At 44.7% G+C, this 115,343-nt stretch carries 77 protein-coding genes (1 of these 77 running past the window's edge); 35 read left to right on the top strand and 42 right to left on the bottom strand.

What is annotated here, in order from left to right; all coding sequences use genetic code 11:
• Together Q0R52_RS09625 and Q0R52_RS09620 are read left to right on the top strand one after the other, a co-directional pair.
• Nucleotides 1-462: the 3' portion of a hypothetical protein gene (locus Q0R52_RS09625; protein ID WP_295794317.1), read on the top strand. It extends 909 nt beyond the left edge of the window; only the last 462 of its 1,371 coding nucleotides appear in the window; its start codon lies beyond the left edge, outside the window; it ends in the stop codon at nt 460-462.
• Nucleotides 463-568: 106 nt separating this feature from the next.
• Nucleotides 569-1,654 (top strand): alpha/beta hydrolase, encoded by a 1,086-nt coding sequence (locus Q0R52_RS09620; RefSeq protein WP_295794315.1) that lies wholly within the window; start codon nt 569-571, stop codon nt 1,652-1,654.
• Between the two features lie 18 nt (nt 1,655-1,672).
• Here Q0R52_RS09620 and Q0R52_RS09615 read toward each other — a convergent pair whose 3' ends face one another.
• From Q0R52_RS09615 to Q0R52_RS09605, 3 genes are all read right to left on the bottom strand, one after another.
• Nucleotides 1,673-2,392 (bottom strand): LytTR family DNA-binding domain-containing protein, encoded by a 720-nt coding sequence (locus Q0R52_RS09615; protein WP_295794313.1) that lies wholly within the window; start codon nt 2,390-2,392, stop codon nt 1,673-1,675.
• Nucleotides 2,389-3,405, bottom strand: a complete 1,017-nt coding sequence (locus tag Q0R52_RS09610; protein ID WP_295794312.1) for a histidine kinase — start codon at nt 3,403-3,405, stop codon at nt 2,389-2,391. Before Q0R52_RS09610 ends, Q0R52_RS09615 begins: the two co-directional genes overlap by 4 nt.
• A 123-nt stretch (nt 3,406-3,528) precedes the next feature.
• Nucleotides 3,529-4,728, bottom strand: a complete 1,200-nt coding sequence (locus Q0R52_RS09605; protein ID WP_295794311.1) for an aminotransferase class V-fold PLP-dependent enzyme — start codon at nt 4,726-4,728, stop codon at nt 3,529-3,531.
• A 163-nt stretch (nt 4,729-4,891) separates the two neighbouring features.
• On the opposite strand from Q0R52_RS09605, the gene rlmF reads away from it, so the two are divergent.
• The 5 genes from rlmF (at nt 4,892) to Q0R52_RS09580 (ending at nt 8,789) form a co-directional block, all read left to right on the top strand.
• Nucleotides 4,892-5,821, top strand: a complete 930-nt coding sequence (gene rlmF / locus Q0R52_RS09600; protein WP_295794309.1) for a 23S rRNA (adenine(1618)-N(6))-methyltransferase RlmF — start codon at nt 4,892-4,894, stop codon at nt 5,819-5,821.
• Between the two features lie 101 nt (nt 5,822-5,922).
• Entirely contained in the window at nt 5,923-6,951 is a 1,029-nt protein-coding gene (locus tag Q0R52_RS09595; RefSeq protein ID WP_295794307.1) for an SPFH domain-containing protein, read from the top strand.
• Nucleotides 6,952-6,954: 3 nt separating this feature from the next.
• Nucleotides 6,955-7,875: a hypothetical protein gene (locus tag Q0R52_RS09590; RefSeq protein WP_295794306.1), complete on the top strand. Its 921-nt coding sequence runs from the start codon at nt 6,955-6,957 to the stop codon at nt 7,873-7,875.
• Nucleotides 7,876-7,888: 13 nt separating this feature from the next.
• Entirely contained in the window at nt 7,889-8,356 is a 468-nt protein-coding gene (locus Q0R52_RS09585; RefSeq protein ID WP_295794305.1) for a phage tail protein, read from the top strand.
• Between the two features lie 46 nt (nt 8,357-8,402).
• Nucleotides 8,403-8,789 carry a group III truncated hemoglobin gene (locus Q0R52_RS09580; protein ID WP_295794304.1) on the top strand — a complete coding sequence of 129 codons (387 nt, stop codon included), beginning with the start codon at nt 8,403-8,405 and terminating at the stop codon, nt 8,787-8,789.
• Nucleotides 8,790-8,794: 5 nt separating this feature from the next.
• Here Q0R52_RS09580 and Q0R52_RS09575 read toward each other — a convergent pair whose 3' ends face one another.
• The gene (locus Q0R52_RS09575; RefSeq protein ID WP_295794302.1) at nt 8,795-10,168 is read right to left on the bottom strand and encodes a HAMP domain-containing sensor histidine kinase; all 1,374 of its coding nucleotides are present in this window, start codon (nt 10,166-10,168) and stop codon (nt 8,795-8,797) included.
• 242 nt (nt 10,169-10,410) lie between these two features.
• Here Q0R52_RS09575 and Q0R52_RS09570 point away from each other — a divergent pair, with 242 nt between their 5' ends.
• The gene (locus tag Q0R52_RS09570; RefSeq protein ID WP_295794301.1) at nt 10,411-11,502 is read left to right on the top strand and encodes a PAS domain-containing sensor histidine kinase; all 1,092 of its coding nucleotides are present in this window, start codon (nt 10,411-10,413) and stop codon (nt 11,500-11,502) included.
• Nucleotides 11,503-11,883: 381 nt separating this feature from the next.
• On the opposite strand, the gene Q0R52_RS09565 is transcribed toward Q0R52_RS09570, so the two are convergent.
• From Q0R52_RS09565 to Q0R52_RS09540, 6 genes are read right to left on the bottom strand one after another with little or no spacing between them, the layout of a single operon-like run.
• On the bottom strand, nt 11,884-12,963 hold the full coding sequence (locus tag Q0R52_RS09565) for a hypothetical protein (RefSeq protein ID WP_295794300.1): 1,080 nt from the start codon (nt 12,961-12,963) through the stop codon (nt 11,884-11,886).
• On the bottom strand, nt 12,953-14,638 hold the full coding sequence (locus tag Q0R52_RS09560) for an FAD-dependent oxidoreductase (RefSeq protein ID WP_295794299.1): 1,686 nt from the start codon (nt 14,636-14,638) through the stop codon (nt 12,953-12,955). Before Q0R52_RS09560 ends, Q0R52_RS09565 begins: the two co-directional genes overlap by 11 nt.
• Nucleotides 14,613-16,121 (bottom strand): polyamine aminopropyltransferase, encoded by a 1,509-nt coding sequence (locus tag Q0R52_RS09555; RefSeq protein WP_295794297.1) that lies wholly within the window; start codon nt 16,119-16,121, stop codon nt 14,613-14,615. Before Q0R52_RS09555 ends, Q0R52_RS09560 begins: the two co-directional genes overlap by 26 nt.
• Before the next feature lie 8 nt (nt 16,122-16,129).
• Entirely contained in the window at nt 16,130-16,324 is a 195-nt protein-coding gene (locus tag Q0R52_RS09550) for a hypothetical protein (RefSeq protein ID WP_295794295.1), read from the bottom strand.
• Nucleotides 16,317-17,720 (bottom strand): DUF4178 domain-containing protein, encoded by a 1,404-nt coding sequence (locus Q0R52_RS09545; RefSeq protein WP_295794293.1) that lies wholly within the window; start codon nt 17,718-17,720, stop codon nt 16,317-16,319. Before Q0R52_RS09545 ends, Q0R52_RS09550 begins: the two co-directional genes overlap by 8 nt.
• Nucleotides 17,720-18,073, bottom strand: coding sequence for an S-adenosylmethionine decarboxylase (locus tag Q0R52_RS09540; protein ID WP_295794292.1), 354 nt, complete (start codon nt 18,071-18,073; stop codon nt 17,720-17,722). Before Q0R52_RS09540 ends, Q0R52_RS09545 begins: the two co-directional genes overlap by 1 nt.
• A 183-nt stretch (nt 18,074-18,256) precedes the next feature.
• Between Q0R52_RS09540 and Q0R52_RS09535 the strand changes: the two genes are divergently transcribed.
• From Q0R52_RS09535 to Q0R52_RS09520, 4 genes are all read left to right on the top strand, one after another.
• Complete coding sequence (locus Q0R52_RS09535) at nt 18,257-18,583, top strand: metalloregulator ArsR/SmtB family transcription factor (protein ID WP_252793777.1); 327 nt, start codon at nt 18,257-18,259, stop codon at nt 18,581-18,583.
• 183 nt (nt 18,584-18,766) lie between these two features.
• On the top strand, nt 18,767-19,183 hold the full coding sequence (locus tag Q0R52_RS09530; protein ID WP_295794289.1) for a VOC family protein: 417 nt from the start codon (nt 18,767-18,769) through the stop codon (nt 19,181-19,183).
• A 17-nt stretch (nt 19,184-19,200) separates the two neighbouring features.
• Nucleotides 19,201-19,695: an SRPBCC family protein gene (locus Q0R52_RS09525; protein WP_295794287.1), complete on the top strand. Its 495-nt coding sequence runs from the start codon at nt 19,201-19,203 to the stop codon at nt 19,693-19,695.
• Between the two features lie 103 nt (nt 19,696-19,798).
• On the top strand, nt 19,799-20,578 hold the full coding sequence (locus Q0R52_RS09520) for a hypothetical protein (protein ID WP_295794285.1): 780 nt from the start codon (nt 19,799-19,801) through the stop codon (nt 20,576-20,578).
• A 120-nt stretch (nt 20,579-20,698) separates the two neighbouring features.
• Here Q0R52_RS09520 and Q0R52_RS09515 read toward each other — a convergent pair whose 3' ends face one another.
• The 10 genes from Q0R52_RS09515 to Q0R52_RS09470 all read right to left on the bottom strand — a co-directional run bounded on the left by Q0R52_RS09515 (nt 20,699) and on the right by Q0R52_RS09470 (nt 32,171).
• Complete coding sequence (locus tag Q0R52_RS09515) at nt 20,699-22,966, bottom strand: caspase family protein (protein WP_295794282.1); 2,268 nt, start codon at nt 22,964-22,966, stop codon at nt 20,699-20,701.
• Nucleotide 22,967: 1 nt separating this feature from the next.
• Nucleotides 22,968-24,395, bottom strand: a complete 1,428-nt coding sequence (locus Q0R52_RS09510; protein ID WP_295794280.1) for a C1 family peptidase — start codon at nt 24,393-24,395, stop codon at nt 22,968-22,970.
• Nucleotides 24,396-24,463: 68 nt separating this feature from the next.
• Nucleotides 24,464-26,464 carry a (E)-4-hydroxy-3-methylbut-2-enyl-diphosphate synthase gene (gene ispG, locus Q0R52_RS09505; RefSeq protein WP_295794278.1) on the bottom strand — a complete coding sequence of 667 codons (2,001 nt, stop codon included), beginning with the start codon at nt 26,462-26,464 and terminating at the stop codon, nt 24,464-24,466.
• A gap of 71 nt (nt 26,465-26,535) precedes the next feature.
• On the bottom strand, nt 26,536-27,102 hold the full coding sequence (locus tag Q0R52_RS09500; RefSeq protein ID WP_295794277.1) for a hypothetical protein: 567 nt from the start codon (nt 27,100-27,102) through the stop codon (nt 26,536-26,538).
• A gap of 18 nt (nt 27,103-27,120) precedes the next feature.
• On the bottom strand, nt 27,121-27,615 hold the full coding sequence (locus tag Q0R52_RS09495) for a GNAT family N-acetyltransferase (protein ID WP_295794276.1): 495 nt from the start codon (nt 27,613-27,615) through the stop codon (nt 27,121-27,123).
• Nucleotides 27,616-27,881: 266 nt separating this feature from the next.
• A complete protein-coding gene (locus Q0R52_RS09490) occupies nt 27,882-28,625 on the bottom strand; it encodes an ABC transporter ATP-binding protein (RefSeq protein WP_295794274.1) in 744 nt (247 codons plus the stop codon).
• Between the two features lies 1 nt (nt 28,626).
• Entirely contained in the window at nt 28,627-30,105 is a 1,479-nt protein-coding gene (locus Q0R52_RS09485; protein WP_295794273.1) for a DUF5687 family protein, read from the bottom strand.
• A 131-nt stretch (nt 30,106-30,236) separates the two neighbouring features.
• A complete protein-coding gene (locus Q0R52_RS09480; RefSeq protein ID WP_295794272.1) occupies nt 30,237-31,517 on the bottom strand; it encodes a replication-associated recombination protein A in 1,281 nt (426 codons plus the stop codon).
• 86 nt (nt 31,518-31,603) lie between these two features.
• The gene (locus Q0R52_RS09475; RefSeq protein ID WP_295794270.1) at nt 31,604-31,948 is read right to left on the bottom strand and encodes a type II toxin-antitoxin system RelE/ParE family toxin; all 345 of its coding nucleotides are present in this window, start codon (nt 31,946-31,948) and stop codon (nt 31,604-31,606) included.
• Entirely contained in the window at nt 31,938-32,171 is a 234-nt protein-coding gene (locus Q0R52_RS09470) for a hypothetical protein (protein ID WP_252793791.1), read from the bottom strand. Before Q0R52_RS09470 ends, Q0R52_RS09475 begins: the two co-directional genes overlap by 11 nt.
• Nucleotides 32,172-32,279: 108 nt before the next feature.
• Here Q0R52_RS09470 and Q0R52_RS09465 point away from each other — a divergent pair, with 108 nt between their 5' ends.
• The 4 genes from Q0R52_RS09465 to Q0R52_RS09450 all read left to right on the top strand — a co-directional run bounded on the left by Q0R52_RS09465 (nt 32,280) and on the right by Q0R52_RS09450 (nt 35,220).
• The gene (locus Q0R52_RS09465; protein ID WP_295794267.1) at nt 32,280-32,915 is read left to right on the top strand and encodes a DNA-3-methyladenine glycosylase 2 family protein; all 636 of its coding nucleotides are present in this window, start codon (nt 32,280-32,282) and stop codon (nt 32,913-32,915) included.
• A 54-nt stretch (nt 32,916-32,969) separates the two neighbouring features.
• Nucleotides 32,970-33,527, top strand: a complete 558-nt coding sequence (locus tag Q0R52_RS09460; RefSeq protein ID WP_295794266.1) for a sugar O-acetyltransferase — start codon at nt 32,970-32,972, stop codon at nt 33,525-33,527.
• Nucleotides 33,528-33,554: 27 nt separating this feature from the next.
• Nucleotides 33,555-33,962, top strand: a complete 408-nt coding sequence (locus tag Q0R52_RS09455) for a hypothetical protein (RefSeq protein ID WP_295794263.1) — start codon at nt 33,555-33,557, stop codon at nt 33,960-33,962.
• A gap of 214 nt (nt 33,963-34,176) precedes the next feature.
• Entirely contained in the window at nt 34,177-35,220 is a 1,044-nt protein-coding gene (locus Q0R52_RS09450) for a DUF4097 family beta strand repeat-containing protein (protein WP_295794262.1), read from the top strand.
• A gap of 101 nt (nt 35,221-35,321) precedes the next feature.
• On the opposite strand, the gene Q0R52_RS09445 is transcribed toward Q0R52_RS09450, so the two are convergent.
• From Q0R52_RS09445 to Q0R52_RS09430, 4 genes are all read right to left on the bottom strand, one after another.
• A complete protein-coding gene (locus Q0R52_RS09445; protein WP_295794260.1) occupies nt 35,322-36,227 on the bottom strand; it encodes a hypothetical protein in 906 nt (301 codons plus the stop codon).
• Between the two features lie 35 nt (nt 36,228-36,262).
• The gene (locus Q0R52_RS09440) at nt 36,263-37,102 is read right to left on the bottom strand and encodes a glycoside hydrolase family 16 protein (protein ID WP_295794259.1); all 840 of its coding nucleotides are present in this window, start codon (nt 37,100-37,102) and stop codon (nt 36,263-36,265) included.
• Nucleotides 37,103-37,313: 211 nt separating this feature from the next.
• Nucleotides 37,314-38,552 (bottom strand): family 16 glycosylhydrolase, encoded by a 1,239-nt coding sequence (locus Q0R52_RS09435; RefSeq protein ID WP_295794257.1) that lies wholly within the window; start codon nt 38,550-38,552, stop codon nt 37,314-37,316.
• Between the two features lie 139 nt (nt 38,553-38,691).
• Entirely contained in the window at nt 38,692-40,587 is a 1,896-nt protein-coding gene (locus Q0R52_RS09430; protein WP_295794256.1) for a glycoside hydrolase family 30 beta sandwich domain-containing protein, read from the bottom strand.
• 497 nt (nt 40,588-41,084) lie between these two features.
• Here Q0R52_RS09430 and Q0R52_RS09425 point away from each other — a divergent pair, with 497 nt between their 5' ends.
• Nucleotides 41,085-42,287, top strand: a complete 1,203-nt coding sequence (locus tag Q0R52_RS09425) for a DUF2252 family protein (protein WP_295794255.1) — start codon at nt 41,085-41,087, stop codon at nt 42,285-42,287.
• A gap of 159 nt (nt 42,288-42,446) precedes the next feature.
• On the opposite strand, the gene Q0R52_RS09420 is transcribed toward Q0R52_RS09425, so the two are convergent.
• Nucleotides 42,447-44,396 carry an ATP-binding protein gene (locus tag Q0R52_RS09420; RefSeq protein WP_295794253.1) on the bottom strand — a complete coding sequence of 650 codons (1,950 nt, stop codon included), beginning with the start codon at nt 44,394-44,396 and terminating at the stop codon, nt 42,447-42,449.
• 342 nt (nt 44,397-44,738) lie between these two features.
• Between Q0R52_RS09420 and Q0R52_RS09415 the strand changes: the two genes are divergently transcribed.
• A complete protein-coding gene (locus Q0R52_RS09415) occupies nt 44,739-45,113 on the top strand; it encodes a hypothetical protein (protein WP_252793883.1) in 375 nt (124 codons plus the stop codon).
• A gap of 15 nt (nt 45,114-45,128) precedes the next feature.
• Here Q0R52_RS09415 and Q0R52_RS09410 read toward each other — a convergent pair whose 3' ends face one another.
• Entirely contained in the window at nt 45,129-46,271 is a 1,143-nt protein-coding gene (locus Q0R52_RS09410) for a putative sensor domain DACNV-containing protein (RefSeq protein WP_295794249.1), read from the bottom strand.
• A gap of 358 nt (nt 46,272-46,629) precedes the next feature.
• Between Q0R52_RS09410 and treF the strand changes: the two genes are divergently transcribed.
• From treF to Q0R52_RS09390, 4 genes are all read left to right on the top strand, one after another.
• Complete coding sequence (treF, locus tag Q0R52_RS09405) at nt 46,630-48,189, top strand: alpha,alpha-trehalase TreF (RefSeq protein WP_295794248.1); 1,560 nt, start codon at nt 46,630-46,632, stop codon at nt 48,187-48,189.
• 16 nt (nt 48,190-48,205) lie between these two features.
• Entirely contained in the window at nt 48,206-50,596 is a 2,391-nt protein-coding gene (locus Q0R52_RS09400; RefSeq protein WP_295794246.1) for a glycoside hydrolase family 3 C-terminal domain-containing protein, read from the top strand.
• Nucleotides 50,597-50,920: 324 nt separating this feature from the next.
• Nucleotides 50,921-51,742, top strand: coding sequence for a DCC1-like thiol-disulfide oxidoreductase family protein (locus tag Q0R52_RS09395; protein WP_295794244.1), 822 nt, complete (start codon nt 50,921-50,923; stop codon nt 51,740-51,742).
• Between the two features lie 31 nt (nt 51,743-51,773).
• Nucleotides 51,774-52,691, top strand: coding sequence for a TIGR01777 family oxidoreductase (locus tag Q0R52_RS09390; RefSeq protein ID WP_295794241.1), 918 nt, complete (start codon nt 51,774-51,776; stop codon nt 52,689-52,691).
• On the opposite strand, the gene Q0R52_RS09385 is transcribed toward Q0R52_RS09390, so the two are convergent.
• On the bottom strand, nt 52,692-53,399 hold the full coding sequence (locus Q0R52_RS09385; protein WP_295794239.1) for a hypothetical protein: 708 nt from the start codon (nt 53,397-53,399) through the stop codon (nt 52,692-52,694). It abuts the gene before it with no gap.
• A 56-nt stretch (nt 53,400-53,455) separates the two neighbouring features.
• On the opposite strand from Q0R52_RS09385, the gene galB reads away from it, so the two are divergent.
• Both galB and Q0R52_RS09375 read left to right on the top strand, forming a co-directional pair.
• Nucleotides 53,456-55,933 carry a beta-galactosidase GalB gene (gene galB / locus Q0R52_RS09380; RefSeq protein ID WP_295794238.1) on the top strand — a complete coding sequence of 826 codons (2,478 nt, stop codon included), beginning with the start codon at nt 53,456-53,458 and terminating at the stop codon, nt 55,931-55,933.
• Nucleotides 55,934-56,041: 108 nt separating this feature from the next.
• Nucleotides 56,042-56,683, top strand: a complete 642-nt coding sequence (locus tag Q0R52_RS09375; RefSeq protein WP_295794237.1) for a DUF4136 domain-containing protein — start codon at nt 56,042-56,044, stop codon at nt 56,681-56,683.
• Between the two features lie 157 nt (nt 56,684-56,840).
• On the opposite strand, the gene Q0R52_RS09370 is transcribed toward Q0R52_RS09375, so the two are convergent.
• The 3 genes from Q0R52_RS09370 to Q0R52_RS09360 form a co-directional block, all read right to left on the bottom strand.
• Entirely contained in the window at nt 56,841-57,074 is a 234-nt protein-coding gene (locus Q0R52_RS09370) for a hypothetical protein (RefSeq protein WP_295794235.1), read from the bottom strand.
• A gap of 121 nt (nt 57,075-57,195) precedes the next feature.
• Nucleotides 57,196-61,689, bottom strand: a complete 4,494-nt coding sequence (locus tag Q0R52_RS09365; protein WP_295794233.1) for a LamG-like jellyroll fold domain-containing protein — start codon at nt 61,687-61,689, stop codon at nt 57,196-57,198.
• 186 nt (nt 61,690-61,875) lie between these two features.
• On the bottom strand, nt 61,876-67,845 hold the full coding sequence (locus tag Q0R52_RS09360; protein WP_295794231.1) for a DUF2341 domain-containing protein: 5,970 nt from the start codon (nt 67,843-67,845) through the stop codon (nt 61,876-61,878).
• 325 nt (nt 67,846-68,170) lie between these two features.
• On the opposite strand from Q0R52_RS09360, the gene Q0R52_RS29325 reads away from it, so the two are divergent.
• Nucleotides 68,171-68,284, top strand: a complete 114-nt coding sequence (locus Q0R52_RS29325; RefSeq protein WP_366520870.1) for a peptide-methionine (S)-S-oxide reductase — start codon at nt 68,171-68,173, stop codon at nt 68,282-68,284.
• A gap of 154 nt (nt 68,285-68,438) precedes the next feature.
• Here the strand turns inward: Q0R52_RS29325 and Q0R52_RS09355 are convergent, their stop codons facing one another.
• From Q0R52_RS09355 to lpdA, 3 genes are all read right to left on the bottom strand, one after another.
• Nucleotides 68,439-73,454 carry a DUF2341 domain-containing protein gene (locus tag Q0R52_RS09355; RefSeq protein WP_295794229.1) on the bottom strand — a complete coding sequence of 1,672 codons (5,016 nt, stop codon included), beginning with the start codon at nt 73,452-73,454 and terminating at the stop codon, nt 68,439-68,441.
• Nucleotides 73,455-73,698: 244 nt separating this feature from the next.
• A complete protein-coding gene (locus Q0R52_RS09350; protein WP_295794227.1) occupies nt 73,699-76,383 on the bottom strand; it encodes a T9SS type A sorting domain-containing protein in 2,685 nt (894 codons plus the stop codon).
• Between the two features lie 616 nt (nt 76,384-76,999).
• Nucleotides 77,000-78,403 carry a dihydrolipoyl dehydrogenase gene (lpdA, locus tag Q0R52_RS09345; protein WP_295794225.1) on the bottom strand — a complete coding sequence of 468 codons (1,404 nt, stop codon included), beginning with the start codon at nt 78,401-78,403 and terminating at the stop codon, nt 77,000-77,002.
• A 350-nt stretch (nt 78,404-78,753) separates the two neighbouring features.
• On the opposite strand from lpdA, the gene Q0R52_RS09340 reads away from it, so the two are divergent.
• The gene (locus tag Q0R52_RS09340; RefSeq protein WP_295794223.1) at nt 78,754-81,036 is read left to right on the top strand and encodes a family 20 glycosylhydrolase; all 2,283 of its coding nucleotides are present in this window, start codon (nt 78,754-78,756) and stop codon (nt 81,034-81,036) included.
• A 517-nt stretch (nt 81,037-81,553) separates the two neighbouring features.
• Here Q0R52_RS09340 and recA read toward each other — a convergent pair.
• The 3 genes from recA to Q0R52_RS09325 form a co-directional block, all read right to left on the bottom strand.
• Nucleotides 81,554-82,561: a recombinase RecA gene (gene recA / locus Q0R52_RS09335; protein WP_295794221.1), complete on the bottom strand. Its 1,008-nt coding sequence runs from the start codon at nt 82,559-82,561 to the stop codon at nt 81,554-81,556.
• A gap of 136 nt (nt 82,562-82,697) precedes the next feature.
• Nucleotides 82,698-83,459 carry an endonuclease III gene (gene nth / locus Q0R52_RS09330; protein ID WP_295794220.1) on the bottom strand — a complete coding sequence of 254 codons (762 nt, stop codon included), beginning with the start codon at nt 83,457-83,459 and terminating at the stop codon, nt 82,698-82,700.
• A 299-nt stretch (nt 83,460-83,758) separates the two neighbouring features.
• The gene (locus tag Q0R52_RS09325; protein WP_252794200.1) at nt 83,759-83,923 is read right to left on the bottom strand and encodes a hypothetical protein; all 165 of its coding nucleotides are present in this window, start codon (nt 83,921-83,923) and stop codon (nt 83,759-83,761) included.
• Nucleotides 83,924-84,522: 599 nt separating this feature from the next.
• On the opposite strand from Q0R52_RS09325, the gene Q0R52_RS09320 reads away from it, so the two are divergent.
• On the top strand, nt 84,523-90,657 hold the full coding sequence (locus Q0R52_RS09320) for a cadherin-like beta sandwich domain-containing protein (protein WP_295794216.1): 6,135 nt from the start codon (nt 84,523-84,525) through the stop codon (nt 90,655-90,657).
• 467 nt (nt 90,658-91,124) lie between these two features.
• Complete coding sequence (locus tag Q0R52_RS09315; RefSeq protein ID WP_295794214.1) at nt 91,125-97,841, top strand: cadherin-like beta sandwich domain-containing protein; 6,717 nt, start codon at nt 91,125-91,127, stop codon at nt 97,839-97,841.
• Nucleotides 97,842-98,139: 298 nt separating this feature from the next.
• Here the strand turns inward: Q0R52_RS09315 and Q0R52_RS09310 are convergent, their stop codons facing one another.
• Complete coding sequence (locus Q0R52_RS09310) at nt 98,140-98,943, bottom strand: metallophosphoesterase (RefSeq protein WP_295794611.1); 804 nt, start codon at nt 98,941-98,943, stop codon at nt 98,140-98,142.
• Nucleotides 98,944-99,270: 327 nt separating this feature from the next.
• On the opposite strand from Q0R52_RS09310, the gene Q0R52_RS09305 reads away from it, so the two are divergent.
• The 3 genes from Q0R52_RS09305 (at nt 99,271) to cysC (ending at nt 103,436) form a co-directional block, all read left to right on the top strand.
• A complete protein-coding gene (locus tag Q0R52_RS09305) occupies nt 99,271-99,816 on the top strand; it encodes a tail fiber protein (protein WP_295794211.1) in 546 nt (181 codons plus the stop codon).
• A gap of 176 nt (nt 99,817-99,992) precedes the next feature.
• Nucleotides 99,993-102,800: a cadherin-like beta sandwich domain-containing protein gene (locus Q0R52_RS09300; protein WP_295794209.1), complete on the top strand. Its 2,808-nt coding sequence runs from the start codon at nt 99,993-99,995 to the stop codon at nt 102,798-102,800.
• A 90-nt stretch (nt 102,801-102,890) separates the two neighbouring features.
• The gene (gene cysC, locus Q0R52_RS09295) at nt 102,891-103,436 is read left to right on the top strand and encodes an adenylyl-sulfate kinase (protein ID WP_295794207.1); all 546 of its coding nucleotides are present in this window, start codon (nt 102,891-102,893) and stop codon (nt 103,434-103,436) included.
• 445 nt (nt 103,437-103,881) lie between these two features.
• Here cysC and Q0R52_RS09290 read toward each other — a convergent pair whose 3' ends face one another.
• The 5 genes from Q0R52_RS09290 to Q0R52_RS09270 form a co-directional block, all read right to left on the bottom strand.
• Nucleotides 103,882-104,877 carry a phytanoyl-CoA dioxygenase family protein gene (locus Q0R52_RS09290; RefSeq protein WP_295794205.1) on the bottom strand — a complete coding sequence of 332 codons (996 nt, stop codon included), beginning with the start codon at nt 104,875-104,877 and terminating at the stop codon, nt 103,882-103,884.
• A gap of 24 nt (nt 104,878-104,901) precedes the next feature.
• Complete coding sequence (locus tag Q0R52_RS09285; protein WP_295794203.1) at nt 104,902-105,864, bottom strand: formyltransferase family protein; 963 nt, start codon at nt 105,862-105,864, stop codon at nt 104,902-104,904.
• 68 nt (nt 105,865-105,932) lie between these two features.
• Nucleotides 105,933-106,913, bottom strand: coding sequence for a sulfotransferase (locus Q0R52_RS09280; RefSeq protein WP_295794202.1), 981 nt, complete (start codon nt 106,911-106,913; stop codon nt 105,933-105,935).
• A gap of 12 nt (nt 106,914-106,925) precedes the next feature.
• Nucleotides 106,926-107,630 carry an aspartyl/asparaginyl beta-hydroxylase domain-containing protein gene (locus Q0R52_RS09275; protein WP_295794201.1) on the bottom strand — a complete coding sequence of 235 codons (705 nt, stop codon included), beginning with the start codon at nt 107,628-107,630 and terminating at the stop codon, nt 106,926-106,928.
• An 11-nt stretch (nt 107,631-107,641) separates the two neighbouring features.
• A complete protein-coding gene (locus tag Q0R52_RS09270; RefSeq protein ID WP_295794199.1) occupies nt 107,642-108,130 on the bottom strand; it encodes a hypothetical protein in 489 nt (162 codons plus the stop codon).
• Nucleotides 108,131-108,540: 410 nt separating this feature from the next.
• Here Q0R52_RS09270 and Q0R52_RS09265 point away from each other — a divergent pair, with 410 nt between their 5' ends.
• From Q0R52_RS09265 to Q0R52_RS09250, 4 genes are all read left to right on the top strand, one after another.
• Entirely contained in the window at nt 108,541-109,704 is a 1,164-nt protein-coding gene (locus Q0R52_RS09265) for an ABC transporter substrate-binding protein (protein WP_295794197.1), read from the top strand.
• Nucleotides 109,705-110,142: 438 nt separating this feature from the next.
• Nucleotides 110,143-110,676: a tail fiber protein gene (locus tag Q0R52_RS09260; RefSeq protein WP_295794195.1), complete on the top strand. Its 534-nt coding sequence runs from the start codon at nt 110,143-110,145 to the stop codon at nt 110,674-110,676.
• 545 nt (nt 110,677-111,221) lie between these two features.
• Complete coding sequence (locus Q0R52_RS09255; protein WP_295794193.1) at nt 111,222-111,638, top strand: hypothetical protein; 417 nt, start codon at nt 111,222-111,224, stop codon at nt 111,636-111,638.
• Nucleotides 111,639-111,737: 99 nt separating this feature from the next.
• The coding region (locus Q0R52_RS09250; protein ID WP_295794192.1) for a cadherin-like beta sandwich domain-containing protein at nt 111,738-115,343 on the top strand (3,606 nt) is incomplete at its 3' end.

The raw sequence follows: 115,343 nt of genomic DNA, 5'->3' as shown, positions 1-115,343 counted from the left end.
GCCATGGATGGCCTTAACGCGTATGTTTGCAGCTCAAAACAGTTTATCGGGCTGTACCTTACAAACTTTATACTGCTCGCTATCGTGTTTTCATGGGGAGGCGGAAGGCTGATAACCGGGGTCACCAGGGATAGACCGGTTACACTTATTGCGGCCGTTTTAGTAGCTTTTGCAATCTTCGCTTTTGTTTACCTGCAACGCTTAACATCGGCTATCGGAACAATTGCCCTGCCTAAATTTTACTTTAAAAATATTGTACCCCAGAAATCGGACGACGACTGGGAGTGGAATTACTTTGCAATAGGCAGTGTAGCATTTGTAGCTACATTTGCTCCTTTAGCAAGCATTGCAGAGCGCGGACAAACATCGGGCTGGGGTGGCGGTGATTCAGGTGCGTCCGGCGGTTCAAGCTGCGGAAGTTCATGCGGGGGAAGTTCGTGTGGGGGATGCGGGGGAAGTTAATGAGTTCCTTTTCATAAACTTATAGAATTACTTTCTTCGCCGCGTAACATAGTTCATCCAATATCATCTACATATAGCCTGCATCTATTGTGCACCGCTATCTAACATGCAGAAAACAGCGCTTCGTACGGCTTCGCTCCTACTATTTTTCATCACCGCAATTATCAACCCGTTATTTGCGCAAGCCAATCAAACAAAAACAAGCACCAACTTAATTTCGGAAGAACGCTTTATTCCCATCAACGGCATCGACCAATGGGTAACCATAAAAGGCGACCGCTCAAAACCCGCTATACTGTTTTTGCATGGCGGGCCGGGCAGCCCGATAACCCCGTATGCAAACGCAAATTATAGCAGTTGGGAAAAGGACTTTATCATTGTTCAGTGGGACCAGCGCGGAACCGCACGAACTTTTGGGCGCAATGCACCTGCTGAACCTAGCCCTGCATACTGGAAAGCAAACCCTTTGACTATCGACCTGATGGCAGCAGACGGTATTGCTTTATCAACCTATCTGGCCAAATACCTCGACAAGCCAAAAATCATCCTATTCGGCACGTCATGGGGCTCGGTGCTGGGTGCAACAATGGCGCTAAAACGGCCTGACCTTTTTTATGCCTACCTGGGGCACTCGCAGGTGGTTAACCCTGCCGAAAATTTAGTGTACGACTACCAAAAGATATTCAAAATTGCTACCAACGCCGGCGACCAGAAATCGGTAGATATACTTAAAAAAATTGGTACCCCACCGTACGATTCTGCCCGGAGCGCGGGCAAACTGTTTCGGGTTATAAAAAAATACGAGGCGCTGAATTCAACTCCCGCCCCGGCATCTATGTGGAAAATGTCGCCCGAATATGATAATGCCAAAGACGACAAAAACCGCGAAGACGGGGACGATTATTCTTTTATCAACTACGTTGGCGACAAAGGCTTCGGCATTAAACCGATGATGGCCGGTGTTGATTTTCTAAGAGATGGATTTGAATTTAAAATACCGGTATATTTTATACAGGGTGAAGAAGATATTTTAACCCCAAAAGAAATTTCGGCAGCGTATTTTAAAAAAATAAATGCACCAAAAAAAGAATATTTCCTGCTACCCAAAGCGGCACACGGATTTAACGAGGCTGTAGTAGCTATGCAATATAAAATAGTTATGAATTATATTTTGCCGATGATAAACAAATAGCAGGTTACAACAGGCCATTTATCTTTTGATAAACCTGTCCTTCAAAACCACGCTCATCACCTCGTTAAGGTAGCTCTGCCCTACGGTTATTTTTGTATTGCCAACATGGAGCATGTTCCCTTCAATAGTGGTTATAAAATCAAGGTTTACGATATGGCTTTTGTGTACCTGCAAGAATTTGGTGTGCGGCAGGCTTTCTAAAATTCCTTTTATGGTGAGGTAGGCCACCAGTTTGCCGGTTTTAGTGTAAATCGTTACATAGTTGGCGAGTGCTTCAATGTACAACAATTCATCAAGCAGCACCTTTTCAATTTTGCCATCGCACTTTACAAAAATGTGGTTGGCCTCTGCGCTACCGGCAGCAGGCTTTTTCTGTTTCAAAGTATGCAGTTCGAGCGCCTTCTGCGATGCTTTTAAAAACCGCTCCAGCGAGAACGGCTTCACCAGGTAATCAACCACGGCAAGTTCAAAGCCATCCAAAGCATATTGGCCATAGGCAGTCGTCATAATAACCATCGGCAAATTATTGGTCGACCGCAAAAAATCGAGCCCGCTCATTTTTGGCATATTTATGTCGAGGAAAACAAGGTCGGGTTGCAGTTCATTTATCATCCCGGCTGCCTTTAACGGGTTTTCGGCAGCGCCTGCCAGTTTTAAAAAATCGGTTTCTTCAATATATTCCTGCAACAGTTTGCGGGCTATAGGCTCATCATCAACAATAAGGCATTTTAAGGTCATACGTTACGCAAAATTAAATTGATTTCGAAGCTGTCGTCATGATTTTCAATCTTTAGTGAATGCCTGCCGGGGTAAAGAAGTTCCAGGCGCCGCCTGGCGTTGGCTATTCCAAGCCCTGATGATTTTTCGACTGGATTTATATGGCCATCCGTGGTATTAAAACACCTGAAACACAAATTACCATGCTCATATTTCATATTGATATCTACACGGTTTTCTTTAGCCTCGTTAAAGCCCACATATTTAAAAGCATTTTCAATAAAAGTAATTAATAACAGCGGGGCCACTTTTATGGGTGCAGTTATATCGCCGGCGCAAAAACTCACTTTAATCCGCTCGTCCATCCGGCTTTTTTGAATTTCGATGTAGTTTTTAATATAGTTCAGCTCGCGGTTAAGCTCAATTTGCTCCACATTGCATTCGTACAACTGGTAGCGCAGCATCTCCGAAAATACCAGCAGCATGTTGCGCGCTGTTTTGTTCGATTTATCGATGTGGGCATAAATGGAATTGATGGAATTAAACAAAAAATGCGGGTTAAACTGCGCCCGCAAGAAATCGAGCTCATGCTCAGCCTTTTCCCTTTCTATCTGCTCAATATAAATACCCGACCGCACCCTGTCGGCAACAAATTTACCTGTCAATATAATAACCACCCAAAACAGGATATTGATAAACGAATCCCAAAAAACAGCAAGCAGATCGGGATGAAAATTGGCGACGTTAAAAATATGGATGTTTACCAATATGGTTACCGGGACACGCAAGGCCGCCGTAAACGTAATACCGGCCAATAAGCATAATGCAAATACCGCATATTTTTTATTATTAAGCAGCCGGGGAATAGTGTAAGCGGTATTAAAGTAATAGTTGGCCGCAATAAAAATAAGGTAACAAAATTGTATGGTTATGGCGCGGGTAAGCACCAGCGTATTGTTGCGGAAGATAAATATCCAAAACACATATGCCAGCCCCCAAAAAAACAGGTGTAATATAATATTGCTTTTCTTCACTGCTTTTTAGAGCGTTAATTAGCACTCCATAAAAAGTATAAAAGAACGCATTTTTATTAATTATTTCAGCCTGCAGCAGCTATCGGGTAATATTTTGCCGTAACAAATGGGTTACCCAGCAAACTATTGTTTTAATAAGACACGCAGCTCATCGCACATTGCATTTATCTCTTCTTCGGTGTTATAATAATGTACTGATGCCCTAACCACGTTTGTTAAATTGTTTTTGTTCATAAAATACAGAGTTGAAATGGCTTTACCTACCGATACATTAATATGCTTTTGCGCCAGGTAATTTTTCACCTGTGCCGCATCAAATCCGTGCACGGTAAAAGTTACAATTCCGCATTGTTCAGCGCCAAAGTCTTGCACTGTTATGCCATCGATACTGGTAAGTTTACCACGCAATATTGCTGCTAACAACTGTATTCGCTCCCATATCCGGTCGATGCCGATTGTTAACGCATATTCAATGGCTTTACCGAGGCCCAGGGTAAGCGCCCTGTTCTTTTCATAAAGTTCAAACCTGCGCGCATCGGCCCTTAAGTTAAACCGGGCCGGCTTTACATCGGGTGCACTAAATCCGTCCATAAATAATGGTTTCAGTTTGTCCTGTATTTCTCTTTTTACGAATAAAAAACCTGTTCCCCTGGGCGCACGCAGGTACTTACGCCCGGTTACCGATAGCATATCGCAGCCAATTTCCTTAACATCAACCGGCACCTGCCCTGCACTCTGGCATGCATCAACCAGGTATAAGACATTGTGTTTCCGGGCTATCTTACCTATTTCAACAATAGGTATCATCCCCCCGGTGGTCGACGCTATGTGCGTTATGGCGATAAGTTTTGTTTTGGGCGATATGGCATTTTCCAGTTCTGCCAGCGAAAAGTTCCCGTTTTCATCATTGGGGATCAGCTTGATTTTAATACCGCTATTTTTTTCGGCATTTAAAAATCCAATGATATTGGTTACGTACTCCATTTCGGAAGTGATAACTTCATCACCTGCTTTAAAGTCGATACCATTGAAGCCTATACACCAGGCCGTGCTGGCATTTTCAACTACGGCAATTTCTTCCGGTTCTGCATTAATAAGCTTTGCAATAAGGGCGTAGGTGTTCGCCAATTGCTCCCGGTATTTATATTCTGTTTCATATCCGCCAGCCAGGGCTTCTTCCTTTAAATAATCAACTACGGTATCAACAACCACATCGGGCGGCAGCGAGGCGCCGGCATTGTTAAAATGTATAACATTTGCAGTTCCGGCGGTGTCCTGCCTTAGCTGATTGCGCTCCTGATTGCTTATTACTGTTGTATCCATAGCGGGTTGATTAAACTTCAATGCAAAATAAAGGGTTTCATCAACACTAAAACAGATGCAGTTTTGTTATTTTAAAGCATAACAGACAGAAAGAACAACTGTTTCTGTTCCCGAAAAAAAGGCATAATTTTTTACCGTGATTTAAACCCCTACCTTTGCGCCCATGTCGACAACGCCCGTAAATTCAACTCCGCAGGAAAAGCAAATCCTGCACCCGCGCAACCTGCACCGCGACCGCTATAACTTTAAAGTGCTTTGCAAAAGCAACCCGGCGTTAAAACCGTTTGTGGCTGTTAACCGGTACGATATTGAATCGATAGACTTTACGAACCCAGAGGCAGTTAAAGCCTTAAACAAAGCTTTGTTAAAACATTTTTACGGGGTTGATAGCTGGGATATCCCGGATGGATATCTTTGTCCGCCGATACCTGGCCGCGCTGACTACATACATTACCTGGCCGATTTACTGGCCGAAAGCAACAATGGCGTTGTGCCAACAGGCAACAAAGTAAAAATTCTTGATATTGGCACAGGTGCCAATGTTGTTTACCCTTTAATAGGCAGCAGTGCGTACGACTGGAAATTTGTTGGCACAGAGGTAGATCTTATTGCCCTTGCGTCGGCAAAAAACATAATTGCTTTAAATAAACACCTAAGGGATAAAATTGACATCCGTAGACAGGCAAGCAAAACCAATATTTTCAATGGCATAATTAATGGTGGTGAGGTATTCGATGCAAGTATTTGCAACCCGCCTTTCCATGCTTCGGCGCTTGAAGCAAAGGATGCGACTGAAACCAAGTGGAAAAAGCTTGGCGTAAACCCTAACCAAAAAACGCCGCTAAATTTTGGCGGACAAAAGACCGAACTGTGGTATCCCGGTGGCGAAGCGGCTTTTATTACACGGATGATTGAAGAAAGCGCCGTTATTCCCGAAAACTGCAAATGGTTTACAACGCTGGTATCAAAAAAAGAAACAGTGCCAATAGTGCAAAGAGCATTAACCAGGGTACGTGCCATTAATGTAAAAACCATCAATATGGCGCAAGGGCAAAAGGCCAGCAGGATTTTGGCCTGGACGTTTTTGGGGTAAACTACACTCCGGCGAAAATTTCATTTTTATTGAAATTTAATAAATATTGCTACATTTAGCTGGCTACCTAACCAGGCCTTTTACAATTTATAACCATTATCATGTTCGGGATAAAGCACATTAAATTTGACGCGATGACTTACGTGCTCCATTTTAAAAATGGAGGCATCATAAAAGAGGGTCGCGGCCTTTCGTTTTTTTACTTTGCGCCAAATAGCTCCATAGTTGCCATCCCCATGGGAAGCAACGATTTGCCGTTTATCTTTAGCGAGTCGACAAATGATTACCAAACGGTAAATATACAAGGGCAGATAAGCTACAAAATCAGTAAACCGAAAGAACTTTCGGATGTGCTTGATTTTACGGTTAACGATTACGGGCAGTACAAGAAAAACGATATTGAAAAGTTAAACCAGCGCATCATCAACGAGGCGCAAACGGCAACATCATCCTATATACACGGCATCAAACTTAAAGATGCCATCCGTGCGGCAAAGGCAATTGAAGAGCGGATAATTGAGGGACTAAAGGCCGCACCTGCTATTGGCATGCTTGGGATTGAGATACTAGGTGCAAATATATTAGGCATTTCGGCTACGCCAGAAATGGCCAGGGCTTTGGAGACGGATACGCGGGAGAAACTGCAGCAGGAGGCCGACCAGGCCATTTACGAAAGGCGCAACTTTGCCGTTGAACAGGAACGCAGGATAAAAGAGAGCGAGTTAAATACCGAAATAGCTGTTGAGGAGAAGCAAAAGCAGATTGCCGAAAAGAAAATGGAATCAGATGTTCAAAAAGCTGATAACGACCGAAAGCTTAGGGAAATGAAACTCGAAGCCGATATCGCAGTTGAAAACCAGCGAAAGCTATTAATAAAGCAAAAAACCGAGAACGACCGAAAAGAAGCAGAAACGCAGGGTTTCGTAATTGAAACGACGCTGGCGCCGTATAAAAATATCGACTGGAAAACGCTGACGGCTTTGAACAATAACCCCGACCCTAAATTCAATATATCGTTAGCATTTAGAGAACTTGCTGAAAATGCAGACAAAATAGGCAACCTCAATATCAGCCCTGATTTATTGGACACACTTTTAAACGACAAGACCGAGAGGAAGGAAAAGAAATAAGAGATGGGCGTAGAATATGCAATCATCGTAAAAAATAAAACCCGGCTCGAGTCGTTAATCGAACGTTTTAATACAAAGGCACAGGCTAAGTTTTATATTGAAAGGCTTGGCGGTAACTTTGAAGACTATGAGGCAGAGCACGAAATGTTTCATGCTTCGTTAAACTCGCTGCAAACCCAGCTTTCGAAAGTTATAAAATATAAGCTGCTCGACCGCGGCTTTATGCCTTCATTTATCTTTTCCGAAAAAAATGTAATTGTTGTTGTCGGACAGGATGGGCTGGTTGCTAATACCGCCAAATACTCAAAAGGTATCCCTATTGTTGCGGTAAACCCGGACAAAGGACGCTATGACGGGGTTTTACTCCCGTTTGATGCCGGTGATTTTATCGGTGGCGTAGAAGGAGTAATAACCAGCCAATATAACTCCAAAACAATGCGCTTTGCGGAAGCTAAACTCAACGACGGGCAACGGCTGCTGGCATTTAACGATTTGTTTATAGGCGCGTCATCGCATGTGTCGTCCCGTTATAAAATTGCTTTTGGCGAAAAAACCGAAGAACAATCTTCCAGCGGATTAATAGTTTCAACAGTTGCGGGGTCAACTGGCTGGTTAAGTTCCGTGTTCAATATGGCTTACGGTGTTGCCGGTATGTTCGAGAAAAATTTGAAGCTAAAAAGGCCAAGATTAAAAGATGACGAACTACTTTTTGCGGTACGCGAACCATTCCAAAGCATCCGGACACAGATCGGGATAACCGCTGGTTTAATAAAAAACAAACACTCGTTAACCATAGAATCATTAATGCCAGCAGGCGGCGTTATATTCAGCGATGGAATTGAGGCTGACTTTATAAAATTCAACAGCGGCGCAATTGCCACAATAGGTTTGGCCAATGAGACAGCGAATTTGGTTACCAGGTAAAAAGATCCCCCCCATGGCAAATAACGACGACGGCAGCACACAAGGCGCAACCTGGCCCATGCCAAAATTCAGGTTCGAGGTTGACTTTGGCAACGCCTTAAAAAACGTAGCGTTCCAGGAAGTATCAGGAATGGATGTTGAGAACCCAATAATTGAATACCGCAAAAGCAACAACCCGCTTTTTTCGACTGAAAAAATGCCCGGTATTGTTAAATATGGGAACGTGACCATGAAACGAGGTGTTTTTGTTAACGACAATACCTTTTGGAACTGGCATAGTCAAATTGCCATGAACACGATTAAGAGGATGACGGTAATAATAAGGCTGCTTGACGAAAACGGCAACACAACTATGCAATGGCAGCTTAATAATGCCTGGCCTACAAAAATCACCAGCACCGATTTAAAAAGCGAAGGCAACGAGGTAGCGGTTGAGTCGCTGGAAATTGCATACGAGCAATTGATAGTAACGAATGGGTGACAATGCAAACTTAAAATCAGCGTATATTTGCCTCGGGGGATAGTAAATGAAAGACATTACCGGTATAGCGGATATTAAACTTTTTGTAAACGAGTTTTACAACAAAGTGCGAAAAGATGAATTGATAGGCCCCGTTTTCTCCGAAAAAATAACCGGCGACTGGCAGCCGCACCTCGACAAGATGTATGCTTTCTGGAATGCTGCACTCTTTGCGGAACCGGGATATAGAGGCAACCCATTTGCCAAACATGCCCCGCTAAAAATCAGTTCGCCTCATTTTGAGCGCTGGCTTGTTTTATTTGCAGATACGATTGATAGTAATTTTACCGGGCCTATGGCGGTTGATGCAAAGAAAAGAGCTGGTTTAATGGCAGATATCTTCCTTGTAAAATTGGAAAGGATGAACGGTGACCCGGGAAAAGTAATAGTTTAACAGCCTCACAATGGCAGCGCCACAATAAACGAAGTACCGCTGCCCGGTGATGACTTAACGGCGATAGTACCGTGCATTTGTTCTATGGCCTGTTTAACAAAATACAAGCCCAGCCCCATACTTTTTTTATTGAGCCCCGCTTTAAAATATTTGTTAAAAATATTTGTATACTGATTAGGTTTAATACCTATCCCATTGTCCTCAACCTCTATAACACAATGTTTACCATCGCTATATGATTTCACTTTTACCCATTGCTCCGGCTTGCTGAAATCGGCATATTTTATGGCGTTTGATATCAGGTTGTTAAACACAGTTTTTAAATCGGTGACATTGCAGTTAACTTCCCAAACCGCCAGTTCACTTACAAATTTCACTTTCTTGCCTTCTTCAAAAAAGCTATTTTGGGTTATTACATCGTTTACAATTTCGTCTAGTTTGCAAGGCCCAATGTCATTGTTTTCATTCTGGATAGTATGCAGTACCTCCTTTATGTAATTATCCTGAAGCTGGATGGTTTCCTGCATCATTTCAGTATAGGTTGAAATCTTAGTAATATCTTTCTCTTTTTCGAGCACCGAAACCAACCCGCTTAATGACGTTAAAGGGGCTCGTAAATCGTGTGTAACAGCAAACACAAAATGGTTTATCCGCTCGTTCATGCTTTTAAGGGCCAGGTTTTGGTCGACAATCACTTTTTTCGAGCTGTGTAATTTTTTAAGCATCAGCCCCGCAAGCAAAGCAGTGCTGAATAAAATAATAGCGGATATTACGATATCGGCAATAAAAACGTAATGGTCAACCGTGCGGGACGCTGTGCCCAGTATGGCCGAAAAATCGCGCTGTTGAATGGTCAGGTTGTCTGATATTGTGTTTATCTGTAGCACAATAGCTTCCTGGTCAACCTCTTTTCCCGCGGCAATATCCCGGTGCGCAGCCGAACCAATCAGGTTTAAATTTGCCACCAGCACGTCTGATTGCTGCCAGGCTTTTATCGCCTTCTTAAAAAAAGCCTCGTTTTTAAAATGCTGGTAATACCATATCAGCTCGGGCAAATCATCAGGATGATTTGCGCCCATTAAAAAACCGATACGCGCAATTCTTGTGTCTTTCCCCGCCGATAATGCTTCGCGGGCGATGCTGTCGCCGCGTGGTATGGTAATGTCATCTTTAAAAACCAGGAAGTCTGATTCCTCGTGCGAATAGATATAGCTCATCAAATGCCGGGTAGCATCCTTTTCACCTTTTGAATATTGCGATTCGAAATTAGTGTAGGCCCTGCCTGCCGAAAGAATTTTAACGGAATAAAAGTGCGTAACGGCGATGGCGGCGGTAGCCACCAATACAATAACGGTTAAAGCAATAATAACTTTTTTCATAGTCAACCTCACAGGTGCAAATCGTTATTTTTCTAAATCAGAAATGCACCGTTACCTTATACGAAATTTTACAGCTAAGGTTTTAATGAAAAATTCCCCCATAAATCTGTTAATAATAACATTTTCCGGTTATTTCATTTTTGCTATTTTAGCAAACAGCGGTAGTTTTAGATATTAAGGGACGGGCTTTCGCATTGCTTTTTACCTAAAAATGGGGCTTTTACAGCTATAAGAATCAAAGGATGGCGACGAAAGGGAATAAAAAAGGGTCAGATAAAAATTTTAATATCGAGCGTTTTTTCGATTTGTCGCCCGATTTACTTTGTATTGCCGGATACGACGGGTATTTCAAAAAGATAAATCCCGCTGTTTCTAAACTATTAGGCTATACTAACGAAGAGCTGCTCGCAAAACCAATTCACGAATTTATTTATCACGAAGACAAGGACATTACTGCCACGTTAAGAGATAATTTGCTGAACGATATCCCCCTGTTAAATTTCGAAAACCGCTATGTCGCCAAAAGCGGCGAAATAGTGTGGCTCCATTGGACATCCATGCCAATTAACAACGATAAGGTGGTGTTTGCCATTGCCAAAAATATTACAGCAAAGAAAAAACAGGAAGCGGACCGAAACCTGCTGCTAACAAATCTTACGAAATTAAACGATGATTTGAAACAATTGGCGTACATGACCTCGCACGATTTGCGTACGCCGGTAAGTAACCTCCTTTCAGTTTTTACGTTGCTCGACGTTTCAAAAATCCAGGACGAAGAAACGCTTGAATTTATCGGTATTTTGAAAACAACTACTGATAGTTTGAAGAACACACTAAATAGTTATGTTGATGCTTTAATTGAGAAAAATCGCTCGGACGTAAATGTTGAGGAATTGGATTTGAATGGCTGCTTAAACGCAGTGTTACAATCCACACAGTCGATAATTAAAAACTCAAACGCAGTAGTTACGGCGGATTTTTCTAAAGCTAAAACAGTTATGTTTAATAAAGCATATCTCGAAAGCATATTTTTAAACCTCATTACCAACTCCATAAAATACGCCAGGCCCAATAGTGTGCCATTAATATCAATAACCTCAAAAAAACATACGCGGGGTACTCAATTAATTTTCGCAGATGAAGGCCTGGGCTTCGATCTAAAAAAAGTAAAAGGAAAGATTTTTGGATTTAACCAAAAGTTTCATGAAAATGCCGACAGTAAGGGAATAGGGCTGTACCTTGTTTATAACCATATTACCAGCCTGGGCGGAAGCATTTCCGTAAAGAGCAAAGTAAATGAGGGGACGAAATTTACGCTCTCATTTAAGAACTAAAGCCTGTTACGCTCCATTTCCCAGTCGCCAAATGGTAGGTGATATCATCTTTAAAAACCTGGAAATCCGATTCCTCGTGCGAATAGATATAGCTCATCAAATGCCGGGTAGCCCCCTTTTTCACCTTTTTGAATACTGCGATTAGAAATTAGTATGGGCCCTGCCGGCCGAAAGAATTTTAACGGAATAATAGTGCGTATAGGCTATGGCGGCTGTATCCATCAGTACAATAACGGTTAAAGCAATAATTACTTTTTTCATAATCAACCTCACAGGTGCATACGCTACGGTAGAGATGAGCGAATGCGTCGCAGTTTTATACGACGGTGGTAACGCTAAAGTTGTTTAATTATTAACCCTGTGGTAAAAAACAAGCAAAATTTAACCGACGGTTTCTTTTTTTACGCGCCATATAAAACCATCAAGCACGTAGTGTGTGGATTGCGGCAGGGCCAGCAAAGGAACCACAAGGGCAAGCACGATGCTTTTGCTGATTGCAGGTAACGCGCTAAAGGGCTTAAAAAACTGCTGGTGTTCTTTCCATACCAGGCCATCCCACAGGCCTTCTTCGGTATAGGCAAATAAGATAAGCACGGCTGCAAAAAACAGCACTCCGCCATATTTGCTGAAAGTTAGCCGCAGTAGGGTTGTCTTTTTTTCGTTGGTGCCGGTGTAGCGCTTCTGCTCGTAAATCCATACCAGCGCCATGTAGGGTATGCCATGCGATACAACGTTAAGCGTGGTAAACGCCATATCGCCATTATAATATATTATCCCGAAATACCACGACAGGAAGGTGCCTGTTATCACCAGGTTTTTGGGAATGTTAAATTTCCTGTTTTTATAAACCACCAAGCATTCCTTTATCAAATAGCAGCCAATTATAGCAGCGTAAACATATTTGGTAACAGCCAGCACAGTTGCCGATTCAGATAAAACAAAATCACCGCTAACAAACCAGTTAAAGTTTTTATGGCTGCCGGTAAAGTGCCAGTAAAGCAGCGGGTAAATGGTGGCTGTGTAGATAGCCGTGATATCGATAATGTTAAACAGCCTGCTTTGCTTTTGCTTACGCGAGTAAATGCGCATAAAACCATATTGCTGCCTGATGAAATGGAACACCGCCAGATATGCCAATCCACGCCAAAAAACAATGCCGTCGAACATATATAACAGCACTCCGCCTAAGTAGCAAAACAAAGGGATGGCAATAAATAGCGGGTGTTGTTTTTCAAACTCGGCGGGATTAAAATAGGTGCGGTATAATGTACCATAAACATGGGCCACATCAATCATTACAATCAGTATTATCCAGTACTCAACCGGCATTTTGCCCGAGTTTTTAAACTCTGCCGGGAACAACGTCACCACCAGCAAAGCCAAAAACGGCGGCGACAGGATGAATATACTATCTACCAAACGGCTTTTTATCCAGGGTTGCTGCTGCGTGTTAACCTGCATTTTTCGTATTGATTACTTGCTTTGCAGCATTAATGCCATGATGAAACGCTTCTTCAAATATCGATATCCCGGTAAGGTCGGTGTGGGCGAAAAATATTTTATTGGCGATGGGCATTTGCGCGTTTTTGCGGGTGTCGCCCCAGATATAATTTACTGCCGGGCTAATCATGCCGTGCCCCCAAAGCCACATTTCTACGGCCTCGATGTGCGGTGTTATTTCGGGATGTATTTGCTCCATTTCGGTTATTACTATATCAAGCCACTGTTCATACGTCCGGGTGTAGGCGGCTAAACGCGCCATACGAGGCTCTTTATCGCATAAGGGCAGGTAGTACGTTAAAACCTTGCGCTCTTCAATTAAATTCACATCCTGCTGGTTGGCGTTTACATAGCCCACTGAGGGCGTGTTGTATGCGACGTTGTCCCAGCACAGCACCATGCCTTTGGCAGCAGTAGGCAATTTATCTACAGTAATATTGGCGATAAGCCAGGGCGAATAATGCATATCGGCATAATTAACACCGGGCCTCTCAATGTTTTTAAGCAGTTTTTGATTGACGAACTGCGGCGAGGCAATAATCAACTGCTTTGCACTGATAACCGATGTGGTTTGTTTTTTTAAGTCGACAACTTTAACCGATACGCCGCCATTATCCGACAGCTCGATATCATACACCATGTGCGAGGTAAGGATATGTTCCTTAACTCCATCACGCAGTTTTTTCATCAGCCAGCCATTGCCTTCGGGCCAGGTAACTACAGCGTTGGCATCGGCGTTGGCTGCTTTACCGCGTCGCGAAGCAAAGTAGTGAATGCCTGCCCACGCGGATACGTTCGCCGCCGGGGTGCCGTAATCGTCCTTACAGCAATAGTTTAAGTACCACAATAAGTAGGTTGAGTTGAAACCGTTGCTATCCAGGTATTCTTTAAACGATATTTTATCCAGCTTACGGAATTCCTCGTCTGCCGAACTTTCATCGACAGGTATGTTGAATGCATATTTTCCGTCTTTCCCGCGGGCATTTTTAAGTTTAGTCACCAGTTCGAAAAAGCGCGTTATCTGCTTCCGTTCAGCGTCGGGTACGCCAAAGTCGGGCACGATGCCTTCCTGCCAATGGCCGTTTATCAGCAGGCGTTCCTCAGGGTCAAAACAAAGGTAAAACTCGTTATAAAATGGCAGGCTGTGCTCGTCGAAATGGGTTATTACCTGGTGCTCATGCAAAAAATCAACCAGCAACTCATCTTCATTATTTACTATCGGGATGTAGTGCGCCCCAAGCGGGTACGAGGATACCTTATTGGTACCGAAAAAAGCATTGCCGCCGGCATGGTCTTCCAGCTCCAGCAATTTAAAATCGTGATGCCCGGCTTTGCTCAGCCATCGCGCAGCGGAAAGCCCGGAGATGCCGCCGCCAATTATCAGCGTATCTATCGAGCTTTGTGTTGTTATATCGGGTAATGGAAGTTTATCTCGTAAAATGTGGCCTGCAGTAGCATTCGGGCCGGATAGTTTTCCTTTAATGTGTGCATATTCAGGTTTACGTCCGCTTAGCTTTTTTATGCAGCCATCGAGCAATAATGCACCGGTAACCAACCCGGCGCGCAGCAGGAACGAGCGCCGGCCAATACTTTTTAGCAAGTTATTACTGCTATAAAACATTCGACCACTCCTCATCAAAATATTTAACCAGCACCTGGTTATTCAGCCGGTTAACCTGGCCTTGTACACGCGCCATATCCTTCGGGAAATACAGCATCTGCTCCAGCGTCTCTTTCGACATAAAGCGCAGGCCGGGCAAATAATGCTCTGGCACTTTGTAAACCGGCATGTTCATGGCCATTATGTAACCCCACTCGCCGAACGATGGCACATAATTATGATAAGGCACCGTATGAAACCCCACCGACTGCAAAGTTTTCTCAACCGTATAATATGATTTCGGCGCAACATAAGGGGAAGTAGATTGCACAACGATAATGCCATCCGGATTGAGCAAATGTTTAACAATCCCGTAAAACGTATTGGTATAAAGCTTCCCCACCGAATAGTTCGACGGGTCAGGAAAATCAATAATGATGGCATCGTATGTTTTATGCTGCACCCTCGCCCACGAGAAGGCATCGGCATTAATCACCGTTACTTTTTTAGCCAGCAGCGACCGCTTATTCAATTTCACCAACATATCGTTGGTACGGAACAGGTGCGTCATTTCCTTATCCAAATCAACCAGGGTAACGGTTTCAATTTGCGGGTATTTTAATATCTCGCGCACCGCCAGCCCATCCCCGCCGCCCATTACCAAAACATGTTTGGCATTCGGCAGGGCCTGTAAAACGGGGTGTATCAGCGCCTCGTGGTAGCGGTATTCGTCTACTGAACTAAACTGCAGATTGCCGTTTAAAAACAGGCGCAAATCACGGCCTTTTTTGGTGATGATGATGCGCTGGTAGGGCGTGCTTTTAGAGAAGATAATGGTATCGCTATAAGTCAGGCTTTCGGAAAAGCTGGTTATTTTTTCAGCGAAAATAAAGCCGGCAAGCAGCGCCGCGAGGCTGATGATGGAGGCGCTTTTTAAATACTTTACGCCTTTAATCTCATGCTCAAAACCGATGCAGGCTATCAGCGCAACCGCCACGTTCAGCATGCCGAACATGTAGGACGTACGCACTATGCCCAAATAAGGTATCAGCAACAATGGGAACACCAGCGAGGCAATTAATGCGCCGATATAGTCGAAAGTAAATACTTTCGATACCAGGTCCTTAAACTCAAAGCGGTCCTTCAAAATGCGCATCAGCAGTGGGATTTCGAGCCCCACCAAAACACCTGTAACAGAGATGAGCGCATACAGCACAAAGCGGAACGAACTGATGCTCTCGAACACCAGGAACAGGATTGACGAACTGGTGCCGCCAACCAATCCCACCAAAATCTCAATCCGCACAAACCACGACAGCAGGTTTTTGTCGAAGTATTTGGATATCCACGAGCCTACCCCCATCGAGAAAAGATAAACACCGATGATGGTAGAGAACTGGGTAACCGAATCGCCAAGCAGGTAGCTGGCCAGCGTGCCTGATATCAATTCATAAATAAGGCCGCAGGTGGCAATTATAAAAACGGATATCAGTAGTAAAATGGGGAGTTTTTTATTCATTGCCGGGCTTATTTATGATAAAACCTAACCCCGTAACCCGAATGCGGGATAGGGCCATGATAGCCGGCATTTTTCTGCACCCCGCTTTCGTGAAAAAATTCAGCGCCGTTCAGGTTATCGTATATAAACCAGGTTAAAATGCCCCCTACCAGCACAGTGTAAATTATGTTGGTTTTTATGGCGTCTAATATTGTTTTAATCATCTGTTGTGTCTTTTTTATAGGGTGAGTAATCGCTGAACATCCACCGGTTCACTTCGTAACGCCGTGTTAAAAACCAAAACACCAGCGGGATAATGCACAGCAATAATATAGTGATGATAAAATTTTGCCACAGCATCACGTTGGCTGTTACTTTTATATTCATCGAACTGAATGTCATTGTACCCCCATAAGGGTAAATATTTAAATGATATTTTCCTTTGGGCACATCCTCTATGGTAACCGATTCGGATGTGGAGCCTTCTGACCAGCTTTCGCCATCCTCGTAGCCGTGGTAGTATTCAATTTCTTTTGATACGTCCCAGCTTTGGTTATCTGCCTCGTTTACCAGCTCTACAGTGGCCTCAAACCAGTTATTATCCGCCGGGGCATAAAGCTCTATCTTCAGCGGCGCCGGGCCATTGTAAATAGTAAAGCTGGAGGTGCGCAACGGCTGGTATTCAAAATTACCATTGGTAGCTGCTACGAGGAGGGCATTTACCGTCGAATCGGCTTTCGTGTTCGGACTACGCTTTGTGGTGTCGGTTAAGGCGGCCGGCAACGACAAAGGCACCGTTTTATCTACTATTAGCTGCTCAGGTTTTACAAAACTTAATATTATCTGAAATGCAATAACAAGCGCCACAGCAACCGCGCTTACCGATAATGCTCCCAGCCACCTTTTTTTATACGGATTTGGCTGGTTTGCACCAATATCAATAATTTCGGGGAATGTTTCTTCCGGCACGTTAAATGCGGCCGCAATTTTTTCCGGCTCAATATACTCGCCAAAGTACCCGTCCACCTGTTTTGAATTAGATTTATTCGCCTCCCTTATTAATATGTAGGGAGGGTTTATAAACTCGCGGGTGGTGATGTGTTCGTGGTAAACATCCCAGTCAAATTCTCCAATCAGGGCGGTTACAACAGGTGTGTACCGGTTGTACTGTTTGTACTCAACGCCGTTTAATTCGGCGCTGCCTGTATTGTAAGTAGCAGCAGCTAATTCGGGGTATTGCTGTTTGCCAGCTATAAAACTCCAGTGCCCGTTATACTCGGCTAAAAAAGCATAACCTTTGATGTAGCTGTAAAGCATGTACTCGCTCCATTCGTAATCGGTGCCGCTTTCCTTTTTTTCCATGTAGGCAATTACTTTATAGGCATCGCCCATCAAAGTGCCTTCTGTGCCTAAAGGTAATACCGGTATCCATTTTATGGGAGCAACGGTTTGCTGCACCTGCAGGCGCTCCATGGCAATAATTTTACAGTACGACTGGCACGAACCGCAAACAGCGTATTCGCTGCCATATTGGTCGTACACGGTTACATCCTGCTTGCAATGGGGGCAATTAAGCTGTTTGGTAAAAGGGAACGACCGTAAGTTAACCGTTGCTGCCATTATCGTTTTATTTCATTTTTTTGAAGTTCGGTACCATTGTAGAATTCCAATACGCTTTGGTAAATGTCCCTTGCCTTCCCGTCGTTTACGTGCTGGTAGTTTGATAAAAAAACATCAAAAGTAGCCAGCTCAAACTCGGGCCAGGTGTGTATGGATATGTGCGATTCGGTTAAACAAACCACAGCTGTAAAGCCACCACCATCAAAATCATGGTACACCTCGCCAACCTTGCACAGACTATGACTGGCAATTAATCCGTCTAAAAAAATGCGGAAGCTGTCGCTTGAAGTTAATAAAGATTGTTGTGTTGAGATGAATTCGGATATGATATGTAAACCGGGCGTGTAGGGCATTAGGGGCTTTATATTGATTGGATAAATATATAAAAAATCATTAATGGCTTTTATCAATCAGCCTATAATAAAATTGAGACTATACCGCTTAGCCGTTTATTACAAAAAAATGAAAACTTATTTGTGTAAGTAATTACTTACATATATATTTGTAAGCATTTACTTACATATTATATTTAGCTGATGAGAAGAGATGTTTTCCAGGCCATAGCCGACCCAACCCGCAGGGAGATAATAAACCTGGTAGCGTTTAACCCGTTAAACCTGAATGCTATTGCCGATAAGTTCGACATTAGTCGCCCTGCCATATCGCAACAGATAAAAATCCTGGCCGAGTGCGGGCTTATCAGCATAAAAAAGCAAGGCCGCGAACGCTATTGTGAAGCCAGTTTGCAGCAACTGAACGAGGTATCGAACTGGATTGAAAAATACAGGCAACTATGGGAAGAGAAATTTAACAAACTGGACGATTTACTGAATAACATGCAAAACCAACCCAATAAACCATAAATTGATATTGTTCACTCAAATAGCTTGCGTTTTGCCTCACCTAAATCCTCTCCAAAGGAGAGGACTTGAGCCACACTAAGCTTTAGAACCCTCTCCTTTGGAGAGGGCAGGGTGAGGCGAAAAACCAATAAACCATAAATTACTAAATCAATATCTATTGTCTCACATTTAAAAACAACAATTATGACCAAAGAACTGTGGATTAACTTACCGGTGAAAAATCTTAAAAGCTCGATAGACTTTTTCACCAAAATAGGCTTCAAGTTTAATACTAACAGCCCCGGCTATACCGAAAATATGGCACCGATGATAGTTGGCACTAAAAACATTGTGGTAATGCTGTTTGAAGAAAACTTTTTTGCAGCCACCAATTGCATGCCGCTGGCGGATACCAGCAAAGGCAGCGAAGTATTATTTTCTTTCGATGCCGAAACCCGCGAAGAAGTGGATGAAATGGCCAAAAACGTTGTTGCCGCAGGCGGCAAGATGTTCTCGGGCCCTTCGGAAGTACAGGGCTGGATGTATGGCTGCGGATTTATTGACCCTAACGGCCACCGCTGGAACATGCTGTATATGGATATGAGTAAAATGAATGGTTAACCTTTAATAATATTACAATGGCAAGCAATAATAAAACCGCCATAAAAGCCGAACCAGGCAAACAGGAGTTATTTATAACCCGCGAATTTGAAGCACCTCGCGAAATGGTGTTCAAGGCGTTCACCACACCCGAACTGATCGTTCAATGGCTTGGTCCGCGCGAATTGAAAATGAAACTGGACAAGTTTGACCCAAGAAGTGGCGGCTCATACCGCTATGTACACATCGACCCGGCAGGCAACGAGTATGGTTTTCATGGCGTGGTGCACGAAGTATTGGCCCCGCAGCGTGTTATCCAGACTTTTGAATTTGAAGGCCTGCCAGAAACCGGCCACGTAACCCTGGAAACGTCGCGATTTGAAGAACTGCCCGGCAATCGTACCCGGGTAACCATACAGTCGGTTTTCCAATCAGTAACTGACCGGGACGGCATGATGCAGGCCGGCATGGAGCGCGGGGTATATGATTCGCATGAAAGGCTGGATGAGCTGTTTGCGAAGGGAGAAATTTAATAAAACGTTTTTTTAATCTTAACACTTACATCGGCAACAGCGGCAATAAATACTTAATATTGCGTCGCTTTTGTTGATGTTATCGTCAACAGGTATAAGAAAAATGCGGAATAATATAAGAACGTTAAAATTCATATTACTAATTACGGTCGGTCTTGCTTCCTGCAACACTTCCACCAAAACCTACACTCCTGCCGACGCTCATTCTCATAATGATTACAAAAACAGCATCCCGTTTTACCGGGCGTATAATGCCGGTTTTGGCTCGATAGAGGCGGACGTATTTGCAGTAAACGGCCAACTGATGGTTGCGCATAAAGAAGAGGAAATTACACCGGCACGGTCGCTTAAACTCATGTATATCGATCCTTTGGTCGAGAAGTTAAAAAAAGACACCGCGAGAAAACTGCGGCTGCTTATCGAAATTAAAAAAGACTACACGGTAACCCTGCCGTTGGTAATCAGCGAACTGAAGCCCCTTAGTCAATATTTTGATTATCCTGGTCACCCCGGACGGCTTTCGATTGTAATGACAGGTAAAGTTCCACCGGGCGAAGTGATGCTCGCCTACCCCGCATGGATGAGCTTTGATGTTGATCATATGAGCGGGTTTACCCCGCAGCAATTCACCAAAATCGGCCTCATAAGCGTACCGTTCGACAAGTACTCCAAATGGAACGGAGCCGGCGACCTGGCAAGTGCAGACGCCGACCGTATAACCGGCCTTATCGACAGCGCGCATGCCTTAGGCAAGAAGATACGTTTCTTTGCCATCCCTGACACGAGCACTTGCTGGAAAAAGTTGATTAAGCTTCATGCCGACGTTATAGGTACGGACCATATTAATGAGCTGGCGGATTTTTTGAATAAGAAAGCGTATTGATGTGCGGATTTTTGATGTGCTAATGTGCGGATAGGGGAAATTCGAAGCGGACTATCCGCTGCTACAATATCGTTTTTTTCATTCGCACATCTGCATATCCACGCATTTGCACATCAAAAATCATTTCCTGATAAAAATAAAGTCTCCACCTTCGTCGCCGGCTTCGCGTATCTCACCAAACTGCGGCACCTGGCCGTTGGGGCTATTGTTTATCACAGCCGCTTTAAAGCTGGCAAACAGTTGTTCCGATGGCAAAAACTTATCCGTATTTTCGGTTAGCCGCTTTACAAGGTATTGCATAAATACGCTTTTATCCGGTACCTCTTTCATGGCGCCGCTGGTCATTGCCTTCCGGCTTGGTAGTTTGTACAATTCCTGCACGTCCTTCGGTGCCATTTCAATGGCCCGGGTTTTAAATATACTACCCGAAAAACACGCATCACTAATCAATAAGGTGTGTTTTGATTTTATAGCGGTGATGTAATCTATAAGGTCGGCGTTTGATATCCATGTATCCCTGCGGGTGCGCACGGCGTCGGCAGGGTACCAATAGCCCTGTAAATGGGTTTCGTCGTAGTAGCCATGGCCGGCATAAAATATCAGCAGGTTATCTTCCGGCTTTACCTTTGCCGAGACATCATCAAGCGCCGCGAAAAATTGCGCACGGGTTGGATTTTTTAGCAGGGTGACGCTTTCATTATTAAAGGTATAATTACCGGTTAGCGCCTGCGAAAGGGTGGCAGCATCGCCCACCGGGCCTTCGAGGCTTGGTATTGACTGGTCCTGGTAATCCTGCACGCCTATCAACAAGGCATAAAACTTGCCTTGCGCTGCGGTTTGGGTTATGGCCGCCACAGTGCTGGCGGCAACGTTATTACGTGTTACCGAAAATCGTTGCTGCCCCTTATTCATATTATTATCGGTGGCTACAACCAGTAAGGGATTCTCGCCAATAGCCATCGGCACATCTACGGTAAAGCTGCCTGTTTTATCAACTACAGCCTGTATGCCGTTTACCACTACCGAAAATATGCCGCTTGGGTCCTTAGCTATCCCGGCAACGTGCAACACATCGCTGCTCTGCACTACCTTGAGACCACGTGTTACTTCTGGCGAGGTAATAAAAATCTCGGGAGGAGTAATATCATTTTGTGCAGTAACTGTTACTGCCGGCTTCGGTTTATCCAGGTAACCAAAAGTAATGTAATTAAAGCCGACATTTTGGTTAGCGCTCACCGACACGCCGAACTGGTGACCGGTAAATTCAATTTCCGGGTGCGATGTAACCAGTTGGTCGTTAATGTAAAAATTTAGCTGTCCGTTTCTATGGGCAATGCCAAGCTTGTTTTTCGACAGGTCGCCTTTTCTTATGGCATCAGATGCTGTCCAGGTCACAATGGTTTTAAAACCAGCTTTGTCAATCGAGCCGATGTAGTAATAACCGCCTGCGCCCATCCAAAACATATAATTATGCTGCTCGTCGCAACCGAAAACAAGGCCATAGCCAAAATTTTGGGTGCCTGAATAATGTACCGCCTCGGTTTCAATTAAATAATCGCGACGCATATCAACCTTTAAATCGGCCGAAGTAACCGATGCGTTGTACCCGGTTTTGGCGCGGCGCACCATTTTAAAATAACCGTCAGTTAACGCCGTGGTTAGTGAGTCTGTTGTGGGTAGTACCCATTGGTTATTGTCGTCGGCGTTAAAGTCAGTATGGTAGGCAGTTTCCAATATACCTGCACTTATGGCCGGGGTATTTGCGGCTGCTTCATTGTCGCCGGAGGCCAGGTAAACCAGCTTAATATAGTCAAAAGCAGCAGTTTGCTGTTCCATTACCACAGGGCCAAAATGATTGCCGAAAGGTTGCAATGGCGGCAGTTCGGCCACCTGTACGCCGTTTATGTAAAACTTATTTCTATCCAGCAGCTTTTCTATGCGCAATTTATTCGATGTATTACCCTGCAATATCGCGGGCGAGGTTGTCCAGTTAATTAAGGCCGACGTTTGGCCGCGGTCAAATTTGCCAACCTGGAAGCTGCCGGTGGCAGTAATGCAAAAGAAATAGGTATTCAGCGCGTCCTGTCCAAAAAAAGCCAGCCCGGCCGGGAAGTTGGTTCCTCCCGTCACGTGCGAAAAAGTTGTTTGTATGGCAAAATTCCGGTTGTAGTCAACCGGCACCAGCTGCGCCACCACGGTTGACGAATGTTGTTTATGGGTAAGCAGGTATTTACCGCCCGCTATACGGGCATTGCTTACCTGGTCATCGTAATCTCTCCATGACGATTCTCCATTGCTGAATGCATTGTAATAGATAAGGCTTTGGGCACGGGCAGTGCCGCAAAGCAATAACGCAAAAAGGCAAATTGCTGTAAATAATCTTCTCATATCATTTGTGGTCTAACTCCACCATCATCGCAACGATATCTTTACCGTTACTGGTGCCATCAAAGGCAATATTATCATTGCTGAACTTTATGTTTTTAGGGTCGACTATCCTGCTACTCAAAACGTTATACACCCGTTCATTAAATGTACCGGTTTTGGCGCCTACCTGGGCAATTATGTCGTTTATGTTCAACTCCGTTTTACTGTATAAAACGCATAAAAAGTCTTTACCGGGCTGGTTATCAAACTGGATAAAATGATCTTCATCAGGAATGGCGACATCGTTCTTTTTGTAGTTGAGCGCAGCACTAATCCCCTCTTCATAAGGGAAAATTTTGGTTACCTGGTTGGTAAGGTCCGAACTGATGGCGTATACATACGCCGGCTGATTATTTGAAATATAAATCCTGAAATTTGTTCCCGAAGTGTACGGGTTTGCGGTTTGATAAATGGTGAGCGGCTGAGGCGTTGTTTTAGCAGTAACGACTTTTAACCCGCGTGTGGATACCAGTAAGTTGGCAGGCATTTGCTCACCTGTTGAAAGCGTAAGCTTTATCGACCCTGATAAATCCGGCGTGTCTGGTGCAGCGTCGGGCAAATCAACAAACTCATAAGCGTATTGCACAAAGCTCGTAAAATCCGCGTACCGAATCCAGATGTAACCACCGTTACCCCAATTAGTCCCCCAGCTATTTTGAATTTCAAATGCTCCGCCGTACATGTTATCGTCATACCCAACCACGCACATGGCATGCCCGCCCAAATTTGACGCCGGCCTTTCCTTTGGTATCCAATAGCGATGAGCGGTGTCAAAGGAGTCGGGGCATAACATTCCAATAACTACCGGTTTTTTTTCGGAAATAGATTTTTTTACTGCCTGTATTTTAATATTAGCCGATGATGTAACGTCAAAAAGGCGTGCGAAATCTTTTAACTTAGCATTCGACGCTACATTTACTTGAGTATTATCAACTGAAGGTACGCACAGAACGGGTAAATCGTTATAATGGATGCTGCCAGTAGTTTTCATCAGCTGGAAAGCTGTGCCCAGGTTTGAGCCGCCTGCGCAAGCCCCATCATTAGGGCGAAGCAGCCGGAACAGGAATGCAGCTGAATAAGCGTGTTTGGTAATACTATCTTTATTGGTCCAATTATATTTTATAGCGTCGACCATAGTGCGGCCGCAATAAGCGCTCGCCCATGCTGCACAGGTGCCGTACCTGTCCTGCGTTTTTGGGATGGGAGCGTATTGTTTGATAGATGCCTGCGCCGGCAACACATCGAGCGCGCGGGTAAGTTTTGCCTTTTTGGGCACCAACTGGTAGCCGTTATCGTCGATATCCATACCGCGGGGATGGGTCTGGCCCAAAACGTAACCGCAATTCAATAAAAAAAATAACGCAGGGAAGTAAAATTTGAACTTATACATGCAAACTAAATTACAAGTATAATTTTAAAACTAATAATTGAATATTGCAATAGTATTCAGCGGGTTAGCTAAATATTTTCTTGTTCCACCCAATTTCCATCCTCTTTAATAATGCCTATCAGTTCATCAAGCGCATTAGCCGAATTAATGTTCTTTTTCACGGCTTCTTTGCCGCGGTAAAGGGTAATTTTATCGGTGCCTGAACCCACATAACCATAGTCGGCATCGGCCATTTCACCGGGGCCGTTTACGATGCAGCCCATAATACCAATTTTCAGGCCTTTAAGGTGACTGGTGCGGCTGCGGATCATCTGCGTGGTGATCATCAAATCAAACAGTGTGCGACCACAGCTGGGGCACGAGATATATTCTGTTTTTGAGATTCGTGAGCGTGTGGCCTGCAAAATGCCAAATGCAGTTGAGGTAATTATTTTTGTTTCGATGCCGGGTGCGTCAATCCAGATACCATCGCCAAAGCCGTCAACTAATAAAGCGCCAAGATCCGTACCGGCGTAGAGTTGCAGGTTCTGAGTCTTTAGCTCCGAGTCGTCAGTTGGGAAGGAGTATTCGCGTTTTACAATCACCGGCACATCTAAACCAAGTTCCTCCATTTTAAAGAAAAACGAACGCTGGTCTGTCATACCCAGTGCCGATTCGGTCTCCAGCACAAATACCAGCGACTGGTCGAATGGCAAAGCGCCGAATGCATCGCTATCGATATCGGCAGGTTTTAATTTTACCAGGTTTAAGGCTGATGACCTGTCTGCATCCTGCACATATTCATCCAACGTAAACAATGGATGGCACATGGTTTTATCGGCCAGCTTAAGCCAGGTCTTATAATTGTAAAGCTGCTTTAAATTGCCCGGCAGGTTAAACGAGGGCAACTCATCAGCAAAATATACAAAATCAACCGATTGCTCGGCCATGTTATATTTATCCAGCAGCGGCGAGTACAGGTAGCCCGCATCACTTAATATCGCTGGATCTTTAAGGTTTTTGTTCGATAAATCAACCACTACCCTCGGTACCATGTGCCCGCCTATAAAAGCATTGGCCTCATAGGTATGGCGGCGTTTGTATTCGTATGGATTGTGCTGCAAGTCCTGAGTCTTAAGTCCTGAATCTTGAGTCGACTTTTGACTTTCGACTAAAGACTTACGACTCGAGTACCGTTCCACTAATGCAATAGCCACCGGGGCTTCTGCTTCGGGTTCTTCGGTGAGGGATACACGCACGGTATCGCCCAGACCGTCTTCAAGCAACGTACCGATACCAACGGCCGATTTTATGCGACCGTCTTCGCCGTCCCCGGCTTCGGTTACGCCGAGGTGCAGCGGGTAGTTCATGCCTTCAGCAACCATGGTTTCAACCAGCAAGCGGTAGGCCTGCACCATAACCTGTGGGTTGCTAGATTTCATGGAGATTACGAGGCTGTTGTAGTTCAAATCTTCGCAGATGCGGATAAACTCCATCGCTGATTCCACCATACCTTGCGGGGTATCGCCATAGCGGCTCATAATCCTGTCGCTTAACGAACCATGATTAGTGCCTATACGCATGGCAGTGCCATATTCCTTACATATCTTTACCAGCGGCGCAAATTTCTGGTATATGCGCGACAGTTCGCCCTGGTACTGGGCATCGGTATAATCTATCTGGTCGAATTTCTTTTTATCGGCATAGTTGCCGGGGTTAACGCGCACTTTCTCCACTATGCGGGCGGCAACTTCGGCGGCATTGGGGGTAAAATGGATATCAGCTACTAAAGGCACAGTGTAGCCACGCATGCGTAACTGCTTTTTTATTTCAGCAAGATTTTGGGCTTCCTTTATGCTTGGGGCGGTAATGCGCACATACTCACAGCCAGCGTCAACCATACGAATGCTTTGCTCGACCGTACCGATGGTGTCCATGGTGTCGGTGGTCGTCATGCTTTGTATACGGATGGGGTTATTACCACCCATCGGCACATCGCCGATTGCGACCTCGCGGGTCACAAACCGCGAGTATTCAGTCAGCGAATTACAATAACGGCCATGCAACAGTTTTACAGCATCCATATCCATGGTGCAAAAATACGAAATTGTTTATTTGTTGTAAGGTTGGAAAGTTGAAAGGGTGTAATGTTATTCCCGGTTTAATTTCCTTTCGCCGGCGCTTCCGCCTCCCGTTTCATTTGGTATCCAACAATGAGCTGCCGATATGTCCAGTGGTGCTCCTGTTTTTCAAGCAGGTACTTATGAAAGGCTTCCATATCTGCATCCGGCATTCCCACTACTTTAAGATATTTCAAGCTGCTTTCCCAGTTGTCAGGTGTAAATCGCCGTTTCTCGAGTGTCATCTGAGCTATGACTAAATTTCGAACCGATGTATAACCAGTATCTTTTTTAGCATTATTTATAAAGGTTGATATATCGCCATAAGTTATTTTTTCATCCCCCTTGGCTTTAATTCTTCCTAATAATAACGTACCCAGCACTGGCCCATCGCTGTACATTCTAAGGTCAACGCTGTCGAGGCCAAGGCAGTCGGCATGTTTATTAAAATTAGCTAACACATCCTGTTGATTTTCAACTGCAATGTTTTGCTTCAGCAGTTTCGAACAATTGAAAGCCACTTGTGCTGATGCATCGATACAAAAACATGTAAAAACACCAATAAAGACTATTAATTGGGGTGGTAATACCTGGCGGATTTGCTTCATAATGAAGTGAATATACAATTATAATTTCTTTCGCATCACAAAATCATTCATCCAGTATTTACCAATCGGAACATCATCCTCATAGGCTATTTCAAATCCCATCTTTTCGTAAAAAGTTTTTGCGTTGTTGTAGCGGTTTACGTTGAGGTCGAGGGTGTGTATACCGGCGGCAATTGTATTATCAATTACCTGGTTTATCAATATTTTGCCGTACCCCTTTCCCTGTGTTTGGGACAGGCAGTAGAGTTTGTGCAGCTTGTATATTGCGGGGTTTTCATCGCGCGGGGAATAGGCTGCAAATGCCACAGGCTCGTCGCCTTCAATCAGCATCAAAAATGTTTGGATATTATTGCTGATCTGCGAGGTTAATTTTTCTGTCGAGTAAATTTCGGCCAGCATAAAATCCAATTGTTCTTTGGCAAGTATGGGTGAGTAAACCTGTCGCCATGTTGTATCGGCTATTTCACGGATGGCCTCAACATCGTTAATTGTTGCTTCCCTTATGAAGTGCATATATGTAATTTCTTTGTATGTTCCTTTGCCTTCTCCGCGCCCCGATAAGCAGTTTTTACAAAAGTACTGACACCAATTTGTCAGTACTTTTCGCATTTTTTAGCGTGAAAAATAGCCTAAAAGGTGCGTTTTTAACGCGGAAATAAGCTTTTTAACACCTGGGGCGAACCGCTTACTGTTCCACCCTGTTCCTTATGTTTCACTGTGCACAGCAACGTAAAACTTTACATTGTTCACAAGCATATTCCAGCGCAATATGGATTAATTTAATGATTTTCTTCTATATCGATATTTGTTTTTGCTGAAACAATTTGCCCTACGCCAAAGTATTCTTCCAACTCATTTAAGGTTGATGAACTGGTTGCGATATCTTTAATTATCACGCCTTTTTCCATCAGCAGGATGCGGTCGCATACATCGGTAATGTGATTAAGGTCGTGGCTGGAGATAAGGGTGGTTACCCCTTTGTTTTTGTTTAAATCTTTCAAAATACTTTTCAGCCTGAACTGGGTGCTGGGGTCGATATTAGCAAACGGTTCGTCGAGCATCAGCAGCTCCGGGTTTTGTAAAAGGCATGATGCCACACCCACCTTGCACTGGTTCCCTTTGGACAAGTCGCGGATGTATTTGCCTTTTTTTAATATCTCGCCGTTAAAAAAATCGGTGAGGCCTGCTAAAAAATCGTCGACGTGTGCGCGGCTTTGCTGGTGTAGCCCGCCAATAAAGTAAAAATATTCTTCAGGTGTAAGGTAGTCTATCAAAAAGCCCTCATCAAGGTATGATGCGGTGTAGTTCTTCCAGTTTTCGTGCCCGGCAACATTCTCCCCATTCGACAAAACCTGCCCGGCCTCGGGCCTGATTAAATCAAGCATCACACGGAACAAGGTAGTTTTACCCGCGCCGTTATTCCCCACCAGGCCTACGCTCTCACCTTTTTTTATGTGAATGTCAGGCACGTTTACAACAATTACGCCGTTGTAAACTTTTTTAAGGTTTTTAATCTCTATCATCTTATTTATTTCTGAAGCCTTCAGCTATGGTGTATCTTTTTGTGTGAAAATCCGCTTCCAGTTTTTTTATCCAAAAACCGCGTGTAAATGTGCAAACCAACCCTACTATCCCAAGTATGCCCAGCCCCGTGTTTGCCTGGTGAAATAAGGCAAACGGCACGTATATTATAAAAGGGGCGATCAAGAGCGGGAATGATAAAATCCACTGGTTACCGCTCATCCCCTCCCAGTTAAACGCAGCGCCTTTTGAAAGGTCCATGCGCTTATAATTACGATTGGCAAAAAACAGCACCATGGTAGTATTTACGCCTATGTTCCATAAATACATAATTACTTCAATCACCAGTGTCTTCCAGCCAAAGTAAACATATGGCGTTGCAAGCAGTAAAAATACCGTTGATACCATAGTGAACAGCAGGTATTTGGCCCTCAAAAACTCGCCGAATTTTACCTTGCTGACCAGCAGCCCATCGAAATGCGAGGCCTGCCAGGCATACATAAACTGCCCGTAATTAATGATAAAAATACCCGTCATAAACATGCTTACAAACACTTTGTAGCCCTCACCATTCATTTGGGGGTTCGGATAAAACATTAATCCGTAAAACATAAAAAACAGCCCCATAATGAGGGCCGAGCGTGGGCGCTTGTTGCGAAAAATGAGCTTAAGCTCATTAGCTGCTAAATCGCCAACGCTACCAAACCGGCTAAGGAAAGGATACTCTGTGCTGCTTTTATATTTGGTGTCTTTACGCGAGCCGAGCTCTTCCAGGTAAAGATTATCTTTTAAATATAAAAAGTTAAGGTAATACATAACCGCGCCGAGCAACACAGGTATAACTGCCAAAAGCGGGTACTTTATTAAGCCACCGAAAAACAGGTACGAAAATTTGCGGATGGATATAAAGTGCCAAAGAAAATCAGACAGGCCAATCAATATAATCACAGCCACAGCAATTAAAAATATCCAGCCGTTTATGTTTGCCTTCCGTTTCAAATACAAGGCCAGGTAATTGTTAAATACCGTAAGGCCGGCTATAGAAACCACAAAAGCAAGAGCAGCTACACCACCCGAATCGGTCATGATGATTTTTAAAACAAAAGGGACAAACAACAGAAAGGGCCAAAGGTTAAAAACCGAAAGTAAAGCAGTAAACGCCAGGTAACGCACCAGCGAATTACGTTTGACCGGCAGTTGCAGATAGGGTTGTACCCGTAGTGTCGGTAAATCCTGCAGCTGCAGGCGTGTAAATAGGTCGCTTAAGTAATACAGCAGTATAATACCACAGTAGGTAACAACTATATCCGTTTTGCCGCCGCCCTTTAGCAGCAGCTTATCCAGGTTAAAACCAATGGCACAAACTATCAGCAACAGGTATAATATCAGCAAGCCCATTACAACACGTACCGCAATACTTTTGCCTGTGTTTTTTGAGCGCCAAAAAGCTTTTAGTTCATGCTTGACAAAGGTTGCGGTCATCTGTATAGTTCAATAATTAATCAGTGGTAATAATAGGCAAAAAATTGCATGTTTAAGTGACAGGCATCAACATTTCGATATCACGCCCTGAATTTCACGCCGCCCAAACATTCCCCCAGGGAGTAAAATTATTAATAATTATACCTGTTACCCCAAAGCTTTCTTAGCTTTTCTTTTGATTCGTTTTCACGGGCATTGTTGCCGGGCTCGTATAATTTGGTGCCTTTAATAGCTTCGGGTAAAAAATCGAGGTCGGTAAAGTTGCCTTCATAGCTGTGGGCATACTTGTAGTCTTTACCGTAGCCTATATTTTTCATCAATTTGGTTGGCGCATTGCGCAGGTGCAGGGGCACGGGCAGGTCGCCCATTTGTTTAACCATGGCAATGGCGGCGCCGATTGCCGTTGTGGCCGAATTACTTTTTGCTGATGTTGCCAAATAAATAGCCGTTTGTGATAAGATCAATTGCGACTCGGGCATGCCTATTTTATTTACCGCTTCAAAACAGCTTTGCGCCAATAAAAGCGCATTTGGATTCGCGTTGCCAATATCTTCGGATGCAAGTATTAGCATCCTGCGGGCAATAAACAGCGGATCTTCACCACCTACAATCATCCTGGCCAGCCAGTAAACAGCCCCGTTAGGGTCGCTGCCCCGCATGGATTTTATAAAGGCCGAAATAATATCATAATGCTGCTCGCCTGCTTTATCATACAGCGCCATGTTTTGCTGCACATGCTCCAGCACATTCTCGTTGGTCAGCGTAATTTTCTTGCCCGGGAAAGCATTTACCAGCAGCTCAAAGATATTCAGCAGCTTGCGGGCATCGCCACCCGATAAGCGCAGCAATGCCTCATTTTCTTTTATGGTGATGCTTTTCTTTTGCAGCACCTCGTCTTCTTTCATGGCCTTATCCACCAAACTAACCAAATCATCCTCGTTTAGAGATTGCAGGATGTATACCTGGCAACGCGACAGCAAAGCGGAAATAACTTCGAACGATGGATTTTCGGTAGTAGCACCTATCAGCGTAACTATCCCCCGCTCAACCGCACCCAGCAGCGAGTCCTGCTGCGATTTGGAGAAACGGTGGATTTCATCGATAAACAATACCGGCAGGATTCCGCCTTCGGCTTTTATCAGCGAGGCTTTTTCAATTACCTCGCGCACATCCTTAACGCCAGAGTTAATAGCGCTTAGTGCAAAAAACGGCCTGTCGAGCGTTTGGGAAATGATATAAGCCAGCGTGGTTTTGCCTACTCCCGGCGGCCCCCAGAATATCATCGACGGCAGTTGGCCCGACTCGATAGCCTTTCGCAAAACTGCGCCTTTGCCCACCAAATGTTTCTGCCCAACGTAATCGTCCAGGTTTTTGGGGCGCATGCGCTCGGCTAATGGCGGCAGGTTGTTCATATGGGTAAAATTGAGAAAAGTAAATGCTAAATCCTAATATTTTTAGCAGGATGCTGTGGAAATAACAAGAATGAATTATCATTGTTTTAGAGAGACGTATAGATCAGTCCATTGTCGGCAAGAACCTGATCAAGAAAGTTATCAGAAATATTTTCCATATCCGATTTATCGTAAATCGAAACTAACGTAATGCGTTCCTTTAACACTTTTACACAAGTAATAACCCTTGAACCGCCCGACTTGCCGGCCATTTTTGATGTGATTTTCATGCGTACTTTAAAGCAGTTCTTGCTCAGGCTTTCGCCCTGAAAGGGGTTCTCTATAAGACTTTTCGCCAATTCGGAGACATCTTGCTTAATGGAAGGATACTTTTTGGCGAGTTTTTTTAGTTCGCGGTCAAAGTTTGGTATTGTTCTAAACTCAAAGCTCATCTAATAACTCTTGCAACGGGCGGTCTTTCAATTTTCCTTCTTCAACCATTTTAAGCTCAACAAATCCTTGTTTTACATTATTCCAGATTTCCCGCTGTTCAGAGGTCAGCTGCTCCTCCGCAGTTTTTGCAGGTTCAACCACTTTTACAAAGTTCAGTGACTTCATCAACTTCATAAAAAAAGCAAATTTATTTTCGGGTACATTAATGGTTACCTGTTTCATTATTTTAAGATATAATACAAAAGACAAACGCTTTTAAATCAAACTTATCACAAATATAATAAACAAATTTTATAATGTTATTTTTGAAACTCAAGGCAACAATAACCCGTGACTAACCAATTCACCAAATCTACCTTTCATTCTTTTTGCGACAAGCTAATTCCAACCGATACAGATTTAGCCGCCATCTTTAACGCTTATGGTTATCCGCCATTCTGGAACCGGCCCAATACATTCGAAACCCTGGTGCATATTATTTTGGAGCAGCAGGTTTCGCTGGCATCGGCGCTGTCGGCTTTAAATAAATTGAAAGAGCATTTACAGGAGTTAACCCCGGCCCGGCTGCTGCTATTAACCGACGAAGAAATGCGGGCCTGTTATGTAAGCCGCCAGAAAAACAGCTACCTAAAATACCTTGCCGAAGCCATTTTAAGCGGACAACTAAACTTAGCAGCTCTTGAAAATATGCCGGACGAAGAAGTGCGCGCCAGGCTAACTGCGCTAAAAGGCATCGGCAATTGGACCGCCGACATCTACCTTATATTTGTTTTACAACACCCGGATGTATTCCCCATTGGCGATTTGGCGGCGGCGAATGCTTTGAAACGGGTTAAAAATTTACCGGCCGAAACTACAAGGGAGCAGGTACTTGAAGTAGCCGCCCAATGGCAACCGTACCGAAGCATTGCTACTATGCTGTTATGGCATTATTATTTATCGGCACCGAAGAAGGCGGCCAAATAAACCTACGAATGGCCTAAAACTTCGTAAGTTTAACGAGCTATCAAATTAAATAATATGACCGAAAAAGAAAAAATGATAACCGCGCTCCCCTACCGCGCAAACGACCCGGAACTGGTAAAGTTTCGCCGGGAAGTGAGGTTAAAACTGGCAGCGTATAATACCCACCTGGAATATAATGCTGAGGAACTTTCAGGAACACTAAAAACCATTTTAGGCGCAATGGGCAGCGGCAGCTGGATTGAACCCCCGTTTTATTGCGATTATGGCTTCAACATTACCACGGGCAAAGATTTTTACATGAATTTTGACTGCGTGATATTAGACGTAGCCCCGGTAATCATCGGCGATAATGTGATGTGCGGACCAAAAGTGCAATTGCTTACCGCTACTCATAGTGTTAATGCTGAAGAGCGCAACTTCTCAGGTACGGAACTTGGCAAACCAATAGTAATCGGCAACCGGGTTTGGATTGGCGCAGGCGTAATTGTTTGTCCCGGTGTTACCATTGGCGATGAAGCCGTAATTGGTGCGGGCAGCGTGGTTACGCGCGATATACCGCCGGGCGTATTTGCTGCCGGAAATCCGTGTAAAGTGATAAAGGTTATTGAATGACACATTTTAAACCAGGAACATCAAAAAATGGCTGACGGTCGTATTGAAGGCTATTTGCAAAAGAATTTGCTGTACGCATTTTTGATTAATGTACTTTTGGCTTTTTTATCAGTGCAAGTGGTATACGCTCACCTGACAGGTAGCCTGGAAGGGAGCCAGGGGGTTATGATCGTGGCTTTATCAGGAGCGATATGGTCGGTATTTCTCACTGTTTGCTCAACCACCATATTTCTTAATGTATATCCTTCAATCAGAAATGATAAAATCTACGTGTTTTTCACCTACTATCTTTTACCAATAATCGCCGCATTAATAGCCGGAGGCAATATGCGTTCATCCGGAATGCTGCCTGCATTTTTTACGGTAACCATTCCGTTTTTTATATCACAAACCATTTTCTATATAAGATTTTTAAAAATATCTGATAAACTTTAGTCCGGCAATAACGGTGCTCTAACACTATCATGAGCGTAGTGTTTGCGGCGGGAAGCCCTATGTTTTATAAAGGTTATTAAGCGTTAACCGTAATTTGCTTCAATTCCTGTAATTCGAAATAATTCGTGGAATTAGTGTTTATTCAAATAAATATTCCACCACATGCAACGTATCGAATAAACTTTAAGTCTGATAGATAAACAAACTTAAAATTATGAAAGCTTATTTAACCTTATTGATAGTTGCCTGCCAAAGTGTTGCGGCATTAGCACAGGATGACAAAACCCCTTATTTAACCAAATCACTTTCGAGCGATGCCATAAACAGTGTTGTTGTTTCTACATCGGGCGGAGGCATAAAAGTTAGCGGCGAAAGCGGGCAGTCGCCACGTATTGAGGTTTATATCAGGGGTAACAACAATCGTCAGCTATCGAAAGGAGAAATTCAAAAACGCCTGGCAGAAGATTATGACATGAATATCGCTGTTAACGGCCATGAATTGAGCGCTACGGTAAAACAAAAACACCCTTTTCTTAACATGAACTGGCGCAATCAGATGAGTATTTCATTTAAAATATATGTACCCGAAAACGTAACCACCAATTTAAAGACCAGCGGCGGCGGCATCGATCTTGATAATTTAAAGGGTGCTGAAACATTTAGCACCAGCGGCGGCGGTTTACGGCTCAATAAGCTAACCGGAGTTATTCGCGGCCGTACATCGGGCGGCGGTATCGATGTTTCAAATTCGGGCGACGACCTCGACTTAAATACCAGCGGTGGCGGCATCACTGCAAAAAACTGCAATGGTAAAATAAGACTGGTAACCAGCGGCGGCGGCTTGCGCCTGGAAGATTTAAAAGGTAATATTTACGCCCATACCAGCGGTGGCGGCGTAGAAGGCCGAAATATTGACGGCGAGTTGGTTACCGGCACGTCGGGTGGTGGTGTCGATTTAAAGAATATGAGCTGCAGCCTTGACGCCTCTTCAAGCGGTGGTGGTTTAAGCATAGAAATGAAACATGTGGGCCAGTACCTTAAATTACACACCAGCGCAGGTAACATCGACTTGGATTTACCGGCAGGCCAGGGCCTCGACCTTGCAATAAGAGGCGAAGGCGTTAACCAGCACCCTACAAAGCTCAGCAACTTTAGCGGCGAGTGGAATAAAAACCGCATAAATGGCACTGTAAACGGCGGCGGCGCGCAGGTAACCGCAAGCGCATCAAGCGGCGATGTGAATTTGAAGTTTAATTAAGCCAAATTGTAGCGACACAATACTTTGTGTCGCTGAAAGGCACGACTGAATTGTGGACATTATATCAAAAAGCGGATTGGCCCAAAGTCAATCCGCTTTTTTTATTTATCGAGCGATAATATTATCCCGCCCGAAAAAAAATGCCCGTTGCGATAAACCCCGTTCAATTGTGTTTTATCAACCTGGCCCGATGACAGGTAGAGTTGATCGGTGCCATTACCCGTTTGCCAGTTAAAATAGGTATAGCCAAAGCTTATGCCAACGTTGGGCGTGATACTATAAACCAGCGCACCGCCGGCATTTATACCGTAGCCTTTGGCTACATGGCTATAGCTAACCGGGTGCATAAATTCGTTAATTAAATTCCAGTTACCCTGCGCGCTATAGTTTACCTGGTTGTAGGTAACATCGGCGGTGGCCTTTAATTCGCGCCAAATTTTAACGGAAGATTTTAGTTTGATGAAAGCGCCTTTCCATTGCGTATTGTAAAAGCTGTTTAAATCAGGAAATCGGCCGGTAGCGTCAATTATGTATAACGATTGTTTGTTATTACCATAACCTACAGAAGGCACGAGACTAAACCGGTCATTATTAAAAACAATGTATCCGGCGCCTGCATACCACGCAGATGTATATCCCTTATTATCATTAAAATTTTGGCTATAAGTTGGCTGACTGCGGTTATCAGCCGAATAGTCAATATCGCTTACACCGCCCGATTTTACGGCTGTACGGTTATATCCGCCTAAAACAATAATATTATGCCAAACATTTGCCTGTAAGCCAGCCGCATAATTGGTACCTTTAACATTTTGCCATTTAAGCTCAGATAATACATTGGGGCTCTGCCCGCTGGTGTTGCCGGAAATTGACCAATGTAGATTATCTTGTTGAGGCCCGGCTGACAACGACAATTGCATTTTTCGTTCAATGCCCTGCCCATACCCAATCCGCGCAGTACACAGCATCAGCAAAATAAAAGGGCAAAGTTTTATCAGCCTTCTCAATTGTAAAGGAATTTAAGCAATGTTTTTAAACAGATTTAATTGGCCTTATATACCCTCACATAATCGACATACATTTTTGCGGGCAGCAGGCCGTCATTAATTGGTTGGTTTGGAAAATCGCCGCCAACTGCAAAATTCAGCAGTATAAAAAACGGCAGGTGGAAAGCGCCGGTATTATTGACATTATTGGCAATGTTTGCTGTTACATATTGGGTACTATCCACATACCAGCGTATTTCGCTGTTATCCCACTCAATAGCATAAACATGGTAATCACCGGCAGTTGCAATGGTGGTATTTAAACCATACTGTGCATGCCCGCCGCCGCTGTTCCAATGTATGGTACCGTAAAACAGGTTATCAGCATTTACGTGCTCCATTATATCAATTTCGCCGCAATTGGGCCAATTAACCGTAGTAATGTTTGAGCCCAACATCCAAAATGCAGGCCAAAACCCCGCGCCAAGTGGTGCCTTAATCCGGGCCTCAATTCGTCCGTAAGTTGCCGTTACTTTGCCTTGCGAGTTCATCCTTGCCGAAGTATAAAGCTGCCCACCCACGTTTTCTCTCTTTGCAGTTATCACCAGGTTACCTGCTTCAATAGTAGCATTTGCGGCCTGGTAATATTCCTTCTCGTTATTTACGCCAAGATTGCCGGTTTCAAAATTCCAGTTCTTTGTTTTTACAGCCGTACTGTCAAACTCATCCGACCATATTAAGCTATATGTGACCGGCGTTTTTGGTTTAGTGGTATCTACTGGAGGCGTGGCTGTAATTTTACCCGGCGTATTACTTTTCGAACACGAACTGATAAATACTATCGACACAAGTAAAACACCGGCGCCGGTAAGCATATTAAATATTATTTTTCTCATTTTTATATATTGGTGCCCTAAAGTAATAAATACTATCGGGATAGTGGGTATTCTATTCAGGAATAGAGTCAAGAGCCAAGAATCAAGAGCCAAGAAGTCAAGAATCAAGAAAACAGGCAGCATTAGATAGGTTTCCTGCGGCCGTTTTCACTGCTGTTAATCCTGGTTCTCAAAATCTTGATTCTTGACTCTTATAGTCTTGATTCTTTCTCTACTGGTTCACTTTAAAAGCCTCCCATCCCGAAGCTGTGGCCCGGGTACAGGTCATCGGCTGAGTGCCGTTTTCGCTCGAAATAAATTTGCCGTTGTTGCCTTGCAGAGTTATGGTACCATCGGCATTGGTGCCCCAGGTAAATTTCTCCCAGTCGCCGGCAGTTGCGCGGTTACAGGTTATAGCCTGTGTGCCGTTTTCGCTCGAAACGAATTTACCCATGCTTTGCAGCTCAATTTTGCCGCCGCCGCCGTCAACAATTAAAAATTGCTCCCAGGCTTGTGCGGTTGGCCGATTGCAATTCATTGGCTGTGTGCCATTTTCCCCGCTAACATATTGGTTATTAAAACCTTTCAGGGTGATGGTTTGACCAATTGGCGGGCCGCTGCCACCGCTTGCTGCAGTATACACACGCACGTAATCAACCAGCATACTTGAGGGAAGCGCCCCTGTGTTAACAGTTTGCCCCGGAAGGTCGCCGCCTACAGCAAGGTTAAGAATTATGTAGAAAGGATTGTGGAACGCACCTGTGTTGTTGATGTTATTTTGGATATTGCCGGTTACATACAAGGTATTATCTACGAACCATTTTATACTGTTGGTATCCCACTCAACGGCATACACATGGTAGTCAGCGAGAGTCGTAGTGGTGCTGCTACCGTATTGAACGTGGCCGCTGCCACCGTTCCAGTGCATGGTACCCAAAATAGTATTGCTGGTGTTCACCTGCTCCAAAATGTCAATCTCGCCGCAGTTCGGCCAGCCCACCCCGGGCGTGTTGATGTTTGTCCCGAGCATCCAGAATGCGGGCCAGCTGCCCTGGAAAGCCGGTACTTTAATACGTGCTTCAATCCTCCCATAGGTGGTGGAGAATTTTCCGAATGTTTCCAGCTTTGCCGAAGTGAATGGCTGCCCGCCCACGCTTTGGTTTTTAGCAGTTATAACCAGGTTGCCGCCGGTTACGGTGGCATTTGATGCCTGGTAATATTCCCGCTCGTTATTTACACCGGGGTTCCCCACGTCGACATTCCATTTGCTACCATCAACACTGGTGCCGTTAAACTCGTCGGACCATACCAGTTGCCAGGTTACCGCACGGGCTTGGGTAGTTTGTTCGCCGTTTATTGGCGCAGCATTTTTGGGTTGATTGTTCATATCCTTTTTACAGGAACTCACCATTGCCACCAGCGCCAGGACTACCCCGGCTCGGCTTAAAAATTTAAAGAATTGTTTTTTCATAATAGTTTTATTTGGTTTGTTAAAAGAGAGCCAAGAATCAAGAGAGTGAACAGCTTTTTGGCGATATATTCACCATTGCGACCTCGTTTCTTAATTCTTTTTCGTCTTGATTCTTGATTCTTATAGTCTTGATTCTTTTCTATTGGTTCACCTTAAACGACTCCCATCCCGAGGCCGTAGTCCGGGTACAGGTCATAGCCTGGGTGCCATTCTCGCTCGATACGTAATCGTTGTTGTTACCCCTTAGTGTTATAGTGCCGTCGGCGTTTACGCCCCATACAAATGCTTCCCAATCGCTATGGGTGGCGCGGTTGCAGGTAATAGCCTGCGTGCCGTTCTCGCTCGATACATATTTGCCCATGCTTTGGAGCGAAACTTTGCCATTACCTGCATCAACCACTAAAAACTGTTCCCAAGTGCCTGCCGTGGCGCGGGTACAGGTCATGGCCTGGGTGCCGTTTTCACCGCTTACATAAAGATTATTGAACCCTTTTAGGGTGATAGTTTGTCCAATTGGCGCACCGCCACCGGTCCCGCTTGATTGGGTGCCTGCCCATTTAAAGGTGGCGGCAGCTCCGGCTGGTAAAGTGTACGTAAATGACTCCGCGCCCCATTTAATTTTAAACGACTGGCTGGAAGTTGCTGTGTTTAAAGCCACAACTACCTTGGTACCATCCGGATTTTTAAAGGCAACGTTTTGAATACTGGCTGAAAACGTGTTTGATGAAATACGCACAGCCCCCGCCTTCACAAACTCGGATGCATGGGCAACTGTATAGTAAGCCGTATTTTTGGTATAGCTGTTGCCCGATATGGTTACAGCGCCCAAACAGGTGGTACAGCCGCCTGCTGTATGCGGGTTATTATTAGGGTCGGCAGCCAGGTTCCATTCCAATACCACACGGCTCCAGTTACGTGGGGCGCCAATGATGAGGTTGTTCATATGCCACGAAAAATCGCCTGCAAAATTGCCGGGAGCGCCTATAAACTGTTCGGTAAAGTATACGTTTTTAGTTGGAAACGCATTATGCACAGTAGTTAATGCACTGATGTCGCCGGCATAAAGGTGGAATGCTGATCCGTCGACATAGGGGTTAGCTGCGGCATCGCCTAGAACCGCTTCCGGGTAATCGGGGCGGTCACAGTTATGATCGTAAGCTACAATTTTGGTACTGATGCCATTGGCTGCGAACTGGGGGCCGAGGTTGTTTTTTATAAAATTGGTTTCCTCGTTGGCCTGCATCGTCATTGCAGGGTTGTTGTTGGGATTAAGCGGCTCGTTTTGCGGACAAACAGCATAAATATTAATGCCCTGCGCTGCCATGGCCTGTATGTATTTTACAAAATAGCGGGCATAAGCATCATAATACGCCGGGTTTAAGTTGCCCCCGGTAAAACCGCCGTTGCCTGTTGTGCTTTGCTTCATCCAAACAGGTGCAGTCCACGGTGTAGCCATTATTTTTATCGACGGATTTATGGCGATAATTTTCTTGAGCACCGGCACCAGGTCGGTCATTTCCTGGCTGATGCTGAAGTGGGTGAGGCTGTTATCGGTTTGTCCGGACGGCATGTCGTCATAGGTAAAGTCGGACGAGCTTAAGTCGGAAGCGCCGATGGTGATCCGCACAAAGGCCGACCCTACGTGGCCCGAAGCAGTTGAAAAGATATCATTTAAAAAAGTTGTCTGATTGGCGCCCAGCCCGTTAATAAGTGATGCACTGCCACCGGTTAAGGCATAGCCAAAGCCATCAATGGTTTGGTAGGTTGTATTTTCGTCGACAGTGATAGTTGTGGCATTCGTACCTGCATCGGCGGCAAAGTTTACGCTGGTTTGTTGCGCCAGCAGTTTGCTTTTGTCTGATGTGGTTTCCCAAATGCTAACGGTTTCATTGGCAGCCCTTGCTACTGTTGTAGGGCCACCGATTTTTGCCATGTCAGGGCTGCCTTTCGACATATCCTTTTTGCACGAATAAAAGAGCAACGCAGGGAGCAAGAGTAATGCCGCCAGCAATTTCAGTTTGTAAATTGATTTCATAAATGGTTATAGTTTGTTGATTGGTTTAAGAGCCTGACCAAATAAAACTTTAACCTGCGCTTAAATAACAGTCGACAACTGAGCAACGCGCCAGCGGCGTTTTTTTCATTTTTAGTAAGACAGGCAGAAGTATAGTTTTATATTGGCAATACAAAACTATGTTAATTAATATGAAAATACCAAATATATTTTAACATAAATAACTGATATTTAGACAGTTATAAATAATTCAATACGCTTTAAGCACAGTGTGTATTTTGTACAAAAAGGGCTTTAATACACAGTAAAGGGGGTTTTTAATATTCTGCGCGACTTGGATGATACGCTTGCTTCACAGTTAAATAATTATAAGTCCGAAAGTAAGGAAAGTTCGGAAAGACGCTTCGGATTCAGGGGTGACGGGGAATAATCGAATAATATCCCGGCATTTTTAGTAAATAATCATCACGCAAACTATTTCCTCCCTCTGCTTGTAATACATATCCAAATCCACCCAAATGTCCAAACTTTCTGAACGTATCAAACTTTTTAACGCCGGCCTATTGCCCGATATGGTTAATCTTAAGTACGAGGCCATGGCCGAGAATGCTTTCAGGTACTACCGCGGCACCTGCCATTTATTTTATGAGGATTTAGCATCGACCGAAAAGTTCCCCGCTTCGCCCCAAACCTGGATTTGCGGCGACTTGCACCTTGAAAATTATGGGAGTTACAAAGCCGACAACAAACTAGTGTATTTTGATTTAAATGATTTTGACGAGAGCATACTTGGGCCGGCGTTGTGGGAAGTTGCACGCATGGTTACCAGTATCTGCATTGCATTTGGCGAGTTGGATATTGAGCCGGAAAAGGCGGAGAACATGGCAAAGCTTTTTGTAAAAACTTATGCGGCCACACTATGCAAAGGTAAAGCTACCAGTATTGACCCGCGAACCGCGAAAGGGATTGTTTGTGACTTTTTAACAGCAGCTGCGCAAAATGGCTATACCGTAGTTTTGAAGAAACGGACGGATAAAAAAAACAAAAAAGTGGTACTGTCATTAGTTGACGAAAGGCATTTCAAAATAAAAAAGCACCTAAAATTGGTGTTGATGGACCATATACAGCAATGGATTGATCAAAGCAGCGACAGCCCCTACAATTATAAAGTAAAAGATGCAGTGTTCCGCCTGGCGGGTACCGGCAGCATAGGACAAAAGCGGTACTTGTTTTTGTTGAAAAGTACCAATACCAAAAATCATTACCTGTTGGTTGATATGAAGCAGTCGCGCGCATCATCGTTATCGTCGTACGTTAAGGCTAAGCAGCCGGAGTGGACGTCAGACGCTGAACGGATAATAGCCGTACAACAGCGCATGCAAAATGTATCCGCATCGTTATTAAGTGCCACGATTTTTCATGACGAGCCGTACGTGATACAGGAATTGCAGCCGGTAAAGGATACGATTAAGTTTAAGCTGATACGCGACCAATATCGCGATATTTACCAGGTAATTGATGATACGGCCGCGCTTACTGCTTCGGCTCAGTTGCGCAGCGGCGGCATGAACGGCTCTGCAACCATTGATGAATTGAAAGCTTTTGGCAGCGATACGGTCTGGCAGCAAAAACTGCTGGATTATTGTTTTGAGTACTGCAAAAAAGTGAAGGAAGATTACGGGCAATTTGTGCACGATCTACAAGGCGGGACGTTTGATTAATTGTGACTCGTTAATGTTTCTTTATTGCGCTTATTTCGCCGTTCCGCTCTATGTAACCCCTATCAAGCAGGTAAATAGTTCTTTTATTGGCAACAACTAACAGCCTTAAGTGTTTCTAAAACAATGGGAGACCGACAATTATTGACAAGGGAAGACCGGTTAATCCAGCGGCAGGGTAAACCAAAAAGTACTTCCTTTGCCCAGTTCGCTTTCAACCCCAATGTCGCCACCATGGCGTTTGATAATCTCTGAGCAGATATAGAGACCCAATCCCAACCCGGAATTTTGAAAGCCTGATGATTCGGCACGATAATACCTGTCGAACAGGTGCGTGATTTTTTCGGGTGCTATGCCTGGGCCGGTATCCCTAACAGCAATTTTAGCCATTTCACCTTCCCGGCTAACCATCATAAATATATCCTTCGATTCGGGCGCATATTTAACCGCATTGTTTACCAGGTTTACAACCACCTGGTCTATACTGTGCTCGTCTGCGGTCACCTGCAATTGCATATCGCCCTGCACTATCAGCCGGTGCTTACCGGCAATGCGCACGTGGCTGCAGCAGCTGTCTAACATTTCGGCAATGGTGAAAGGAGTTTTATTGAGCTTTAACTCGGTTTTGCTGGCGCGGCTAACATTTAAAAGATCTTCAACCAAGGCGCTTATTTTGTGCATGCTACGGCTCGATTGGTCAATCAGTTTAGGTATCAGCTCGGATGCCGGGTCGTTTTTTACACGTTCCAATAATTGTAGGGACGCTTTGAGACTGGTGATCGGGGTTTTCAGTTCGTGGCTGGCAATACTTATAAAATCGTCCTTTTGCTGTTGCAAGCGCTTAAATTCGGTGATATCAAGAAGGGTGCCCAATATCCGAACCGCTTTTCCGTCTTTATAATATACTTTGCCCTGCACGCGTACCCAATGTGTTGAACCATCGCTGTGCAGAACGCGGGCTTCGTAAAATAATTTCCCTGATCTTATAGCCGCCTCGTGTGCGGCAATCCGGGTGGCTTTGTCGTCAGGGTGAATTACCGAAGCAAACATTTCCCATGGCACCTGCCTGTCGAAACCGAATATAACGTTGAACCTGTCAGATGTAAGCATTATTCTTTTCGCCAAATCCAGGTCGAAGGTACCCGTCTCGGCAGCTTCTACGGCCAGCCTGATCCGTTCTTCAACATCTTCAATACTGCGGCGGGCTATCACTTTATCAGTTACGTCAATAGCCAGTACCATAATAGCTGTTACGTGCCCGTCATTGTGTACCGGCTCGTATACAAAATCAATATACAGCGTTTCGGGCACGCCATTGCGGGTTAATACCACTTCATGCTCCCGGGCCCTAAAAGTTAAGCCACTGCGTATCACCTCGTTCATTACAGGGGCATAGGCTTCAGCTGCTTCAGGTATCGCATCCCATATTGTGTGATTTTCCAGTTCTTCGCGCCTTCGCCCTACAATTTCAAGATAGCTATCGTTAACATCTTGTATCAGTAAATCCCTTGCCCGTATTATGCAAATGCCAACAGGGGCCTGTTTTACCATATTCCTGAAACGCAGGTCGCTTTCGGCAAGGTCCTCATACAAATCACGTAAACTTTGCTGCGATTCATATAGTTCCTCGTTAGATGCATTAAGCTCTTCGTTTGCCGCCCGTAACTCCTCGTTTGATGCACGCAATTCTTCAGTAAGGCTTTGTACCTTTTCCATATTTAAAAAGCGTTCGGTAACATCGGTAGCTGTATGCAATATGCAGTAAGTTTTCCCGGCGTCATTCTTCATCGCCCTGTATTCAAAATCGAAATAGTAGGTATGTAATTCGCCGTCAACTTCCAGTTGGGCCGGGGTGTCTGTACCGCTGATTGTAACGCCCTCATTCCATACCTTTTTAAACAGGTCGATAAACGGCTGACCCTTTAATTCCGGCAAGGCCTGTTCCAGTGATTTTCCGATTACGCTCCTGTCTTTTCCCCAAATTGCAATCATACGGTCGGATGCGTACTGGATAATTGCATCTTCGGCCACGTGAACCGCTACTGCATTATTTGATGATGACAATACCTGTAATAGTTGCTCGTTGTTTAACAGCGGGACTGGGTGGCTCATGTAGTAGATATTTTCGGAATAAAATTAAAATTAGTTAAAAATCAATAACCTGCAATAAACCTTATGCTCCAATAAAACTGCGCTAAAAAATATCCATTAAGGTGTGTTTGCTAACAAGGTTACTGCTTCTGCAAAAATCAAACCAACGGGACAATAAAATGCCTTGTCATATTAAAATAAATGCGGTTTACTGCATTATAACGAAAAAACTCCAGGTGACGCAATAAGCGCCAAAGGTATTAAAATACCTATGGTAAACTTTTATTCTCCATAAAATGAACATCTTATGAAAAATTAGCTACATTTAATTTCAATTATCAAAACAATAAAACCTCAAGTCTTATGGATCCAATTAACAACATCGGCACCGACAATGGTAAAAATGCAGGTATTGTAAGCTATTTAACATTTATTGGTTGGCTGATAGCTTACTTCGGCATGCACCAAAATAACAAAACAAGCTTAGGTAGCTACCAGTTGCGGCAAACGTTGCTTCTCCACATTGCTTATTTTGTAGTTCGCTGGGGGCTATCAATTATTCTTGGAATATTTTGGCTGGCATCAACAGGCTTTTTTTCACTGTACTATTTGCTTAGGGCTGTTGATTTGGCATTTTTTGTTTTATGGATCATTGGGTTTATTGGAGCAGTTCAAGGCGAAAAAAAGGAAATACCTCTTTTAGGCGATAAGGCCCAAACCATGTTCCCGAATATATAAGCCAGCATTAAAACATTACAGCAGCAACGAATCCACAAAATGCGCGTGCACAATATTTTCGCAGGGCGACCACGAGAATATGGTGAACCGGCCGTCCTGCGATGAAACCAGGGCAATGGCATCGCGTTGGTCGAACACAAACTGGGCTGCCGAAAGGTGCCTGGTACCGCCCATTTGTGAAGGATGGATGATGGCGGCCATGCTGCCTACAACCGGCTCAGTAACCAGCGTTTCTTCAACCGGGCTGCCGTTTGAAGAAACGCCTATTTTTGCACCAAAGGCCAGTAGTTCCAACTGATCGTTAATAATTGTTGCGCCATCTACGGCGGTGAGACCTGCTACACTGTCAACTGCACGATTTACATCATCCTGCCACAGGTTCATGCTGCGCTCATTTACTACCTGCCCCATCAATATCTTTAGTTCGTCAAACGCGGGGGTTACGGGGTAAGTTATCGGGTGTATAATAGAGTCGCGCCAGGTATCGCTACCCGAACGAACAACTAACAGTGTCCCGCCATGACCGTGCAGGCGCATTGAAGCGGCGAGTTGCACCAGTACATTTACCGAATCGTTCCAGCCGGTGGGCGAATTATAATCCAGCAGTGAGGTGAGCATCGCAGGGCAATCGGGCAGGCTTTTGCTATGTTCGTCAATAATTTTTATCTCATCGCCCTTAAGCACAGCCACGTTTATAAACTTGCCGAAACCTTTAATACGCCTGTGTTTAATAACCAGAAGGCCGGGCTCAATTACTTCGAGCACAAAACAACAATCGGGTACATTACGGGTAGTTCCCCAAACATATAGCTCACCATCTTCGTCCCACACGCCAAGGTGAATACCTGAGCGCTCAACTGCGGGGGCCAACTTGGTGAGTACGTGGGGCGTTATCAATATCCTTTCTTCAAATATCAACGGCTGCTCAGCCAAATGGGGCGGCAGGTAAGCCAGCGAAACCCGCGGCGAGCGGCCTTCTTCGCGGCGCAGGCTGGCCCAAAAGGCAACATCAATAATAGCCTCAATCACGGCCAGCGATGGCTCGGGCGCCAGGTCAGTTTCTCCCTGCAACGCGGCACTTGCCAGCAGCTTAGTAAAATGGCTTTCAATTGCCGGTGCTGCCACTGTTGCTGCCTGGTAGGTTGATTTATAAGCCATATTTGATGAATGATATTTTTGAGGTGCTAAATTACCGCAATTATATTTCAGTTGGTAGCTGTTGTTAACATCGCTTTGTAATTTTAAATGGCTGGTACAATGGGCAAAGCCAGCAACATTTGTCAGGTCGATGGCTTTTGAGGCGCACCTGTGATATATTGTTTTTCTGTTGATATACTACTTTTCATAGTTCAAAAATGCTCCCCCATCTGTATTTGTAGTATAACTGTCTATTTTAATTGATAATATCAAAAATAATATCTACCATTGTGTAACATTGACACAATGAAATGTATTCAACGTTGTAGATGCTATAAACCACTGAATTCCAACTAAAGCCACCTTCGCTGTTGATTTTATGAAAAGGACGCTGCTTCCAATGCTCCTGTTGTTTTTAACGGGTTGGGGATATTCACAAAGCCTCACACCAAAACAACTGTATCCCGGCTTGTTCGAGGCTGTGCAGCTACGAAATATTTTGGGCGATAATAAAACGTTTGTTGATGCAACCCCAAAACGGGAGCCAGCTCTTATCGTGGCTGATTATAACCGTAACAAGAGCCGGGCCGGGTTTAACTTAAAGCAATTTGTGCTTGCCAATTTTACCTTACCCTCAGCAGATGATAAAGTTTTTAGAAGCAACGTTAATTTAGGGGTGAGGCACCACATTGATACCTTATGGACGGTGCTTACCCGCAAACATAATGCGGCATCTAAATATTCGTCGCTTATTGAATTACCTAACGATTTTATTATTCCCGGCGGCCGTTTAAGGGAAACATATTACTGGGATTCATACTTTACCATGCTTGGCCTTCATGAAAGCCACAAAACAAAAATCATCCAAAATACCGTTGATAATTTTGCCTTCTTGATTGATAAATATGGGTTTATACCTACAGGCACGCGTACCTATTATTTAACAAGGTCGCAGGCGCCATTTTTTTCGATGCTGGTTGATTTACTGGTTAAAGAAAAAGGCAAACAGGTTATTTTAAAATACCAACCGCAGCTTTTAAAGGAATATGCCTTTTGGATGAAAGGTGCGAAAAGTTTAAAACAGGCACAGGCTGACAGTCGCGTCGTATACCTACCGGGCGGCGAAATTTTAAACAGGTATTGGGACGATTCGGACAAGCCCCGCGAAGAGGCCTATAAAAATGATTTGGATTCGGTAAAACATACAAAGCAGGAACCGGCGGAATTTTACCGCAATATCCGTGCGGCAGGCGAATCGGGCTGGGATTTTGGCTCACGCTGGTTTGGCGCTGCCGGCAAATACAGTACTATTGAAACAACATCCGTCATCCCTGTCGATTTAAATTGCCTCCTATATCACCTTGAGCTTTCAATTGCGCAATCCTACCAGTTACAAGGGAAACAGGCTGAATATTCCGCGTTCACCAGCAAAGCCAACCTCCGCAAAAAGGCAATTTTAAAATACTGCTGGAGCGAAAAGGATAACTGGTTTATGGATTATAACTTTAAGCTGAAACATGCCACCCCGCACCAAACCATTGCAGGTGTTTTCCCGCTCTGCTTTAATATCGCTGACAATGTGCAGGCTGTTAAAATGGCCGGAGTAATAAAAACCAAATTTTTGAAATCGCGCGGCCTGGCTACATCCTTTATGATTACAGGCCAACAATGGGACAGTCCGAATGCGTGGGCACCAATGCAGTTTATGGCAATAACCGGCTTACAGAATTATCACCAAAACAACCTGGCCGAAGAAATCGCCAAGCGATGGATAAACACAAACCTTGCCGTATTTAATGCTACGGGAAAGCTAACCGAAAAATATATCCTGGCCGATGACGGCAAAAACAAGGGCGGCGGCGAATATCCCCAGCAGGACGGCTATGGCTGGACGAACGGCGTGCTGCTGTATCTATTAAATCACTTTAAAACAAACTAATTATTAAATATAAATCATGAAAATAAAATTCAAATTAATTGCCGTTGCTGCACTAATAATGCTAAGCGGTGCATTCAAGGTAAATGCGCAGCGCAAGGCGAAGGCTCACGCCCCGGTTCCACAACTGGGAAAAAGCACTCTAAAGCAGGTAATAGCAGCCATGACCTTGCAGGAAAAATCGAAACTTGTTGTGGGCATGGGCTTTAAAATGCCCGGTGTACCTGCGCCAGTTAAAGGCGAAAAACCCAAGGCGGTAGACATCGGCGGGTTTAAACTGCCCCCGTCTGATCCCGAGGCTTATGAAATTCCGGAGAAAGTGCCGGGAGCTGCCGGGCGCACGCATGCAATTGCGCGTTTAGGCATTCCATCAATTACCGTATCTGACGGTCCGGCCGGTGTTCGTATCGAGCCCAAAAGGCCGAATGACAACAAAACTTATTATGCAACCGCATTCCCTGTTGGTACGCTGCTGGCTTCGACCTGGGATACCGCCATGGTCAGGAAAGTGGGCGTAGCATTTGGCAACGAGGTGCGTGAATATGGTATTGATATTTTACTGGCCCCGGCATTAAACATACACCGCAACCCGCTGGGTGGCCGTAACTTTGAGTATTACTCCGAAGACCCACTGGTTGCCGGCAGCATGACAGCCGCCATAGTAAAAGGCATCCAGAGCAATGGTGTAGGCACATCGATAAAACACTACGCAGCTAACAACCAGGAAACGAACCGCAATAGTATCAACACTATTGTAAGCGAACGCGCCATGCGCGAAATTTATTTGCGCGGGTTTGAGCTGGCTGTAAAAACATCACAGCCATGGACGGTGATGTCATCCTACAATAAACTTAACGGCACATTCACTTCCCAGCGCCGCGATTTGCTGACCGGCATCCTTAAAAATGAATGGGGATTGCGAGGTTTTGTAATGACCGATTGGTTTGGTGGACAGGATGCCGTTGCACAGATGAATGCAGGTAACGACTTGCTGATGCCCGGTAACCCCGACCAAAGCGACGCCATTGTTGCCGCAGTTAAAAGCGGTCAACTAAGCATGCAGCAACTTGATGCCAATGTGGAACGGATATTAAAGGTTATCCTTATCTCACCAACGTTTACCAAATACAAATACAGCGACAAACCCGATCTTGCCGGTCACGCAAAAGTATCGCGCATGGCTGCTGCCCAGGGCATGATCTTGCTAAAAAACGATGGCAGCGTGTTACCGCTGTCGGTTAATAAAAGGGTGGCTGTTTTCGGTAATACTTCATACGCTCCCATCGCCGGTGGTACCGGTAGCGGCGATGTGAATAAAGCCTATAGCGTATCGCTAGCCGAAGGTTTTAATAACATGGGCTACAAAGTGCAGGAAGCCCTGGCAAAAGCTTATAAAGATTACATTGCCGATGCCAAAAGCAAACAGCCGAAACAGCAAAACTTTTTTATGCTGCCGCCGCCGATTCCAGAGTTTGATCCTACGGACTTTATATTAAAAGAAGCTGACGGTGCCGACGAAGCAGTGATAACCGTAGGTCGCAATGCCGGAGAAGGTCGCGACCGCAAGCTTGAAAATGACTACTACTTAACCTTCGGCGAAAAAGCGCTGATAGCCAACGTTAGCAAGGCTTTTCATGATAAGGGCAAAAAAGTAGTTGTAGTATTAAATATAGGCGGCGTTATTGAAGTGGCCAGCTGGCGCGACCAGGTTGATGCCATTTTACTGGCATGGCAGCCCGGTCTTGAAGGCGGCAACGCTATTGCCGATGTTGTTAGCGGTAAAGTAAATCCATCGGGCCACCTGGCTACAACTTTTGCAATGGATTATAAAGACGAGCCAACAGCAAAAACTTTCCCCGGCACTCCTGAGGCCAAACCAGAGCAGGTTACTTACGATGAAGGCGTTTATGTAGGTTACCGCTATTTTGATACCTATAAAGTTAAGCCTGCTTACGAATTCGGTTACGGCTTATCTTACACCAAATTTAAGCTTAGCGATATAGCCGTAAGTGCACCTGACTTTAAAGGAAAAGTTACTGTAAAAGCAACTGTTACCAACACCGGCGATGTGGCGGGTAAGGAAGTAGTGCAGCTTTATTTAAGCGCCCCTGCAAAAAACATCGATAAACCCGAGCAGGAACTAAAGGCATTTGTCAAAACTGGTTTGCTGGCCCCCGGCCAATCGCAGTTCCTGGTGTTTACATTACGGGCCAGCGATCTTGCCTCGTTTTACACCAGCAAATCAGCCTGGATAGCCGATGCAGGTGAGTACAAAGTAAAAGTAGGCACGTCATCCCGCAACATCGAAAAAACGGTATCCTTTACTTTGGCAAAGGATATTGTTACTGAAAAAACCAATACCGCCCTTACTCCGGTAACCCCTGTGGAAGAGTGGAAAGGCAAGCAATAAACTAAAAACTATATAACTGACCGGAGCCTCGCAGCACATTGCTGCGGGGCTTTCTTGACTAAGATTCTTTGGATTGGCAGGATTGTAGGATGCCTGTCGCCCTTAAACGCCCCTACCATTTCCGCTTTCTACTTCCTAAAAAAACCGTAAATCCTAAAATCCTATCAATCTAACACATTACATTTTATTTAATTTTCAATAATTATTGAAAATTCAGAATTAACATTTATATTTGTCATGAAGTTGATAGGATAAACTAAACAACCGGAAAAGAAAAATCCTAAAATCCAATCAATCCAAAGAATCTTAGTTTAATCATAGTTTATGAAAACCTTAGAAAACCATATGATACTCTTCGATGGCGAGTGCCCCATGTGTAAAGCCTATACCATCGCATTTGTAAAAACCGGCATGCTTGGCGCCGGTGGCAGGGCCGCCTATCAAAACGGAATGGATGGCGTTTGTCCGCTTATTGATAAACAACGCGCAGTTAATGAAATTGCTTTGGTTAATATGGAAAACGGCGAAGTAACCTATGGCGTAAAGAGCATTTTTAAAATCCTGGCCAACGCCTGGCCGGTGTTTGCACCATTGTTTGCCTTTAATCCATTTGTATGGCTGATGAGTAAGGCCTATGCCTTTATTTCATACAACCGAAGGGTAATTATTCCTGCACCAATTGGCAGCGACAGTTTTGCTTATCAGCCTACATTTAAAAAACATTACAGGATAGCCTACCTGCTGTTTACCTGGTTTTTCACCGGGCTGATACTTACCAGCTATACGCGTTTGTTAGCACCTGCGATACCTTTAGGCGGTGCATACCGGGAGTACATGATTTGCGGCGGGCAAATAATTTACCAGGGTATCATCGTTTGGATATATCAAAAGCGCAGCTTTTGGAGCTACCTCGGCAATATGATGACCATCTCTTTTGCAGGCAGCTTGTTGTTATTAATTCCGCTGATATTAGATCACTGGTTCCACATGCAGCCGCTGTTTTTTATACTTTATTTTATGGCAGTTGCTGGCCTGATGTTCTTGGAACACATTCGCAGAACCAAACTATTAAACCTCGGCTGGACGATGACCATAACCTGGGCATTATACAGGATGATTCTATTAGGTGTGATTCTATTTTTATAACCCACGGCCAACTAAATCAACTCTTAAAAAAATGAAATACAAAAAAATAGTCCTCGCCGGTGGTAATGGTTACCTCGGCACGGTGCTGGCCGGTTATTATAAAGATAAGGCTGAAGAAATTGTGATACTGAGCCGTCACGAAAAGCAAACCGATGACAACGTCCGCACCGTTACCTGGGACGGTAAAACTGCCGGCAAATGGACCGCCGAACTGGTAAACGCCGATATGCTGGTGAACCTTTGCGGTAAAAACGTGAATTGCCGCTACACCGAAAAAAACAAAGCCGAAATATTTGCATCAAGGTTACAGCCAACAGAACTGCTGGGCCAGGTTATTCACGATTTATACGAGCCGCCAAAACTTTGGATAAACCTGTCATCAGCCACCATTTACCGCCACGCTAAAGACCGGCCACAAGACGAAGAAACAGGCGAAATAGGCACAGGCTTTTCTGTCGACGTTTGCAACGCCTGGGAAGCAGCTTTTAATAAATACGCCACACCTAAAACCCGAAAAGTAGCTTTGCGCATGGGCATAGTATTGGGTCGGTCTGACAGCGTTTTTCCGCGGTTGCTTAACCTTGTAAAGCTGGGCATGGGCGGTATGCAGGGCAACGGCGAACAATACGTTTCATGGGTACATGAACATGACGCTGCCCGTAGCACTGAATGGCTGATGGAACATCCAGGATTAAATGGCATAGTCAACTGTACCGCTCCTATCCCCGTAAAAAATGCAGAATTAATGCATATTATCCGCAAAACTTACGGTATGCCGCTGGGCTTGCCGGCTCCTAAATGGTTGCTCGAAATTGGCTCGGTAGTAATTGGTACCGAAACGGAACTTATATTAAAAAGCCGCTGGGTTTTACCAAAGCGACTACTTGATTCAGGGTTTAAATTTGAATTTGAAACCGCGGAAGCGGCGGTAAATGATATTTTGAGATAACTAAAGCTCTTTATCTATTGCCTTTATGGCATCATCGTATTTTTTTATTAAAGATGGTGCCCGGTCAAAGGCCCAGCCATGATAGTTGTCCCGGATAAGGATAAGGGTTTCGCGAATATTTTCAGACCTTCTTGATTCGTAACTCAGCAGTATGTTACCAAGTTTGTCTTCCAGTTTATCAATCCTTGCCTGGTTATCGTAAATGTCTGTTAGTTGCTCAACCAGCTTAAAATCAATTTTAAGAAAAATATTGTGGGTTTGGCCAACTTGCCAGGCCACCTTACTCAAGTCGTGATATACCACCCCGGATGGCGCCAGGTATTTAAAGTTGAACTCGTTACCTGCCAAAATTTTTTGTTGCAAAGCGGATGAATTCAATGCAGAATCTATCCTTCGCAATACCCCTTGCTGATAAACATACTGCTCCTCTTCATTCTGCTTGTTTTTTACAAGTTCGTCCTTAATATTACTTAATAACTCTTTGGTTTGCGATTTCTCATGCTGGTTATTGATGAATTCTGTTAAAATCAACGCCAGCAAAACACTGAAAATTATAAGTCCCGATTCGCCAATGTATTCTTTCCAGTCCCTTAGCACAAATACGTGTTGGACGGGTTTATGAGTTGCTTTGGTTGATTTATGTTGATTGGGATGGTTTTGATTTTCCATTGAAGTGAATGTTAGCACTAAAATATAAAATGTATTCATTCAATAATAATTTATAATTTAGTGTCCATTATACATTTAATCCTAAATTACCAGTTATGTCATTCCTTAAAACCTATTTGCCAAAGGCATCACGCTTGTTTTGCGCGGCTGTTTTATTATTGCTGTTTGCTGTAAACGGTTTCGGCCAAAATCGTACTGTTGCCGATTTTGACAAAGGATGGCATTTCCATTTAGGTAATGTTGACAATGGCGAAAAAACCAGCCTGAACGATGCCGGCTGGCGCTCACTTAACCTCCCGCACGATTGGAGCATTGAAGGCAAATTCAGTAAAGACAACCCGGCCACACCGGAAGGCGGTGCTTTACCCGGTGGCATTGGCTGGTACCGCAAAACATTCACTGTTCCGGCAGCTTCAAAAAACAAACTGGTTTATATCGATTTTGACGGCGTTTATCAAAAAAGCGATGTGTGGATTAACGGACACCATTTAGGTTTCCGGCCAAATGGTTACATCTCGTTCAGATATGAGCTTACGCCCTACTTAAATTTTGGCGGTACAAATACTATTGCTGTTAAGGTAGATAATTCGGTGCAGCCAAATTCGCGCTGGTACTCGGGTTCGGGTATTTACCGGAATGTTTGGCTGGTTACAACAAACAAAGCAGCAATAGACCATTGGGGGACTTATATTACTACGCCCGAAGTATCAAAAAGTAGCGCGACAGTTAGCATCACAACCAAAGTTACCGCGGCAAAATCAATAGGCCAAAATTGGGTTGGCATCGAAACTACAATTTATGATGCTGCCGGCCTGGCGGTGGGCAATTTGTATACACACCGCGGCACCGGCAAGGATGGCAATATAGATTTGTCGGCAGAAGTACCGGCTACAATAAACCAAACCATAGCTATAAAAACGCCAAAGTTATGGTCGACAGATAGTCCATATTTATACAAAGCCGTTACAAAAATTTATTTACTGGGATATGATGCCTTTAAGGATTTGGCAGATGTTAACACAACTAAATTCGGCATCCGTTATTTTAATTTCTTTGCCGACAAAGGTTTCTCACTAAATGGCAAGCCGATGAAAATATTAGGTGTTTGCAACCACCACGATTTAGGTTCGCTGGGCGCTGCTATCAACACTCGTGCGCTCGAACGTCAGCTGCAAATATTAAAGGCAATGGGCTGTAACGGCATCCGCACCTCGCACAACCCACCAGCACCCGAATTGCTTGACCTTTGCGACAAAATGGGCTTTATTGTAATGGATGAGGCCTTTGATTGCTGGGAATGGAAAAAAGCCGAATACGATTACCACCTATATTTCAAAGAATGGCACAAACGCGATTTGGAAGACCAAATACTGCGCGACCGTAACCACCCCAGCGTGATGATTTGGAGTGTTGGGAACGAAATACCGCAGCAAAGCGATACAAGCGCACTGAGGTTGGCACCCGAACTTGCCGGTATTGTACACAGCCTGGATACAACCCGTCCGATTACAACAGCTAATGACAACCCCGGAAAAAATAATAAAATCATCCAATCAGGCGCTATTGATTTAGTGGGTTATAACTACCATGAGTTTGATTATGCAGGTTTCCATGACCGTTATCCCGGCAAAAAATTCATCGCTACCGAAACTACTTCAGGCCTCGAAACAAGGGGACACTATGATATGCCTTCAGACAGCGTAAGGGTGTGGCCCGCGCGTTGGGATAAACCATTTACAGATGGCAACCCAGACAATACCGTATCAGCTTACGATAATGTGCGCCCGGCATGGGGTTCAACCCACGAGGCTACCTGGAAGGTGATGAAAAAATACGATTTCCTTTCGGGGATGTTCATTTGGACAGGGTTTGATTACCTGGGCGAACCTACACCATATAAGTGGCCATCGCGCAGTTCGTTCTTCGGCATTGTTGATTTAGCCGGTTTTCCTAAGGATGTTTACTACATGTACCAGTCGGAATGGACTGATAAAGCCGTTCTGCATATCTTCCCGCACTGGAATTGGCAGCCGGGTAAAATGGTCGATGTGTGGGCCTATTATAACCACGCAGATGAGGTGGAGTTGTTTCTTAACGGCAAGTCGCTTGGCGTAAAAAAGAAAACCGGCGACGACCTGCATATCATGTGGCGCGTAAAATATGAACCGGGCACGTTGAAAGCCGTTTCGCGGAAAGATGGAAAAGTAGTTTTAACCCGCGAAATTCATACCGCCGGAAAACCCGCAAAAATTGAGCTGATTGCCGACCGCAAAAATATTAAGGCTGATGGTAAAGACCTGTCGTTCATCACTGTTAAAATATTGGATAAAGACGGAAATTTAGTGCCCGATGCAGATAACCTGGTAAACTTTAAAATCGATGGCGGGGCATTTATAGCAAGTGTTGATAACGGCGACGAAAACAGTCACGACTCCTTTAAAGTAAATTACCGTAAGGCATTTAACGGGCTGGCACTTGCAATTGTGCAGGCTAAAGAAAAGGCAGGCAGTGTTACTTTTATCGCTACGTCAAAAGGATTACCGTCGGCTAAAATTACATTGCAGTTGAAATAATTACAGGGCATCAAAATTGCTTGATATTTAGAAATAAAAAATAATTAATTTTAGCAATTAAACCTTTTGCCAATCGTTTGTCTAAGTGAATATAAGGGTGATAAAATCATGAAAAGATTAATCTATTTAGCGCTGACTGTTTTGATGATTTCGGGGCTGTCAGCCTGCAACAGTTACAACTATTACACTGCTGCTATCAACAAAACCAACTTAAGCAGTTATCACACATTTGCATGGATGCCGCCAGCCGGTAAATCTGACAAGCAAATGGTAAATAACCAGGCCGATGCGAAAATTAAGGATGCTACAACCGGCGCGTTGGTAATGAAGGGCCTTAAGTTAAGCCAAAACAATCCGGACCTTATTGTTAGCTACACCACTACCGTTGGCAGGGGTGCACGTACTAACTATTATACTCCCGGATATTACGGTGGCTGGGGTTACCCGGGTTGGGGACTTGGATTTGGTTACGGCTTTGGCTGGGGATGGGGCGGCTACTACAGGCCATATTACTATGCGTACGGCGGCCCGTTTGCCTACGCCGGCGGCCCAACCTACGCTGAGAAAGAGCATTACAAAGAAGGTACTTTAATTATAGATTTGATTGACCCACGCACCCACCGTATAGTATGGCGCGGGTTTGGTGTTGGCGAGGTTCATAAGAACCCACAGAAAAACATCGATGATTTACCAAAGGTAGTTGATGGCGTACTAGAACAGCTACAACTGATGCCATCTAAAAATTCATAAAACACCTTATAAGATTTGACATCTTTTAAAAAGGCGTCAAATTTATATTCAATAAAAAACTCCGGATAATTACCTGCTTTAAGCGCGGTAATTATCCGGAGTTTTTTCATATAGGCATCGCGCAATTTTTAAGTTCGATGCGATTACAGCAATTATTTTACTCTGCTAAAAGTTTTGTGGGTACTAAAAGGGCTGCCTTCCGCTTATTGTTCAAATGCCACGCAGCAATTACAATCGCTACAAACGCCAGCAAAACCACCCAGGTATCCAGGGGACACCCGTTGTTATCAACATCGTTACCACCGCAGGGTTCGCCCGGGTCCTGCGCATAAAGTAGCGCTACATTAACGATCAACAATAACAGTGTGCTAAAAAATATTTTTACCCGCATAAAACTTCACTTTTCGAACTACAATTTATCAAAAATACATTTTTAATTGCAATTCCGTCACTTCCTCACACAACCCAACGTTAATTATCAAAGTTTAGTGCTATATTTTTTTTGTTGATGCTTATAGTTTAATAAATTTTGCCTTCCCGACCGCCGAATTATCAGCATTGTTTACAACGTCAACCATATAAGTACCTGGCAATAATCCACTTACATTTTCCTGCCATGTTGGCTGCGCCGTGGTAATGGTTTTTAATACCTTGCCCATGCTATTGGTTATGTTGATGCTGTATGACGGGTTAGCTCCCTTTGTAAGGTTAACGCTGTTTTGTACAATGGCCAGGTTAATGGTATTTACCGCCGGGTTAGGGTAAATATTAACAGCATTGTTGTTTATATCGCTAACGTTTGCGTACATCAAGGTAATTGCTTTTGAATATGTTATTGTTCCGTTCAAATCTTCAAGCTTAATCCGATACGTATCCGCAGCTATAGCAGGTTTTCTATCGGTGAAACTGTAAGTGCCTTCATCGCTTGATGCAAAACCGCCGAGCACAGCATAATTTTGCCCGTTATCAGTGCTTCTCTCAACTGTAAAGTTGGTATAGAATTTTTCATTTTCTGTCTTCCAAACTAGTTCTGAGCCATTAGTCGTCTTCGATGCCGTAAAATTCAACAAATGCAGCGCCAACGCCTTACTCTCGCGAATTACAAGGGTAAACCTGTTGGCACCAAAGGAGTTGGTATCGCTTTTCAGAATGTTAAATACGTAGGCCGAATTATGTTTAATATCCAGCGAGTCTTTTTTATAAGCATCTTTCAGCCATATTTCGTAAATTTCGGGGATATCTTTTAGTTCAGTACGGTTTATGGCATACTGGCCACTGGCAGTTGCGTTTACAGTTAGCTTTATAGCCGTTCCGGAAGCTTTTGGGAAAGGGACAAGGTTAATGGCCAAATCCTTATTATCCGACGATTTACTCGAAAGACTTACCCCGCCACTGCCGGCCATGTGCTCTGAATCCTCATTGTCAACAAACTCGTTTTTTGCCGAGTTGTCAAAACGCACAAGGGTTTCCTCAACGTTATCCGAATCTTTAAACAGTTCCAAACGCATATACCTCAGGTCTGGCTTAGAGTTCCCCACAGGGTGGGTGCTCAATAACAAAGTTGAGCCCGTAGCGGCAGTGGGGCCGGTTACCTGAGCGCTGGTTTTTGCTGCCTCATTAAAAGTTAACGACGCTGTTGCATCCTGGGCTTTTACGTAAAAACCCTGCCCGCTCGGAATGATGTTCGATCCGCCATTTACGCCAGAAACACCGTCGTACGTAGCATAAATCTTAGTCGATTCGTTGAATATATATATCTTACTGTTAACTTTTGGCGCATAAATGCCCGCAGCCGGATCGGTGGTGCTTCTTTTATCCCAGTCTATCGAGCTGGCATACGGGTTACCAACCAGGTTGTAGCCTGCAAAGCCTGTATTACCCGTAACCGTGGTACATTGCAATGTTGATAGCTGCGTATACCAGTTAACAACAGTTACTGCTTGTTGATTTAGCGTGCCCCGTGTTACAAAAACGTTTGCTTCGGGCACAGTTGAGGTAATAAATTTTGTGGCTACGTTAGTCATATTCCCACGGTAAAACAGCCATATGCCAGTACCTACGTGCAAATTAAAAGTACCATCAAAATCAACCCCGATTGAATACAGCGTTGAATTATTGATTTTATTTACCCCCCTGAAGTTGCCGCTGTTAAATGTGCCGTTGGTAAAGGCAACATTGTCCCTGTATAAATACACGCTTGGATTACCTTGTTTGGTCATGCCGCCCGATGTGCCAAAAAATCCAGTAGTAGGCGTATATGATGTAAGGTAGCTTAAATCGTAGTAATAGTTGGTACCCACCTTTGCAGTATACACCGGAGACGATAAAAATCGGTAGCCGCGATATTTTGATGCGCCGCCACTTATATAACGCTCCACATTTAATTTACCCGTAATACTATAAGTTGATGGTATTGCCGCCACGCTTGCCGAAAGGGTCGACGAGCTTTTTAACGTCATGTCGCCGCTACCGGTATTATCTATTACCAAATTACCCTTAGTAATAGTTAGTGTGTTATAAATATCAACCGGGCCACCTGTAATAGTAACAGTACCGGCGGATGAGTTATTAACCGTCATATTTCCTATTTCGGCAGTATTTACGGTATTGGTGCCATAGTAGCCCTGTGCTGCTAATGATCCGTTCCAGTTAATGGCTGAAGATGTATTGCTTGCATTCAAAATACCGGTTCCGCCGGTTGAAGCATTATTATAAATATTACAGCCTACATTTAGCGTATGTCCGTTTAAATTCAGATAGGCGCCGCCTGTGGCTATTGTAAGCGCGTAAATGCTTGCGTCGGCGGTTAGTACCGGGTATTTCCCTGAAGCCACTACAGGAATAACCATTTTGGTATTCCCATTAAATACCGGCGTAAATCCGGCATCCCAGTTAGCTGTTTTCGTTTGATCGGTTGGGGTTGTTCCGTCAAGGCCGGTCCAGGTAAATGTAAATGCGCCAATTAATAAGGGAGCATTGGTTTGAAAGGTTACAACACTTTCGCCATAATCGCAAAACTCACGGGGGTGTGTCTGGTTGTAATATTCAGCCCTAATCCAATCGGGTGTTTTCTCAACATTCGAAACCCGCACCTCATCCATCTTACCATTGTAAAAGTTCTCATCATTATATCCGCCGTTTACAACACCGGTTCCATGGTCAAGTCCCATCGCCAGCATGAAACCGTTTGACGGAAGCATGGTTGTTTCGTTTTTAGCCATTGTTACGGTGCTTGCCACACCATCTACATAGTTTTTAAAATTGCCTGTGGCGGTACCGTCAAAAGTGCCCTGTATGTAGTGCCAGCCGGTATTATCAACGGTTCCACCTGTGCCCAGGTTACCTACGTTAGTACCGTTCGCTATCCTGGTTTCAGTTTGTATTGAACCCGTTTTTACGCTTAGCTTATAGCCCCCGCTATTATTATTGTGCCCGTAATCTAATTCGTTCGATACTATTTTATTATCACTTGTGGTAAGCCCTGCATAATATACCCATGCCGATATGGTAAATGCGCCATTGATATTTGGCGCAGTTCCTACATTCTGAATAATACTTGTACTTGTGCCATTAAAACTGTAACCGCCCCCGGCAATAGGAACTGCTGCCGCAATATGTATCTCATCGTTAGTTACCGTAGTATTTGCTTGTACTGCATTTCTTCCATTGCTTGTTGCATCTAAAACTGCAGCGTTGGTTGAGGCTTCGTTAAAGTGGTACACTGCTTTATAGTCACTTGCCCAGGTAGATGCCGACCAACTGGCGGAATGCGCCGGAACTTTTGAACCAAAATAAAAAGTGAGGGGCACATCTGTCGATGTTGCTGAGGGTATGCGAACCCATACCAGTAAAATACCGTTTACCGAGTCGTAGGTGTCAACCTGGTAGTTTAATTCGGTAGTGCTGCCGGGTACAGTAAAAGCAAAATCATAGTTGGTCCCGGAAGTAAGGCCACCACCGTTTCCTAACGGAAATTGCACTTTATCACCACATTGATTTAAAATTTTCAATGCATTATCTTGTATATAAACCAGGGCCGGAAAGTTCGATAGGGTTGAAGAAATACCACCATTACTAATTTGTGACGTATACAAAACTATGGGTTTCATAAAGCCATAGTCGCCTAATACAATCGGTGTTACCGTAACAGGGACAGTTGTTGTTGATGACGAGCAACCCGCAGTGTTGGTAACAATGAGCGTAACATTGTGGACGCCCGGGATTGACCAGTTTACTGTGTAAGGCCCCTTGCCGGAACCACTGGCAATAATGCCACCATCAAAAGTCCAGGTAAAAGTCGAAGTTACAGGGTCGCTTCCTGTATATGTAATAGTTGCATTTGAGCCCACCGCCACTGTTGACGTTGCCGTAAAAGTTGATGTTGCCGCTGCGCTTACTGTTGCTGCTACCGCGGTACGACTGCTTTCAAACGTACCCGATTTATAAGATACGTAATACGTTGTGTTACTGGCTAAAGCAATGGTATAATTGGGCGATGTATTTGTTTGAAGAGCTGAGCCACCGCTTGAAGCTGCGTACCAAATATATGAACCACCCGCTGGCGACCCGCCCGAAGCGCTAAGGGTAACCGAGCCGGTACCACAAGTTGTACCGGGTATGCCGGTTGGCGCTGCAGGCACAATCGTTACTGTGATAGATGTTGTTGCCGTTTGCAAAAAGCTATCTGTAGCTGTGGCCGTAATTGTATAGGTTGTACCAACTGTTAAGGTGCTTGTATTAAATGTTACTGAATAAGTTGGGCCACTTACATCGGTTTGGCTTGCCAGCGGCGACATAGTAAAAACTATTTTGCTTATACTTCCGCTGAAACCAGCAGCGGTAGCGTTAACAGTGATACTGGTGCCTAGTCCAAATGTTGACCCTGAAGTAGGTGAACTTATGGTTACAGTTCGGGCGGCAAAAGCACTATTTACCAAAAAAAACATTCCGGTTAGTACACAAAAAAACCGAAGCAGTTTTTTTGAAATAGTATCTGATAGTTTCATTAGGGCATTCGAAAATTACAGTGATAAAAATGCAGCAAATGCACTCGCCAAAGCACATTTTTGCCCGTTATACGTAAAGCCCCGAAAGAAGTTCCGTTTTTCTTTTAAAATAAACGGTTGGCGCCAAAATTAAAAAAAACGGCAGGTGATGCCGGTTTTAAACCACCTATAAATAATTGAAATCAACTACAATTTTACAAACTTACTTTTACCAACCACAGTTTGGTTTTGTTTGTTTATAACCTGAACAATATATGAGCCTGGCAACAGATTACCAATAGCTCCTTGCCAGTCGGTTTGCGACGAAACTGCGTTTTTTACAACCACTCCGTTACTGCCTGTAATGGTGATGGCAAATGAGTTGTTACTGGCTGCATTTTGCAACTGAAGCAGGCTTGGCGTTATTGAAACGTTAATAACACTTGTTGCAGGGTTTGGATAAACGTTAACAGCATTGCTCAGCAAATTATTGCTTGAGTTGGAATACATCAGCTGAATCGGCTTTGAGTACGTTACCGTACCGTTCAAATCCTCAAGCTTTAATCTATACCAATCTGTGGCAATTGGCGGGTTTTTATCGAGCAGGCTATATGTACCTTCGCTGCTTGACGGATAACCGCCTGCAACTACATAAGTTTTGCCACCATCGCTACTACGTTCTATAGTAAAATTGGTATAATTTTCCTCGTTTTCTGTAGTCCAGTTAAGTTCGGCGCCCTTGGCTGATTTAGTTCCGGCAAAGTTTAACAAGTGCAAAGCCAGCGCAGGGTTTTGCCTAATTATCAGGCTAAAGCGCTTTGAACCAAAGCTTGTTGTATCGTTAGCCATTATGTCAAAAACGTAATTAGGGTTATGTTTAATATCCAGGGAATCTTTTTTGTAGGCGTCCTTCAGCCATACTTCGTAAAGACTGGGAATATTCTTAAATTCAGTCATATCAAGGTGATATTGACCAGTTGAAGTTGCATTTACCTTAAGTTTAATTGTATCTGCTTTTTGGGGGAATGATAGCTTATTTATCGCCAGCACCACGTTATCAGCCGAAATACTGGCCAGGCTCACCAGGCCGGTGCTGCTTTTATAAACTGCGTCCTCATCAAAAACATATCCGCGCTTAGCGGTATGGTCCAGCCCAATATAAATATCCTCGGCATTAAGCGAATCAGCGGACAGTTGCAGGCGCATGTACGACCTTTGCGCCGCACCGGTTGAACGCACTGTTGCCAACTCTCCCCTGGTAATTTCAAAGTAGTTAGTGGTGACATTTTGTGCCGGTGTCTTTGCTGATTCATTAAAAATTAACTGGGGACTTGTTGCAGAGGCCTGCACGTAGAATCCCTGCCCGCTGCTAATAACATTTATCCCGTTGTTGGTTGAGGCGCCGCCTTTTTGATAGGTGCTATAGCGTTTTAAGGTTGCGTTAAATTCCCAGATCGTATTGCCGATATTAACACCATATATGCCTGTAGTGCTGCTTGTGGTGTTAAAAGTTTCCCAGTCTATCGAACTAGCGTAAGGGTTGCCTACCAGGTTATACCCGCGCACGCTATAGTTGGTAGATGATCCAGTGCCTGTATAAGCCAGGTTCGCCGAAGCGGGAGTGTACCAATCGTGTACTGTTATTTGGCCCTGGTTAAGCGTACCCGACGAAGTTAACGTAACCGTTGGCGCTGCGGTATAGGTTGAAACAGTTTCTGTGGCGAGTGACGCAGCTGCCCTGTTTCCTCTAAAAAACACCATAACACCATTACCAACAGGTATGTTATAATTAGTTGCCCCTCCGTTTACATAATAATTGTACGGCAACGCATTGTTAATTTTGCTTATTCCTATAAAATTACCACTTGTAAAAGTTGAATTGTTCGGTACCAAATCCTCACGGAACAAATAAAGCGATGGATTGCCCGTTTTATCAAATCCGCCGGCTGTTCCGGTGGTGCCGGTGAGATACATTCCGCTTATTAAGTAATTTAAATCATAAACATTATTCGAACTTACCGTTGCGGCATAAACAGGCGAAGAAATAAGCCTGTAGCCACGATAGCCAACGCCGCCTGTTATGTACCGTTCAACTTTCACAGTTCCCGTAATTGAGCTTCCCGACGGGATGACAGCTACATATGCTGTTTGGGTTGCGGTACTTTTCAAAGTTAAGGCAGCCGGTGATGCTCCTACAGCAAGATTGCCCTGGGTTATGGTGAGCGATTGATAAATATCTACAGGGCCGCCGCCGATGGTAACTGTGCCCCCGGCTGTGTTGTTAATGGTCATGCTCCCTAATGATGCAGTATTGCTGGTATTTGTGCCGGTATAGGTTTGGTTAGCCTGGGTACCGTTCCAGATTATTGACGACAAGTTATTAGTACCATAAAGTATTTGCCCACCCGAACTGTTGTAAATATTGCAACCAACGCTAAGCGTATACCCGTTTAAGTTAAACGATGCGCCGCTGGCAATAGTTAAGCCGAATAAACTGGCATTGGCAGTTAACGACGGGTAGTTGCTCAGGCCTGTTGGAATCACCAGCGTTGCTGTACCATCAAAAGCCGGTAATTGGTTTGTTGTTCCGGCAGTGGTATTGTCCCAGTTACTTGCTGTTGTGGGGTTTGTGCTGCCGCCTTTCCAAGTGTAAGTTAAAGCTCCGGGCACCGCCGCTGCGTTAGCGCTAATTACAGTTGTTGCGCCAGATGTTGTAAACGATACAGGGTTACCCTGGTTAACATATTCCGCTTTCAACCAATCGGTTGATTTTGCTACGTTTGATACGCGTGCCTCGTCAATAAGACCATTAAAATAATAAACATTGCCGCCTTCTCCAACTCCAATATAGTAGGAGGTTGTAGACGTTGGGGCGGTAGTTGTACTAAGCACTGCATATTGCGTTCCGTTTATATAAGTGCTTAAAGTGCTGCCGTTAAAAACACCTTGCACGTAATACCATGTATTTGCAACAACTGCCGGAGGAACCGGCGTTGAACCCCTGGTAATTGCTATTCCCGATTCTGATTCTACCTTATTATCGCTGTAAATGCCCAATTTGTACCCCCCGGTTCCGCTTCCGCTGGCAGCCTGGTTGGTCATTATTTTTTGGTCAGTGCTTATAGTTGTGGGCTTTACCCATGCGGATATGGTAAAGGTGCCTGCAACGTTAACTGTTGTAGCCGTTATTTTTTTACCCGAAGCAAACGTGTAAGCTGTACCAATTTTACCGGTAACCAAATCGGATGACGACATGCCGCTGGCGGTACCGGTGTTTCCGCTTGCCGATCCGTCTGTTACAGTACCGGTATATGTAGATTCATTAAAGTGATAAACGGCTTGGTAGTCACTTGCCCATGTCCCCTGGAAAAATGCGGTATTATGAGTTACTGTTGGTGCCAGCGACCCGTAATAAAAAGTGATGCCGTTATTTGTCGCATAGGTTAACGTAGGTATTTTAACCCAAACTAACAGTGTGCCGGTGGTTTGATTATAGCTTTCTATCTGATAATTTAGTTCAGCACCGGTCGCATCAACAAAAGCGAAGTCGTAGTTTGGTCCGTTAGGTGTGTATACCTTATCGGTACAGCTGCTTGCAATTATCAAGTTATTGTCCTGTATGCTTAGCAACGCAGGAAAATTAGTCAGGTTAGACGTAATACCAAGCGTAGTTGTATTTAATGTAACGGTTTTTTTAAATCCATAATTGCCGTAATTGCCAAGGCTTACAACAACGTTTTGGGTTGACGAAGACGAACATCCGGCTGCGTTGGTAACTGTAAGCGTTATTGTTTTTGTACCTGTTGTAGACCAGTTAATAGTATACGGACCAACTCCCGAGCCGGACACGATTGTCCCTCCACCGAAATTCCAGCTATAAGTGGAAGTTGCCAGATAGGTGCCAGTGTATGTAACTGTTGAATTGCTGCTTGTGGTTACTGGCGTTGTCGCTGTAAAAGTTGTTACCGGCAGCGTATTAACCACGGCTGTTACAGTGGTAGTGGTAACGCAACCCGAAGCATTGGTAACCGTAAGGGTGTAAGTACCCGCATTGGCTGCAGATGCTGATGCCGTTACAGTTGGATTTTGCGACGATGACGTGTAGCCGCCAGGGCCGCTCCACGAATAAGTTGCACCCGCCACAGTATTTGCCTGCAGTAAAAGTGAGCTGCCAATACAAGTAGGCGGGCTGCCCGCACCATACAACGTGTACACCTGCGAGGCTGTTAAAGCTGTATTATAAACGGCAACATCGTCTAACGATCCGTTAAAGAAAGGGTTTGTCGGGGCATTGGTCCAGGCTGCCAGGTTATCATATCCTACGCGCCAGTAGCCGTTTGCACCAAAATTTTGCGAGGTAGTCATGGTATTATCGGCAGCAACAACGGCTCCGTCAACAAATAGGTATGAGCCTGCCGTGGTCGATGTAGTGGCTACAGCATGGTGCCAGTTACCATCGGCATACGAAGTAGCAGTACTTATCGTTTGCACCGAGCTGGGGTAAATACCGTAATAAATCTGCCCGGCGTTGGTCATATAAATATGCCTGTCGTACATTGCGCTGGCTCCGGTCTGGGACGAGCCATAACCAACCAGCATGCCTCCTGCCGAGCTCGTTTTGAACCAAACACTGATAGAAAAATTTTGAGGGCCCGGTGCCGCAGATGCGGTAGCTGTTGATATATATTGAGTTGAGCCGTTAAACGTGTAGGCTGAATTAGCAGCCCCGTACCTATCGGTAGTTAGCGTTGCCGAATTCTGAACCGTTCCGTTGTTACCGGCCGTTGAAGCGTCATTGGCGTTGCCATTAAACGGATATGATAAATATAATCCACTACCGGTTGGCGCCGTTGCCAAAATTGGGCTGGTACCCGCCGTTACAGTAGTACCTGTGCTGCGCGAACTTTCAACGGTATTGTAAGTGTATGATACATAATAAGTTCCGGGGCTCGCCAAGTAAGTTGTGCCTGTGGCCAGTGCACTGCCCCCGGTTGATACGTTGTACCAGTTATATGTGCCCCCCGCCGGGCTACCACCAGATGCAGTTAAAGTTAATGAACAGCCTGTACCTCCGCCACTTGCCGCCGGCGTTGGTGGCATCACTGTTATGGTTACAGTAGTGTTATCACTACCGCTTGCATTGTAAGCCGTCACGGTGTATGTTGTTGCTGGGGTAGCTACAGTTGGAGTGCCACTTATAGCCCCGGTCGAACTGCTAAAGCTTAGCCCGGCAGGCAATGCAGTGTTGATAAAATAGCCCCCTATCGGCGGATATTTGTATAGCTTACTGTTGGTATAATCCGAAGCATATAAATCACCTAAGGCATCTACGGCCAGGCCTTCTGCATCGGTCATACCGGTTATAGTGGTAAGCAATGTACCTGATGAATTATAAATTCTTATCCTGGAATTACCCGAGTCGCCAACATAAACGTTATCCGCCTCATCTATTGTCATACTAAGGGGGGCGTTAAAACCCGATGCAAGTGTCGACTGATAAGTTCCGGCTGAATTGTACTTTGTAACATTATTACCGCCCGAGTTCAGCACAAACATGTTGCCCGCCGAATCGAAATTGATGGCGCTAGGTGCGTTTACATTGGATGTAATAGTTTGCAACAAGGTGCCACTTGTTGAGTATTTTCTTACCCTATTGTTATTGTTATCTGCTATGTAAAGATTATCCGATGCGTCAATAGCAATACCAAGCGGGGTAGTATAGCCGGTTATTATGGTTGATTGTAAAGTCCCTGATGAATTATATTTAAGCACCCTTCCATTGTTGTAGTTAAGCACATAAAGGTTGCCCGACGAGTCAAAGACCTGCCCAACCGGGCCATTTAATGAACCGCCGCTTATAAAATTGCTTATAAATACACCGGCCGACGAATATTTCTTTATAATGTTCCCGCTGTAATTAGCAACGTAAATATTACCCGAGGCATCGGTCGTCATATTTGCGGGACCGTTGGGCGTTCCGCCCAGCGCGGAGCGGGTGCCGTAGCTGAATGCAGATACCGCGGTGCCACTATTGCTAATGTTCAATGTCGAAATTGCGGCGCCGGAAGTGTAAATGTTTGATGACGGGGTGTAGCTGATATTTGGTTGCGCCCATACACCAATGCTGCACAATAACAGGAAAATAAGGCAAAAAAAGTTACGGGTGCGTAGTCTCACAGTGCGCGCTTGTTATACTGGCAATTAGTGTTAATAAAATATGTTAACAACCGTTTTTGATTCAAAAACATAACATATTGATTAACAGTATATACCAATGGGTTAACTCAATAATTTAATCAATCAGTACAAATAACTAACATTTGCGATATTTTCGTAATGGGTACTTATCAACATATTAACATTCTTAACGGTTGTAACACGCATTATTTTTTCAGCTTTAATAATTTAACATTTTTACAGGCTAAAATGGCAATCATATTGCCATTTTAGCCGCTGAATAACCAATACAAACCTTACAAATCTTATATTCGTTGATGACGTTATGAATACTCGGAAGATCGCATTTGGAAACGGATGCTTTTGGTGTACCGTAGCAATTTTAGAAACCCTTAAAGGCGTTAATGCCCTTCGGTCACATGGGCGGTGGCCGTTATAAAAGGCTAGCAGATGATCAAGTTTTCGACCAGCCTATCGTAACAGAAATCACGCCAGCGTAAACTTTTTATAAGCTGAGGACTATTACCAAGATTATTCCGAAAAAAAACGAGCCCGGATTGCTTTAATAACCCAAGCCTGAAAGTGAGAGTAAACTATAATTTAACAAAGGTAGTTTTGCCTACAACGCTTTTATCTTTATTATTCAACACCTGTAAAATGTAAGTACCCGGTTGCAAAGCGCTTACATCACCCTGCCAGGTTTGTTGTGAAGAAGTTGCCGATTGAATAACCGCGCCCGAAACATTGATGATTTTAATTGAATAGCTACCCGGGGTTGCCGCGGCTGCGGGACTATATCCTGTACCCTGCACACCCGACAGGTTAAGCGTTACCAATCCCGGTTGATTGATGTTCAGGTTTATTAAACCAACGGCCGGGTTGGGATAAACAGCAATGTTGGTACTTGCGGTTAACCCGGTGCCTGAATTATAACTTATCGCAATTGCTTTTGTATAGCTGATTGTCCCGTTAAGGTCCTCAATCTTTACCCGGTAAATGTTTACCGCATTGACGGGGTTACCATCCAGAAAGGTATAAGTACCCTGCGAGTTTGATGCAAAACCGCCCAGTACACCGAATGTTGCGCCATTGTCGGTGCTTCTTTCTACAGTAAAGTTCGTATAATTTTCTTCGTTCTCCACTTTCCAGTCAAGCTGCACGCCTCCGGTGGCCTTTGCTGCCCTAAAATCGAGCAGGTGTATACCAAGCGCCTTATTTTGACGGATAACCAGCTCAAAACGCTTATCGCCAAAGCTCATTGTGTCGTTTCGGTCGATATCAAAAACATAGGCGCTGTTATTGCGTATATCCAGCGAGTCTTTTTTATACTTGTCCATCAGCCACAACTCGTATATTTTAGGCAACGAATCTAGCTGGGTTTTTTCGAGGGTGAGCCGCCCGCTGTTTTTTGCAGTTACATTTAGCTTAATAACCAGGGGGGCTTTTTTAGGCAGCGGTAAAAAGTTGATGGCTAACGCTTCAGGTACGGTATCTGTTGAATAGCTTGCAAGCCCTTCGGCAGCACTCAACCCAGTCAGGTATTTGCTATCTTCTGATAAATCATATTTCGCAGAAGCTGATGACTTAAAGCCGATCGCAAGGTCGTCATAGTTTAATGAATCAATGGTTAACCGTAAACGGAACAATTGCTGTTTAACTGCCTGTCCTGCAGGGCTGCCCATCATTAAGTTACCCGAACCTGCGTTTATAACAGTTGTTGATTTTGCAGACTCATTAAAAACCAGCGAAGGCGACGTATTATTTGCCTTTACAAAAAAGCCCTGACCGCTCGCTATTTTACCTGTAAACGCAACCGGGTTACCTACATGTGTACTTGATGAATAGGTATTATATTGATTAGTTACCGGGTTAAATACGTAAATGCTGGGGTTTATATTTGTTGCCACAATACCGCCGGAGTTCACGGCTTCCCAGTCGATAGTGCTGGCATATGGGTTACCCACCAGGTTAAATCCTTGTATTGCACTGTTGCCGGCTACCGTTGTAAACAGCAGCCCGCTGCCTGTTTGCCAGTTGTTTACGGTATAACTGCCCTGGTTTAAGTTACCGGTAGCTGTAAATACAACACTTTCGGGCGCTACATAAGGGTAGGTGGTTTTACCCGGGCTGGTGCCTACCGAATTAATTTTATCACCCCTGAAAAAAAACATAAAACCATTGCCTACATACAGCGCTTTGGTAGTGCCGTTATTGCTAATTGTTAAAGTATAAGGGCTGGTTAATGTACTCATATCCGTTACACCTTTAAAATTGCCGCTGGTAAAGCTGGCGTTACTTGGCGTATAATCCTCGCTGTAAACATAAATAGTTGGATTACCGCCCAGTGTTCCGAAGCTTGATTTGGCTCCGCTCACAATGGCACTTGCTGCAATATAATTTATGGTGTATGGGTATTTACCACTCACCGGGCCAGCATTAACCGGCGATGACATTAAACGGTAGTTGCGATAAACCCACCTGCCGCCTGATACGGTACTGCCTCCCGTTAAAAAACGCTCCACATTAACGCTGCCTGTTATACTATAGGATGATGGTATTACCGCAACACTGGCGGTTAATGCCGACGAGCTTTTTAAAGTTAAAGCGCCGTTGCCGGCATTGTTAATTACTAAATTCCCTTTTGTTAGGGTTAAGGTATTATAAACATCAACCGGGCCGCCAGTAATAGTTACTGTACCTGCTGATGAATTATTTACGGTCATATTACCCAACTGGGCTGTATTGGCTGTATTGGCACCTGTGAAAGTTTGTGCCGATGAAGCGCCATTCCAGGTTATGGCTGATGCAGTGTTACTCCCATAAAGAATACCTGTTCCGCCGGTTGTAGCGTTGTTGTAAATATTGCAGCCAACGCTAAGCGTGTGGCCGTTTAAATTTAACGAACCTCCGCTGGCAATGGTTAAGCCATATAAGCTTGCGTCAACAGTAAGTGCAGGGTAGTTACTCAAGCCTGCCGGAACTACCAGGGTGGCGGTCCCGTCAAAAGCAGGTAACTGACTGGTTGTGCCTGCTGTGGTATTATTCCAGTTACCTGCAACGGCTGGGTCTGTACTTGAAGCACCCGTCCATGTATAAGTTAAAGCCCCGGCTATCGCCGCGGCATTGGTGGTATAGGTTACGGTTGAGCCAACGGTTGTGAATGTCGTGGGGCTATTTTGGTCGCCATATTCCGCTTTAACCCAGTCTGCTGTTTTGGCAACATTTGATACCCGGGGTTCATCAATTATACCATTAAAGTAAAACACGCCCCCCCCTTCACCAACGCCTATATACAGGGTTAAATTGGCCGATGGATTATTGCTGGTGGTTAAAGCTTTATATTGCGCTCCGTCAACATAGGTGCTAAGGGTGGTTCCTGTGTATACATTTTGAACATAGTGCCACGCGCCCGCCGCAAAAGCCGTTGGGTTAGGCGTGGTGGACCTGTTGCTGGCAATGCCCGATTCTGACTCGGGTATATTAGTGTTGTAAACGGCTAGCTTGTATCCGCCGCTCAGGTAACCGGTGGCATCCTGGTTGGTCATAATTTTTTGATCGAGGCCGATGGCTCCAAGTTTCACCCAAGCCGACAGGGTAAAAGCGCCGGTAATTGATACGGTAGCAGCGGTGATTTTTTTACTGGATCCGTTAAAAGTATAAGCAGTGCCAATTTTACCAGTAACAAGGTCGGCAGAAGTCATTCCGCTGGTAGTGCCTGTATGCGCGCCGGCTGTGCCATCAGTTACTGAGCCGGTGTAGGCAGACTCATTAAAATGGTAAACCGCTTTATAATCACTCGCCCAGGTGTTCGCAAAAAATGCTGCATTATGAGTTACCGGTGGCGGTTTTGACCCGTAATAAAACGAAATAGTATTATTTGTTGCATAGGTTAAACTGGGAATCTGCACCCATACCAATAAGGTCCCCGTGGTTTGATTATAGCTTTCCACCTGGTAATATAATTCGCTGCCGCCGCTTACAAAAGCAAGGTCATAATTAGGGCCATTAGGGTTTTGCACCTTATCAGCGCAAGTACCTGAAATAATCAAATTATTATCCTGTATACTAAGCAATGCGGGAAAATTTGCAAGGTTTGAACTTATTCCAAGTGTGGTTGTATTTAGCGTAATAAAATCCTGGAAAGCATAGTTGCTATAAGCGGCGGGGTTGTTTACTGTAATATTAAGCGAGGCAGAACCACTGCCGCCGGCATTATAAGCAGTAACAGTATATGCTGTTGATGCCATTGTTGCTGTTGGCGTACCGCTAATACTGCCTGTACTGCTGTTAAAGCTTAAGCCGGCAGGAAGGGTACCATTCAAAAAATAGCCCCCGCTTGGCTTAAATTCGTACACTTTGTTAGCGCTGTAGCTGGCCACAAACAAATTACCCGAGTTGTCAACCACCAACCCTTCAGGATCAGTAACTGTTACACTGGTAAGCAAAGTGCCGCTTTGATTATAAACCTTAACTAAGTTGTTGCCTGAATCTGCTACATAAATATTTCCGGCCCCATCAGTTGTAATGGCATAAGGACCACTGAAACCAGTCAGTAAAGTGGATATAAAAGTCCCGGCCGAGTTATATTTGATTACATTACCAGCCGTTAAATTTAATACATAAATGTTACCTGCGCCATCTATCGTAACCCCTGATGGACCGCTTAAATTAGCGGTAGGCAGTGAAAGTATAAGCGTGCCGCTGGTACTGTATTTTTTTACCGTGTTGGCGCCCGCATCAGCAATATAAATATTATTTGACGCATCAATATCAATGCCTAAAGCCTGGCTTAGCCCGCTGATTATAGTAGATTGGTAAACACCGGCCGAATTATATTTATAAACAGTGCCCGTACCGGTTGTAGCTGTATTAAGCACGTAAGCATTACCCGATGAATCAAAAACAAGGCCTATGGGTGACGACATTGTAGCGCCGGAACCAAAAGTACCAATGTAAGTACCACTGGAATTGTATTTACCGACCGTATTATTATTGTAATTTGCAACATAAATATTGCCAGATGGGTCTATTGCCATATTGCTTTGTCCTGCTAATGCAGTGCTGGTAAGCGCTATGGCGGCGCCAAAACCAAATGTGCCTACTGCTCCCCCCGTATTTGTAGGCGTTAAAGTAGTAATGGGCGTGCCAACAGTATATACCTGTGGCGTTGTATAAGCAATAATTGGTGCTGCCAGGGTAAGCGTTACTGATATAGTAGTGGATTTTGAGCCCGCAAAAATGCCCGTTGCCAAAACGCTGTAGTTATTGGTTACAGTTAAGGTATAAGTACCGGGCGATAATCCGGTTGTAGACAAACTGGCGCTGTATGAAGTTGTACCCGTAGCAGTAGCTGAAGCTGTGCTAACGGTAACTACCACACTTGTTACTACGTCTAAAAACGGAGCGCTTGCTGTTCCTGTTACAGTTATGGTGCTGCCTATTGCGTAAGAAGAGCCGGTGGCAGGAGAAGTTATTGAAACGGTTTGCGCTTTGACATCACTAACTACCAAACCTATTAGCGCAACTGCAATAACAAGCGTCTTTGCAAGGTAATTATATCGAATAAAAACCTTGTTTAAGCAATTTAAGGAATTTACGAAATACTTCATAGCAGCTATTCTAAATTCATCACAATCATCATTAAAAACCCGCGCCGGTAGTGCTTAAAGGTTATAGCTATTTACCTAAGATTACCTAAACGAAAATCTATGGCATAGATCTACAACCCGAAGAAAAAATCAGCTCGATTTCTTTTTACGAGTGAATATTAGAAAGGTTACAACTATTTGTTAATTAAAATCATTATTGATATAGCCCTTATTATTTATTCATAATGCCTGATTTTATTTCATGCTACAATTTCACAAAAGTGGTTTTCCCAACCGCACTTTTGTCTTTATTATTCAATACCTGCAAAATATAAGTTCCCGGCTGAAGGGCGCTCACATCGTCCTGCCAGTTAGGCTGTGTTGAGACCACCGATTTTACAACTGCGCCCGAAACGCTGATTATTTTTATGGAGTAACCGCCACTGGCACCTATTGATAAGGTGCCTTGGCTTGGCCCTTGTAAAGTAGCCAGGTTAAGCTTTTCTAAAGCGGGCTGGCTGAAGCTTAAATTTATTACGCCCCGCGCTGGGTTTGGATAAATGTTGATATTGGCGCTTGCTGTTGATTGAGTACCAGGGCCGTAACCTACCGAAATTGCTTTCGTATACCTGATCGTTCCATTAAGGTCTTCAATTTTTACCCTGTAGGTATTTACCGCATTAGCTGGATTTTTATCCATAAAAGTGTAAACACCCTGTGAGTTTGACACGAAGCCTCCAAGCACAATGAAATTTGCGCCATTATCGATGCTTCGCTCAAGCGTAAAATTGGTGTAGTTTTCTTCATTCTCTACCTTCCATGTTGCCTGAACGCCTCCGGGAGCCTTTTCAGCCTTAAAATCAAGCAGGTGTATCCCAAGCGCTTTGTTTTGACGGATTACCAATTCGAAACGGTTGTTTCCAAAAGAGCCGGCATCGTTTCGGTCAATATCGAATGCGTAAGTGGCATTATTACGTATATCAAGCGAGTCCTTTTTATATTTATCCATTAGCCAGAGCTCGTATATCTTCGGCAACGAATCCAGCTGTGTTTTCTCGATGGTAAGCCTTCCGCTAATTATCGCATTTACATGTAACTTTATAACCTGCGGGGCTTTTTTTGGTAGCGGCAAAAAGTTTACGGCCAAAGCCACCGAGTCTGCCGACAGACTTGCAAACCCTGTTGATGCTCCCGGGCCTGCCAGGTATTTGGTATCTTCCCATATACTATATTTTGATGAAGCATTTGATTTAAAGCCGATGGCTATGTCATCGTAATTTAAACTATCTATAAACAGTTTCAGGCGAAACAGTTGCTGCGTAACCGCCTGCCCTACCGGTTTACCCATCATTAAATTGCCCGATCCTGCGTTTATTACCGTTGTTGGTGATTTTGCTGTTTCGTTAAATACCAGTGAAGGCGATGTATTATTTGCCTTTACAAAAAAGCCCTGGCCGCTTGCGATTTTGCCCGTGAACGATACCGGATTACCCGTATGGGTGCTTGACGAATAAGTTTTATATTGATTGGTTACCGGGTCAAGCACAAATACGCTTGGATCAATGTTTGTTGCCACAATGCCGCCGCTGTTAGTTGCCTCCCAATCAATAGTGCTGGCATAAGGGTTACCCACCAGGTTAAACCCCATAATGGCACTGTTACCGGTTACGGTTGTGTAAAGCAAACCGCTACCTGTTTGCCAGTTACTAACGGTATAACTACCCTGGTTTAGAGCACCCGTTGCGGTAAAAACGACGCTTTCGGGAGCAACGTAAGGATAAGTTGTTTTACCCGGACTGGTGCCAACCGAATGGGTTTTATCGCCCCTGAAAAAAAACATAAAACCGTTACCAACGTAAAGCGCCTTGCTGGTGCCATTGCTTGTAATAGCCAGGGTATACGGGCTGGTTAATACGCTTATATCAGTTACACCCTTGAAATTGCCGCCGGTAAAACTGGCGTTGGTGGGGGTATAGTCTTCACTGAAAACATAAATGGTTGGATTGCCTGTTAATGTACCAAAGCTTGATTTGGCCCCGCTAACAATTGCACTGGCTGCAATATAATTGATAGTATATGGATATTTGCCACTCACAAGACCCGCGTTAACTGGCGAAGACATTAACCGATAACCGCGATACACATAGCGCCCGTTTGACACGGTACTGCCGCCGGTAAGGAAACGCTGCACATTGTATTGCCCGCTAAACCCTGAAGTACCTGAACTTATAGCACCGATTGCTGCACTGCCTGTTGCATCAGAAAGTAAAGTGAACGTGCCCGAATTACTGACACCTGCCGAAGACCCTGTGAGATACATAATGGATGTGGGGCCAAGGTTAAACGTACCCGAATTTGTTATGGAGCTGCTGCTGCCGCTAATGTTAAATACGGATGCTGTGGCAGTTAATGTACCAAGGTTACTGATGGTTGAATTATTATAACTGGTTACCGTAGCCGAACTAATAGCAACGGAGGTGTTTGTGTCGAAATAGAGATTGCTTGCCGCATACGCATTAATAGCAGTATTAAGCGTAATGGCCCCTGTACCTGTAAACGTAAGGGATGTTGCAAACAGAATTGAAACAGTACCCACATTTAAACTACTTGCAACTGTTAATGCTTTTCCGTTGGTATTAATGGTTACTCCGCCTATCAGTCCGGCCGTGCTATTTATCGTTATGGTTTTTGCATTAGCGGGACCAGATAATGATATCGTAAAGCCCAGCAATAGCTCATTAATGGTAACATCATCCGAAGAGGTTGGCACATTACCGGTAGACCAATTGCTTCCTGTGTTCCAATCGCCGTTTCCAAATCCAAGGAAAGGCCCATTCCAGGTAATGGCAGTTGCGTTGGTCGTGTTGAATAGAAGCGACAGAATCGCGCCGCAAATAAGGATTTTAAATGCATTATTTTTTTTTCGATAATAAGGTTTAAACTGCCCCATAACCATATCAATATTTAATAATAAATATTTATTGATACGCCCTGTTCACAATAAAAGTTTCATGAAAAAGCACCTTTAACTTCCACGAAACCCTCACAAAATTAGGCATGGGCAGCGGCAATATCAACCCGTTAACAAACCCATTTTTTTGAATAAAAACACCCGGTATTTTTGCGTAAAACTACGTGAGTTACCGTTTAAAAACACCCGGTCGGAATTTTGAAAACATCGTTTTTAGGGTAGGATAGGCCATTTTGTATTTTGGCAAATAAACACGGCGGGAAGTATTCATTTCAAAATATTAAATGTTTAACCATTTAATATTTGCGCATATTATTTCATATTAGTAAAAAGCCAAAAGCAGGTATTTAACAAATTGGGAAATGAATTATTAACAAATTCGTGAAAAGACGATAAATTATGCCCGGTGAAACGCAAACTGCAATCGTTTGCCCACCCATTTGCAGATGCCGGCAACTTAATATTAACCTGAAAATTTATTGCTAAACCCTAAAAACAGAAAGAGATTTGACATCTTTTTAAAGCCGTCAAATCTCCTCTATCAAAATTCACCATCCTCTTAATTCCGAAATCGAAATTCCGACTTCCGAAATCCTTACATATGTATTGCCCTGTTCTCAGTAGCGGCAAGGCAAGCTTCCCGCATGGCTTCGGTATAAGTCGGGTGGGCATGGCTCATACGCGAAATATCCTCTGCAGATGCACGGTATTCCATGGCAACCACGGCCTCGGCAATCATATCCGCGGCGCGGGGGCCAATCATGTGAACGCCTAATATCTCATCGGTTGTGACATCGGCCAGTACTTTTACAAAACCGTCTAAATCGCCGCTGGCGCGCGCACGACCGCTGGCCCTGAACGGAAACGAGCCTGTTTTATAGGCAACACCCGCTGCTTTCAGTTGTTCTTCTGTCTGCCCAACAGCTGCAACTTCGGGCCATGTGTAAACCACACCCGGAATAAGGTTATAATCGATATGCGGCTTCTGTCCGGCTATAATTTCAGCAACCAGGGTGCCTTCGTCCTCGGCTTTATGCGCAAGCATAGCGCCTTTAATCACATCGCCAATAGCATACACGCCTTTAACACTGGTTTCCAGGTGTTCATCAACCGTTATTTTGCGGCCGCGTTCTTCAACAGTCAGGCCAATTTTGTCTAACCCTAATCCATCGGTATAAGCAATACGGCCAACAGCTACGAGGCAGTAATCACCTTTTAATTCTTTCTTCTCCCCTTTCGTGTCGTCAAAAGTTACGGTCACTTCCTTGCCTTTTACACTGGCGCCAGTTACTTTGTGGCCCAGGTAAAATTCCATCCCAAGCTTTTTCAAAACACGCTGCAATTCGCGGCCAAGGGCTTTATCCATAGTTGGGATAATGCCATCCATAAACTCTATAACCGACACTTTTGAACCTAAACGGGCGTATACGGAACCAAGCTCCAATCCAATTACTCCTCCGCCAATTAGTACCAAATGCTTCGGTATTTCTTTAAGCGATAAAGCCTCAGTTGAGGTGATGATGCGCTTCTTATCTATTTTGAGAAACGGCAATGCCGAAGGTTTTGAGCCGGTGGCTATAATAACATTGGTTGTTGTCAGTTCCGCAGCAGTACCATCAGCCTTGGTTACGATGATAGTGTTTTTGTCTTTAAACGAGCCAACGCCGGTATGTACGTCGATCTTATTCTTTTTCATCAGGAAAGCGATACCGCTTGTATTGGCGTCAACCACTTCCGTTTTGCGTTTTATCATTTGCCCGAAATCAACCCCAAGGTTGTCCAGTTTTATACCATGGCCTGCAAATGTATGTGCGGCATTATGATAGTGTTCGGACGAATCGAGCAGTGCTTTTGAGGGTATGCAGCCTACATTAAGGCAGGTGCCACCCAAAGTATTGTATTTTTCAATTATAGCAGTTTTTAAACCCAGTTGGGCACAACGTATAGCGGCCACATAGCCACCAGGGCCCGAACCGATTACGATAACATCATATTGCATAAGCTTTTAAATTGTTGCGAGCCGCAAAGTTAAACTTTTTAGTTCATGGTTCATAGTTGATGGTTCATAGACTGTGGTATTAGTTGGTAGCAATTGCAGCGAGTAGTGGCAGCCGTAGCAATATTACTCTTCAACCAGGTCTCAACTGCTTACTGCAACTTATAAACTACTGCCACCTCCCCTACATTTCCTCTCCGGCCATAAACTATGAACCATCAACCACAAACTCCTTGTAATAATATAATTACATTTACCCCTAAAACAATTTAAAGCCAAATAGTTATTCTAATTTTCCCCTGTTGAATAGCACGCCGCCACTTGCTTATAAACGTCACATTAAATTGAAACTAATGAAACTGTTTACCCTTACGCTTGTCCTTTTTATCTCTTTAGTAGATGTCGCCCTTGCCCAAAACGACCCTTATGAAGGCCTTATCCCTGCGCCGGTTTCGCTTGTAAAAGCAACAGGCACCTTTACCTTTGGCAAACTTACCGTTGTAAAGGCTGATAAACCGAAGGATAAAGCCGTTGAGCTGTTTAAAGATTTTCTAGTAAATAACCGCGGACTAGCTAACAAAGTGATAAAATATAGCCCAACGACAAAAAGCGGCGGCACTTCGGTTATACTTACTTCGCGCGGCGCCGATAAACTGCCTGCCGAAGCATATAAGTTAACCATTACTCCCCGCAAAATAACCGTCATTGGCAAAGGCGCCGGCTTATTTTATGGAATACAAACGTTAATACAGCTTTTCCCTGTCGATAAAACTGTAGCAGCCAACCTGCCCTGCATGGTAATAAATGACGAACCACGTTTTGGCTACCGGGGTATGATGCTGGATGTGTCGCGGCATTTTTTTAATGTGGCCCAGGTAAAAAAAGTTATCGATTTAATGGCGGCTTACAAGCTTAATAACTTTCACTGGCACCTGGTGGACGGGCAGGGCTGGCGTATCGAAATAAAAAAATATCCGAAGTTAACCGAGATAGGTGGTACCCGCCAGCAAACCATGTTCGGCACTAATCGCGATTGGCCCGACGGGCAGCCCTATACCGGCTTTTATACCCAGGATGAGATACGCGATGTAGTTAAATATGCCGCCGAAAGATATATCAACATAGTGCCCGAAATAGAAATGCCGGCCCATTCGGATGCTGCACTGCGCGCTTACCCCGAGCTGATGTGCACACCTGATACTTCCGTCAAAAATCCTGCGCGCACAAACGGGCTGTATTGCCCAACGGAAGAAACCTTTACTTTTTTAGAAAACGTGCTTACTGAAGTGATGGCGCTCTTCCCCAGCAAGTACATTCATATAGGTGGCGATGAAGCCAACAAACAGCCCTGGAAAGAATCGGCTTTTTGCCAGGCTTTGATGAAACAGTTAAACCTGAAGGACGAAAAAGAACTGCAAAGCTATTTTATACAGCGAATGGAGAAATTCATCAATTCCAAAGGTCGCAGCATTATTGGCTGGGATGAGATACTGGAAGGCGGGCTTGCACCAAACGCCACAGTAATGAGCTGGACAGGCGAGCAAGGCGGCATAGCTGCGGCACAGCAAAAGCACAATGTAATTATGACGCCCCAAACAACCGGTCTGTACTTCGATCATTACCAAAGCCGATCGCCGTTGGAGCCGGTATCGTTTGGCCGCTATGCTGAATTTTCGGAAACCTACAAATACGAGCCTATCCCAAAGGTATTAACCGCCGACGAGCGAAAGTATATTGTGGGTCTACAGGGAAATTTATGGACCGAATTTGTGCCGACTGTGGCTAAACTACAGTACCAGATTTTACCTCGAATTTTCGCGCTTTCGGAGATTGCATGGAGCAAGCCTGAGAATAAGGACTACCAAAGTTTTTCGGAAGTACGCCTGGCCAAACATTTTGAACGGCTTGATGCCATGCACTACAACTACCGTGTGCCAACCGCATTTGAGGTTATTGATACGATGATGATAGGCGCACAGTTCACTATGGCGCCGAAAACCGTCGTACCCGGCGCGCGGATTGTTTATACGCTTAACGGCCGCGATCCGGTCGATACCGACCTGGGATATGAGTCGCCAATTACGTTTAATATCCCTGCCGGCGAAAAGCGTGTTTTCAAAGCCGTGGTAATAACACCTTCGGGTCGGCGCAGCCTGCCAACCAGTACCATTATGTATAACCAGGCGCCGGTTGCAGCCGCTAACTATACCGGTAACAGCGCGGGGTTAAAGTTCACATTAATAAAAGGGAATTTTACAGCTCCCGACCAACTTGATTATGCGCCTAAAGACAGCGCAGGCATAGCTAAAACTTTAGAGACCAGCGAATTTAGAAAAACGCGACCCGCATCGGGTATAATTTATGAGGGCTATATTTCTATCCCCGCCGATGGCGTGTACAACTTCTCGGCCGCCGCTTATAATGACACCCAATTATTTATCGACGATAATAAAATAGCTGATAACGAAGGAGCTTTATCCCTGTTTAAAGGATATCATAAAATAAAGATTAAATACTTTTATACTGCCCCTGTACCCGGTACGCGCCGTAGGGGTAATCCGGCAATACGTATTTATATGATTGCGCCGGGAACTATGGATAAAAAGTTAATTACTGGGGATGTGCTTTATAACTAAGATTCTTTGAATTCATGGGATTTTAAGATTTCCAAATCTTATTGAGTATCAATCAAAATCAGCGAAATCAACGTAACGGCGCAGCCCTCTTGAGTGCCTTAAAAGAAATAAGCAATTGCGAAAAATCACATAAATCAGCGGTTAATCTTAGTTTAAAAGCCAAGGGCCGCTTCACTTGGAGCAGCCCTGGCTTACCTCAGAATCCCTAATTATTGCTGAAGCTTTATTTTTAATACGATATGCCTTGCCTGTAAAGTGGCGCCTGTGTGGCGCGTCATTGCTTATTATCTGGCTCCAAAAATCCGTTGATTAAACGACCTGGTCAATACCACATATGTAGTATTTTTTAGTAAGTACAGGTACTGATAGTAGCATCAATTTCTAGTTAAAAAAAGGGTATTGCATCGGCATAGTCCGTTAATTCCAAACAAAAAGCCCCGGCTAAACGCCAAGGCCTTCTTCATATCGAAGCAATCGGTGAAATCACTTTCTCAAATCGGTGAAATCTCAAATAAAACTATTCCTCCACCAAAAGGTCACCGGTAACTGTCGCCTTTATTTTGCCTTCCAGTTCATCCATCAATTCGGGGTTATCCAGTATCAGTTGCTTAACGGCATCGCGGCCCTGGCCCAGGCGGGTTTCGCCATAGCTAAACCATGAGCCGGCTTTTTTGATGATGTTGTGCTCAACACCCAGGTCAATAATTTCGCCGGCTTTGGAAATACCTTCGCCAAACATAATATCAAATTCTGCTATACGGAACGGTGGAGCAACTTTGTTTTTTACAATTTTTACCTTAACACGGTTACCTGATACTTCATCAGTATCTTTTATCTGTGATATACGGCGAACGTCCAAACGTACCGATGCATAAAACTTAAGCGCATTACCACCGGTAGTAGTTTCGGGGTTACCAAACATAACGCCAATTTTATCGCGCAATTGGTTGATGAAAATACAGCAGCAACCTGTTTTGCTGATGGTACCGGTAAGCTTACGCAATGCCTGCGACATTAAACGTGCATGCAAGCCCATTTTCGAGTCGCCCATCTCGCCTTCAATTTCGGCTTTCGGAACAAGGGCCGCAACTGAGTCAATAACCAGTATATCAATGGCACCTGAACGGATAAGGTTGTCAGCAATTTCGAGGGCCTGCTCACCGTTGTCCGGTTGTGATATCAGCAGATTCTCTACGTCAACACCTAATTTTTTAGCATAAAAGCGGTCGAACGCATGTTCAGCATCAATAAAAGCAGCAATACCTCCTTTTTTTTGGGATTCGGCAATAGCATGTATAGCAAGAGTAGTTTTACCTGATGACTCAGGGCCATATATTTCAATCACACGGCCTTTTGGCAAACCGCCAACACCAAGTGCAATGTCAAGACCCAAAGAACCTGTTGAAATAACTTCGGTTGGCTCAATAACGGAATCACCCAGTTTCATGATGGTACCTTTTCCGTACGATTTTTCCAGTTTATCTAATGTTAACTGTAATGCTTTTAATTTATCTGAACTGCTCATCTTAAAAATTGTATGAAACAAATGTAAATAACATTTTTTATAAATGCTAATATTTTTAGTAATTATTTTTTATTGGGTGATTTGGCTTAGCTTTCATTGTTACAAAGGATAAACTTAGCTAACATAAACAACTTAATCAATCATTGTTATCAACACTCCGCTTCTTCAGCTCTTTGCTAATTTTATTCAATACGTTCCTTTTTTTTAATTCTTTCGCTTTTTTAATCTTCAAAGCTTCCGCCTTCAATAAAGCCGTTTCGGTATGAGCGCTTTCATAATATTTGCAAAACCAGCTGATGGGGCAAATCTCGCACTTGGGTGTGCGTGCCACGCATATATAACGGCCGTGCAGTATAAGCCAGTGATGTGCCACGGCCAGTGTTTCTCTTGGCAAAAACTCAACCAGTTGCTTTTCAACTGCCAGGGGAGTGCGGGCTTTATTGGTGAGCCCAATCCTCGCCGATACCCTAAACACGTGCGTATCCACAGCTATAGCCGGTGCATCAAACACCACCGACGAAATAACGTTTGCCGTTTTCCGCCCTACCCCGGGCATCTTCTGCAAATCATCTATTGCCGATGGCACCTCTCCTTTAAAAACCTCAACCAAAACTTTTGCCATACCTACCAAATGTTTGGCTTTATTATTAGGATAGCTTACACTGCGGATATAAGTAAAAACTTCATCAGCAGTTGAAGCAGCAAGCGATTCGGGCGTGGGGAAGCGTTCAAATAGTGCCGGCGTTACCTGGTTAATGCGTTTATCGGTACATTGTGCCGAAAGAATAACAGCCATCAGCAACTGGAACGCATTGCCATAATGCAACTCGGTTTCGGCATCGGGCTGGTTCTTTGAAAAATATTCTACGAAGTGCTGATAACGTTCTTTCCTGGTCATTGATTCAATGGTTCATCGGTTCAATTATTCATTAGTTCATTGGTATTTGCAGGCAGGAATGGCGTAGCAAATTCAAATACAATAGTCTTGAATTTATAACAAAAGCCAAAGAATATTATTTATTTCACGAAAGATATGGTTTGGCTATTATATTGAACATTGCCCCAATGAACTAATGAACAATTGAACTAATGAACCACTGAACAAATGAACCACCAAAAAATAGAAAGGTTCACAAACCATAGACCATTTTATAAAAAACAGCTATGGCCTGTGAACCAGTGAGGCAGACGGTACTGCTAACGTAAGCTCCTCGAATGGTCGAGAATGTGGTGAATTGTTTGAACCTTAGGATTCTTTTTCAGCAGGTCCAAATCAGCACGAAGTGAATGATAAAACATTAACTCGTCGCCTTCCAGATTCTCCTGTAATTCCTCGTTCACCATGGCTTTGTCAGTCAGCAAATTTAAAGTCGTTGTAAAAGTTTCATCCATAAGCTTTCTTATAATTTTTTTTGGTTTACAGATACTAAACGAAAGCTTAAATATAATATTTTATCAAGATGAAAATTAAATGAAATTTTTTTGTTACAAAGGTTGGAGGGGAAAATAAACGGCCGTAATTATTATCAGGGTCGGGTTGTTTTTATGCCTAAATTCAAAAATTAAGCGGTTTTTGCATTAATTGCAGATGGTGTCAGCCGATCGTTATTATATTGCATACAGCCCCCACCGTCTCATTAAAATATCATCATTTACGTATTTCCTGCTCCAGGCAGGCTCCCGGGAACCAATCTCCGGCGTTTTATTACGCAAATTTGTCCACCATTTGTCCACCCCATATTGTTGTTAAAGCCCGCAAGTGATTGGTACCTTAGCGTATTGTTAACGGCTTTTTTACAAGAGGAGACAAACGATCATAATCTAAAATTATTGCGTAACCCGGCACAAAAAAATTAAACATCAATAATAAAAAGTATATTTATCATCAGTTTCAATCTGAAAAATCACCCCTTTTTTCGGGACCTATATTATTCAACCAACTTATTATCACCCTAATAAAAATGAGAACATATTTACCTTCATTGCAAAAGTCAATATCAGCAAACCGTCGCTTTGGTAAGCCCGGCTTACTGGCGACCGTAGTCCTTTTGTGCACTGGTATCGCGTTATTCGCCGCGTCGAAAAACGGGGGCAAGTTAAACTTTACCTTTGAAGCCCATAACCATAAAGCCACACTTGTAAATGCAAAAAAACCTGCGGATCAAAATGCCAGGGGTAATACTGCACAAGGCGCACCCATCAGTGTTAGTTACAGCAGCAGCAATTACACTTTTCATGTAGGCACCACTATTTTGTTAAAGCCATCCGCCAGCGGTGTAGCTGCACCGGCGTATACCAGTCCTGTAGTACTGGGTTCCGGGTTAAACTTCTCTCAAAACGGCTTAACACTGGATGCGGCCGGTAATATGTATGTAAATGACCAGGACGGAGGTTTCGGAAACGTTAAAGAAATAACTGCCGACGGCAGCACCACCACCACGATAGGTTCGGGGTTTTTAAACCAAAGCGGGAACGTAGCGGTAGATAAAACAGGAAATGTTTACGTTGCCGACCAGGCAGCCGTATGGAAAATACCGGCAAGCGGCACTCCGGTAACGTACGGTACGCCGGTGGTTATCAATAACACTTTTAGCCGACCATTCGGTGTTGCAGCCGATACCCTGGGCAATATTTATGTAACCAATATAGGCGGCGGCGTATATAAAATGGCAAATGACGGAAATAATAAAGTTAGGATAGACGATGGGACAATTAATAATGGCTCCGGCATAACGGTGGACGCTGCCGGCAATGTATACGTGGTTGATTTCGTTACCCTGGCCCTGTATGAGATACCTGCAAACGGCAGTCCTCAGGTGCAGCTGGCAACCGGGTTTAGCTTCCCCAGAGGCGTAGCAGTTGACGGCGGCGGAAACATTTATATTGACGATGAGGGCGCTAATACCATATACCAGGTTCCGCCTGGTGGCGGAACACCTGTTTCGGCAATTTCGGGTATGACTAACGCTGTAGGCGTAGCTGTTGATGCAATGTATAATGTATATGTTGGTTTGCAGGGCTCGGCAGGCATAAACAAATTTAGCCCGACGGGGGGCTATTTTATAAGCCCGGCATTGCCTGCAGGCTTAAGTTTAAATAATACAACAGGTGTCATCACCGGCACGCCCGCAGCTATTACAGCGGAGAAAAGCTATATTATATCGGCTTATAACTCCGATAACAGCGTTTCAGATACCATTCACATTGCTGTTAACCCCCCTATTCCCGTTCCGGTACTTAGCTATACTAATCCGAATGTGGATACATTAGGCGTTGCTATAGACCCCATAGTACCATCGGCCACCGGCGTTGATACACCGGGTTATGCGCCATATAAGCTTATAGCCAACGGATTTTCGGCTCCGCTGGGAATAGCGTCAGACACTGCGGGCAATATTTACGTGGCCGACAAAGGCAACAACCTGGTAAAAAAAGTACCTGCCGATGGCAGCCCAACGGTGACCCTAGGTTCGGGTTTTAGCAGCCCATCGGGTGTTGCGGTTGATGCTGCAGGTTTTATATACGTGGCGGATGCTGATAACGGAGCGGTCAAGAAAATGTCGGCCGATGGCCTCACAATAACAAGCATCGGCTCTGGTTTTACGTCACCGGTTGCCGTGGCAATTGACGGTGCAGGCAATGTATACGTTGCCGATGCTGGAGCTGGCGCTGTTTATAAAATATTGGCAAGCGATGGCAGTACGGTTACGCTATCCGGTACTTTTGATACCCTAACAGGTATTGCAGTTGATAAAACCGGCCAAAATATCTATGTTTCAGACGGGGCCGCAAATTCAGTATACAAAGTTAGTCCTGGTTGCGGTTGCCCCGAAGATCTTGGATTCTTTTTTAATTTTCCCACGGCTGTCGCGCTCGACCCTCAAGGTAACTTATACGTGGCTGATGCGGATATCCCGAATACAACCGGACTGGTTTACAAAGGCGACGGCAAAAGCAGTAATTTTGTAGATATCGGGTCAACCTTTTTATTTCCTTCGGGAGTGGCGGTTGATCCATCAGGAAATTTATTCGTAACCGACGCAGCTGCCGGCATTTTATATGAAATTGTACCGTCCGGAGGATACTTTTTAGCTACTATCCTGCCTAAAGGATTAAATTTTAATGATACAACAGGTGTCATCAGCGGCACCCCTGCTGCTTTAAGCAGTGCAACAAATTACCATGTACTTGCTTATAATGCAGGCGGAGCGGCCCCAGCCACGGTTAATATTGCAGTAGTATTGCCGCCCCCGCCAACCTTGAACTATAATACTCCAAATACTTATACAGCAGGAACAGCTATTACACCACTGGTGCCGACAAGCAGTTACATTGCGAAAACATCTTATTTAAGCACCCCTACATTTATCGGTTCCGGGTTTAATGCACCGCGGGGCACAGCAGTCGACAAATCGGGCAATGTATTTGTGGCTGACTCACTTAACAACGCCGTAAAAATGATCCCGGCGGGCGGAGGTGTCCCGGTTCCATGGGGCTCGGGTTTTAGCGCCCCCACTGGTGTGGCGGTAGACAGCCTAGGCTTTGTATATGTATCTGATTATGGCAATAGTGCCCTTAAAAAAATAGCTCCTGACGGCGTTACAGTTACCAGCATAGGTGATCCGATAACGTCACCAAGCAGCGTAGCCGTGGACGCAGCAGGCAACGTTTATGCAACAGATTTATCCACAGGTTTCATATACGAAATAAAAGCTTCTGATGGCAGTACCGTAACGCTTAACAGCAGTTTCGCGTTGCCATTTCCAACCGGTATCGCTGCTAATGCTGACTACATCTATGTCTCTGATGGTGGTTTTGGCGCCGTACTCAAGTTTAAGCAGGGTGGCGTTATTCCCGATATAGTAGGGGCGTTCAACTACCCAGCCGGGGTTGCAGTGGATGCCTCAGGCAACCTATATGTTTCTGACGAGGGCGACAGCACAATTTATAGGGTACCAGCCAACGGGCTTCCTGTTACAAATTTAGGTACCACCGGCCTCAGCGGCCCCGAAGGCTTATCGGTTGATGGGAAGGGCAATATTTATGTTGCAGATGTAAATAACAACACGGTTGGCCAGGTTGTTCCCAACGGTGGCTTTTATATAAACAGGCCATTACCGGCCGGGCTTACCTTTAACAGCAAAACCGGAACGGTTAAGGGTACACCAACCTCGGCGTCGCCGGCAAAAGACTATGCTGTTACGGGATATAATTCAGCCGGAGCGGTATCCGCACTCTTCAGCATTGAGGTTGATTTACCGCCGCCGCCAACTTTGAGCTATACCGGTCCCAATAATTATACAGTTGGAGCTCCTATTGTTCCTCTTATACCCTCATCTGCAAATGTCAGCACTAAAGCATACACAGCAGCCCCGACAGTTGTTAGCTCGGGTCCTTACACTTTTATTGCCGGGACTGCAACGGATAAAGCGGGCAATGTGTATGTTGCTGATGCCGGCGCTAACACCGTTACAAAACTTCCTGCAGGGGGTGGCGCGCCGGTTAATATCGGTTCGGGATTTGACGGCCCGCAAAATGTGGCCGTTGATGCTGCAGGAAACGTTTATGTTGCCGACGCCGGCAATAGTTCTATAAAAAAGATACCTGGCGGCACAGGAGCACCGGTAACTATTGGTTCAGGATTTGATTACCCGGTTGGCGTAGCAGTGGATGCAGCCGGAAACGTATATGTTGCTGATGAAAGCAGTGGCAGCAATGGGGCCGTGTACAAAATTCCGGGCGGCAGCGGCTCGCCGGTTCTGCTTACCACCGATATTACTAACCCAACAGGTATTGCTGTTGATGCATCAGGCAACTTGTTTGTGATAGATGCATTTGCAGGTGCTTTGTATGAACTTGTTGGAGGCACAGGCACGCCCGTAACCATTGGTCCGTTGTTCAACTCGCCGGAAGGGGTTACAGTTGACAATGCCGGAAATGTATATGTTACCGATACCCCCCTAGGCATAGTGGATATCATACCTGTAAGTGGTGGCCCTGTAAGCACGGCAGGCGGTTTGGGCTTACCATTCGGAATAGCTCTTGACGGTGCCGGTAATCTTTATGTTTCAGATGCCAACGATAATACCCTTAAAAAGGTAGCACCGGCAGGCGGCTTGTTTATTAGCCCCATGCTACCCGCCGGATTGCTATTTGATGGCACTACCGGCACAATCAGTGGTACGCCAACCATAACCAGCCCGGCTACAAACTACACTGTTACAGGTTATAACCCGGGCGGTAACGTGTCTGCCGTTGTTAACATTAAAGTGTGGCCAATAAATGCCTTGTTAACCACCCTGAAATTGAGCCCGGTTTCGCCACTTACCCAGGTAAGCGGGCCGGGTTATAAAAACTTTACAACCTCGGTACCAAATAGCGTAGCAACGGTTAAAGTAATACCAACCGCGCTGGATGCCACCGCGACAATAATGGTTAACGGGACCGCAGTAACCAGCGGTACACCCTCGGGAGCAATAGCCCTGGATGCCGGTACTAATGTAATCAGTACTGTAGTAACGGCTAATGATGGTGTAACAACAAAAACCTACATCATAACCATAACACGCGCCGCGTCAGCAAATGCTGCACTTGCAGGCGTTACGCTTAGCAGTGGCGCACTGTCGCCGGCTTTTGTAACCAATACAACCGGGTATACAGTAAATGTGCCCAATGCAACTACTTCAATAACAGTAACACCTGCTACCGCTAATAATGGCACTGTAACCGTAAACGGAACGCCGGTAACATCCGGAACCCAGTCTGGCCCGCAGACTTTAGCTCTTGGCCCCAATGTTATTATTGTTGAAGTTAAATCGCAGGATGGCACAACTATTAAAGATTACACGATAACGGTAAACCGCGCAGGCTCAGCCAATGCATTGCTTACATCGATAAAGGTAAGGCCGGTTTCGGCACTTACGGTAGTGAGTGGCCCTGGTTATCAAAACTATACTACATCGGTACCGTACACTCAAAGCGGTATTAAAGTTGTCCCTACACTACAAGATGCAACAGCGACGATCACAGTAAACGGTGTTGCCGTTGCAAACGGAGCAACTTCAGCAAACGTTCCCTTACTGGTAGGCGACAATGTAATTAATACCTTGGTAACCGCCCAGGACGGCCATACTACTAAAAATTATATAATTACAGTAACACGTGCACAATCACCAAATGCAGGCCTGGCAAGTTTAAGGCTCAGTAATGGCGTATTATCACCAGTATTTGCAACTGGCACAAGCACTTATACTGCAAGCCTACCAAATTCCATCGCATCAATTACGTTAACACCCGTAACCATTGAGAATGGCACCGTAACTGTAGGCGGCGCACCGGTAACATCCGGTTTTGCTTCGGCAGCGCAGCCTTTGGCGGTGGGCCCTAATGCCATAGATGTGATGGTAAAATCACAAGATGGCAGTGTCACCAAAACTTACACAGTAACGGTTACCCGTGCGCCAAGCGCATTGCTAACTACGCTAAAATTAAGGCCTGTTTCTACACTTACCGAGGTGAGCGGCCCCAACTATAAAGATTACACAACAACAGTACCCAACAGCCAGGCTAGCGTTAAAATCATACCAACCGCGCAGGATCCTGCGGCAACTATAACCGTAAACGGGTCTGTCGTAATTAGCGGGGCTTTGTCACAAGCCATTGCGCTTAACGTTGGCGATAACATAGTAACCACCACAGTAACCGCGACTGATGGCATAAGCACTGAAAGCTATGTTATAACCGTAACAAGGGAAGCCGCTCCGGGCATGGCAAACTTAAATGCAAAAAATGCGGAACAAATTCTTAATAATAACCTGGCAGTGCACCAAAATGTGTCGCCAAATGGCGATGGCAATAGCGATGTGCTGGTTATAGATGGCATAACTGCTTTCCCGGATAATAAGCTGCAGATAATGAGCCGCAGCGGCGCGCTGGTTTATGAGGCCAAAGGCTATGACAATGGCACAAAAGTTTTCGACGGCCATTCCAGCACCAACGGCAAATTACAACAGGCCGGTACTTATTTTTATTCGCTTGAGTACAAAGACGGGAATGAAGTAAAACGTAAAACCGGGTTTATTGTGCTGAAGTATTAGGCTTATCGATTAGTTAATCAAAGATTAGCAGAAGAGACTTAAAGTTATAAATTTAATAGCCAAGCCTTACCCGGTTTAAAAGCCAGGTAAGGCTTTTTTAATGCAAATTTTTACTGCAAAACCCCTGTTTTATTTAAACGTCTGTCAATCTTTCAACAATCGCTATTTAAACACAACCTTGTCATTTCGTTTACGTTAAGAGTTCCAGTGTTTTTATCAATTGTAATAATTTAATTACAATGAATTGAGAACATCAACGGCTCTTGAAAATAACAATCCCCCGTAGTTTTTGCACCGCAAGCATAACATGCATCCCTGTTTTCTCGGGCCGATTCATTTTGCGGCGGGCTTTTTCTGCGAATTAAACCTGGTTAAAACTCCAAATAAACCTTTACACAATTCCAATAATTTCAACTGTTCGCTGTACTGTCAATAAAGCACTCCCACCCTTAATAATTAAATTTGATATGAACCTTTACTGCTCCAAACCTGCCTCATCCAGGTTTACTTTAACCAATCAGGTTAACCATTTACCAGCTAAATCGCGCAAAAATTTCGCTCTGTTAATATTAACATTTGCGATAACTTTATTAGGTATATCTGCACTTTATGCAAATACTAACAACAAAATTCCCGACCTCAAAACAAGCGGCAAAAATAACACAAGCAGTAAAGCAATTCATAATAATACAACGCCGGGTACGGCAATTACAGTTAACCCATCATCCGTAGCGCAAGTAGTAGGTTTAAACGGTACGTCGACAGCGTTAACAGTTACCGCTACCGGTGTAGGTTTAACTTACCAGTGGTATAGTAATAGTGTTGCCAGTAACAGCGGCGGCACCCCGGTAACGCTCCCGGTTGGCCAAAACTATCCAGCCGCGGGAGGTATTATTGGCTATATCTTAGCTTCGGGCGACCCCGGGTACAAGGCCGGTCAAATAGCCGGACTGGTGGTTTCGCCAACAGATGTAGGAAACGGGCTTGAATGGGGTTGCCAGGGTACTTCGGTCTCAACTTCTACCGCTTTTGGTACGGGCCTTGCAAATACCAATGCAATTATAGCTGCGTGTGCAGGTTCAAACGCGGCACAGGCGTGTCGGGCTTTATCGGTAAACGGCTTTAGCGACTGGTATTTACCCAGCAAGGATGAAATGACAAAATTTTATAACAACCAGGATGCCATAGGTGGCTTCGCAAACAGCGGTTACTATTGGTGTTCATCACAATGCGATGCCACTAATGCGACTGGTTTTGGGTTTAAAAATGGCGATATTGGCTCAGGCTGCGGCACCAAACACGACGGCGATCGCGCACGCGCGGCCCGTTCATTTACTATCACCAATTCGTTTACCCCGCTAACCTCAACTGCCGGAACAACATATTATTACGTTGTAGTAACGGGGTCTAACGGTACAAGCGCTACAAGCGCGGTTTCGGGACCGGTTACGGTAAGCATTGCCCAAACAATTACTTTTAATACCCTGCCGGGAAAAACTTACGGGAATGGCAACTTTGCACCTGGCGCAACCAGTGATAATAACGGAGTACCATTAACTTACAGCAGCAGCAATAACAGCGTTGCCACAATTGTTAATGGCAACATACATATTGTTGGTGCAGGTACAGCTAATATTACCGCCTCGCAAGCAGGCGATGCCACGCACTCCGCCGCCGCTGATGTTATACAACAGTTAACTGTTAGCCAGGCCCCTTTAACCATAACAGCCAATAACCAAACAAAAGCTTACGGCGTAGCTTTGCCAACTTTAACCGCCGGCTACTCGGGCTTTGTAAACAGCGACACCCAGGCAAGTTTAACAACAGCGCCGTCGGTAACTACGGTAGCTACGTCAACGTCGGCACCGGGTACGTATGCTATTGCCGCAAGCGGGGCCGTGGGTAACAATTATTCCATTAGTTATGTGCCGGGTACATTAACAGTTACCTATTCAGCAACATTTGTGCATATTAACAGCCAGCCCGATGAGTCTCAATTCGGTGATTTGCAATTCGAAGTAGCAGTTGACGGCCCTGTATCTGGCTTAAATACCAATAATTTTTCAGCCATTACAACAGGAGTCAACAATGCAGCGGTACGCGGCATTTATGGCCCATACGGACCATATAGTGATGGCAGTTACCAGCATGTTTATTATTACTATGTAGATGTTACATACCGCGGAACCAGCGGCACTGTGCAGTTGCAGTGGGCAAATACCACTGGCGTTACCCCTTTATATGTTGCAGGTGTTCCAGGCGTGTCTGACGTGGTTACCGTAACCCCGCCGCCACCCGTAGTTGTTACCATAGGGAGTCCTTCGGCAAGCAGCACAGCATCCGGCCCGGTTACGTTTTCCGTTGATTATTCCGGAGGCGACCCTAATGGCTATGTTTTTGCGAATCTGAGTCCATCAGACATCAATGTCTCAACCACCGGATCTGCGGCTGTTGGTTCGATAGACTTACAAGGTGGAGGCACATCCTTTACAGTTACGCTAAGCGGCATTACCGGTAACGGCTCGTTTAGTTTTTCTATCCCACCGGGAACATCTGACAGCAGTACAGGTATCCCTGATAACGGAGCATCGTCTTCAAGTGTTACCGTACTTAACCCGGTAACCATAAGTTCAATAACCGCGGCCTCAGCATCGCCTGTTAACGCTGCTACAGTTAATTATACCGTAACGCTCTCAAAGCCACTTACAGGTTTAAGCGCAAGTAATTTTACGGTTACAGCAACCGGGACCGCCGCCGGGACGGTAAGTTCAGTAAGCGGTTCAGGCTTAAGCTATACCATATCCTTAACAGGTGTAAGCGGCGATGGTACACTGGCTTTAAATTTCGACAACGGTGCAAACCTGTCAGCCAGCATAACAAATACGCTTCCTTACGCAGGGCAAACTTATACCATTGATAATACGGCACCGTCAATTGCGATTAGCAGCCCCTCAGTTGTTGGTACAGATTTCGGCCCGGTAACTTACACAGTGACTTACCCCGATGCCGATTTTAACGCTGCTACATTGAGCACAAGCGACATCACCTTAAATACCACAGGTACGGCAACAGGCACTTTAGCCGTTACAGGTTCTGGAACAACACGCACCGTAACCGTTTCGAATATAACAGGTACCGGTACTTTAGGTATTTCATTAGCTGCGGGCACAGCGGCAGACAATGCCGGCAATTTAGCCGTAGCCGCAGGGCCGTCGGCAACTTTTACAGTTACTCCCCCTCTTCAGCATTTAACTTTTGAAACATTGTCGTCAAAAACTTATGGCGATACCGATTTTTCACCTGGTGCAAGCAGCGACAATAACAGCATTGCGGTTACCTACAGCAGCGACAATAGCGCTGTGGCTACGATAGCGGACGGCAATATTCATATTACAGGTGCCGGCACGGCCAATATTACAGCCTCGCAAGCTGGTGATGTTGCACACACCGCCGCCGCTAATGTTACACAACAATTAACCGTTAACCAGGCCCCGTTAACCATCACTGCCGACAATCAAACCAAAGTTTACGGAGCGATGCTACCCACACTTACCGCCAGTTATTCAGGATTTGTGAATGGCGATACACCGGCCAGCCTAACCAATTTGCCGATACTAGTTACTTCGGCAACACAGGGTTCGCATGTAAGCGGCAACCCTTATACGGTTACAGCCAGTGGAGCAGTTGATGCAAATTATGATATTACCTACACTGATGGCAGCCTTACCGTTAGTACGGCCCCGTTAACCATTACAGCAGACAATCAAACCAAAGCTTACGGCGAAGCGCTGCCAACGTTAACAGCCAGCTATACAGGTTTAGTAAACGGCGATACGCAAGCAAATTTAACAAGCACGCCCGTGCTGAGCACTGGCGCTACTGCAGCTTCGCATGTTGAAGGAAGCCCTTATGCAATAACAGCAAGTGGTGCAGCTGATGCAGATTACAGCATTAGTTATGTTCAGGGAAACCTTACCATTACTGCTGCCCAATTAACTGTAACGGCAGATAACCAAACCAAAGTTTACGGCGAAAACTTACCTTTACTGACAGCCAGTTACAGCGGTTTTGTGAATGGCGATACGGAAGCAAATTTGAGCAGCCCTGCAACACTCAGCACCATTGCCACAGTTGCATCGCACGTTGCTGCCGGGCCTTATGACATAAGTGCAAGCGGCGCAACTGATGCAGATTATATTATTAGCTATGTGACCGGCAGCCTTACGGTAACATCTGCAGCGTTAACGATAACAGCTGATGATCAAACAAGCGTTTATGGAAACCTGCTGCCCATATTCACAGCAAGCTACAGCGGTTTTGTGAACGGCGATACCCAGGCAAGTCTAAACACTCTTCCAACACTCAGTACGTCCGCAACTGCATTTTCAGCACCGGCACGTTATAACACTGCGGCAAATGGTGCTGTGGATGCCGATTATAACATCAGTTATCAAGCAGGCTCACTAATCATAACGGGATCGGCAAATGCATCGGTTACAGGTATTACCGCAGGCACTGTTACGTTGCAACCAGGGTCAAATGATACCTATACCGCATCTGTGGCCAACACAACGACCACAGTAAACATAACGCCTACCACCACTGATGCTAACGCGACTTTAAAGGTGAATGACGTAACGGTAGTTTCGGGATCGGCGTCGAACCCAATCGCACTTTCGATAGGCGAAAACATAATTGTGGTAAAAGTAACGGCACAAGATGGAGTTACAACAAAAACATATACCATAACCTTAACCCGCGCTGCTTCAGCCAACTCATCGTTAACAACGCTGAAATTGAGCCCCGTGTCGCCGCTTACCATTGTAACCGGGCCCGACTATAAAGATTATACAACCAATGTGCCCAACAGCCAGGTCAGCGTTAAAATAATACCAACTGCGCAGGACCCAACCGCAACGATAGTGGTTAATGGCGTTACGGTAGCCAGCGGTGCGGCCTCCGGCTCAACACCTTTACTTGTCGGTATTAATACGGTTACTACTTTAGTGACCGCACAGGACGGTGTAACCCAAAAAGCTTACGTCATAACCGTTACCCGGGCTGCTTCGGCAAATGCCGCACTTGCAGGCATTACCCTTAGCAGCGGCACGCTGTCGCCATTGTTTGCAACCGGTACAACAGCCTATACGGCAAGTGTACCAAATGCAACTACTTCAGTAGCTGTAACACCCGTTACTGCAGACGGCGGCACAGTAACCGTAAACGGAACGCCGGTAACATCCGGAGCTACTTCTGATTTACAAGCTTTAACCGTTGGTGCCAATGTCATCGCCGTTAAAGTTAAATCGCAGGATGGCACAACTACCAAAGATTATACTATAACCGTAACACGGGCGGCCTCAACCAACGCCGTACTCACAACTTTAAAATTGAACCCCGTTTCGCCGCTTACCATTGTAACCGGGCCTGACTATAAAGATTATACAACCAATGTGCCCAACAGCCAGGTCAGCATTAAAATAACACCAACTGTGCAGGACCCAACCGCAACGATAATGGTTAACGGCGTTACGGTAGCCAGCGGCGCGGCCTCGGGCTCAATACCTTTGCTTGTTGGCACTAACACAGTTACTACCTTAGTAACTGCACAGGACGGTGTAACCACCAAAACTTACGTCATAACAATAACCCGGGCTGCTTCGGCAAATGCTGCACTTACAGGTATTGCCCTTAGCAGCGGCACCCTGTCGCCATTGTTTGCAACTGGGACAACCGGCTATACGGTAAACGTACCAAATGCAACTACTTCAATAACCCTAACACCCACAACTGCCGACGGCGGCACAGTAACCGTAAACGGAACGCCGGTAACATCCGGAGCTGCTTCTGATGCACAAGCGTTAACCGTTGGCGCCAATGCGATCGCCGTTAAAGTTAAATCGCAGGATGGCACAACTACCAAGGATTACACCATTACCGTAACCCGTGCAGCCTCGACCAACGCGGCGTTAACAACTTTAAAATTGAGCCCGGTGTCGTCACTTACCCAAGTAAGCGGGCCCGACTATAAAGATTATACAACCAATGTGCCCAACAGCCAGGTCAGCATTAAAATAACACCAACTGCGCAGGACCCAACCGCAATGATAGTGGTTAATGGCGTTACGGTAGCCAGCGGTGCGGCATCGGGCTCAATACCTTTACTTGTTGGCACTAACACAGTTACTACCTTAGTAACTGCACAGGACGGTGTAACCACCAAAACTTACGTCATAACCGTTACCCGGGCTGCTTCGGCAAATGCCGCACTTGCAGGCGTTACCCTTAGCAGCGGCACCCTGTCGCCATTATTTGCAAGCGCCACAACCGGGTATACTGCAGATGTGCTAAATGCAACCACTTCAATAACCCTTACACCCGTAACTGCCGACGGTGGCACTGTAACCGTAAACGGAACGCAGGTAACATCCGGAACACCTTCAGGCGCGCAGCCTTTAGGCGTTGGTCCGAATGTTATTACAGTTGAAGTTAAATCGCAAGATGGCACAAATACCAAAGATTACACCGTTACCGTAAACCGTGCAGCCTCGACCAACGCGGCGCTCACAACTTTAAAATTGAGCCCCGTTTCGCCGCTTACCCTTGTAACCGGGCCCGACTATAAAAATTATACAACCAATGTGCTCAACAGCCAGGTCAGCATTAAAATAATACCGACCGCGCAGGATGCAACCGCAACGATAATGGTTAACGGAGTTACGGTAGCCAGCGGTGCGGCGTCGGCCTCAATACCTTTGCTTATTGGCACTAATACAGTTACTACTTTAGTGACTGCACAGGATAGTATAACTCAAAAAAGCTACGTAATAACCGTTACCCGGGCGCCGGCCGACCTTGTAATGCAATACCAGGCAAGTGCTGACCCAATAATAAACAACAAAATAGCCATTCACCAAAACGTTTCGCCCAATGGCGATGGCAATAGCGATGTGCTGATTATAGATGGCATAACTGCTTTCCCGGATAATAAGCTGCAGATAATGAGCCGCAGCGGAAATTTGGTATACGAGGCAAAGGGCTATGATAACACTACAAAGGCGTTCGACGGGCACTCCAGCACCAACGGGAAATTGCAACAGTCGGGCACTTATTTTTACTCGCTTGAGTACAAAGACGGGAATGAAGTAAAACGTAAAACCGGGTTTATTGTGCTGAAGTATTGAGATTGGAGATTGGAGATTAGTTAATCAGAGATTAGGAGCACCCCCTTATTAGTTAACACCTCTGGTGGACCCACCGCCAGAGGTGTTCGAAAGATTAAAAAGATAATTTGCTTAATATTAAGTGTTTGATAATGAGCATGTTTCATAGCGTTCTAGGTGTTCCGCGTGCAAAAATGGAACGCTTGCCGGCTTAAACAGCCATTGACCCAGCACTAAAAAAGCCTTGCAAAGCTTAAAGACTTCGCAAGGCTTTTTAGTTTTTTTAATCGCTAAGCTCCTGGCCACCGGTGTAGGGCTCTTAAGCGGCTTTTTCCTTCAAACGCAGCGCACTTACCGATGCGGCGAATGTTTCGTTTGATGAGTGTCCGGATAAAAAGTGTTTGGCCTTGATATGGCTCTTTTGTTTAGCTTCAAAATGGAATACGGTTTTACCCATCATAAGGCCGTCCCAGCCGGCCTGGCTTAACAAAACTTCTTTTTTTTGCTTATTTAGTATTACTAAAGGTGCGGCTAACACTTTGCGATTATGGCCGCCAACTATTAAATCGATACCTTCAGATTGTTGAGCAAGTTTTTTATTATCGGGTTTGTCGCCATCGTTTTTATATCCAAGGTGCGAAAGGCAAATAACCAGGTCGCAATTTTGCTCTGTTTTTAATAATAGTGCAGTTTTGTTGGCGCATTCAATGGCATCATTATAAATAACGCCGTCAACGGGTTGCCCAACGCCGGTTATACCCACTTTAAATCTGCCTGTATTAATAATAATATATGGTTTTATAAGCTTGCTAAGGGTCGCGTCAAACCGGTAGTTGCAATTTACAACGGCAAATTTCATCAATGGTATCAGCGAAGCCAGATTGGCTTGCCCCAGGGCTAACTCATGATTGCCGGGTGTGGCTGCGCAATAACCCATACTGTTCATATTGCGTATCATCTCTTTGTGCTGGCTTGAGCTGTGAGCGCTGTTTAAAAAGTCGCCCGCATCAACTAATACGCCCGAAATATCCTGGTTTTCCAGCAGCGTTTTTATGGAATTAATTCCGCCCGGGTTATTGTGTCCGGCGTCAATATTTCCATGCAAATCATTCGTATTATAGATAGTGACGGCCTGATCTGCCGAATAGATTGATATGTTTGCTTACCGATGCAATTGACGCAAGCGGTTTATTTAAAGCTGCTATTCCGGCAATTCCTCCTATTTGGTTTAAGAATAATCTGCGTGGGTTTTTCATACAATAAGTTTGGTGATATAAATATATATATTAATTGACGAAAAATAATTTTTTCGGAAAATTATTCAACTCAATACATTGAAGACAAGTAAATTAACAAAAAAATAATCTTAGATTTACTGGCAATTATTGAAAATAATATCTTATAATTGATTAAAAATTATTAATTATTAAAACCTTAAACCCTTTTACCTATGGATCCTTTTCTCGGCATGATGTATCCGTTTGGCGGTAACTTTGCAATCAACGGGTATGCGATTTGCCAGGGCCAGCTATTACCAATTTCGCAAAACACGGCCTTGTTTTCTATACTGGGTACCACTTACGGCGGAAATGGCCAAACGACTTTTGCCTTGCCCGATTTACGTGGTCGTGCGCCAATTGGCGTTGGTCAGGGGCCGGGTTTGTCAAATTATAATTTAGGCCAGGTATCCGGCGCCGAATCTGTTACACTTGTAACCAGTAATATGCCGGCGCACAACCACGGACTAATGGTAAGCAACACAGCAGGCACTACCGGCGTGCCGGCAAATAATACCGCTTTTGCCAAAGGGCCCGCCTCGGGCGCAGGGCCGAATGCAACATTGGCCAAAACGTACACTACATCAGCTGTTAACACCGCCCTTATGTCGCCGTCGATAGGAATGACCGGCGGGGGGCAGCCTTTTTCAACGCTTTCACCAACGCTAACCGTTACCTGGTTGATAGCCCTGAATGGCATTTTCCCGAGCAGGAACTAACTACAAACGGTGTTAGTGCCTGGAAGCTTTATCAAAACGGATAAAAACGTGATTATAAATGAGTATGAAAAATAACAATTCAAACCGATACAATAGTTTGCACTGTCCGATTTTCTTAAATCAAGAGAATGCATAAACGGTTTAAAAAACACATTTATGTATCTAAGCCTATAAATATGAACAAAATATTGACCAGAGTTTTTTACGCTTTTGCAGTAATAACTTTTTTCGCCGTAGTATTACCTGCCGATGCGCAGGTTACTTTTAGTAACACAGCTGTTGAAACCGGAGGCCTTTATAGCGCTTTGGCAAAAGATGCCAGTAATAATGTATATGTAATACGGGTTACTGCCGGCAGTGGTGGTACAAGTGGCGAGGTAGTAAAATATACCGGCACAACGCCTACGATTATTTATACGGGCCTGCACGAGGGTGACGATACCGGCCCGGGGGGCGATCTTCCATGGGGACTGGCAGTAACAAGCAGTGGCGATGTATATGTCTCAACCGATTTTGCTTCATCATCAGGCAAAATAATCAAACTTAAACTTTCAGGTGGCACGTATACACCTTCAACCTTTCAAAGCGGCGCCTATTATACTGCATTGGCTGTTGACGCGAGCAATAATTTATATGCAACGCAGTACGACGGAGCGACCCACTACGCTGTTTACAAATATGCTGCAAACAGCGCAGACGGCACACCTGGCGTTAAATTATATGGTAATCTTAAGCAGGCTGCAGGCTATTCGTACCCAACCGGCCTTGCTGTTGCGGCTAACGGCGATATATTTGTAACCGATGCGTTTGCCCAAGATCCTGTTTTGCCTACCGATGGCGGGCATATTTATAAATTAACGGCTTCGTCCAGTTACGCTACCGCTGTTACGGTGTCAACAGGCCAGTATGCAACTGCCCTGGCATTAGATGCCGCCGGCAACTTATATACTTCAGAAAATACCGGGGCTACCAGCAGCGGTTATAAACTACTAAAGTATACAGGCGGCACCGGAACGCCATTTGCCCTGTTTAGCCCATTGCATACCAATGGCATATACTATCCATATGGCATTGCAGTAATAAGCAGTACAAATGTTTATGCTATCGACGGCGATGACGGAGTGACCGGTGGGTCCTTGGACCATTTGGCTCCATCAACCAATGCGCTGCTCACCACTTTAAAACTCAGCCCCGTTTCACCATTAACGGTAGTAAGCGGGCCTAACTACAGAGATTACACCACCACAGTACCAAATAGCCAGGCCAGCCTTAAAATTATACCGACTGCGCAGGATCCAACTGCAACAATAAAAGTAAATGGGGCTACGGTGGCCAGCGGGGCTGCCTCGGGCTCGATACCGCTGGCTGTTGGCCTCAATGTAATTAATACCGTAGTAACAGCACAGGATGGAATAACTCAAAAAACCTATTCTATAACTGTGATCCGCACAAGTTTGACCAACGCGTACCTATCAAATTTCACCATCAGCACCGGCACCCTTGCTCCTATCTTTACAGCGGGAACAACCAACTATACGACAACTGTTCCAAATGCTACCACGCAAATGACAGTAACACCCACTGCAAGCGATGCGGGCGCAACTATAACCGTAAATGGTGTAGCGGTGCTATCGGGGTCTGCATCAGGATATCTCAATTTAACCGCAGGCGCCAATGTTATAAATACTGTTGTTACAGCTCCCGACGGTGTAACACAAAAAACGTATAAGTTAACGGTAACCCGCTTGCCGTCGACTAATGCGTTTCTCACAACTTTAAAGCTAAGCCCTGTTTCACCACTAACCTTAGTAAACGGGCCCGACTATAAAGATTACACCACCACAGTACCCAATAACCAGACCAGCCTTAAAATTATACCGACTGCACAGGACCCAACTGCAACAATAAAAGTAAATGGAGTTACAGTAGCCAGCGGGGCGGCCTCGGCTGCCATACCTTTGGCTGTTGGCACCAATGTAGTTAATACTGTAGTAACAGCACAGGACGGCATAACCAAAAACACTTATTCAATAACAGTGACCCGTTTGAGTTTGACAAATGCAAATCTGTCAAATTTCAGCATTAGCACCGGTACATTGACACCCGCATTTGCAGCGGGCACAACAAATTATACAACGTCAGTTCCAAATACTACCACGCAAATTACAGTGACCCCCACCGCCAGCGACCCAAGCGCAACTATAACTGTAAATGGTGTGGCAGTGATATCGGGTTCCGCTTCCGGGTATCTCAATTTAAATGTTGGAACTAATGTTATAAATACCGTTGTTACAGCTCCTGACGGTGTAACCCAAAAAACATATGTATTAACGGCTACCCGCTTGCCTTCGACTAATGCGCTGCTCACCACTTTAAAACTCAGCCCCGTTTCACCATTAACGGTAGTAAGTGGCCCTGACTACAGAGATTACACCACCTCGGTACCCAATAGCCAAACCAGCATTAAAATTATACCGACTGCGCAGGACCCAACTGCAACAATAAAAGTAAATGGGGTTACAGTAGCCAGTGGGGCGGCATCCGGCTCCATATCTTTAGCTGTTGGCGACAATATTGTTAATACCGTAGTAACAGCACAGGATGGCGTAACCCAAAAAACATATTCAATAACTGTGACCCGTGCAGCGCCCGGCTTTGTAATGCAATACAACGAAAGCGCCGAGCCAATAACAAGCAGCCCCATAGCGGTGCACCAAAACGTATCGCCAAATGGAGATGGTAAAAGTGATGTACTGGTTATAGAAGGTATTGCAGCTCATCCTGATAATAAACTACAGATAATAAGCCGCAGCGGTGCTCTTGTATACGAAGCAAAGGGCTATGACAATGTCACAAAAGCTTTCAACGGGCATTCCAGCACCAACGGTAAACTGCAACTGCCGGGTACTTATTTCTACACTTTAGAATATAAAGATGGAAATGAGACGAAGCATAAAACAGGGTTTATCGTGCTGAAGTATTAGGGGGTGAATGGAGATTAGGGGATGTGTTTTTCCTAATCTCCATTCAACCCATCTCTAACCTCCCTATCCTATATATCACTATTTTTGACAATGCTAATTATTCAGCTTACCGGTTTATCTGGTGCAGGCAAAACAACACTATCACAATATGTAAAGCAAAAGCTGGGTAAAGAAGATCTTTCGGTTGAAATAATTGACGGCGACGCCTATCGCAAAACGCTTTGTGCCGATTTAGGCTTTTCAAAAGCCGACCGCTGCGAAAATATTCGCCGTTTAGGGCAGGCTGCATTTGTTTTAACGGGTAGTCGCGATGTTGTGATTATTGCGGCTATTAATCCCTTTGAGGAAATACGGCATGAATTAAAAGAAAAATACGGGGTTAAAACTGTCTGGATAAATTGTTCAATCGATGTTTTAGTTGAACGCGATACCAAAGGCCTTTACAAGCGGGCGCTACTTCCTGAAAATCATCCCGAGAAATTGAATAACCTGACCGGGGTTAATGATGATTACGATTTACCCTCAACATGCGATTTAATAATTAATACACACGAACAAACAAGCGGTCAATCCGGGGATATGCTTTGTGATTTTATAACGCGGTCCGTAAATGATAAATCAGTGCCGTATGCATAGGCCCCTACCCGAACGGCGAAGCCCTCATGTGGTAATCGTCTCCGCCGGTTAACGGCAGGAGTTATACGATTGGTTATTATAATAGCTTCAGAAAACGTTGCTGTTCACAGTGAAACACAATGAACAGGGTGAAACAGCATCTAGTCGATAGATTTTGGTAAAAAGTGCCTTTCCGGATCACTATTGCGGTTTTATGATTAAAAACCATCACCAAAAATGCAAAAAGTGCTGACAAAACAGTGTCAGCACTTCTATCATCTTTAATGCCGAAATTAGCAGTGTCACAAATATTCGCCTGGTATATTGTCCATCTTACCGGCCCCGGCGCAAAGGTAAACCCCGGCGGCATCAGGGAGGTCCTGGTAACCCCCTGGTAAAAATCACACATCCGCTAACATATCAAAGTCGTTATGTTCTTAATTAAACAGCATTCATTAACAGGAAATTAGCCTTCAGCATCGGTAGGTGCATAAGTAAAATATTGCACAAATCTTGGCTTATCCGATGTGTTGACACTGCTGCCGTGAGGTAATGCCTGCTGCCATATTATAAAATCGCCGGCGTTTGCTGCAATAGGGATGCAGCCTAATGCATGCAAATCTTCACCATAAGGATTTTTACCGTTCAAGCTGGTCAGCCAGCTGTCAATGCGATGCTGAAAGCCGGGCACCAGGCTAAATGCGCCCTGGTTTTCGGCCGTATCGGTAAGGTAAAGTATTCCCTGCAAGTTGAATGGGATGGGCAATTTCAGTTTAGTATCCCAATGCAACCTCGGACCGGGGAATTTCCACCGTCCCGTCTCGGGGGGATTAAAACCAACCCGGTCGGCATTAACCCATATGTCGGTACGGTTCCACAGTTGCTCATAGGCTGCCCTGATTATTGCCGAATTGCGATTTTTGTCAAGGATAGGGTGTTGAAAAAGCTGTACCATTATACCTTGCCTTGCGGGGTGCGGAGTATACCACGTGTCCGGGTCGTTGCGGTCAATTTCGATAAAATCGCAAATAACACTGATAGTTTTCTCACAGTCGGCCTTCGGTACTGCATTCCGCAATATGATATAACCATTTTTGTCCCAAAACTCAAGTTGTTCATCATCTAAAACTTTTGGTACCGACTGCTTGCTGATATAATCGGGGTTTAAGATGGAGTTATTAAAACGTGTGATATTTTCCGGCAAGGGGCTGCCGTTTGTCTCTAATACCCATTGCTCGAACTCTTCGAACGACGGGGCTGTTAAGTAAAGATATTTTACGGTTTGCTCCAGTCCCAGGCCAAGTATTGAAAGCATGGTTTTATCCAATTGAAATTCTTCGCCAAAAGCATCCGGTGTAAGCGCTCCCCTGCGTTTTAGCATGCACTTGCACCAATACCTTTTCATGTGCATAACCCGCAGGTCTCCGGTTTCTTCCGATGGGATTAGTAGTGTATCTATCATAAACGTTGAATTTCAAACATTGTATTAAACAGTAATTTGCACGCCCGATAAACCGGCAGCACTTTCGAAACGGTCGCCCGGCCTTATACCAAGGCCGGCAAGTTTAATACCCGAAAATATACCCTCGGCGGTTTGCACTATGTTAATTCTTAAAAATTCAGTGTTTTTACATGCCACCAGTATGCCATAGTTGGCATCGGCGTGTATAATGGAGCCCGGCGCAAAGTCAGCCGGATTGGTAACCTGTATTTGCATTACTTCAATTATTCTGAGCGGCTGCCCCCTGAACGCGGAAATTGCACCGCCGTAATCAGCGTTGGCGGCGTTAACAAGGCTTTCAATTTGCTTTGCAGATTGAGTTTCCCAGTTAATTTTAAGGTCGTCGATACCAACCCCCGGGAAATAACTCGCGCTATCCTCGTTTTGAGGGTACAGCAGATCGTTACCTGTGTTCAATAATTTTTCAACCGCTTTGCTGATGACCTGTACACTCTCGATAGCTAAACGGCCTGTATACAAGCCCAGGGTGTCGCCTGGTGAAATCACAATTTGATGTTGCATTAGCATTGCGCCGCTATCGAAGCTTTCCGTCATTTGATGGATAGTTATCCCGCCGACAGTTTCGCCGTTTCTTATTTGCCAAAAAACCGGCGATTTACCGCGATAAGCCGGTAATAAACTAAAGTGCACGTTGTGAAAGCCAAATTTCGGGATAGCAAATAATTCGGCAGGAATTTTATAACCGCAGCCAAACACCAAAACCAAATCGGGCTGGGCATCGGTTAACCAGTTTTTAAGCTCAGACAACAATTCATGTTTTAAAAAACGCTTAAACGGGATATTTAAATGCCCGGCGTTAAGTTCAATAGGCACAGTATTTTTATTTGGCGCGCCTGGCGAGACAACGCTATGCAGCATTTTTTGCCCGGCCAAATAATGCATGCAGGGTATAGAAAAAAGGCCGCTTGTCAGCAATATTATTTTCACTTAAATAAGATTTAGTTTTTTGGGGTATACAATTCAGGGCAAAATAAGTAAAGTAATTCAATTTGGAATTACGGCGTTCCCAATCTTTTTTTTTCGAGGATTTGATATAACTCCATTGCATTGGTAAGGCATGCCGGAAACCCCGTTACACCAGCTTCGCTAAAGCGCTCGCCCGGTTTTTTTGAATGATATTGGCTTCGGTCATCCATATTTAAAAGTTCGTCCTCAGTGAAAGTTATGTTGGCAAACGCTGCAATTTTACCTATCATTTGCATCGGCCCATCGCTATAATTAAGCAGCAGGCAGTTAGCATCATTTGCTGCTATTTCCAAATATTTGTTTAGATAAATTGCCAATACACTAGCCAGGTAAACCTGGGCATCCTGGTTGACCACGTCCTGGTTAAACCCAAATAATTCCGGCTCAATCAATCCGGGTACGGCTTGCATGCCGGCCTGCTTACGATGTGATCTAAAAACCTCATCCGGGCTGCGGTACATTAAAACAAATGGCACTGCCGGAAAGAGGTGCCGTAATTGTTCATAAAAAATTATATGCCAGCTGTCGGCTTTTATAAATAAACGTTCGGCTTTTTGTTCACCTGGTTTTCCATCTGCCGTAATTTTGTACGAATAATATTTAATGGCTGCTTTTAACAATCCGTTTATTTCCGCCTCGTTAAATCCTTTGTATTTAAAAGGCAAGCGAAGGATGTCGTCGAAAAAAGGCACCTCCGCGAGTGATACATTTTTTGGAGATGATGCCAGTAGTTGTGATACCAGCGTTGAACCACAACGCGAGATATGAAAGATAAAAGCCGCAGGTGAAACTTCAGCTACCTCCCCGGCCCGTTTCGCCATAGCATCGAGGCTGCTCACAGAACAGAATTTATTACGATTTGCATCCAAAGCCCTGCACTTTGCAATTGTGCTGTCAAAAAAAGGTTCGGCAAAAGCTAAGTCGAAGGTGTTTAACCAGTGGCATATCGGCTCGCCTTCAATAGCTGTAAGCTTATACGGTATCCAGCCTTCAATTTTAACGTCATCCATAGGTAGCGGGTATTAAACAGCCGGGTTGCCTGCGCGTATAGTTTTCACTTTTTCCTCAAGTTCCGCAGCTAATTTATTGGAAGTTTCGGTGTTTTGATACCTTAATTCCTCAATCAGCTTTATCATGTTCTCGTCAACATCTTCTTTTTTATATGCTATTTCGCCCGATGATTCAATAATCGCTTTTAACCAGTCATTCACTTTGCAATCAATCACAAGGTGTACCCTGTCGGTATCTCCATTATTTGATACATTATGCGGAAGGTTGGCATTAAGGTACCAGCATTCGCCTTCGTTTAAAAATATCCGGTCTTTTTCGCAATAAAACTCAATTTGCGGGTTGGTAAACACTGGAAAATGCAGCCGCGCTTCGCCTTTTTCCAGGGCGAGTTCCGCATCGGTATGTTCTTTTATTATAGCGCCAGCTTGTAAATTCAAAAAACGCACCGCCATTATGGGGCAGTGCAGACTTGCCATAAGTTTTTTTACCGAGGCAAAATGCCCCATATACGCGGTGTCCAAAAAGTCGCTTTGGCCGATCAAGTCAGGTATAATGTTTTTATGGCTGCCACCCGGTGAGCGCAGGGAGAGAACTTTCCACGAGCCTGAGTAATGATAAGTATTAAGATGTGGCTGCCATTCATTCCGGGCCGAGGTTAGTTCGGCCTGGGTTGCTTTAAAATCAAACGCCAATTGCAATTTTGCGTACCGCACCATGTGATATAAGTTTAGTGTAACCAGCGTACCATATTGGGGTACGGCAAGACGCCCATTTCGGCTGACATTTTTTTGTCGTATGCTAAGCCACGGTATTGTAACATTGGCAAACCGATATATGACCCATTGGCAAAGGTTTGCAAAAGATGCTCCCCCTCCCCTTTATACCCGCCATTATGAAAGACAACTGATGCAGGCAGGCCTATATGTAAGCACGCAGCGTACGACCATGCCAACGCCAGCATTTCGAAGCCGCCGTCCATATATTCAGGCAGAGGGGAACCTATCGTGTTACGGGTATCTGCATCGCAAGCCGCCAGGTGCCCGGCTTCGTGAAGAATGTCGCCGGGATATTGCAATTTGTCGGTATCGATGATGATTTTTCCGCCTTCCAGTAATAGTCCCGGTAAAAAAGTATCCTGGTTTACTGGCCGTTTAACTACTTCCAATCCAATAGACGTAACAAATTCAACTATGATATCGATTACCGGCAGCTCCATTACCAAAAGTATTAAACGTGCGGTGATTTTACAAGCACCAGTCCTTCAAAAAAAATCGCAGATAATAGTAAGTGCGTTAACATAATAATAGTTCCTGGCATTCAAACGTTTACCAGGCTTATTGCTCTTTTATGTGGTAGTCTAATTACAGGCAGATATAAAAAGTTTAACAACAGCTTCGGGAACAATAAGATTCACAAGGGTGGAAAAGAGTGAATTATTATTAAAATTATTTGGTAACTATGCAATCAGCAATATTACTTACCGCATTATAATACTGATTGTAATGTCCGCATATCATCGCCTAACAAGGATTGTTTAACTATAGTGAAAGTCATAACGCATATACTTTATTTTCGCTTCAGGCGTGCAATTGCTATTTTAGTGAACATTTACGATTTACTACTTAAATGACAGGACCTTTAAAAGTTGGAATGCTGGCACCCTATTCAGGCGTGTATCCTTATTACAATCATCACTTAATGGCAGGCATATTGCTGGGCATTTACAAGGGTAAGCCAAAGCATAACGAAATACAGTTTATACCGGTATACACCAAAATGGGCGACCCGGCAAGCACACTTGAAGCAGTCAACAGGTTGATTTTTTTTGAGCAGGCCGACGTTATTTCGGGTTTTATTAGCTACAAGTCGTTACCTGAAATCATACCCGCTATTGAGCGTCATAACAGGCTCGGGCTTTTTTTTGACATGGGTGAGCATATCCCCTGGTTTAATTACCTGAGCCCCAGGGTGTTTTTTGCGTCGCAGCAGATTTGGCAAACGCAATACGCATTAGGCTACTGGGCTGCCAAAGAATACGGCCAGGGCGGCATGATGGTAATGACGGTTTACGAAGCAGGTTATAACCTGGACAGTACTTTTCTTAACGGCGTTATTGATGCGGGTAGAGGGCCGTTGGCTGTGCACGTTATTCCGCATGACAGGGCTAATCCGCAACGATTGGAATTGGGTGGCTTTTTTGAAGAAATTAAGAAAAATCAGCCGCCGTTTGTTCATGCAATTTTCGCCGGGGCTATTGGCAATGAGTTTTTACAGGCATGGAAAGCATCCGGCTTTCATAAAAAAATCCCGCTGATAGTAGTTGAAAACATGGCTTACGACGACGTACTTGAGGACGTTGCCAACCTCGACCTCGAACTGATATCCGCAGCAACCTGGAACCGGGGCGACGAAACCCCTCGTAACGTTGAATTTGTAAAGAAGTTTGAACGTGCGGGAGGCCAGATGGCAAACATATTTGGATTGCTCGGATACGAAGCAGGCCTCGCACTTCGGGAAGTTATGCCACTACTACAGAAACGCGACTTTACGAAAGTTGCCGAAATACTGCACACGGAATCGGTAGTGGGTCCACGTGGCGAACGCAATTTTTACCCTGCCTCGGGATTCTCACTCCCGGTAATTGATATAATAAATATCAAAACATCAACAAATAAAACATTTAAAACTATAATAAGCCAGGGGACGGGGTTAAAATTTGATGCTGAACAGTTTAGAGATATACATGAAGGAAGTATAAGCGGATGGTTAAACCCTTACTTGTGCGTTTAAAATTATAAGAACGCAATTTGCGTTAAAAAAGCAACGTTTTTTTTGTTTTTATTCTGGTTAAAAAAATAAATAATTAAGTAAACGTGTTTTTTTACAATTTATTTGAAATTTCAGAAAAAAGTACTTAAACTTGGATGATAATTAAATATTAATCACTTTAAAAGCCTAAGCCATATCCATTAACCTAAAATCTTAAAACTTACATTAAATTTTTATGAAACCTTACCTGGGACAAATCATGATTTTCGGCGGAAATTTCGCATAGCCTGGTTGGAACTTTGCAAGCGGCAATTAATGTCGATAGCGTAACACGTTGCATTATTTGCAATACCTGGAACAACCTACGGCGGCGATAGCGCTATAACCTTTGAATAAATTCAAATCCTGAACATATCAAATAAACCTTAATTTAAACCTAACACTAAACGTTAAAAAAAAATGGAACCTTACATTGGAGAAATTAAAATGTTTGCCGGCAACTTTAATCCAAGGGGCTGGGCACTCTGCAACGGGCAATTAATGTCGATCGCCCAAAACTCAGCCTTGTTCGCAATTCTAGGCACAACCTATGGCGGCGACGGGGTGCAAACATTTGGCTTGCCGGATTACAGGGGTCGCGCCCCGATGCACTGGGGGTCAGGGCCCGGACTTACGCCAAGAGTAATAGGCGAGGCTGCCGGTGAAGAAAATGTAACTTTGCTAAATAGCAATATGCCGATACATAACCACCTGATAAATGCCAGCACAGCACAGGGAACAGTTGGGCCACCTACAAATGGATTTTTAGCAACATCGGTTGATAACGACTCCGGAGGAAATCCTTTCAACTTCGTCACCACAACTCCTGACACAACATTAGCGCCTACCGCAGTTGCAGCCGCTGGAGGCAGTATCCCGCATGATAACATGCAGCCATATCTTGTAGTAACTTTTATTATTGCAACGGAAGGTATTTTCCCTTCACGCAATTAATTTTAATGAATATAATTTAATAGATTTTAGTTATAAATACCAATGAAACTTGGTATTGGATCAAATTCAAAATATGCATCCCCCTGCTTTCTTATCTAATCAGCTATAACAAAGCAGGGGGTTTATTTTATTTAAGCAATTTGCAGGTACCGGAAATAATTCGGCCTGCTTGTTGGGTTTCTGCACCGCGAACAGGATCGCGGTGCATTTAGAAAACAAAAAAAAGAAGAACTATATCAATGGCAGCAATTGTTTGAACCCGACATTTTTTTAACCAGCTATACCCATAAAATACAGGTTGAACAATTAAGCGGAGTTTCAAAAGGCACTTGATAATATACCTTTTTGAAAACTTCCGGAATTCAGGCGGTCATCGCCGGTTTTCTGACGTCTAAAAAAAGGGGATAAAGCATATTGACTTGCCCATTCACGAGCTGTGTGGTAAGTTAAATACCGGAGCTGTTGTTTGAGAATATTTTTTTAAAATGAAGACTACCATAGTTATAACTATGTGAATCATATTTTAGGTAAACTGCTGGTGCAGGGTGTATCACATATACCGGAGCGGGTTTACAGCAAAGAGCCGGTATAAAAAACCGCAGGACGAAAATAAGGCGAAGTATTTTAAAAGGCCGCAGTTGGCGGAGGTAATGATCAATTGGGAAATGATGGGGGTAAATGAAATAACCAACGTGGTGAAGGCCTGTGACAGCTGGAGCATAGGCGCTATTAAAGGCATTAGCGGCGCCGAACTTAAAATAATTGATGCAGCTATTACTGGAAAAAATAAAGGTGCTTTTACGCTGGGAACCGCTATCGCAGATGAAGATAAATTTCAGGTTGCTCGCTTTAACCAACAGTACGTTACCATTAACTTTTTTTATATAAGTAATACCTGCGTACCAATACGGTACGCTGCTTTTTATGGTTTAGAAACCTTGCAAAGGTTTACAAACTATTAATTAAAACAATAAGCGTTGGCATTAGTCAGCGTTACTAAACATTTAATATTACAATACCATATAGTCAGAATTTCGGAACCGAACTTAAATCAATATATTATGAAAAAATGTTTACTTATTGCCTGGATTGTGTCGGCTTTTACTTTATTAAGCCAGCATGTGCAGGCCCAAAACGGCGCGAATATTACCTGGTCGTGTTTTTCGGCCTCTGCGTCATTAGCGAACACTACAACCGGCGATGTTACTTACGCTTTTACAAGTGGTAACTGCTCTGAAGCTGCCGGATTTTCCGCAGAAATTGTAGGGACAGGGGCACTGGATATCCGGTCAACGGTATCCCCCCAGAATTTTTTAAGGTTGCAAAAGACGGGGACGGCGCCTGTATTTTCGTATGCGAGATTTTTTAGCACCTCCGGCGGGACTTTTAAATTAACAGGTATTTCCGTTGCCCCTACATCTGTTGGTGCAACGGCCGGCGGGTCTCAGTCAATCACGGTGCATGCCTACAAATCAGGCAGTGAGGTTGGTACGGGTGTAACAACATCGGTTTTGAGCTCTACAAGCCCGGTGGCCGTAACGTTAACCAGTAACTTCGATAATATTGATGAAATAAGACTAACCTCCTCGAGTTCAACGGCATTCGGAATAGGTATAGATAACGTTACAACCGCTACTGCAACAACCGTAAGTTCTTTAAACCGTGCGGGTTCTACACCGTCAAATGGAAGCACCGTTAACTATACACTAACTTTCGGCGCTGCAGTAACAGGCGTAACGGCAAGTAATTTTTCGCTAACAACGTCTGGTGTTAGCGGGGCCGCTGTAGGTACACCCACAACCGGCGACAGTGGTGTTACATGGACGATACCCGTAACTACGGGCAGCGGAGATGGTAATGTTACATTAAATCTTGCGAATGCAAGCAGCTTATCTCAGGCTATAAGTACAACTTTGCCATTTACGGGTCAGACCTACAGCATTGATAAAACCGCACCAACCATCAGTATCGGCAGCCCATCGGCATCTATTACAAAATCAGGTGGCGTAAGCTACACTGTAACGTATAGCGATGTCAATTTTAGTTCAAGTACGCTTGCCACAGGCAATATAACAGTAAATACAGGCGGCAGTGCAGCGGCAGGCTCTGTAGCGGTAACTGGTTCCGGCTCTACACGTACAGTAACGCTTTCAAGCATCACCGGAGACGGCACTTTGGGCATTTCAATAGGCTCGGGAACAGCAACAGACGCCGCAGGAAACTCAGCTCCGGCATCATCTGCGTCAACAACATTTACAGTTGACAATACTGCGCCTACAATAAGCATCGGCAGCCCGTCGGCAAGCCTTACAACGGGCGGCCCTGTATCATATACGGTTACTTATAGCGATGCCCATTTTAATGCAAGCACACTGGGCGCGGGCAATATAACTGTAAACTCAACCGGTGGTAACGCATCTGCCGGATCCATATCCGTAACAGGCTCCGGGTCAACGCGCACAGTAACACTTTCGAGCATTACCGGTACTGGCAATTTAGGCATATCTATTCCCGCCAATACAGCCAACGACCTTGCCGGTAACAACGCGCCGGCTGCCGGGCCATCAACAACTTTTGCCGTTGATAATACCGCACCAACAGTTAGTTCCATAGCGCTTGCAAATACCAGCCCTACCAATGCTACTTCTGTAGGTTATACAGTAACCTTCAGCGAATCGGTAACAGGTGTTGATCAAAGCGACTTTAACCTTGTGGGTACTGGCGCAAGCGGTTCTATTACCGGCTTCAGCGGCTCAGGCACCAGCTACACGGTAACTGTTTCGTCGGTATCCGGTAACGGCACGTTACGTCTCGACCTTAAGAGCAGCGGCACCGGTATAAGCGATGCGGCGGGCAACGCTATAGCAGCGGGCTTCACTGGCCAAAGCTATACCATCGATACCACCGCACCAACGGTTTTAAGTATAACGCAACAGGACGGCAGCACCACGCAAAATGGAAGTCAAATAGATTATTCCGTAACCTTCAGCGAACCGGTAACAGGTGTAGATGCTACTGATTTTGTGGCTACTACCACAGGTGGTGTAAGCCAGGGAACAATTAGCCTTACTCCGGTTTCAACTACCGTTTACAATGTTTCCATAACAAATATAACAGGCGATGGCACATACAGACTCGATCTGAAAAGCAGCGGCACCGGTATAACCGACGCGGTTGGCAACGCAGCGGGAGGATTTACCACTGGCGATGTCTTTACGATAGATAATACTGCGCCAACTGTAGCTTCGATAGTTACGGCAAGTGTTAATCCAACCAATGCAACAAGCGTTGACTATACTGTAACCTTCAGCGAAGCTGTAACAGGTGTTGATAAAAATGATTTTACGGCCACTAACGTGTCGGGGTCTGTGAGTGGTACTGTAAGTGCTGTAAGCGGTAGCGGCGCAACCTATACGGTAACAGTAAATAGCATTACCGGCGACGGCGCCCTCAGGCTTGATTTGAACAGTAGTGGTACAGGTATTACAGATGTTGTCAGCAACCCTATATCCGGCGGTTTTAACACCGGGCAAACTTACACTATTGATAACACAGCGCCGACTGCCAATACCCTGGTATTTGCTTCAAACCATAGCGGTAATCAACTGATAGCAGCAGTGGGCGATGTGGTTTCGCTTAGCTTTACAACAAGTGAGCCCATCCAGGCACCTACGGTTAGTATAGCCGGACACAGCCTGACAGCCACCAACCCAAGCGGTAACGATTGGGTTGCATCCTACACGATGACTTCGGGCGATACCGAGGGCCGCATACCGTTTAGTCTCCAATTCAATGACAATCTGGGCAATGCAGGAGCATTATATAACGACATCGGCGCCGGAGATGATATTGAGTTCGACAACACAGCTCCAACCATCACTATCGGCGCACCGTCGCAGGCTGGTATCGGTTCGGGAACAGCAGGTACAGTAACCTATACAGTAACTTATGCTGATGCAAACTTCAATTCGAGCACGCTTGGAACTGGTGATATTACGTTGAATACCACGGGCGCTTCCACCGCAACAGTTGCTGTGTCAAATGCTGGCACAACCAGCACCGTAACACTTTCCAATATTACAGGTGTGGGTACATTGGGTATATCAATAGCCGCAGGTACTGCATCTGATGCGGCCGGCAATCTTGCCCCGGCTGCAGGGCCATCAACCGTATTCTCGGTATTCTCATCAGATGCAAGCTTAAGCAGCCTTACAACTTCTGTAGATCCGCTTAGCCCAACATTTGACACTAATACCACTTCAGGTTACACCGCAAGTGTGCCAAATGCTACCACCACGATGACGGTAACGCCAACCACAACAGACTCCAACGTGAGTGATTTGGAGGTGCGCGTAAACGGCGGCGCCCCGGTATTTGTAGCAAGCGGCACCCAATCAGCAGCTCTGCCGTTAATCGCAGGCAGTAATACGATAGCGATACAGGTAACTGCCCAGGACGGTACAACTACAAAAACTTACACTATAACAGTTAACCGGGCGCTTGCTACAAATAACGTGTTAACCACGCTTAAGTACTATCCCGGCATAATGCAAACCCAGGTGGGCGGACCTGACTACAAGAACTTCACTGCAACAGTGGCCAATACCTTTACGTCAATTACTGCAACCCCTACAACGCAGGATCCGACAGCTACAGTTACAATAAAT

The organism is Mucilaginibacter sp., assembly GCF_025359345.1.
Lineage (GTDB): Bacteria > Bacteroidota > Bacteroidia > Sphingobacteriales > Sphingobacteriaceae > Mucilaginibacter.
The sequence above is the reverse complement of the archived record's forward strand: the minus strand, read 5'-3'. Positions and strand labels throughout refer to the sequence as shown.

Excerpts from the sequence above, each read along its gene's own strand:
- Q0R52_RS09620 (WP_295794315.1), top strand. The coding sequence starts at position 569 with ATGCAGAAAACAGCGCTTCGTACGGCTTCGCTCCTACTATTTTTCATC.
- Q0R52_RS09615 (WP_295794313.1), bottom strand. The coding sequence starts at position 2,392 with ATGACCTTAAAATGCCTTATTGTTGATGATGAGCCTATAGCCCGCAAA.
- Q0R52_RS09605 (WP_295794311.1), bottom strand. The coding sequence starts at position 4,728 with ATGGATACAACAGTAATAAGCAATCAGGAGCGCAATCAGCTAAGGCAG.
- rlmF (WP_295794309.1), top strand. The coding sequence starts at position 4,892 with ATGTCGACAACGCCCGTAAATTCAACTCCGCAGGAAAAGCAAATCCTG.
- Q0R52_RS09595 (WP_295794307.1), top strand. The coding sequence starts at position 5,923 with ATGTTCGGGATAAAGCACATTAAATTTGACGCGATGACTTACGTGCTC.
- Q0R52_RS09590 (WP_295794306.1), top strand. The coding sequence starts at position 6,955 with ATGGGCGTAGAATATGCAATCATCGTAAAAAATAAAACCCGGCTCGAG.
- Q0R52_RS09585 (WP_295794305.1), top strand. The coding sequence starts at position 7,889 with ATGGCAAATAACGACGACGGCAGCACACAAGGCGCAACCTGGCCCATG.
- Q0R52_RS09580 (WP_295794304.1), top strand. The coding sequence starts at position 8,403 with ATGAAAGACATTACCGGTATAGCGGATATTAAACTTTTTGTAAACGAG.
- Q0R52_RS09575 (WP_295794302.1), bottom strand. The coding sequence starts at position 10,168 with ATGAAAAAAGTTATTATTGCTTTAACCGTTATTGTATTGGTGGCTACC.
- Q0R52_RS09570 (WP_295794301.1), top strand. The coding sequence starts at position 10,411 with ATGGCGACGAAAGGGAATAAAAAAGGGTCAGATAAAAATTTTAATATC.
- Q0R52_RS09565 (WP_295794300.1), bottom strand. The coding sequence starts at position 12,963 with ATGCAGGTTAACACGCAGCAGCAACCCTGGATAAAAAGCCGTTTGGTA.
- Q0R52_RS09560 (WP_295794299.1), bottom strand. The coding sequence starts at position 14,638 with ATGAGGAGTGGTCGAATGTTTTATAGCAGTAATAACTTGCTAAAAAGT.
- Q0R52_RS09555 (WP_295794297.1), bottom strand. The coding sequence starts at position 16,121 with ATGAATAAAAAACTCCCCATTTTACTACTGATATCCGTTTTTATAATT.
- Q0R52_RS09550 (WP_295794295.1), bottom strand. The coding sequence starts at position 16,324 with ATGATTAAAACAATATTAGACGCCATAAAAACCAACATAATTTACACT.
- Q0R52_RS09545 (WP_295794293.1), bottom strand. The coding sequence starts at position 17,720 with ATGGCAGCAACGGTTAACTTACGGTCGTTCCCTTTTACCAAACAGCTT.
- Q0R52_RS09540 (WP_295794292.1), bottom strand. The coding sequence starts at position 18,073 with ATGCCCTACACGCCCGGTTTACATATCATATCCGAATTCATCTCAACA.
- Q0R52_RS09535 (WP_252793777.1), top strand. The coding sequence starts at position 18,257 with ATGAGAAGAGATGTTTTCCAGGCCATAGCCGACCCAACCCGCAGGGAG.
- Q0R52_RS09530 (WP_295794289.1), top strand. The coding sequence starts at position 18,767 with ATGACCAAAGAACTGTGGATTAACTTACCGGTGAAAAATCTTAAAAGC.
- Q0R52_RS09525 (WP_295794287.1), top strand. The coding sequence starts at position 19,201 with ATGGCAAGCAATAATAAAACCGCCATAAAAGCCGAACCAGGCAAACAG.
- Q0R52_RS09520 (WP_295794285.1), top strand. The coding sequence starts at position 19,799 with ATGCGGAATAATATAAGAACGTTAAAATTCATATTACTAATTACGGTC.
- Q0R52_RS09515 (WP_295794282.1), bottom strand. The coding sequence starts at position 22,966 with ATGAGAAGATTATTTACAGCAATTTGCCTTTTTGCGTTATTGCTTTGC.
- Q0R52_RS09510 (WP_295794280.1), bottom strand. The coding sequence starts at position 24,395 with ATGTATAAGTTCAAATTTTACTTCCCTGCGTTATTTTTTTTATTGAAT.
- ispG (WP_295794278.1), bottom strand. The coding sequence starts at position 26,464 with ATGGATATGGATGCTGTAAAACTGTTGCATGGCCGTTATTGTAATTCG.
- Q0R52_RS09500 (WP_295794277.1), bottom strand. The coding sequence starts at position 27,102 with ATGAAGCAAATCCGCCAGGTATTACCACCCCAATTAATAGTCTTTATT.
- Q0R52_RS09495 (WP_295794276.1), bottom strand. The coding sequence starts at position 27,615 with ATGCACTTCATAAGGGAAGCAACAATTAACGATGTTGAGGCCATCCGT.
- Q0R52_RS09490 (WP_295794274.1), bottom strand. The coding sequence starts at position 28,625 with ATGATAGAGATTAAAAACCTTAAAAAAGTTTACAACGGCGTAATTGTT.
- Q0R52_RS09485 (WP_295794273.1), bottom strand. The coding sequence starts at position 30,105 with ATGACCGCAACCTTTGTCAAGCATGAACTAAAAGCTTTTTGGCGCTCA.
- Q0R52_RS09480 (WP_295794272.1), bottom strand. The coding sequence starts at position 31,517 with ATGAACAACCTGCCGCCATTAGCCGAGCGCATGCGCCCCAAAAACCTG.
- Q0R52_RS09475 (WP_295794270.1), bottom strand. The coding sequence starts at position 31,948 with ATGAGCTTTGAGTTTAGAACAATACCAAACTTTGACCGCGAACTAAAA.
- Q0R52_RS09470 (WP_252793791.1), bottom strand. The coding sequence starts at position 32,171 with ATGAAACAGGTAACCATTAATGTACCCGAAAATAAATTTGCTTTTTTT.
- Q0R52_RS09460 (WP_295794266.1), top strand. The coding sequence starts at position 32,970 with ATGACCGAAAAAGAAAAAATGATAACCGCGCTCCCCTACCGCGCAAAC.
- Q0R52_RS09455 (WP_295794263.1), top strand. The coding sequence starts at position 33,555 with ATGGCTGACGGTCGTATTGAAGGCTATTTGCAAAAGAATTTGCTGTAC.
- Q0R52_RS09450 (WP_295794262.1), top strand. The coding sequence starts at position 34,177 with ATGAAAGCTTATTTAACCTTATTGATAGTTGCCTGCCAAAGTGTTGCG.
- Q0R52_RS09440 (WP_295794259.1), bottom strand. The coding sequence starts at position 37,102 with ATGAGAAAAATAATATTTAATATGCTTACCGGCGCCGGTGTTTTACTT.
- Q0R52_RS09435 (WP_295794257.1), bottom strand. The coding sequence starts at position 38,552 with ATGAAAAAACAATTCTTTAAATTTTTAAGCCGAGCCGGGGTAGTCCTG.
- Q0R52_RS09430 (WP_295794256.1), bottom strand. The coding sequence starts at position 40,587 with ATGAAATCAATTTACAAACTGAAATTGCTGGCGGCATTACTCTTGCTC.
- Q0R52_RS09425 (WP_295794255.1), top strand. The coding sequence starts at position 41,085 with ATGTCCAAACTTTCTGAACGTATCAAACTTTTTAACGCCGGCCTATTG.
- Q0R52_RS09420 (WP_295794253.1), bottom strand. The coding sequence starts at position 44,396 with ATGAGCCACCCAGTCCCGCTGTTAAACAACGAGCAACTATTACAGGTA.
- Q0R52_RS09415 (WP_252793883.1), top strand. The coding sequence starts at position 44,739 with ATGGATCCAATTAACAACATCGGCACCGACAATGGTAAAAATGCAGGT.
- Q0R52_RS09410 (WP_295794249.1), bottom strand. The coding sequence starts at position 46,271 with ATGGCTTATAAATCAACCTACCAGGCAGCAACAGTGGCAGCACCGGCA.
- treF (WP_295794248.1), top strand. The coding sequence starts at position 46,630 with ATGAAAAGGACGCTGCTTCCAATGCTCCTGTTGTTTTTAACGGGTTGG.
- Q0R52_RS09400 (WP_295794246.1), top strand. The coding sequence starts at position 48,206 with ATGAAAATAAAATTCAAATTAATTGCCGTTGCTGCACTAATAATGCTA.
- Q0R52_RS09395 (WP_295794244.1), top strand. The coding sequence starts at position 50,921 with ATGAAAACCTTAGAAAACCATATGATACTCTTCGATGGCGAGTGCCCC.
- Q0R52_RS09390 (WP_295794241.1), top strand. The coding sequence starts at position 51,774 with ATGAAATACAAAAAAATAGTCCTCGCCGGTGGTAATGGTTACCTCGGC.
- Q0R52_RS09385 (WP_295794239.1), bottom strand. The coding sequence starts at position 53,399 with ATGAATACATTTTATATTTTAGTGCTAACATTCACTTCAATGGAAAAT.
- galB (WP_295794238.1), top strand. The coding sequence starts at position 53,456 with ATGTCATTCCTTAAAACCTATTTGCCAAAGGCATCACGCTTGTTTTGC.
- Q0R52_RS09375 (WP_295794237.1), top strand. The coding sequence starts at position 56,042 with ATGAAAAGATTAATCTATTTAGCGCTGACTGTTTTGATGATTTCGGGG.
- Q0R52_RS09370 (WP_295794235.1), bottom strand. The coding sequence starts at position 57,074 with ATGCGGGTAAAAATATTTTTTAGCACACTGTTATTGTTGATCGTTAAT.
- Q0R52_RS09365 (WP_295794233.1), bottom strand. The coding sequence starts at position 61,689 with ATGAAACTATCAGATACTATTTCAAAAAAACTGCTTCGGTTTTTTTGT.
- Q0R52_RS29325 (WP_366520870.1), top strand. The coding sequence starts at position 68,171 with ATGAATACTCGGAAGATCGCATTTGGAAACGGATGCTTTTGGTGTACC.
- Q0R52_RS09355 (WP_295794229.1), bottom strand. The coding sequence starts at position 73,454 with ATGAAGTATTTCGTAAATTCCTTAAATTGCTTAAACAAGGTTTTTATT.
- Q0R52_RS09350 (WP_295794227.1), bottom strand. The coding sequence starts at position 76,383 with ATGGGGCAGTTTAAACCTTATTATCGAAAAAAAAATAATGCATTTAAA.
- lpdA (WP_295794225.1), bottom strand. The coding sequence starts at position 78,403 with ATGCAATATGATGTTATCGTAATCGGTTCGGGCCCTGGTGGCTATGTG.
- Q0R52_RS09340 (WP_295794223.1), top strand. The coding sequence starts at position 78,754 with ATGAAACTGTTTACCCTTACGCTTGTCCTTTTTATCTCTTTAGTAGAT.
- recA (WP_295794221.1), bottom strand. The coding sequence starts at position 82,561 with ATGAGCAGTTCAGATAAATTAAAAGCATTACAGTTAACATTAGATAAA.
- nth (WP_295794220.1), bottom strand. The coding sequence starts at position 83,459 with ATGACCAGGAAAGAACGTTATCAGCACTTCGTAGAATATTTTTCAAAG.
- Q0R52_RS09320 (WP_295794216.1), top strand. The coding sequence starts at position 84,523 with ATGAGAACATATTTACCTTCATTGCAAAAGTCAATATCAGCAAACCGT.
- Q0R52_RS09315 (WP_295794214.1), top strand. The coding sequence starts at position 91,125 with ATGAACCTTTACTGCTCCAAACCTGCCTCATCCAGGTTTACTTTAACC.
- Q0R52_RS09305 (WP_295794211.1), top strand. The coding sequence starts at position 99,271 with ATGGATCCTTTTCTCGGCATGATGTATCCGTTTGGCGGTAACTTTGCA.
- Q0R52_RS09300 (WP_295794209.1), top strand. The coding sequence starts at position 99,993 with ATGAACAAAATATTGACCAGAGTTTTTTACGCTTTTGCAGTAATAACT.
- cysC (WP_295794207.1), top strand. The coding sequence starts at position 102,891 with ATGCTAATTATTCAGCTTACCGGTTTATCTGGTGCAGGCAAAACAACA.
- Q0R52_RS09290 (WP_295794205.1), bottom strand. The coding sequence starts at position 104,877 with ATGATAGATACACTACTAATCCCATCGGAAGAAACCGGAGACCTGCGG.
- Q0R52_RS09280 (WP_295794202.1), bottom strand. The coding sequence starts at position 106,913 with ATGGATGACGTTAAAATTGAAGGCTGGATACCGTATAAGCTTACAGCT.
- Q0R52_RS09275 (WP_295794201.1), bottom strand. The coding sequence starts at position 107,630 with ATGGTGCGGTACGCAAAATTGCAATTGGCGTTTGATTTTAAAGCAACC.
- Q0R52_RS09270 (WP_295794199.1), bottom strand. The coding sequence starts at position 108,130 with ATGGAGCTGCCGGTAATCGATATCATAGTTGAATTTGTTACGTCTATT.
- Q0R52_RS09265 (WP_295794197.1), top strand. The coding sequence starts at position 108,541 with ATGACAGGACCTTTAAAAGTTGGAATGCTGGCACCCTATTCAGGCGTG.
- Q0R52_RS09260 (WP_295794195.1), top strand. The coding sequence starts at position 110,143 with ATGGAACCTTACATTGGAGAAATTAAAATGTTTGCCGGCAACTTTAAT.